This is a genomic window from Amycolatopsis sp. WQ 127309 (assembly GCF_023023025.1).
Classification (GTDB): domain Bacteria; phylum Actinomycetota; class Actinomycetes; order Mycobacteriales; family Pseudonocardiaceae; genus Amycolatopsis.
Genome location: NZ_CP095481.1, coordinates 7,942,909 through 8,058,251, shown reverse-complemented (window position 1 = coordinate 8,058,251; position 115,343 = coordinate 7,942,909). Strand labels below are relative to the sequence as shown.

The window sequence follows — 115,343 nt, the reverse complement described above, 5'->3', positions numbered from 1 at the left end:
TCCGCGGCCGCGACGACCGACAGCATCGCCCCGCGGCCGGAGAGCCGCTCGGCGATCAGCCGCGACCGCAGCGCCACGATCCGCGCGCCGTCCTGCAGCGTCAAGGCGCCGGCGACACACGCCGCGGCGATTTCGCCCTGGGAGTGCCCGATCACGGCGACCGGCTCGACGCCGTGCGCGCTCCACAGGCTCGCCAGCGACACCATCACGGCCCACAGCACCGGCTGGATCACGTCGACCCGGGCCAGGGCTTCGTCGTCGCGCAGGACATCCGGCAGCGACCAGTCGGTGAACTCCGCGAGCGCGGCGGCGCACTCGGCCATCCGGCCGGCGAACACCGGCGACGACGCCAGCAGCTCGCGGGCCATGCCCGGCCACTGCGAGTCCTGGCCGGGGAAGACGAACACGGGTGCGGCGGTGCGCTTGGCGACCCCGCGCACGAGCGCGGCGTCGGCGGCGTTCCCGGCCAGTGCGGCGAGGCCGCGGCGCAGGTCCAGCGGGTCTTCGCCGACGACGACCGCGCGCTGCTCGAACACCGACCGTGTCCCGGAAAGGGACCAGCCGACGTCGACCGGCCGCGTCGCGGGGTGCTCGTCGAGGTGGTGCAGCAGCCGCAAGGCCTGGGCCTGCAGGGCGGGCGCGGTGCGCGCGGACAGCGGCCAGACGACCGGTCCGGACGCGGCTTCGGGCTCGGCCGGGACGTCTTCCGGCGCCGGGGCTTCGATGATCGCGTGGGCGTTGGTGCCGCTGATGCCGAACGACGAGACGCCGGCCCGGCGGGGACGTCCGGTCTCGGGCCACTCCGCCTGCTCGTGCAGCAGCTGGACGGCGCCGGCCGACCAGTCGATCTTCGTGGACGGCTGGTCGACGTGCAGGGTGCGCGGCAGCACGCCGTGGCGCATGGCGTGCACCATCTTGATCAGGCTGGCCACGCCGGCGGCGGACTGCGTGTGCCCGATGTTGGACTTCACCGAGCCGATCAGCAGCGGCCGCTCGCGGTCGCGGCCGTAGGTCGCCTGCAGCGCCTGGACCTCGATCGGGTCGCCGAGCGCGGTGCCGGTGCCGTGCGCGTCGAGCGCGTCGACCTCGGCCGCGGCGAGCCCGGCGTTGGCCAGGGCCTGGCGGATGACGCGCTGCTGCGACGGGCCGTTCGGGGCGGTGAGGCCGTTGGACGCGCCGTCGGAGTTGACCGCGGTGCCGCGCACGACGGCGAGGACCTGGTGGCCGTGGCGGCGGGCGTCGGACAGCCGTTCCAGCACGAGAATGCCGACACCTTCGGCGAGGCTCATGCCGTCACCGGCTTCGGAGAACGCCTTGCAGCGGCCGTCGGCGGCGAGCGCGCGCTGGCGGCTGAACGCGACGAACGGGTCGGGCGACGCCATGATCGTGGCCCCGCCGGCCAGGGCGAGGGAGCTTTCCCCGGCGCGCAGCGACTGGCACGCGAGGTGCAGCGCGACGATCGACGACGAACACGCCGTGTCGACGGTGACCGACGGGCCCTCGAAGCCGAACAGGTACGACAACCGTCCGGAAAGGACACTCGGGATGGTGCCGGTGACGAGGTGGCCCTCGGAACCTTCGCCGGTCGAGGTGCCGTAGTCCTGGAAGCTGGAGCCGATGAAGACGCCGGTCCGGCTCCCCCGCACCGATGCGGGGTCGACGCCGGCGCGTTCCAGGGCCTCCCAGGAAACTTCGAGCAGGAACCGCTGCTGCGGGTCCATGGACATGGCTTCACGCGGCGAGATCCCGAAGAACCCGGCGTCGAACTCGGCGGCGTCCTCCAGGAACCCGCCGAGCGTCGAGTACGTCTTGCCGCCGCGGTCCGGGTCCGGGTCGAACAGGCCCGCGATGTCCCAGCCGCGGTCGGCGGGGAACGACGAGATCGCGTCGACTCCGCCCACGACGACGTTCCAGAGGTCTTCCGGCGAGCCGACGCCGCCCGGGAAGCGGCAGCCCATGCCGACGATGGCGATGGGCTCGTCCACGGCACCCGGCGTGACGACGACGTCGCCGACGGCCGGGCCGTCGATCTCCTCGCGCAGGAACGCGACGAGCGCGAGCGGGGTCGGGTAGTCGAAGACCAGCGTCGCGGGCAGGGACAGACCGGTGGCGTCGACCAGACGACGGCGGAACTCGACGGCGGTCAGCGAGTCGAAGCCGAGGTCGCGGAACGCACGGTCCTCGTCGATGGCGTCGGCCGTCACGTGGCCCAGCACTTCGGCGGCTTCGACGCGCACCAGGTCCAGCAGCGCGCGGTCGCGTTCGGTCTCGGACATCCCGGCGAAGCGCGCGGCGAAGGCGGTCACGGCGGTGGCCGCGACGGGCTCGGGCTTGCTCTCGACGAGTTCGTCGAACAGCCGGCTGGCGCGGGTGGCGGTGAAGACCGGCAGGAACGTGTCCCAGGTGATGTCGGCGACGACGACGGCCGTGTCGTCGCGCAGCAGCGCGCGTTCCAGCTCGGCGAGCGCGGGCGCGGTCGGCAGGAACCCGAGGCCGCGACGGCTCAGCTGGCCGGCGACGTGCTCGTCGGTGGCCATGCCTTCCTCGGCCCAGGCGCCCCAGGCGATGGACGTCGCCTTGCGGCCGCGGGCCCGGCGGGCCTCGGCGAGCGCGTCGAGGTAGGCGTTGCCGGCGGCGTAGGCGGCCTGGCCGCCACTGCCCCAGACGCCGGCGACGGACCCGAAGAGCAGGAAGAAGTCGAGGTCGTGCCCGGCGAGGAGGACGTCGAGGTGCGCGGCGCCGTCGGTCTTGGCGGCCATGACGCGGGTGTACTCGGCGAAGTCGGCGCCGTGGATCGGGTCCATCGCCTGCGCGATGCCCGCGGTGTGCACGACCCCGGTGAGCTGCAGGCCGTCGAGGAGCTGCTCGACGGCGGCGCGATCGGCGATGTCACAGGCGGCGATCGTCACCCGGGCGCCGGCCTCGGTGAGTTCGGCCTCGAGTTCGGTCGCGCCAGGCGCATCCGGGCCGCGACGGCTGACGAGCACCAGGTGCTCGGCCCCGGCGGCGGCGAGCCACCGCGCGACGGACGCGCCGAGCGCACCGGTGCCGCCGGTGACGAGCACGGTCCCGGAAGCGCGGAAGCGTCCGGTGGGCTCGGCGGGCAGGTACCGCCCGACCCGGCGGCCGAAGGCCCCCTGGGCCCGGATGGCGACCTGGTCTTCCCCACCGGATCCGGCGAGGACGGAGGCGAGCCGTCGCCCGGCGGCGGGGTCGAGGGTGGCGGGCAGGTCGATCAGCCCGCCCCACAGCGCGGGCAGTTCGAGCGCGGCGGTCCGCCCCAGCCCCCACACCCGCGCGGCGACGGGATCGGGCGCCCCTTCCCCCGCGGTGACAACGGCACCGGAGGTGAGGGTCCACAGGCGGAGGCCGAGGTCGGCGTCGCCAAGGGCCTGAACGAGGGTGAGCAGATCCCGCAGCCCGGCATCCCCGGGGGCGGGCAGGTGCAGGACACCGTCAACCGGCCCGGTCGCAGCCAGCGCCGCGGCCAGCTGCGCGCGGTCGGCCAAGTCCGTGAATGCCACATCGAGGGACGTAGTGTCCGTGGATGTGGCATTCACGGACTTCGGGGCCTCGGCGGCGTCGAGAGCCGAGAGTGCGATGCGCTTGATCGTGGCGCCGTGGGTGGTCAGCGCTGTGGCGATCTCCGCGCCTTCGTCGGCGGTCGACGTCACCAGCAGCCAGGTTCCGGGCAAAGAAGGGTTTTCCGCGGTGCGGAACGGGTGCCACTCCGTGCGGTAGCGCCAGGACTTCGCCTTCTCCTCCGCCGCACGGCGGTCGCGCCAGCCCGACAGGGCCGGGAGCAGCGTGGTCAACGACTCCTGCTGGTCGTCGCCGAGGTCGAGCAGGCCGGCCAGCTCCGTCGGGTCGCCGCGGCCGATCGCCTCCCACAGGGGGCCGTCCGCGGTGGCGGCCACGGACCGCGCCGGGGTGGCGGCAGCCCAGTAGTGCTCGCGCTGGAACGGGTACGTCGGCAGCTCGACCGGCGCGCCCGCGCGGCCGAGGTAGGCCGGCCAGTCCACCGTGCAGCCGCGCGTGTGCAGCACCGCCAGGGCCGTGACGGCGGACTCCACCTCCGGGCGGTCCTTGCGCAGCAACGGGATCGCGCCCGGCTGGTCGATCATGGCCGACAGCACCGCGCCCGGCCCGAGTTCCAGGAACGTGGCGGCGTCCGAACGCGAGATCGTCTCGGCGAACCGGACCGTCGCGCGCACGTGCTCGACCCAGTACCCCGGCGACCGGACGTCGCCCTGGGCGACGAACGTCAGCGACGGCTCGGCGAAGTCCAGCCCCCGCACGACCTCGCCGAACTCCGCCAGCATCGGGTCCATCAGGTGCGAGTGGAACGCGTGCGACACCTGCAGCCGCTTCGTCCGCTCGAAGCGCGCGGCGACGCCCAGCACGGCGTCCTCGACGCCCGAGAGCACCACCGAGTCCGGGCCGTTGATCGCCGCGATGTCGACGCCGTCGGTCAGGCCTGCGCGAACGTCCTCTTCGGACGCCTGCACCGACACCATCGCCCCGCCGGCGGGCAGGGCCTGCATGAGCCGGGCCCGTGCGGACACCAGCGTGCACGCGTCGTCCAGCGACAGCACGCCCGAGACGTGCGCCGCCGCGATCTCGCCGATCGAGTGCCCGGCCACCAGGTCCGGGCGGACGCCCCACGACTCCAGCAACCGGAACGCGGCCACGCCGAAGGCGAACAACGCGGGTTGCGCGGTCCCGGTCCGCTCCAGCGCGGCCGGGTCGTCGCCCCACACCACGTCCCGCAGGCCCGGCTCGCACCGGTCGAGGACGTCGGTGAAGACGTCGGCGAACACGGGGAACCGCGCCGCCAGCTCACGCCCCATGCCCAGGCGCTGGGCACCCTGACCGGGGAAGACGAACGCGAGCCCACCGGTCGCGGTGGTACCGGTGACCAGCCCGGGCGCCGAGTTCCCGGCGGCGAGCGCGGCCAGCGACGACGAGACGTCGTCGCCGAGCACCACGGCCCGGTGCTCGAACGCGGTGCGCGTGGTCGCCAGGGACCACGCGAGGTCCAGCCGCCCGGCGTCGATCGACGCCAGGTTCGCGGCCTGCTCACGCAGCCCACCGGCGGTCCGGGCGGACAGCAGCAGCGGCGCGGCCACGGCGTCCACGGGGGTCACGACCGGCGAGGCTTCGACGAGAGGAGCCGCTTCGAGGACGACGTGCGCGTTGGTCCCGCTGATGCCGAACGACGACACCGCGCCACGCCGGGCGCGCCCGGTCTCCGGCCACGGCGACGCCTCGGCGAGCAGCGAGACCGCGCCCGCGCTCCAGTCCACATGGGACGACGGTGCGGCCGCGTGCAGCGACTGCGGCACCGTGCCGTGCCGCATCGCCATGATCAGCTTGATCACGCCGGCGACACCCGCGGCGGCCTGCGTGTGCCCGATGTTGGACTTCACCGAACCGAGCAAAAGCGGGGTTTCCCGGTCCTGGCCGTAGGTCGCGAGCAGCGCCTGCGCCTCGATCGGGTCGCCCAGCGTCGTGCCGGTGCCGTGGCCCTCGACGACGTCGACGTCCGAAGTGGACAGTCCGGCGCCGGCCAGCGCGGCGCGGATCACGCGCTGCTGCGACGGGCCGTTCGGCGCGGTGAGACCGTTGGACGCGCCGTCCTGGTTGACGGCCGAGCCGCGGACCAGGCCGAGCACGCGGTGGCCGTGACGGCGGGCGTCCGAGAGGCGTTCGAGCACGAGCACGCCCGCGCCTTCGGACCAGCCGACGCCGTCGGCTTCGTCCGAATAGGACTTGCAGCGGCCGTCGGGCGACAGGCCGCGCTGGCGGGAGAACTCGACGAACGAGTTCGGGGTGGACATCACGGTGACGCCGCCGGCCAGGGCCAGCGTGCAGTCGCCGGACCGCAGGGCCTGCATCGCCCAGTGCATCGCCACGAGCGACGACGAACAGGCCGTGTCGATGGTGACGGCCGGGCCTTCGAGGCCGAGCGAGTAGGCGACCCGGCCGGACACGACGCTCGACGCCGTGCCGCTGCCCTGGAAGCCTTCGAAGTCGCCGCCGGCCATGACGAGGCCGTAGTCGTTGTACATCACGCCGGCGAACACACCGGTGGAGCTGCCGCGCAGACGTCGCGGGTCGATCCCGGCGCGCTCGATCGCCTCCCACGAGACTTCGAGCAGCAGCCGCTGCTGGGGGTCGATGGCTTCGGCTTCGCGCGGGCTCATCCCGAAGAACGCCGGGTCGAACTCGCCGGCGTTGTGCAGGAAGCCGCCTTCGCGGGTGTAGGAGGTGCCCTTGTGGTCGGGGTCCGGGTCGTACAGCGCGCCCAGGTCCCAGCCGCGGTTGACCGGGAACGTCGACGTCGTGTCGCGGCCCTCGGCCACCGCCGCCCACAGGTCTTCCGGCGAGGCGATCCCGCCCGGGAAGCGGCAGCTCATGCCGACGATGGCGATCGGGTCGTCGTCGGCCGCGACGGTCCGGGTGACGACCGGGCCGCGAGCGTCGTCGCCCAGCAGCTCGGCCAGGATGTGCGCGGCCAGCGCGGCCGGTGTCGGGTGGTCGAACGCCGTCGTGGCGGGCAGGCGCAGGCCGGTCGCGGCGTCCAGGCGGTTGCGCAGCTCGACCGCGGTGAGCGAGTCGAAACCGAGTTCGGAGAACGAGCGCTCCGGGTCGACGGCCGCGGCCCCGGCGTGCCCGAGCACCCCGGCGACCTCACGGCGGACCAGGTCGGCGACCCGCGCCGCGCGGGCGGCGTCGTCCAATGTGGACAGCTGGTGCGCCAGCCGGCCGGCCCCGCCCGCGGTCCGCACGGCCCGGCGGCTGCCGCCGACGAGCGACCGCAGCACGGCGGGCGGCTCGGGCCGGGCGCTCAGCACCGGCAGGTCGAAGCGGACCGGGACGACGACGGGCTCGTCGGCCGCGAGAGCGGCGTCGAACAGCGCGACGCCCTCGGCCTCGGTGAGCGCGGGGATGCCCATCCGGGCGAAGCGGCGCAGGGTGCCGTCGCCGGCCATCCCGGCTTCGCCGGCCCACGGCCCCCACGCGAGGGACACCGCGGGCAGCCCGGCGTCGCGGCGCACCTGGGCGAGCGTGTCGAGGAAGGCGTTGCCGGCGGCGTAGTTGGCCTGCCCGGCGGCGCCGAGCGTGCCGGCCAGGGAGGAGAACAGGACGAACGCCGTCAGGTCGTGGTCGCGGGTCAGCTCGTGCAGGTTCCAGGCCGCGTCGGCCTTGGGCGCCAGCACGGTGGCGAGCTTCGCCGCGTCGAGGGTGCCGAGCAGGCCGTCGTCGAGGACGCCGGCCGCGTGCACGACGGCGGCCAGCGGATGGGCCGCCGGGATGTCGCCCAGCAGCGCGGCCAGCGCGGCGCGGTCGCTCGCGTCGCAGGCGACGACGCTGACGTCGGCGCCCTGACCGGCCAGCTCGGTGAGGAGGTCGTCGGGCGCGATGCCGCGGCGGCTCGCCAGAACCAGGTGCCGGACGCCGTGCTCGCGCACGAGGTGCCGGGCGATGATCCGGCCCAGTCCCCCGGTGCCGCCGGTGATCAGGACGGTGCCGCCGGCGTCCCAGCCGCGCGGCTCGGCGGGCACGGCCCGCACCAGCCGGGGCACGAGCACGCGCCCGGCGCGGATCAGGGCACGCGGCTCGCCGGTCGACAGCGCGGTCGTGACGGCCTCGGCGGACGCCGGCTGCTCGTCGGTTTCGATCAGGACGAACCGGCCGGGGTGTTCCTGCTGGGCGGCCAGGACGAGCCCGCGCACGGTCGCCGCGGCGGACACCCCGGCCGGGATGACCAGGGCCAGCCGCCGGTCGTCGGCCGCTTCGACGCGCGCCTGCAGCAGGCCGAGCGCGTGCGCGGCGAGGTCGCGTGCCGCCGCCGGGGTCTCCCCCGCCGGGACGTCGAGGGGAACGACGTCGGCGTCGGCCGGGTCGGTGATCCCGGTGACCGGCTCGGTCCAGTCGACCCGGTACAGGCCACCGCCGGTGCCGGCGGCGAAGGATTCGGCGGCGATCGGCCGCACGGACAGTCCGCCGGCCACCGCGACCAAGTCGCCCTCGGGCGTCGACAGGACCAGGGACAGCGAGTCGTCACCGGTCTTGCGCAGCTCGGCCCGCAGCACCGTCGCGCCGACCGCGCGCACGGCGACGTCCCGCCAGGAGAACGGCAGGCCGCCGTCACCGGCGAGGAACGCCGTGGCGTGCAGGGCCGCGTCGAACAGCGCGGGGTGCAGGTCGAACGTCTCGGCGTCGACGTCGTCGGGCAGCGCGACCTCGGCGAAGACGTCGTCGCCGCGACGCCAGGCGGCACGCAGGCCGCGGAACGCCGGGCCGTACTCCCGGCCGTCGTCGATGCCGTCGTAGAACCCGGCCAGCTCGACGGGGGTGGCGTCCGCGGGCGGCCAGACGGCCTCCGGGATCACGATTTCCCGGGTGACGGCGGTCAACCGGCCGACCGCGTGGGACGTCCAGTTGCCGCTGACTTCCCCGTCCGGGCGCGAGTGGACGGCCACCGCGCGGCGGCCGTCGTCGTCCGGGGCGCCGACCCACACCTGCACGACGACGCGCTCGTCCGCGCCCAGCACCAGCGGCCGGGTGAGGGTCAGCTCTTCGACGTCCGGGCAGCCGGTCTCGGCGCCGGCCCGGACGGCCAGCTCCAGCAGTGCCGTGCCGGGCACGACGACCGCGCCGCCGACGCGGTGGTCGGCCAGCCAGGCGTGCGTGCCGGCCGACAGCCGGCCGGTCAGCAGCAGGCCGCGGGCGTCGGCGACCTCGACGGCGGTGCCGAGCAGCGGGTGGTCGACGCTGCGCAGGCCCGCGGACCGCAGGTCGCCGCGGCCGCGGCCGGTGTCACGCGGCCAGAACCGCAGGCGCTGGAAGGCGTAGGTGGGCAGCTCGGTCCACGCGGCGCCGGTCCCGGCGAAGAACGCGGTCCAGTCGATGGCGACGCCGTCGCCGTGCAGCCGGGCGAGCGCCTCGGCGGCGGAGGTGTGCTCGTCACGGTCCTTGCGCAGCACCGCCACGGCGAGCGCGTCCGGGACGTCGACCAGCGGCGTCAGCGCGGCTTCCGGCCCGACCTCGACGAACCGGGTGGCCCCGGCGTCGGCGAGGCGCGCGAGGACGTCGCCGAAGCGGACGGTCTCGCGGACGTGCCGCACCCAGTACTCCGGGTCGGTCACCTCACCGGCGACGACGAGCGCACGCGCGGGCTCGGCGAAGCTCAGCCCGGCGACGACTTCGCGGAACGCGGGCAGCATCGGGTCCATCAGGTGCGAGTGGAACGCGTGGGACGCGCGCAGCCGCGTCGTCCGCTCGAAGCGGGAAGCGACGGCCAGTACGGCGTCTTCGGTACCGGACAAGACAACTGCGCGAGGCCCGTTGACGGCGGCGATACCCACGCCGTCGACCAGCTCGGCGCGGACTTCGTCCTCGGTGGCCCGGACGGCGACCATCGCGCCGCCGGCGGGCAGGTCCCGCATCAGCCGGGCGCGCGCGGACACCAGCGCACAGGCGTCGTCGAGGGACAGCACGCCCGCGCAGTGGGCGGCGGCGATCTCGCCCGCCGAGTGCCCGGCGAGCAGGTCGGCGCGGACCCCCCACGACTCCAGCAGGCGGAAGAGCGCGACCTCGACGGCGAAGATCGCCGGCTGCGCCCAGCCGGTGTCGGCGAGCGTGTCGGCAGCGTCGGCACCGGTGCCCCAGACGACGTCCCGGAGTCCGGGCTCGAGCCGGTCCAGGACCTCGTCGAAGGCGGCGGCGAACGCCGGGTGCGCGGCGTACAGCTCACGGCCCATACCCAGGTGCTGCGAACCCTGGCCGGTGAACAGGAACGCGGTCTTGGCCCGCGCCCGCGGCGAGCCGACGACCCCGGACTCCCCCGTGGCGAGCGCACGCAAGGCGTCCCCCACGGCGGCGCGGTCGGCGCCGACGACGGCAGCGCGACGCTCGAACGGCGTCCGCGCGGTGGCCAGGGAGAACGCGACGTCGGCGAGCGGCGCGTCGCCGTCCGCCAGCTGCCGCGCAAGACGTCCGGCCTGCTCGCGCAGTGCCTCGTCGGTCTTGCCGGAAATCAGGAAAGGCACCGGCCGCTCGGCGACCTCACGCGGCTCGGCGTCCTCGGCCGGGGCCTGCTCGATGATCGCGTGCGCGTTGGTGCCGCTGAGCCCGAACGACGACACACCCGCGCGGCGGGGCTCGCCGGTCTCCGGCCATTCGGTGGCCTCGGTGACCAGGTCGACCCGGCCCGCGCGCCAGTCCACATGGGACGACGGGGCGTCGACGTGCAGGGTGGGCGGGACGACGCCGTGGCGCATGGCCAGGACCATCTTGATCACGCCGGCCACGCCGGCGGCGGCCTGGGTGTGGCTGATGTTGGACTTGATCGACCCGAGCAGCAGCGCGCGTTCGCGGTCCTGCCCGTAGGTCGCCATCAAGGCCTGGGCCTCGACGGGGTCCCCCAGCCGGGTGCCGGTGCCGTGCGCCTCGACGACGTCGACCTGGCTCGGCGTGAGCCGGGAGCTCTTCAGGGCCTCCCGGATCACCCGCTGCTGGGAGGGGCCGTTGGGGGCGGTCAGACCGTTGGTGGCGCCGTCCTGGTTGACGGCGCTGCCGCGGACCACCGCGAGCACGGGGTGGCCGTTGCGCCGGGCGTCCGACAGGCGTTCGAGCACGAGCACACCCGAGCCCTCGGCCCAGCCGGTGCCGGCGGCCGAGTCCGCGAACGAGTGGCAGCGGCCGTCCGGGGACAGCCCGCCCTGGCGGCTGAACTCGACGAACGTGGTCGGGGCGGACATCACCGTCACACCGCCCGCGACGGCGAGCGTCGACTCCCCCGACCGCAGCGACTGCGCGGCCAGGTGCAGCGCGACGAGCGACGACGAGCAGGCGGTGTCGACCGTGACGGCCGGGCCGACCAGGCCCAGCACGTAGGAAAGGCGGCCGGACAGGACGCTGTTCGTGTTGCCGGTCAGCAGGAAACCCTCGGACGGCCCGGCGGCCCCGGTCAGGTACTCCTGGGCCATCGCGCCGACGAACACGCCGGTCCGGGTGCCCTTGAGCGACGACGGCGCGATGCCGGCGCGCTCGATCGCCTCCCACGTCGTCTCGAGCAGGATCCGTTGCTGCGGGTCCATTTCCGCCGCTTCACGCGGCGAGATGCCGAAGAACCCGGCGTCGAACTCGGCCGCGTCGAGCAGGAACCCGCCGGACATCGCCGCCTCGCCGCCGGCCTCGGCGAGCGCGCCGAGGTCCCAGCCGCGGTCGGCGGGCAGCCCGGTGACGCCGTCGCGCCCGGAGCCGACCAGCTCCCAGAGGTCTTCGGGGCCGGCGACCCCGCCGGGATAGCGGCAGCTCATCCCGACGATCGCGATCGGTTCGACCGCGCGGGTCTCCAGCTCCTCCAGCCTCTGCTGGGTGCGCACGAGGTCCGCGCTGGCCCGCTTGAGGTAGCTCCGGAGCTTCTGTTCGTTGTCCATGAATCAGCAACCCATCCCGACACGACGGCGAGCGGTGGCGCCCCGGGACGGCTGCTGCGGTGGCAGTCCGGCGCACGGCCGGCTGCCGCCCGGGGCGCGGAAAATGGTTTTCTGCGGCGGAAATCGTCCTCGGCGGCACTTCGCCCGGGCCGCGACCGCCGAGTTCTACCGGGACCGGCCTGGGCCGGTCACCAGACGGCGGCGGTCAGCGCCTCGCCGAGGTCCAGCTCCCGGGCGGTCTGGTGCAGGTCGGACTCGACCATCATGCGCATCAGCTCTTCGAACGGCACCGACGGCTTCCAGCCCAGATCGGCGCGGGCCAGCGTGGCGTCGGCGCAGAGCGTCTCGACCTCGGCGGGCCGCACCAGGCTCGGGTCGACGACGACGTAGTCGCGCCAGTCGAGATCGGCGGCGGCGAACGCGATGTCGGCGGCGTCGCGGACGGTGTGCATCCGGCCGGTGCCGATCACGTAGTCGCACGCCTCGTCGCGCTGCAGCATGAGGTGCATCGCCTGGACGTAGTCGCCGGCGAAGCCCCAGTCGCGCACGGCGTCGAGGTTGCCGAGGCGCAGCTCGTCCTGCAGGCCCAGCTTGATCCGCGCGACCGCGTTGGAGATCTTGCGGGTGACGAACTCGATGCCGCGGCGCGGCGACTCGTGGTTGAACAGGATGCCGGAGACGCCGTACATCCCGTAGGACTCGCGGTAGTTGCGCGTGATGTAGTGGCCGTAGGCCTTCGCGACGCCGTACGGGCTGCGCGGGTGCAGGATCGTCTTCTCGTTCTGCGGCGTCTCGGCCGCCTTGCCGAACATCTCCGACGACGACGCCTGGTAGAAGCGGATCTGGCTGCCCGGCGCGGTGGTCCGCGACTTGTCCAGCCCGGAGACCATCCGGATCGCCTCCAGCACGCGCAGCACGCCCATGCCGTTGACGTCGGTGGTGAGCTCGGCCTGCTGCCACGACATCGGCACGAACGAGATCGCGCCCAGGTTGTAGACCTCGTCCGGCTGCACCAGGTCCACGGCCCCGACGAGACTCGCCTGGTCCAGCAGGTCGCCGTGGACGAAGTTCAGCTCGGCGGCGATCCGGCTGACCCGGGACTTGCGCGGGTTCGCCTGACCGCGCACCAGGCCCCACACGTCGTAGCCCAGTGCCAGCAGGTGCTCGGCCAGGTAAGAGCCGTCCTGTCCCGTGACACCTGTGATCAATGCTCGTTTCGTCATAGCTCTCCCACGTTCACCGGCCAACCGGCCGTGCTCGCGGCCGCCCGGCACCGCCGCTGATCCGCTCGATCACACACCCGCCCCGCCCTGGAAAACATTGGACAATCCGTGCCCCCATCGGCAACTACTGGTGATTTCCCGTCTTCAGCGGGTCCATCCTGCAGCTTTCCGGTAGCCGAGGCATGCGAGGACCTGATGGCATTCCGATATCCCGTCTCCCAGCCCCATCTCACCGGCCGTGAGATCTACTACGTCACCGAAGCGGTGACGACGGGCTGGATCTCCTCCCAGGGCCCGTTCGTGCAGCGGTTCGAGGAGTCCTTCGCCGACTGGAACGGCCAGGGCCACGGCGTCGCCTGCTCCTCCGGGACGACGGCGCTCACCCTCGCCCTGCGCGCGCTCGGTATCGGGCCCGGCGACGAGGTGCTGGTGCCGGAGTTCACCATGATCGCGTCGGCCTGGGCGGTCACCTACACCGGCGCCACGCCGGTCTTCGTCGACTGCGGCGACGACCTCAACATCGACGTCGCACTCCTGGAGTCGAAGATCACGCCGCGCACCAAGGCGATCATGCCGGTGCACATCTACGGCCGGCGCTGCGACATGGACGCGATCATGGACCTCGCCTACCAGTACAACCTGCGGGTCGTCGAGGACTCGGCCGAGGCCCACGGCGTCCGCCCGGTCGGCGACATCGCGTGCTTCTCCTTGTACGCCAACAAGATCATCTCATCCGGCGAGGGCGGCATCTGCCTGACGAACGACGCGCGGCTGGCCGAGCAGATGAAGCACCTGCGCGGCATGGCCTTCAGCAAGGCCCACGACTTCGTCCACAAGAAGCTGGCCTACAACTTCCGGATGACCAACCTGCAGGCCGGTGTCGCGCTGGCCCAGGTGGAGCGGATCGACGAGATCCTCGAGCTGCGGTCCCGGATCGAAAAGCAGTACGACGAACGGCTTTCCGGCATCCCCGGGATCACCCGCATGCCCGGCCGAGACGTCCTGTGGATGTACGACCTGCTGGCCGAGGGCCGTGACGAGCTGCGTGCCCACCTGAGCGCCGCCGGCGTCGAGACGCGGCTGTTCTTCCAGCCGATGAGCCGTCAGCCGATGTACCTCGACCCGAAGTGGCCGGAGCTGAACGCGGCCCGCCTGGCCGCCCAGGGCTTCTACCTGCCGACCTACGTCGGCCTGGAGGAGAGCGACCAGGACTTCATAGTGGACCGCGTCGCGGAGTTCTACGGCAGCAACTGAGACGACGAAAGCCCGCCGGGAAACCGGCGGGCTGTGTCAGGTGTGGGGACCGGTGAGCCGTCCGGACAGTGACCAGGACGGCTCACCGGCGTTCGTGGGCCGGAGTGACACTCCGGCGCGGCGGTGGGCCGGCAGACCAGGGGGTCGCCTGCCGGACCACCGACGTCAGCCGGCCGGCTGCTCGGCCGAGTCGAGATCGCGCGCCAGCAGCTCGGCGATCTCCGTCACGGCGGCGTCGGCGCCTTCGCCCTCGGCCGAGATCAGCACCTCTTCGCCGCCGCGGACACCGAGCGCCATGACGCCCAGGATGCTGGTGGCGTCCACCAGCTTGTCCTCGGTGCGGCCGATCTTCACCGGCACCGGCTGCCGGCCCGCGGCCTCGACGAGCAGCTTGACCGGACGCGCGTGCAGCCCGACGGGCGAGCCGATTACCACCTTTTTACTGGACATTCCCGATTCCCATCTCGTGGAGAAAGCTGTGACGCGTCAGCCGGCCGTCTTGGCGGAGAACTCCTCCGCGATCCGGCGCGCCGTCGGCACGTCGGACGCGGAAAGCACCTCGCGGGCGAGGGCTTCGCACTGTTCGAGGGTGTAGTCCTTCAACGCGGCGCGGACCGCGGGGACCGCGGACACCGACATCGACAGACTGGTGATGCCCAGGCCGGCGAACACCGGGGCCAAGCCCGGGTCGCTGGCCGCCTCGCCGCAGATGCCGGCGGACTTGCCGGCCTCCTTGGCCGCCGCCGCGACGTTCGCCACGAGCGCCAGCAACGCCGGCTGCCAGGGGTCGAGCAGGTCCCCCAGCTCACCCAGCATCCGGTCCGCGGCGTAGGTGTACTGCGAAAGGTCGTTGGTGCCGATGCTGACGAAGTCGACCTCCGCCAGGATGTCCGCCGCCCGGATCGCCGCGGCCGGCACCTCGATCATCACACCGGCCTGACCGATCCCGTGCTCGCGGGCGAGGTCGCGGAACGCCGCGGCCTCCGCCGGCGTGGCGATCATCGGCGCCATCACCCGCACGTCGGCCTCGTGGTCGGCCGCCGCCAGGCTGATCGCCTCCAGCTGCGCGGTGAGCAGCCCCGGGTTGCGGACGCCGACGCGGTAGCCGCGCACGCCCAGCGCCGGGTTCGGCTCGTCCTCGGTGTTGGCGAACGGGATGTACTTGTCGGCGCCGGCGTCCAGCGTGCGGATGACGACCGGCCGGCCGCCGAACCCGCGCAGCACCTCGCCGTAGGCCGCCCGCTGTTCCTCGACCGTCGGGGCCTCCGTGCGGTCCAGGAACAGGAACTCGGTGCGGAAGAGCCCGACACCCTCGGCGTCGGCCGCCGCGTCCTGCTCCACCCCGCCGGCGCTGCCGACGTTGAGCAGCAGCTTGACCGGGTGGCCGTCCGCGGTGGCGCCGGGGCCGCTGTGCGCCGCCAGCTTCTCCTTCAGCGACGCCGCTTCCGCCTCGACCTGCCGGACGTAGTCGTCCGTCGGGTCGACGACGACCGTGCCACGCCCGCCGTCCACCGCGATCCGCTGCCCGTCCGCCAGGCCCGCGGCGCCGGCGCAGCCGACCACCGCCGGGATCCCGAGTGCGCGGGCGACGATCGCCGTGTGGCTGGTCGGGCCGCCCTTCTCGGTGACGATGCCGAGCACCTTCGCCGGGTCGAGCAGCACCGTGTCGGCCGGCGCGATGTCCTGGCCGACGAGGACGAACGTGCCGTCGACGTCCGGGATGCCGGGCTGGGCCAGCCCCAGCGCGGCGGCGATCGCCCGGTCCCGGATGTCGATCAGGTCGGCCGCCCGCTCACCGAGGTAGCCGCCGATGGCCTCCAGCGCGGCCACGTGCTTGCCGAACGCGTCGCGGATCGCCCAGGCGGCGGGGCGGCCGGCGGCCACCCCCTCCTGGATCCCGGTCCGCAGCGTCGGGTCCTGCGCCATCATGATCTGGGTGTCCATGATGGACTTGGACTCGCCCGAAACCGTCGCCGCGCGCTTCTCCAGGTCCGCCACCGCCGCGTCGAGCGCTTCGGTCGCCGCCGCCAGCTCCTCTTCGGGAGCCGACGGCGTGTCCCAGTGCTCCGGCAGGACCGGGGGCGGCGTCAGCCGCACCACCGGCCCGGCGGCCGCGCCCGGGCTCGCCGGGTTGCCGCGCAGTTCGTCAACCACCGTTGGTCGCCTCCTTGGGGTTCGGGCCCTCACCGCTCACGCGGGGACGGCCGCGCCCGGCTCGATCGTCACCTTGATCGCCTCGCCGCTGCTGACGATGTCGATCGCCTTCAGCACGTCCGAGAGCGGGAGGTGGTGGGTGATCAGGTCGTCGACCGGGACCTTGCCCGACGAGATCAGCTCGAGCGCCTGGCGGTTGTGCTCGGGGCTGGACCCGTTGGCGCCGTAGATGGTCAGCTCGCGGTAGTGCACCAGGTTCGAGTCGCACGCGATGATCGGGTTGTCCTTCGGCAGGCCGCCGAAGAAGCTGATCCGGCCGCGGCGCGCGGTCATCTTGAGCGCGTCCTCCTGGGCCTTGCCCGCCGCGGCGGCCGTGATGACCACGTCCGCGCCGTCGCCACCGGTGAGCTCGAGGACCTTCGCGACCGGGTCCTCCTCGGCACCGCAGATCGCGGCGTCGGGCTTGACCAGCTCGGCGGCCATGTCGAGCCGGCCGCGGTTCAGCTCGACCAGGTAGACGGCCGACGCGCCCTTGGCGCGGGCGAGCCGCACGTGCAGGCAGCCGATCGGGCCGGCGCCGACGACCACGACGACGTCACCCTCGCCGACCTGCGCGAAGCTCTGTCCATTGAGGACACACGCCAGCGGCTCGGCGACCGAGGCCTCCGCGTAGCTGACGCCCTCCGGGATCCGGTTGACGCCGTCGACCTTGAGGACCTGCTTCGGCACGATCATGTACTCGGCGAAGCCGCCGTCGAAGTGGTAACCCATCGACAGCTGGTTCGGACACACCTGCTGCAGGCCCTTGAGGCACTGCTTGCACTCACCACACGGGATCGCGGCGATGACCTGCACGCGGTCGCCCGACTCCCAGCCGGAGACGTTCGCGCCGGTCTCGACGACCTCGCCGGCGATCTCGTGCCCGATCACGCGCGGCGGGTCGATGTGGTGGTGCCCGTGGCGGAAGATCTTCAGGTCCGTGCCGCACGTCGAGGTGTTGTGCACCCGGATCTTGATCTCGTCCGGGCCCGGGCTGGGCTCGTCGGCGTCTTCGACCCGCAGGTCACCTGGCGCGTAGAAACGTGCCACCTTCATTCGGAGAACTCCTCGTCCATCTGGTTCAACAGTCGCAAGATCGTCTCGGCGTCCGGTGCTTCCCGCAGCTGCCGGACCTGCTCGCCGTCCATCAGGATCCGGGCGAGCGAGGACAGGATGCCGACCTGCTCGGATCCCTTGGCCGCGATGCCGACGCACAGCCGGACCTCGTTGCCGTCCCAGTCGACCCCGTCGGGGAACTGGAGGATCGCGAGCGCGGTCCGCTTCACGAAGCGGCGGGACTCGTCGGTGCCGTGCGGGATCGCGACGCCCTCGCCCAGGAAGGTCGAGACGGAGCGTTCGCGCTCGTGCATCGCGTCGAGGTAGCCCGGCTCCACCGCCCCCAGCTCCAGGAGCTTCCGGCCGACCTGCGTGATCGCGTCGGCCTGGTCGGGGGCGGTGCAGCCGATGAGGACCGACTCGGCGCTGAGGATGGAAGCGTCAGTCGGCAAGGGAACCGCCGTCCCGGATCGCCTGCTCGACCTGGTCGAACACCGGGTCACCCAGGAAGCTCTGGAACCCGAGGATCACCGCCGTGGTGTTGGCCTTGCGGGCCCGCTTCACGAGGGTGCTCTGGCAGAGCACGACCTGGGCGTCGCCCGGGATCTCGTTGACCGGCGTGTGCTCGACCTTGACCGAGTAGGGCTTCAGCCGCTTGGCCAGCTGGGACGCGACCATCACGCTGCTGCCCATCCCGGCGTCGCAGGCGATGATGACCTTCTTGACTTCCTTGCCTTCGATGCTGCTCACAACCGCACTTCCTTCCTTCGATCGACGATGATCGTCAAGCCACCGCTCCGCCTTCGGCGACGGCCAGTTCCCGTTCTTCCCTGCGGGCATCCTTGCCGAACTTCAGCAAGGCCGCAGCGACGATGAACGATACGGCCGCGGCGATCAGGACACCCAGGACCACGCCCAGGTAACCGCCCTTCGGCGTCACCGCGAGGACCGCGATGATGCTGCCCGGCGACGGCGTCGCCGTCAGGCCGGCGTCGAAGATCGCGAACGTCGCGACACCCGCGGCGCCACCGGCGATCGCGGCCAGGATCAGGCGCGGGGTGGCCAGGATGTACGGGAAGTAGATCTCGTGGATACCACCCAGGAACTGGATGACGATCGCGCCCGGCGCGGTGGCCCGCGCGCTGCGGGCGCCGAAGAACGTCAGCGCCAGCAGGATGCCGAGACCGGGGCCGGGGTTCGGCTCGATCAGGAATTCGATGGCCTTGCCGTCCTTCAACGCGTCGGCGACGCCCAGCGGGCTCAGCACGCCGTGGTTGATCGCGTTGTTGAGGAACAGCACCTTGGCCGGCTCGACGATGATCGAGACCAGCGGCAGCAGGTGGGCGTCGATCAGGGCCTGCACGCCGTTGCCGAGGCCCTTGGTGATGCCCTGCACGACCGGGCCGATGCCCAGCAGGCCGAGCACCGCCATGATGCCGCCGATGATGCCGGCGCTGAAGTTGTCGACGAGCATCTTGAAGCCCGGCGCGGTCTTGCTGCCGACCTTGTCGTCCCACAGCTTGATCAGGAAACCACCGAGCGGGCCGACGATCATCGCGCCGAGGAACATCGGGATGGAGGCACCGACCGCGATGCCGACCGTCGCGACCGCACCCACGACCGCACCGCGCTGGCCGTGCACCAGCCGGCCACCGGTGTAACCGATCAGGACCGGCAGCAGGAAGTTGATCATCGGGTCGACGAGCTCGGCGATGTGCGCGTTCGGTGTCCACCCGCTCGGGATGAACAACGCGGTGATCAGGCCCCAGGCGATGAACGCCCCGATGTTCGGCATGACCATGCTCGCGAGCTGACCGCCGAAGCGCTGGATCGAAACCCGCGCGCGTTCCGCCCTCGACGGAGTTTCGTCGTCGATCTCCGTGGTGGTTGTCATCGTTGGCTTCCTCTTCTGGAAAGGTGATTTGAGGGTTTCGCCATCACCGGATGGCGGTGGTCGGGGCGAGCCGCTTCGCGTGGTGCCCCAGGGCTATTCGCGAATCTTCTCGTCCCAGCCGGGATGCGGGTCCACCCGCACTCGTCGTGCCCCCACGTCTTCGGGACCCGGCATCGTGCTTCCCGGGAGCGACACCGCGGCCGCACCCCAGGCGACGGCGGTGGCCAGCGCTTGCGGGCCACTCCCCCCTGCCGCCAGGAAACCGGCGAGCATCGCGTCGCCGGCTCCGACCGAACTGCGCGGTTCGGCCGATGCGTTGGCGCACCAGATCCCCGCGTCTTCGACCAGCACGGCACCTTTGCTGCCGAGACTGGCCAAAACCGTGCCCGCGCCCAGAGAGCGCAGTTCCTGTGCGGCGTCGACGACGTCCCGCACCGTGTCGAGCTGACGGTCGACCGCTTCCTCGAGCTCGTCGAGGTTCGGCTTCACCAACGCCGGCCCGGCTTTCACCGACGTCCGGAACGCCGGGCCGCTGGTGTCGACGACGACCCGGACCCCGCTGGGGGCCAGGCGCGCGATCAGCTCCGCGTAGAAGTCCTCGTTCACACCAGGCGGCAGACTTCCCGCCGCCACAACCCATTCCGCGTCGGCCACGTTGGCCAGCAGGACGTCGCACAGGGTTTCGATCTCCCGCCCCGTGAGGTGCGGGCCGATCTCGTTCACCTTCGTCACGGTGGCGTCCGGCTCGACGACGCTGATGTTGCTGCGCACGGACTCTTCCGTGCGAACCCGGACCACGTCGATGTTGTAATCCTCGAGCAAGCTGATCAGCTGGTCGCCTTCGGCGCCGCCGGCGGGAACCACCGCACGGGCCTTGAGTCCGTTGCGCACCAAGGCACGCGCCACGTTGATGCCTTTTCCACCCGGCTGCACACTGGCGCCCGAAGCGCGGTGGAGGCCGCCCCGGTTCAGCCGGTCGACCTCGACCGTGCGGTCGACGCTCGGGTTCGCCGTCAGAGTCACGAACACTTCAGTACACCTCCGCCGGAACCTCTTTGGTTTGAGTGATATTGCCTGTGTTCGCCTGTGTTTGCAAGACCCGATCTCGAGGAGTATCGAACCGTTACCATCAGATGACCGGCGGACTGTCACCTTGTGCAGCCAAAACACTCTGATCCGTGCCCACTCGGGGACGCCGTGTGACCAGCGGGTAAAGCCACATAAAGCCACACCAGGGCGGTGACCCGGGTCACGAGCCAACATCGGGCGTCCGGAGACAACCGCTTTCGGGGGTCCCGGGTGGCGGAGCCCCCGGCCCGGAACGAAGTCCCGGTTGACACAGCGAAGCGGGCCGCACGCCCACCCGTCTCGCGAGTGCGCCTGCGGCCCGCCCTCGGCGTCACCGGTCCGGCCCGTCACCACCGGCGTGTCACCGGACGAAGTCCGGCAGCGCGCGCGGCGGCCAGGAACCGACCCCGAAGATGCCCATGGAATAGGCCTTCGAGATCAGCGCGGGGCGGTTCTTCACCTTCATCTTCCGCAGCAGCGTCGTCACGTGGTATTCGACGCCGCCCCGGCTCATGTAGAGATTGGCCGCCAGCTGAATCGTCGAAACACCCGACGCGACGCCCTCGAGAATGCGGGCGTCCATCTCGGTCAGGATTTTCTTCCGCGTGACGGCGACCTGGTTGTCCCGGTCGGACTTGTCCGGCCGGAAAACCACGGTGAGGCTGTCGAGCCGGTCGCCGACGCTGTGCACGGTCGAGCCCAGGAAATCGCCGCTGAGCGTCGTGCCGTTCTCCCGCATGACCAGGATCCGCTCGGCGAAGCGGGTGCGCTCACCGCGCACCAGCAGCCGGAGCTGCTGCTCGACCTTGTCCCGCACGCTGGGGTGGAGCAGGTCGCACAGGCTGGTGCCGGTGACGCCGTCGGAAGTGCGCTCGAACACGCGGAAGAATTCCATGCTGGCCGAGACAATGCGCAGCCGGTGGTCGACGTTCACCATGCACATTTCCGGGGTGACCGGTCGCGGAGCCGGCTTTCGCGGCGCGGGGCGGCTGATTCGCTCCAGCGCCGAAGCCAGGCTCACGCCTGTGACCGCATCTGCAACGTCTGCACTCATGAAGGGATTCCTCTCTTCGGCGAGAAGCACTCCGACAAGAAAGCCGGGTACTGGTGGCGATCGTGTGAGCCACATCTCCGGGGTGACGCAGATCATGTTAGGCACGGCCGATTAGCGGGGGCAACAGGTTGCGGACACCCGGCCTTAACACTGTGGTGCGCCCCCGTTGGGGGTACGGAGGTACGGAGTGCGGTGCGGTGCGGTTCGGTACCGAACACCGGTGGTGACCCCCGTGCGGGCACGTCTTGGCCTGGGCCAGGGGATTCGCAGGTGAATGGGGGTCCGAACCCCCGCACCGCACGCCGCGTGCGGTCCGTACCCCGGGTGCGGAACCGCACCGGGGTCCGTACCCCGGGGGTCAGTCGCGCTCGGACTCGCCGAGGTGCTCGATGAGCTCGGCGCGGCCGCTGACCTCGAGCTTGCGGTAGGCGCCGGTCAGATTCTTCTCGACCGCGCGCCGGGTTACCCCCAGAGAGTCCGCGATCTGCTGGTTGGTCCAGCCGCGCACGACGAGGCGGGCCACCGCGGCCTCGGCCTTCGTCAGGTTTTCCAGGCCGCCGCCGGAAAACCGCAGCACGGGACCGTTCAGCTCGGTCTCCCCCGTGCCGTCGAGCCACGTCGCGCCGATGGCCTTGGCCAGTTCCCGGCCCTCCGCAAGGAATCCCGCCGCGTCCGGCTCACCGGAGTCGAGCAGCCGGGTCCCGAGGACCACCGACGTCCGCGCCCGTTCGGCGAGGTCTTCCGACTCGCGGATGATGCCCGCGGCCTCGTAGAGCAAGCCGATGCCGTCGGCGCCGCCGGTCAGCATGCCCTGCAGCCGCAGGGAACGCCCGACGCTGAGCGGGCTCCCCCACTGCTGGGCGACGACGTCTTCGGCCGCGGCGTGCGCCTGCGCGGCCGGCAGGTCGCCCATCCGCTGCCGCACCAGCGCGGCCCAGGTGCGCCACGGGTACTGGGGCGTGTTGACCCAGCCCTCGCGCTCCAGCCGCCGCCCGCAGTCGAGGAACCGGCCCAGCGCCGTGGCCGGATCGCCGCGCACCAGATCGATCATGCCGCGGGTCAGCCGGCGCGCGGCGAACACGCGGTGGTCGGTGCTGTCCATCGGCACCGCCAGCAGCCGTTCGCCGAGCTCGGGATCCTGGGTCTCCAGGGCGATCTGGGCCAGTGTGGTGACCGACAGCGCGAGCGCGTCGGGCCAGGTTTCGTGGTCGGCGCCTTCGAGGACGCCCAGCGCGATCCGCCGGGCCTTGGCGAGATCCCCTTGCGCCCGCTTGACTTCCGCGGTCTCCGCGGCGATCAGGTGCGCGGTGTCCTGCCACCGGCGCTGGGTCGCCTGCTCCGCCGCCGCGGCCAGCGCCGGTTCGAGCACGCTCGCGGTGTCGGCGGCCACCAGCGTGGTGACCAGCAGGGGCAGCGCGGTGTAGGCGTGCGCCGGGTCGAACGGCTCCTCGGTGACGAGTCGCTTGAGGACGGTCTCGACCTCGTCGGCCGCGACACTGCCCGACAGCGCGGCGGAGTGCAGCAGCACGACGGCGAGTTCGCGGCCGGCGGGCGAGTCGAGCCGCTCGGCCGTCTCCAGCTCGCGCAGCCGCGCCAACGCGGCGTCACCCTGGCCCGGCGGGCGGGCCCCCGGGTACCAGGTCCGCGCCTCCGCCCGCAGCTCCAGGTCCGTGCCGGCGGCCGGGCCGGCGTCGCGCAGCACGGAGTCGACGGCGGTGCGCACGGCCGCGCCGAGCGCGGGCACCGTCACCGCGAGCGCGGGCGGGATCCACAGCGCCGCTTCCGCCTGCGCGGGGCCCGCCGGCAGCAGGGACAACGCCTGCGAGACGTGCCGCGCCGACGCGATCAGGTCGAACCCGCGTTCCGCCGCGGCCAGCTCCACCATCAGGCGGCCGCGTTCCTCGCTGTCGGGCGAGGTGTTGAGCAACGCCCGGCGCAGGTACCGCGCGGCCAGGTCGCCGGCGCCCCGCTCCAGCACGGTTCCCGCGGCGGAGCTGAGGATGCGGACCTCCCACGGGTCCTCGGCCGCGCCGACCTTCATCAGCTTCTCCGCGACGCGCTCCGCGGGCCGGCCGTGCTCGTAGAGCAGCCGCGCCGCCCGGCGGTAGAGGACTTCGCGCAGTTCCACCGGGATCGCCGGTTCGACGCCCTCCCGGACCGTGGCGTTGGCGAAGCCGATCCGGCGCTCGTCGTGGACGAGCAGGCCGAGGCGTTCGAGGCTCTGCAGCGCCGACTTGTACTCGACCTCGTCGAGGCCGGCCAGGTCGGCGGCGAGCTGCGGCTCGGCGAGGTCGCCGAGGACCGCGACCGCGCGCACCAGCGCGAGCACCGCGGGCGGCTGCGAGCCGAGCGAGAGCATGATGCGGTGGTCGAGCAGGCGTTCGGCTTCGGCCGTGGCCGCCGTGATCTGCGCGGCGATCGGCCGCAGGCCTTCGCCGACCAGTCCGGTGAGGACGGTCGCGACGTTCGCCGGGTTGCCGCCCGAAACCCGGTGCAGCATGGCGGTGAACGGCTCCTCGGCGCGTTCGCCGAACGCGACCTCGGCCATCGACGCGACGCCGTCGGGCGACAGCGGCGCCGGGACGACGATCCGCGCGGCCGCGGTGACGAGCTCGTGCACCAGCGCGTACTTCGGCGCCTCGCACTCCTCCGCCACGGCCAGCGCGAGCAGGATCCGCGAGCCGCTGAGCCGCTTGGCCAGGTAGGCCAGCAGCCGCAGCGAACCGTGGTCCGCCCACTGCAGGTCGTCGACGATCACCACGACGAGGTCGTCGTGCGACATCGCGTGCACCACCGTGTGCAGTCCATAGAGGACGGCTTCGGTGGGCAGGTTGTGTTCGTGGCCGTTGGTGACGAGCCGCTCTTCGGTCAGCGCGCGCAGGATCTGCTCGGACGCGCCCTGGAACCAGCGCTCCCGCTCGGCCGTGCCGGCGGCGACGAGCACCGGGCGGCACAGCTGCTGCGCGATGCCGAAGGCGAAGTCCTCTTCGAGCTGGGTCGCGTCCGCGCGCAGCACCCGGGCGCCGGCGGCCAGCGCCGACGCGGTCGCGTCACGCAGCAGCGCCGACTTGCCGCTGCCCGCCGGCCCGCTGATCAGCAGCAGCGAGCCGTCGTTGCCCGCGGCCGCGTTCAGCGCGGTCGCGATCGCGGCCCGCTCGGCGTCTCGCTCAAGTAGCACCGGTCATCAACTCGCCGCGGAATCGGGGCTCATGAGCTCGGTCAGCTGGCGCCGCCCGGTCACCGTCAGCTTCCGGTAGATCCGGGTGAGCCGGAGTTCGACGAGCCGGCCGCTCAACCGCAGCGACCGCGCGATCTCCGAGTTCGAATGGCCCGCGGCGGCGAGCGCCGCGATGCTGGCCTCCTCTTCGGACAGTGAGCCGACGGGGTCGCCCGCCACCGGCTCGACGGTGGCCGTGCCGGTGCTGCGGGTCAGCCGGCCGGTCACGTCGCGGATCTTGGCCACGAGGCCGGCGGGCAGCAGCAGCGGGCGGATCGTGGAAACCCGGCCCAGCAGCGCCGCCGCCTCCACCGGATCGCCGTCGTCGAGGCAGGCGCCGGCCAGATCGGTCACCGCGGTGAGGAACTGGACCCGCAGCGGCGATCCCTCCAGCAGGGCGACCGCCTCTTCCAGCCGGGCCCGGGTTTCGGCACCGCCGAAGACCTCCGCCAGGTACAGGTTCGCCGTGCCCCGGCCGCTCGGCGCGCCCCAGTTCTCCGCGCGTGCCAACGCTTCCCGCGCGATCTCCGCGGCCGCGGCGGGCTCGCCGAGCCGGGCCAGCGCGATCGCCACGCCGGTGCGCCACGGCAGGTCGACGGGGTTGCCTTCGCGCCGGGCGCGGGTGCCGCGGCCGGCCGCGCGGAAGTCTTCGAGTGCCGCCGCCGGGTCGCCGCCCGCAAGGCGCACCGCGCCCCGCTGCACGAGGAAGTACGCGGCGGCCATGCCGTCTTCGGCGCCGGCGGGAAGCGGGTCGGCGACGGCCTTTTCGGCCTCGTCCAGCCGCAGGCCGGCCAGGGCGAACTCGGCCCGCACGGCCAGCAGCCGCGAAACCGAGCGCGGGTGCCAGGCCGCTTCCGGCAGCCGGGTTTCCGCCGCCTCGATGTCGGCCTCGGCCTGGCCGAGGTTGCCGCGCCGCAGTTCGCAGCGGGCCCGCATCAGCAGCGCGTTGGCCGCGGCCGCCCGGGCGCCGACGCGGGTGGCGTCCTGCAGCACGTCGGTCAGGCCCAGCACGGCTTCGGTGAGGTCGTCGGTGCAGAACAGCACCCAGGCGGCCTGGATCCGCAGGCTGGACGGCAGTTTCCCGGACCGCGGCGCGAGCGCCAGCCGGGCCAGTTCGCGGGCCCGGTCGAACTCGCGGCCCCGGCCGGCGAGCTCCGACGCGATCGTCGCGGCGCGCGCCGCGTCGGGCGGACCGGGCTGCGCCGCGGGCGCCCCGAACACCGGCGTCGGCACCACCGGGCCGGCCACGGAGTCCTCCTGCGCCAGCCAGCCGAGCGCGGCGAGCGCCGACGTGCCGGCGTCGAACGCGCTGCGCCGCCGCCAGGTCGCCGCGATCGCGCGGTGCGCGGTGCGGGTGTCGCCCCGCGAGAGCAGGTGGTCGGCCGCGTCGAGCAGGACGGCGCCGGAGACCTCGGGCCCGGCGTCGAGCAGCACCCGCTGCAGCCGCAGGTCGCTCAGCTCGGGCTGGTCGGCGACCTCCGCCAAGGCCAGGCCCAGCATCAGCTTCCGGCGTTCGGCCTGGCTGACCGGTTCGCGCAGCGCCCGCGTCAGCAGCCGCGCCGCGCCGTGCCGGTCGCCGACCGCGCGGCGCTGCTCGGCGGCGCGCCGCAGGGTGGCGACCGCCCAGGTCGTGCCGATCGGCCGGATCGTGGTCAGCAGCTCGGCGAGCTGGTCGTCCGGCACCGCCGCGCGGTAGGCGAGCTCGGCCGCGCGGGTCGCGAGGGCGGCGCGCTCGGCGGAGTTCAGGGTGCCCAGTGCGGCGTCCGCGGTGACGTCGTCGGCGACCTTCGGCTCCGCGCCGCCGAACACGAGACCGAACCCGCTGAGCATGCGCAGGGCGACTTCGGCCGAGCCGGTGAGCGGGCCGGCCAGGGTCGTCACGAGCTCGAAGTCGAGCAGGCCGCGGCAGATCGCGATGGCCCGCAGCAGGTGCAGGGCGTCGGCCGGCAGGGCGGCGATCGAGACGGCGAGGTCGGCGTCGCGCAGGTCGGCCAGGTGCGCGATGACCGCGGGCAGGCGCTCGGCGACCGGCTCGAGCCCGGCGGCGGACAGCCGTTCGAGGACCGGGGCCACCAGTGCCGGCTTGCCGCCGGTGGCCAGGTGCAGCCCGGCGGCGAACCGCGCGTCCGGGCGGGTGCCCGGGAAGCGGTCCGCGACCAGCTGGCGCAGGCCGTCTTCGGTCAGCGGGCGGACGACGACGGTGTCCACCCCGTCGGCCCGCACGGCGAGCGGCCGGTGACCGGCCTGCATGACGGCGCGGACCAGCAGGATCGGCGCCTGCTGCAGGCGGTGTTCCATGGCCTCGAGCCAGGCCCGCGAGCCCGGGTCGGACCACTGCGAGTCGTCGACGGCGATCAGGAGCGGGCCCTGGCTCGCGACCCCCACGAAGTCCCCGCACAACGTCGGGATGGTCCGCTCGGTCTGCGTCCGGCCGCAGGTGCGCGTGCCGCTGTCCAGCCGGCAGCCGGCGCCCGCGATGTCCGCGGAGAGCTGGTTGATCACGCCGCGGTGGACGGTGGACTCGGCGGGCGTGCAGCGGGCGAACGCCGTGATCATCCCGGCGACGCGCGCTTCGCGGACGGCCGCGGCGAGCAACGCGCTGCTGCCCGCGCCACGCGGGCCGACGACGACCACCCGGCCCGACCGGCCGGCGACCGCGCCGCGGATCCCGCGGCGCAGCACGGCGATCTCGTCTTCGCGTTCGACCAGGCGGACGTTCCCGGCGCGGCGGGCGCGGCGTTCGAACTCGCCCCGCCACGGGAGGGTCAGCACCGACGGTGCCGCGGGGCCGTCACCACCGGCTGGGCGATCCCGGTCGGCGGGCGTCGCGACATGGCGGACGAGCGCGTCCGCCATCGCCGGTTCGGCCCTACCTGGTCCGGGCAACACCATCACCCTCCGACCCACACAGCGGCTCGTCGCCGCCGCTCACCCATCGTTGCGTCGAGCGACTTGGCCTCCCAGCGTAGGACGCAGAATGTTGGTTTAACAAGCCCAACGCCTTCGTTTTGTCTGTACTTGGGCCTCGTGGACAACGCACTACCCACGAAGTCCCAGGAAAACCCACGTCTCTGGCGGTGATACTTGACAGGCCTGACCGCCCGGTGGCCAGGCTGTGCGCCGCGCCGCACACGGACTTTACGGGGCCAGAAACATGAATAAGAATCGTAAACGCCGCCCCAGCAAGATCGAATACCACCCGCTGTCCTTCGGCGGCTGGGGTGAGTACGAGCTGTGGGTCGAACATGGGTTCACACCCAAACCCAAGTCCGAGCCGGCCGCCGCGAGCCCGGAATCGGGCACGAACGGGGCCGAAGCGGGCACGGCGGCCACGGCCGTGCTCGCCGGACCACCCGAAACACCCGCCGTCAAGCCGTCCGAACCGCCCGAGCCGTCCTGGCCGGCGGCCGAGAGCCCCGCCCGCGAGCCGCTCGGCATGCGCGAGCCGCCCCGCCCGCGGCCCTACGTCCGCGGCACCCGCCCGCCGCGGCCGGGTCCGCGCCACCCCCTGCTGCCCGAGGTCATGCTGACCACGACCGGGCGGCACCGGACCACCACCGGCCTCGACCCCGACCTCGTGGCCGTCTGCCGGATGTGCCAGATCCCGACGTCGGTGGCCGAGGTCGCCGCCTACCTCATGCGGCCGCTCGACGTCACCCGCCCGCTCGTCCTGCAGGGCATCCGCGACGGCCTGCTGCTCGCGCGCGGGACCGACCTCGGACGCACCGACCGCCCACCGCTCGAGCTGCTGCACCGCGTCCACGAGGGCCTGCTGCGGCTCGGCTGAGCGGCCCGACTTACTAGACAGTTCCAGGTAGCCGCGCCCCTACGCTCACGCCATGGCGAGCCAACTACTGGCGTCCTCCGACGTGCTCACGTACGTGAGCGACCATTCCCGTGCCGAGGACGAGATCCTGCGCGAGTTGCGAGAAGAAACGGCGTCGCTGCCGATGGGTGCGGCGATGCAGGTGTCCGCCGAGGAGGGCCAGCTGCTCGCGCTGCTGGTCAAGCTCACGCGGGCGCGGACGGTGGTGGAGGTCGGCACCTTCACCGGCTACAGCTCACTCTGCATGGCCCGGGCGCTGCCCGACCGCGGCCTGCTGATCACCTGCGACGTCACCGACCGCTGGCCGGCGTTCGGCCGGCCCTACTGGAAGCGGGCCGGTGTCGACGACCGGATCGACCTGCGGATCGCCCCGGCGACCGCGGTGCTCGACTCGCTCTTCGCCGAATACGGCCCGGGCTCGATCGACCTGGTCTTCATCGACGCCGACAAGGCGGGTTACGCCGCCTACTACGAGGCCGCCCTGATGCTGCTGGCACCGGACGGGCTCGTCGTCGTCGACAACACCCTGTTCTTCGGCCGGGTCACCGACCCGGACGCCCAGGACCCCGACACGGTGGCCATCCGCGAGTTCAACCGCTTCGTGCGGGACGACCCGCGCGTGGAGATGTCGCTGCTGCCGGTCGCCGACGGCATCACCCTCATCCGCAAGACGAGCTGAACCCCGACCACACGAAAACCGAAGGCCGCCGCGGGATTCCCGCGGCGGCCTTCGGTTTTGTCTTGCTACGGCGCTCAGTGCACGCTGATCGCCTCGGTGAGGTCGGGGGCCACCAGGGCCACCGTCGTCGGCTCCTCCTGCGGCACCGGCTCGAGGTGCAGGCGCTGCAGGCCGTCCAGGCCCGGGTCGGCGAGCACCGCCTGGCACGCGCACGCCTCGTCGGCGAACCCGGTGAAGCGGTAGGCGATCTCCATCATCCGGTTGCGGTCGGTCGGCCGGAAGTCGGCCACCAGGTGCGCGTCGGCGGTGGCGGCCTGGTTGATCAGCCAGCGCAGGATGATCGAGCCGGCCCCGAAGGACACGACCCGGCAGGACGTGGCCAGCAGCTTCAGGTGCCAGACCTCGGACCCGGTCTCCAGCAGCAGCACGCCGACGGCGCCGTGCGGGCCGAAGCGGTCCTGCATGCTCACCACGAGCACCCGGTGCCCGGGGTCGTCGATCAGAGCGCTCAGCGCCTCGTGGGAGTAGTGGACGCCGGTCGCGTTCATCTGGCTCGTGCGCCGGGTCAGCTCCTCGACGCGCGTCAGCTCGGAGTCGGTCGCCGGGCTGATCGTCATCTTCAGTTCCAGCGACCGCAGGAAGTCCTCGTCCGGACCGGTGAAGCCGGCCTGCGCCTCCTGGCGGCGGAACGACGCCTGGTACATCTGGCGACGGCGGCGCGAGTCGACGGTGACCGTCGCCGGGCTGAACTCCGGCAGGCCGGCCAGCTCCAGCACCTGCTCGGCGCGGTAGGTCCGCACCTGCGGGAGGTGGAAGGTCACCTCGGCGAGCTCGGCCTCCTGGTCGTCGACGAAGGCGATGGTGTCGAGGGCGAACTTCAGCTCGTCCGCGATCGACCGGATGGACTCCGACTTCGGGTTCCAGCCGATCCGCGGCAGCACGAAGTACTCCGCGAGACCCAGCGCCTCGAGCCGCGCCCAGGCGTGGTCGTGGTCGTTCTTGCTCGCGACGGTCTGCAGGATGCCGCGCGCGTCCAGGGTCCGCACGAGCTCCCGGATCGGCTCGGGGATCTCGACCGAGCCGTCCTCCAGCAGTGTCCCGTTCCACAGCGTGTTGTCGAGGTCCCACACGAGACACTTGACCATTTGCGTGCTTGCCACCGGACTCCTCCTTAACCGCCGCTGTTCGCGAGGACACGCGTGTGCCCCGCCAGGATCAGCTGGCAGATTTCGTTGCTGCCCTCGATGAGTTCCATGAGCTTCGCGTCGCGGTGCGCGCGGGCGACCACGTGGCCGTCCTGCGCGGCGGCCGAGGCCAGCACCTGCACCGCCGCCGCGGCACCGCGTGCCGCGCTCGTCGAGCTGACGTACTTCGCCAGCACGGTCGAGACCACCATCTCCGGGGAGCGCTGGTCCCACGCCCGGCTGGCGTGCTCGCACACCCGGGTCGCGGCCTGCTCGTCGGCGAACAGGTCGGCGAGATGACGGGCCACCAGCTGGCGGTCGGCCAGCGGGATCCCGCCCTGGTGCCGCTTGCCCGCGTGGTCACCGGCCGCCGTCAGGCAGGCCCGCAGGATGCCGACGCACCCCCAGGCGACCGAGATCCGGCCGTACGCCAGCGCCGTCGTGACCAGCATGGACAGGTCGACGCCGCCCCCGCCCAGCAGGGCGGAGCGCGGCAGCCGGACGTTGTCGAGCCGCACGGTCGAGTGGCCCGCGGCCCGGCACCCGCTCGGGTACGGGATGCGGTCGATCGACACGCCTTCCGCGCGCGCCGGGACGACCACCGCCGCGCCCAGGCCGTCGAGCTCGCCGACGACGACGAGCAGGTCGGCGTAGGCCGCCGCGGTGATCCAGACCTTCTCACCGCTGATGACGATGTCGTCGCCGTCGGTGCGGACGGTCGTCGCGACCGAGGAGAGGTCGCTGCCCGCGGCGGGTTCGCTGAACGCGACCGCGGCCAGGTCACCCGACGTCAGGCGCCCGAGGTACCGGGCCCGCTGGGCCCGGTCCCCGAACCGCTGGATCGTCCACGCCGCCATGCCCTGCGACGTCATCACGCTGCGCAGCGAGCTGCACAACGCGCCGGCGTGCGCGGTGAAGTGTCCACTGTGGAGACTGCCGGCGCCGAGGCCGCCGAAGTCGGCGGGCACCTCGGCGCACAGCAGGCCACGGGCACCGAGACCGCGCAGCATGTCGACGGGCAGCAGGCCCTCGACGTCCCAGCCGGCCGCCCGGTCGGCGACCAGCGCGGTCAGCTCGGCGGCGGCGCCGGCGAGCGGGTCCTCACTCATCGAGCAGGCGCCGGACGAGTGCGGACATGCCGTCGACGGTGCGGAAGTTGTCCAGCTTCAGGTCCGGGCCGACGATCGCGATGCCGTAGGTCTGCTCGAGGAACACGACCAGCTCCATGGCGAACATCGAGGACACCAGCCCGGTGCGGAACAGGTCCTGGTCCGAGGGGACCTCCTGGTTGATGCGGCCGGCCAGGAAGTCCTTGATCTGCTGGGCGACGACCTCCGGCGTCCGCGCCGGGGTTTCGGTGGTGGAGACGTCGTTCACTGGAACACCTTCCCGTACTCGTAGAACCCTCGTCCGGACTTCCGGCCGAGGTGGCCTTCGGCCACTTTGGACTCCAGCAGCGCGCACGGCAGGTGCCGCGGGTCGCCGGTGCGTTCGGACAGCAGCCGCAGCGCGTCGGCCAGGTTGTCCAGGCCGATCAGGTCCGCGGTGCGCAACGGGCCCGTCGGGTGGCCGAGGCAGCCCTGCATGAGCTCGTCGACCGACTCGACCGACGCGGTGCCCTCTTCGACCAGCCGCGCCGCGTCGTTGATCTGCGGGTGCAGCAGCCGGCTCGTGACGAACCCCGGGGAGTCGTTCACGACGATCGGACGCCGCTTCAGCCGCTCCAGCAGCGCGAGGACTCCGGCGAGCGTGTCGCTCCCGGTCCGCGGACCGCGCACCACCTCGACGGTCTGGATGAGGTACGTCGGGTTCATGAAGTGCGTCGCGAGCAGGTCCTCCGGGCGCTCGACCGCGTCGGCGAGCTCGTCGACCGGGATGCCGGAGGTGTTGGTGATCAACGGGGTCCGCGGGGCGACGAGCCCCGCGATCCTGGCCAGTACGTCGGCTTTGCTCGACGCGTCTTCGATGATCGCTTCGACGACGGCCGTGGCGCCCTTGGCCGCGGTCAGGTCCGTCGTCGCCGTCAGCTCGCCCGGTTCGACGTCGGGGAACGCGCCCATCAGGCGGCCATGCCGCAGCTGCTGGTCCACCCTCCGCCGCGCCAGGGCCAGTGCTTCTTCGCCGGCTTCGACCAGTGTGACCGGAACACCGTGTCCCAGTGCCATCGCCGTGATGGCCGATCCCATCACGCCGCCACCGATCACGGCCGGGTGATCCTGCGTTTGTCCGCCCACCACCGCGCCTCCACAATCCTCGGGACATTCCCTCGTGCGTTGGGAGGGTCTGTCACGGAGGCGTGGGTGGTCAACGAGCCGCGGTCAACTCTAGGGTTTTTCCGCCGGACACGGCGGTTTCCGCGTGGAGAGCCGACTATCCATTCAGAACTGAAACCATTGCCGGCGGGGCGTGGTCAGGACTCCAGCACGCCGATCGCGGCCAGGTCACCCATCCACGCGCGGATGGAGTCGGCCAGCTCGTTCGGTTCGAGGTCGCATTCGGGGGCGAGGGTCAGCGCCGCTTCGCCGGGGTCCCAGTCGTGCTGGGCCAACGCGATCCACATGGCCGCGCCGATGCCCTGCGCGAGGACCCGCTGCTCACCGGAGGGCAGCGACATCTCGAGCACGCCGGCGTCGTCCACGACCACCGCCAGTCCCGCCACCGGCCGCATTCCGCTCCCCGTTTTCTCCCGCGTCGGATCCCCGCGGATCCCCCTGCCGGATCCCATCGTCAGCGCCCTCGAACGACTTCCCCTCGAACGCTATCACCGCAGGTCGGGAACAGACCAGGACGTTTGTCACCTATTGTGGTTCCCGGTCGGTGGGACACCCGCGCATTCTCGCACGCGTTTACGCGGAGCGGATGGGAATACCCCCACCGCACGCGGAGCCGATTATTCCCCGCTGTCCGTCAGGACAATTCGGGACCGGCCAGTGCGGGCTCCGGCGCGAGCAGGCCCCGCGAGAAGCTTTCCTGCAGGTGAGCGCGGCCGTTGACGCCGAGCTTGCGGTACACGCTCGTCAGGTGGATTTCCACCGTCCGCAGGGCCAGCAGGAGCCGGTCCGCGATCTCCCGGTTGGTGGCGCCGGTCGCGGCCAGGTCCCCGACCCGCCGCTCCCCCACCGTCAGCACGTCGGTGACGTTGCCGGTCACGGCGTAGTTCCGCCCGCCCGACGCCGTCACGCCGGCCCGGGCCCGGTCCGCCCGGCCCCAGAACCCCGCACGCACCGAGAGGTCCACGGCGGCCCGGAAGTGCTTGCGGGCGCCGGGGTGGTCGCCCGCGTCCAGGAGCGCCTGCCCCAGCAGGATCTCCGCCTCCGTCCGGTACCAGGACGCCGGTGTGCCGGCCAGCACCTCGGCGGCCGCGGCCAGCCGGTCGACGGCCGTGCCGCCATCGGCGGTGAGGCCGCGGCCCAGCAGGGCCAGGCCCCGCGCGGACGCCGTTCCCCAGCTCCGGGCCAGGTCTTCCCCCTGGTCGACGAGCTCGATCGCCTCGGTCCGCCGGCCGAGCCGGACGAGCACCCGGGCGGCGTCCAGCCACCACGGCGCGAAGACCGGGTTGCGCACGTCCTCCTCCCGCAGGAGCCGGCCGCAGCGCAGGAGGTGACCGAGCGCGGTTTCGGCGTCGTCGCCCAGTTCGCACAGCCGGGCCCGGGCCAGCAGCAGGTGCGGCAGCCGGAGGACCGCGGTGTCCGGGCCCTCCCGTTCGGCCCGGGCGAGCGCGTGTTCCGCGCCGCCGACGTCCCCCTGGCGCAGCAGGATCTGCGCCTGGGAGACCAGCGGCGCCCCGGCGAGCTCCGGGCGGCCGTCGCCGTCGGCGAGCCGGACGGCGGCGGTCGCGTCGGACAGGGCCCCGGCGAGGTCGCCGGCCCCGCACATGAGCCAGGACCGCGCGGTCAGGGCCGTGATCGCGGCCCAGCCGGCTTCGTCGCGCGGCGCGTCCGGTTCGACGTCGTCGAGCGCGCCGGTCGCCTCGTCGACCTCGTCGGCGAGGTAGAGGACGTAGGCGGCCAGCGAACCGGACCAGAGCACCGCGGGTTCCGGCCGGTCCAGGGCCCGGCGCGCGCAGGACACGGCGGTCTCGCGGTCGGTGCCCGCCAGCATGTGGGCCACCGAGGCCAGGGCCAGCACGCTCGTCTCGGCGGGCGTCTGGCCGCCCAGGCCGGACATCCCGGCGAGCCGGCCGTCGAGGAGACCGAGGGTCCCCGGCTGTGCGAAGGCCACCACGAGCAGCGTGGCCTCGAGCTCGGTGCGCAGGCCGCGGCCGTCGTCGGCCGCGGTGCCGGCCGGCTCCGCGTCGAGCTCGGCCAGAGCGGTGGTCAGCAGCCGGGTCGCCTCACCCGGCTCGCGGGCCGTCAGCGCGGCCTTGGCCAGCTGCAGGGAGATCCGGGCCCGGCTGCGGGTGTCCCCGGCCAGCACCGACGTCCCGGCGAGCGTCGCGTACGCGGCCAGCGGGTCGCGCACGCCGACCACGCGGGCGAACTCGATCCGGGTCGGCACGTCCTCGGGGCGGTCGGCGACCAGCACGCCGAGGAAGCGCGCCGCGTCGGTGTGCCGGCCGGCCCGCTCCGCGACGCGCGCGGCCTCGGCGAGCACGTCCCGCATCCACTGTTCGGGCAGCCGCCGCCGGCCGAGCAGGTGCGTGCCGACGTCCTCCGCGGGCCGGCCGCGGTCGTTGAGCAGGCGGGCCGCGGTCAGCCGCGACGCCGTCAGCCGCCGTTCGGACACCCCGGCCAGGACGCCGGCCCGCGCCTCGGCGGAGGTGAACCCGTGGCCGGCGGGGCCGAGGACGTGTTCGGCGGCCAGCACCCGGACGGCGTCGCCGACCAGGGGTTCGGGCACGCCGCTGAGCAGGGCGACCAGTTCGACGTCGGTCCGGTCCAGCACGGCGGCGGCCTCGGCGACGCGGCCGACGTACGCGGGGCGGCCCGCGAGGATCCGCTCCACGAGACGGGCGTGGGCGCCCGGGGCGAGCAGCCTTGCGCGCGCGGCACCGCGGTGGTCCGGCTCGAAGCCTTCGGCACGCAGCGTCCGGCACACCTGGCCCAGCAGCGACGGGTTTCCCCCGGTCAGCTCGGTGAGGTCGGCGGCGAAGCCGGGCTCCGGCCGGATCGGCCAGAGCTCGGTGACCACCTCTTCGACGGCCGCCTCGCCGAACCCGGCCAGGTCGATCGTCGCGACGTCACCCGGTGGCAGCGCCAGCGGCGGCCAGACGGGCAGGTCGGCCGGCCGCTGCGCGACCACCAGCAGCACCGGCAGTTCGGCCGCGCGGTGCAGCTGGTGGGCCAGCACCCGCAGCGAAGCCTCGTCGCAGCTGTGGAAGTCGTCGAGCAGGAGCACGGCCGGCCGGGTGGCGGTGACCTCGGCCAGCCACCGGCCCAGCCGCCGCGACACGAGCGCGACCGGCGTGCCGTCACCGCTCGCACCGCCGGGAAGCAGTTCCTCGACGGCGCGTTCGGCGTTCGCGCGGCCGGGACGGCGGCACGTGCCGCGCAGGACCGTCGCGCGGTCCTCGACCTGCTCCGCGAACGCGTCCAGCACCGTGGTCTTGCCGGTGCCCGCGGCGCCGCGGACGCGCACGAGCGTGGCCGCGCCGGCGCGCGCGTTGGCGAACGCCGAGCTCAGGATCTCCAGCTCACGCCGGCGCCCGGTCGTCCGCGCCGTGGTCCCGCTCGCCACACCGGGCATCCCGCACCTGCTTCCCGCACCGTCGAGGGTCAGCGTTTCGAAGTCAGCTCACTGGTGCCGGCGGCCGCCGAGCCCTTCGTCGTCCGCGCCGTGCCACATGTCCAGCCGGTAGGGCGTGTCGGGCACGACGATCCGCTCGATGCCCTCGCACGCGGCGGCGGCCGGCAGCTCACCGAGGCCGGCGTCGATCCAGTCGAGGTCGCTCAGCAACCGGCGCATCGAGTGCGTGTCACCGTGGATCCGGTGCAGGGACTGGACGGCCCGGCGCAGCTCGGTGGCCTTGCGCCGGGCGAGGGCGAGCGCGTCACCGGTCATCGGAGCTCCTCTCGGGGCGGTCGGGCGCGGCCGGGGAAACGGCCGTACGCGCAGGCTAGGCGGGCCCTGACCCGGAAAACCGCAGATCTCGCGCGTTCCGTCGCGGGTGACCGGCAACACTAAGGTTTCCGTTGCGGCGGCCTGGGTTTACTGGTGACCCGTAAGCACGCCGAAAGGAACACGCCTCGTGAACATCGCGGACAACGCCACGACGCCGTGGATCCGCCGCTACCACCAGGCGGCCGAAGCACGGACCCGGCTGGTGTGCTTCCCGCACGCCGGCGGTTCCGCCAGCTACTTCCACCCGGTCTCCGCCCGGTTCGCACCGGACGTCGACGTCGTTTCCCTGCAGTACCCCGGCCGCCAGGACCGCCGTCGCGAACCGTGCGTCGACACCATCACCGACCTGGCCGACCTGGTGACCACGGAACTGCTGGCCCTGTCGGCGAAACCGACGGTGTTCTTCGGCCACAGCATGGGTGCCGTGCTGGCCTTCGAAGTCGCGCTGCGGCTGGCGGACCGCGGCGCGCCGGGGCCCGGCGCGCTGATCGCGTCCGGCCGCCGCGGTCCCTCGACCCACCGCGACGAACGGATCCACGAACGCGACGACGACGGGATCATCGCGGAGGTCAAGGAGCTCAACAAGCAGGACCTGACCGTGCTCGGCGGCGACGAGATCCTCCGCATGGCCCTGCCGGCCATCCGGAACGACTACCGCGCGATCGAGACCTACACCTGCGCTCCCGGCCGCCGCGTCCCGTGCCCGCTCACCGCCCTGATCGGCGCCGACGACCCCAAGGTCACCGCCGAGGAGGCGGAAAACTGGCGCGAGCACACCGACGGCGCGTTCCGGCTGGAGGTTTTCCCCGGCGGCCACTTCTTCCTCGCGCGTCACCAGGGGGCCGTCAACGGCGAGATCCAGCGGGAACTGCGGGCCCTGGCCACCGAGACCCCGGCGTTGCTTTCCGGACGTGATTCAACATAAACTCACATCGCCGGCAACACACACCGACATGGAGGGGGCGGCGATGTACGCGGAGGAGCGTCAGCAAATGATCCTCGAGCGTGCACGTACGCGGGGCAGAGTCGACGTCGCCGAGCTGGCGGGCGAGTTCACCGTCACCACCGAAACCATCCGCCGCGACCTCACCACGCTGGAGCGGCACGGATCGCTCCGCCGCGTGCACGGCGGGGCGATCCCCATCGAGCGGCTGGGTTTCGAGCCGGCGTTCACCACGCGGGAAAGCGTGATGACGGCGGAGAAGAAGCGCATCGGCAAGGCGGCGCTGGCGGAACTGCCGTCGGAGGGCGCGATCCTGCTCGACGCCGGCACGACCACCGCGCACCTGGCCGAGGCCCTGCCGATCGACTGCAACCTCACGGTCGTCACGAACTCCGTCAACATCGCGCTGTCGCTGTCCAAGCGCCCCAACCTGACGGTCATGCTGGTCGGCGGCCGGCTGCGGGCCCGCACGCTCGCGTCGGTGGACGCCTGGGCCCTGCACGCGCTGAGCGAGACGTTCGTCGAAGTGGCGTTCATGGCGACCAACGGCCTGTCGGTCGAGCGCGGCCTGACCACCCCGGACCCGGCCGAGGCGATGGTCAAGCGCGCCTCGATCGCCGGTGCCCGCCGCGTGGTCCTGCTCGCCGATCACACGAAGGTCGGCAATGACCACTTCGCGCGTTTCGCCGAACTGTCCGAAGTGGACACCTTCATCACCGACGGTGGCATCGACTCCACCGTGGCGGCGGAGATCGAGCGCGAAGGCGTCAACGTCCTGACCGCCTGAGGCCGCCCTACCACCGCGCCGGCAGCTCGTACAGTCCGAAGAGGACACCGTCGTGCTTGAAGTTCAGCTCGTCGGCCGGCACCGCCAGGCGCAGCCGCGGGATCCGGGCGAACAGCGTCGTCAGCGCGACCTCCATCTCGAGGCGCGCCAGGTTCTGGCCGATGCACTGGTGGATGCCGTACCCGAAGGCGACGTGGCTGCGCGCGGACCGCGCCGGGCAGAACTCGCCCGGGTCGTCGAACACCGTGCCGTCGTGGCCGGCCGCCAGCCCGAGCGGCGCGACGCCCTCGCCGCGGCGGATCAGCTGGCCCGAGATCTCGAGGTCCTCGGTGGCGACGCGGAGGCTGACGACGTCGGAGATCGAGTAGAACCGCAGCAGCTCCTCGACGACCCCCTCGTGCCCGATCCACTGTGGATTCTCCAGCAGCGTGACCACGCCGAGGGACAGCATGTTCGCCGTCGTCTCGTGGCCGGCGACCAGCAGCAGCATCGCGACGCCGCGCAGCTCGTCGTCGTCCAGCGCGGCGCCGGCCAGCAGCCGGCTGATCAGGTCCTCCCCCGGCTCCGCCCGCTTCGCGGCGATGAGCTCGGTGAGGTAGGTGTTGATCTCGCCCAGCGCGACCTCGCGCTGGCGCGCCGTCGAGGCCAGGCTGACCAGGACGCGGGTGCGGGACTCGAAGTGCTCGTGGTCCCCGTACGGCACGCCCAGCAGCTGGCAGATGACCAGCGAGGGCAGCACGAGGCAGAAGGCGGACACGAGGTCGGCGGCGTTGCCGGCGGCGAGCATCGCGTCGATCCGGTCGTCGACGACCTGCTGGATGCCCGGTCGCAGCTCCCGCACCTTGCGGACGGTGAACTCCGGGATCAGCAGCTTCCGGTACCGCGTGTGCTCCGGCGCGTCCATCGCGACGAACCACCCGGGGACCGCTTCGGGTGCCCCGCCGGTGGCCGGGAAGCCGGGCAGCGCCGGGTTGGAGCTGAGCCGCGGGTCGGTCAGCGCGGCCCGGACGTCCTCGTGCCGGGTCACGAGCCAGACCAGGTTCCCGCCCGGCAGCATGGTCCGGCACAGCCCGGGCCTCCCGCGCAGCGCGGCGTAGCCGTCGGGCGGGGAGGTCTGGCCGGGCGCGCGCCGGGGGAAGCTCACCACGCCGGATTCCGTGCTCACCATGCGGATTGTTGTACCGCCCGGCTGCCCTCCAGGGCTGCTGCGACGGCGGAAGTCTGCAAGAACCCCTAGTCCCGCCCAACCGAGCCCATTCTTGCCCGATATCGGGCAAGAATTTGGTGTTCGTGACGTCGCCGTGCATGATGAGCGCCATGGAAGACGCCTCACTCATCGACCAGGTCGCGCTGTCCACGGGCCTGTCGCCCGCGGTGGCCGGGCGCGTGGTCGAGGACGTGCTGGCGTTCTACCGGGAGACCGCCGAGCGGTACGTCCGGCGCCGGCACGCGGAGCTGCAGACCGAGGGGAAGAAGAACCCCGAGATCTTCCCGCTGCTCGCCGGCGAGCTGGACGGCAGGCTCGTCGCGCCGCCCACCCTGTCCGAGCGGCAGCTGCGCCGCATCGTCTACGGCTGACCGGGCCCGCCCCGGTCCCCCGTCCCCTGCTCCAGTGAGGTCATCCCGGCATGTGCGGAATCGTCGGATACATCGGCACCCAGAACGCGGCCCCGATCCTGCTCGAAGGGCTCACCCGCCTCGAGTACCGCGGCTACGACTCGGCCGGGATCGCCGTGCTCGGCACCGGCGGCCAGAGCGTGCACCGGATCACCGGCCGCGTCCGCAACCTGGCCGCCGCGCTGCCCAAGCGGCTGGCCGGCAAGGCCGGCATCGGGCACACGCGCTGGGCGACCCACGGCGGGCCGACCGAGGCCAACGCCCACCCGCACGTCTCCGAAGACGGCCGGATCGCCGTGGTGCACAACGGGATCATCGACAACGCCGACGCGCTGCGCGAGCAGCTCACCCGCGCCGGCGTCACGCTCGCCTCCGACACCGACACCGAGGTGCTCGCCCACCTGATCGCCCGCTCGGCGGCCGAGACCCTGGAGGACGCGGTCGTCGAAGCCGTCTCCCGGATCTCCGGCACGTACGCGATCGCCGTCACCGACGCGAGCCGCCCGGACCGCGTCGTCGTGGCGCGCAACGGGTCCCCGCTGATCGTCGGCGTCGGCGACAAGGAGATGTTCGTGGCCAGCGACCTGGCCGCGCTCGTCCGCCACACCTCCAGTGTCGTGCACCTCGCCGACGGCGAGTTCGCCAGCGTCACGGCCAAGGGGTACCGCACGTTCACCGTCGAGGAGGCCGACACCGGCCGCCCGCCGACGGCGATCGACATCGAGGCCGACGACCTCGACCTCGGCGAGCACAGCCACTACATGTACAAGGAGATCCAGGAGCAGCCCGAGTCGGTGGAGCGGATGATCCGCGGCCGCCTCGACGAGCGCTTCGGCGTCTCCCGCCTGGACGGGCTGAACCTGACGCCGCGGGAGCTGCGCGGGTTCGCGCGGGTGAAGATCCTCGGCTGCGGGTCGGCCTACTACGTCGGGCAGATCGGCGCGACGATGATCGAGGAGCTGGCCCGGATCCCGGCCGACGCCGAGGCCGCGTCGGAGTTCCGCTACCGCAACCCGATCATCGAGGCGGACACCCTCTACATCGCGGTCAGCCAGTCCGGTGAGACGGTCGACACCGCGTTCGCCGTCGAAGAGGTCAAGCGCAAGGGCGGCCGGGTCATCGGGCTGGTGAACGTGGTCGGCTCGGCGATCGCGCGCGCCTGCGACGGCGGGCTGTACCTGCACGCCGGGCCGGAGGTCGCGGTCGCGTCCACGAAGGCGCTGACGAACATGGCCGTCGGGTTCGCGATGCTGGCGCTGGCGCTGGGCCGCGTCCGGGACCTGTCCAACGCGTCCGGGCAGCGGATCGTCGCGGCGATCCGCGCGCTGCCGGACCAGATCCGGGCGGTGCTCGCCGAGGAGAAGCTGATCGAGGAGCACGCCCGCGCCTGCGCCGACGCGAAGAGCCTGTTCTTCGTCGGCCGCGTCCGCGGCTTCCCGGTGGCGCGCGAAGGGGCCCAGAAGTTCAAGGAGGTCTCCTACCGGCACGCCGAGGCGTACCAGACCTCGGAGCTCAAGCACGGCCCGCTGGCGCTGATCGACGCGTCGGTCCCGACGGTCGCGATCGTGCCGGCGGACGAGCTCGCCGAGCGCAACCTCGGTGCGCTGCAGCAGATCCGGGCCCGCTCGGGGCCGGTGCTGGCCGTCACGCACGAGGACGTCGACTTCGGCGCGCTGGACGTCCCGCGCCTGGTGGTGCCGCGGACCGAGCCGGAGCTGGACCCGATCCTGCTGACCATCCCGCTGCAGCTGCTGGCGTACCACGCGGCGCTGGCGCTGGGCCACGACATCGACAAGCCGCGGAACCTGGCGAAGTCCGTCACCGTGGAGTGATGCCCCGCGGGTATCACAGCGGCCGGAAAGGGTCTTGGACGCGGGCGCGGATCGGGCCGAGAGTCGGCGGGGAACCACGACGAAAGGTCCCTTGCGATGAAGGTCTTCCTCACCGGCGGCTCCGGCTACGTCGGCCGCCCCACGATCCGGGCCCTGATCCGGCACGGCCACGAGGTGAGCGCACTCGCCCGCAGCGACGCCGCCGCCCGGACGGTCACCGACCTGGGTGCTCACCCGGTGCCCGGCACCTTGACGGACACGGCCGTCCTGCGCGAAGCGGCCGCGTCCGCCGACGGCGTCATCCACCTGGGCCAGCACTACGGCGACGACACGGCCGCCGTCGATGACGCGGCGGCGTCGGCGATGCAGGACGGCCTGGGCGACCGGGGCGCCTACGTGCACACGGGCGGCGTCTGGGTGTACGGCGACACGGCCGGCGTCGTCACCGAAGACGCGCCACAGAACCCACCGCGCATCACGGCGTGGCGGCGGGCGAACGAAGAGCGCGTCCTGTCCCGAGGCGGCCGCCCAGTCCTGGTGATGCCGGGCCTGGTCTACGGCCACGGCGGCGGCCTGGCCGAGACGTTCTTCGCCGCCCCGGCCCGCGAACACGGCGCGGTCCCGGTGATCGGCGACGGTCACAACCACTGGGCGCTGGTGCACGCGGACGACATCGCGGAGCTGTACGCACTGGCCCTGGAAGCGCCCGCGAAGTCGGTGTACGCGGGCGTGAGCGGCGAGAACGTCCGCCTGGCGGACATCGCCACGGCCCTCAGCGGAGCGGCAGGCTGCCCCGGCCGCTTCGAACAGCTCACCCTCGCGGAGGCCGAGGACCGGATGGGCCCGATCGCGGAGGCGTTCGCCCTGGACCAGCAGCTGACGCCGGACCGTGCCCGCTCCGAGCTGGGCTGGGCACCGTCCCACCTGGACGCGCTGTCGGACTTGCGCGGGTAAGGGGCCGGCGCGGCGGAAAGGTGCGTGATCACCCGATGCCGCGCCGCCTCCCTCAGGCCGATCCTCGAAGCAGGAACCAACGGCCGAGAGGAACGCCATGCGAGGCGACTGGATCTACGACTGGGTACAGGTGGAGATGGCCTACCGCACGGGCGGGACCGAACGGCGAGCGCCGGTTCGCCGCACCACCCCGTCCCGCCCGTGGACGGCGCTGCGGTCGGCGTTGTTCGCCGTACCGAAGCAGACGGGGGCACGGCCACGCCGGCTGGCGTTGCCCGAGGGGAAGTGACGCCCGCCGGCCTGACCGTCAGCCCATCCGGTGAACCCGCTCCGCGGTCTCCAGGAGCCCGGTCAGCCCCGGCAGCACGGCGTCCGCGACGGCCGGATCCCGCGGGTCGCCGTGCCGGTTGATCCAGACGCGCCGGATCCCCAGCTCCTGCGCCGGAACCATGTCATGGAAGTGGCTCTGTGCCACGTGCACCCAGTTCTCCCGGCTCGCGTCAAAACTCGAGGCGAACCGCTCGAAGTGCCCGTGCCCCGGCTTGTACCCGCCGACGTCTTCCGCGGTCACGACGGCGTCGATCGGCACCGCCAGCCGCCGCTCGGTCTCCGCGATCAGGTCCCGGTCGCAGTTGGTCAGCAACGCCAGACGCCAGCCGGCCGCACGCAGGTCCGCGAGCGCGGCCCGGGTGTCGGGGAACACCGGCCAGTACGGGAGACCCGTGCCGAGCATGGAAGCGTCGTCCGGCAGCAAGTCCAACCCGGCTTCGGCGGCCGTGCGCCGCAGGGACTCCGCCAGCACCTCCCGGTAGCGCCGGACGGGGACCTCCGCCTGGACGCGCGGTTCGATCCGGTTGTAGACCTCGAGCAGGTCGCCGCCGCGGCCCGGGAACAGCAGCTCGATCCCGGTCGTGATGCCGTGCCGCCAGTCCACCAGCGTGCCGAAGCAGTCGAACGTCGCCCAGCGGATCATCAGGCTCAGCCTCTCCGTCACCCGGTCAGTCGGTCGGCCGGTCGAACCACGACGCCGCGATCTCGGCGAACTCGAAGATCACCCGCGACCGGCGGGCGGCCACCCACGCCAGGCACACCTCGTTCGGTGGCAGGTCCGAGACCGGCACGTGCGCGACGTCCGGGCGGGTGTAGTACTCCGACGTCGAGAGCGGCACGACGGCGATCCCCGTCCCCGCCGCGACGTGCTCCAGCTTCTCCTCCACGCTCCGGAACCCGCGAAAGGGCAGAGCCGTACCGTCCCGCAGCTCGACCGCGACCTCCCGCCACTCCGGCACCGCGCCCGGGTCGTTGAGCAGGGGCTCACCGGCCAGGTCGGCGACCGTCACCGACTCCTTGCCGGCCAACCGGTGGCCGGCGCGCAGTACCGCGACCCGCGGCTCCCGGAACAGCGGCCGCAGCGTCAGGCCGCGCGGGTCCACCGGCAGCCGGACGACGCTGACGTCCGCGCGGCCGTCGTGCAGCACCTCGATCTGGTCGTCCCACGTCGTGCGCACCAGGCCGACGTCCAGGGCCGGGTGCCGTGCGGTCAACTCGCGTACCGCACCCGTCACCGTGATCCCCGGCATGAACCCGATCGTGAACGCCGACGTCCCCCGCGCGGCCAGCGCGACCCGGCGCCGCAGGGCGTCGGCCGCGGCCAAGAGGGGGCGCGCGTCCTCCAGCAGCTGACGGCCGGCCTCGGTCAGCTCGGTGGATCGCCTGTCCCGTAGGAAGACCTGCGCTCGTAGCTCCGACTCGAGCGCGCGGATCTGCCGGGACAGCACCGGCTGTGCGATGTGCAGCCGTTCCGCGGCCCGGCCGAAGTGCAGCTCTTCGGCGACCGCCACGAAGTACCGCAGCTTCCGCAGATCGACGTCCACCAGCGGCCTCCCGTCCCGGTGAGACCTCCAGGGTATTAGACGTGCGCGTCCAGGAAGCGCCGCAGGTGCGGGTTCACCTCGTCGGGGTGGGTGTAGCTCAGGAAGTGCGCCCCGTCCTCGACGACGACCAACGACCCGTCAGGCAGCGCCGACGCCAGTTCCGAAGCCCGGTCCACCGGGTACGCCAGGTCCGCCGTGCCGTGCAGGACCAGGACCGGGCACGCGATCTCCCCCGCCCGGTCCAGCACGGCGTCGCGGTCGACGAGGGCCGTCATCCCGAACGTCAGCTGGTCCGCCGCAACCGACGCCCAGCGCCGCTTCCACTCCCCCACCTCCGCCGGGCCGAAGCAGATCGTCGCGACGCCGTCGAGGACCTCCGGCGGGGCGCCGCCCGAGACCCAGGCGTCCAGGACGGCCCGGTAGCCCGCCGCCACCGCCGGGTCCTCCGCCGCGGCCGAGGTGCCGAGCACCGCCAGCGCACGAACCCGGGCCGGCGCCAGCAGCGCCATCCGCAACGCGACGAACCCGCCCTGGCTCGTGCCGACCACCGCCGCGGACGGGACGCCCAGGTGGTCCAGCACGGCCAGGACGTCGCGAGCCACGTCCCAGTAGTCGAACGGGCCCGAAGCGGGCGTGCCACCGTGGGCGCGCTCGTCGACCGTGATGCAGCGGAAGCCCTTCAGGGCCGGCAGCTGCACGGCGAACATGCGGCGGTCCATCAGGAAGCTGTGCAGCAGCACGACCGCCGGGCCCGGGCCGCCGTGATCCGTGAAGGCGGGGAGCGTCATCGATCCTCCGGAGGGGGAAGCTCAGCCGGCGAACCGGCCCACGGCGACGAACACCGCCAGCACCAGCAGCACGACGTTCATCGGCAGCGCCTTGGTCTCCTTGCGGCGCGCGTGCACGATGATCGCACCGATCTGGACGATCGCCAGTCCGGTGGCGGCGAGCGGGGTCAGCACCGGCGCGATGTCCAGCGCCCACGGCAGGACCAGGCCGATCGCGCCGACGATCTCGATCGCGCCGATCCCCTTGATCGCCGCCGCCGAGAAGTCCTCCGTCCACCCCATGTTGGGGTTCTCCAGGAGCTTCTCCCGCGGGGTCACGAGCTTCATACCCCCGGCGCCGAGGTACAGGACGGCCAGCAGGCCGGCGGCGATCCACAGGACGACGTTCACGAGCACTCCCTGGTCCGGAACAAGTGGTTGAACTCTACATCACTTTCCGGAGGATAGACCTCAACTTGGCGTGATCGTGACCGACGCGCCGGGCCGCAGGGAGATCGGGCGTTTCCAGGTGCCGGCCCGCACCTCGGTCCGGGTCCCGCCGACGCTCCGGATCACCGCCCGGGTCACCTCGCCGTCGCGCCACGCGACGTCGACCTCGAACCCGCCGCGCGCGCCGATCCCGGTCACCCGCCCCGAACGAGCCCACGCCGACGGCAGCGCGGGCAGCAGCTCCAGCACGCCCGGCCGCGAGTACAGCAGCATCTCCAGCGCCGCGGTGGGCGCGCCGAGGTTCGCGTCGATCTGGAAGATCGTGTAGCTGCCCTGGCTGTACATGTCGAAGAAGAAGTTCGGCGCGGTGCCGTTGCCGTTGGCCACCGACGGCCGCATCACCGTGAGCAGCAGCTGGTACGCCTTGTCGGCGTCCTTCAGCCGCGCCCAGCACGCCGACCGCCACGCGGTCGCCCAGCCGAAGCTGTCCATCCCCCGCGCGGTCAGCAGGGCACGGACGCCGCCGAGCAGCTCGGCGGACGACGTGTCCGTCGCGATGCGGTCGCCCGGGAAGAACCCGATCAGCGGCGACAGGTGCCGGTGTGTGGTCTCGCCCAGGTTGTCCGGCGACATCCACTCCTCCAGCCAGCCGGTCGCCGGGCTCACCTTCGGCAGGTACAGCTTCCGCTGCAGCCCGGCGATCCGGTCGCCGTACGCGCGATCACGCCCCAGGGTCGTGGCCGCCGCTCGGTAGTGCTCGAACAAGTCCCAGACGATCTCCTGGGAGTACGTGTTCCCGAGCGTGTCCTGCGGGCCGTGCTCGGGTGACCAGTCGTGGTCGTCGACCAGCACCTCGCGGCCGTCGACGGTCGTGGTGACGAGCCGCGCCTCCCAGAACTCGGCGGCCCCCTTGAGCAGCGGGTAGATCCGCGCGAGGTAGGCCTTGTCCTGGGTGAACGCGTAGTGGTCCCACAGGGAGTTGCACAGCCACGCGTTGCCGGCCGGGTGCCACCACCAGCCGGAGCCGCCGTAGATGTTGGTAGAGAACGCGATGGCCCAGCCGCCGATCTTGCCGCTCGTGTTGCGGAAGCGGTTTCTCGGGTCGTTGAACAGCTTCTTCGTGGTGTCCGTCCACACGGGAAGCTGCGAGAGGCAGTAGTCGGCCAGCGCGGTGAAACTGCCCGGCAGGGCCGCGCGGTCGGGCAGCCAGTAGTTCATCTGGACGTTGATGTCGGTGTGGTAGTCGCTCATCCAGTCGGGCGTGTTGTTGTTCTGCCACAGGCCTTGCAGGCCCATCGGCAGCCCGTCGCGCGAGCCGGTGATCGTCAGGTACCGGCCGTACTGGAGGTAGGACGCCTCCAGCTCCGGGTCCGGCGTGGCCGGGTCGTCGTGCCGCGCCACCAGCCGCGCCCACGTGTCCAGCGAGCGCTTCGACGCCGGGGACGAACCCAGGTCGAGGGTCATCCGGTCGTAGAGCCGCCGGTAGTCGGCGACGTGCGTCGCGAGCAACGCGCCACCGCCGGCCCGCAGCGCGCGAGCCGCCTTCTGCTTCGACAGCGCCAGCGGATCCACCGACGCGTCGACGAACTTCCGCGCCGCGTCGGGCACGTAGTTCGTGCCACCCGAAAGCACGATGACGACTTCGCGGCAGCCGGCGAAGGCGACCGTGTTCCCTTGCTGCGACACCTTGCCGCCCTGACCCGACGCCGACGCCGCGCAGGCGTACTTCAGCCCGTTGGCGAAGGTCGCCGCGAACGCGGGGCCGCTCAGCGCCTCGTCCCGCGTCGGCTCGAGGACCACCGTGCCGGTCAGCGTTCCGCGGCCTTCGCCGGTCAGCCGGACGACCACGACGTCGTCGGGGTGGCTCGCGTATACCTCCCGCCGGTACCGGGTGCCCTGGCACGCGTAGGTGACGGTCACCAGGCCGTTGCTCAGATCGAGCGTGCGGCGGTAGTCCGTGACGCCGGTGTGCGCGGGCACCGAGATCCGCGCCTTCGCCAGCAGCCCGAGCGTGCCGAACTTCTCGCGCTCGTACGGGAACTGGCCGTCGTCTTCGAGGACGTCGTTGGCGCCGCCGGTCCAGAGGGACGCGTCGGCGAGGTACAGGAAGTCGGCGGCCGGGTCGCCGCCGACAAGGGCACCGATCCGACCATTACCGATCGGCAGCCCTTGCTCGATGATCTTGTCCTCCGCCGCGGGCGACGGGTACCACAGCGTCGTCGCCCGGCTGCCGGGGACGAGATCCGCGACAGCCGGACGCACGACGTCTGCGCTGGCGACGAAGGGACGAACGCCACTCAGGGCGATCCCGGCACCGACCGCGCCACCGAGCTTGAGGAACGCGCGGCGCGAGGGCGGGAGGGAAGGATTCGACATGTCGGATCCGTTCGGCGTTGAAGGCGGGGACCGGCGTGAAGCCCGCCAAACATATGACCTATCCGGATCCGAGGTCAAGATTCTTCGTAATTAATCCGATAATACGAACAGCTCGACAGCTCGACAGCGCGGGCTTCCCGGCCAGCCGGTCGTGGACGTAGGCGAGCGCCCCGGGCGCCCCGAGGACCACGACGGTGAGGGTTCGGCGGATGTCGGCGCCGACAGTGGGCACAGGACCTCCCGGTGTCGATACCGACCGGTATCGTGTGTCCGATTCACCAGATGACCTGCGCCACAGTCAACGAAGGACGCCCAGGTGAGGGGGGCGGTAGCGTTGCGCTCCATGACCGGCCCCGCACGCCGCCGCCCGAGCCGCGCCGAGACCCGGCGGCGGATCATCGACGCCGCTACCGCGGTGTTCGCCCGCCAGGGCATCGCCGCGACGTCGCTCAACGACGTCGCGGCCGAGGCCGGCCTGACCAAGGGCGCCGTCTACTCCAGCTTCACCGGCCGCGACGACCTGGTGCTGACGATCATGGAGGAGCACATCGTCGAGCGGATGGCGGGTGCGACGACGGCGTTCGCCGACCTGGCCGACCTCGACGAGGCCACCACCGAGGCCGGCGCGCGGCTGCTGGCCGGGATCGACTCGGACGCCACCTGGCACCGGCTGCTGCTGGAGTACTGGGGCCTGGCCATGCGGAACCCGGCCGTCCACAAGGGACTCGCCGAGCGCCGGGCCCGGCTGCGCGAGGCCGTCACCGCGGCGATCGGCAACGTCGCCGACCGGCACGGCATCACGCTGCCCCTGGCGCCCGAGCACCTCGCGGTGGTGGTGCTCGCGCTGTCCAACGGCCTCGCGGTGGAACGCGGCGTCGACCCGGACGCGGTCCCGTCGTCGCTGTTCGGCGACGTGCTCAAACTGCTCGTGACGCCCCGGCCGGCCGACGTCTAGGGGTTTCCAGGTGCGACGAAAGGTCTACTACCGGTGATGACCAATCCCTTCCTCGAAGGCAACTTCGCCCCGATCAGCCAGGAGCACACGCTCACCGAGCTCGAGGTCACCGGCACGATCCCGGACTTCCTCGACGGCCGCTACCTGCGCAACGGCCCGAACCCGCTGTCCGAAGTGGACCCGGCGGCCTACCACTGGTTCATGGGCGACGGCATGGTCCACGGCGTCCGCCTGCGCGACGGCAAGGCCGAGTGGTACCGCAACCGCTGGGTGCGCAACCCCTCGATCGACGCGATCCTCGACGGCGACCGGCCGCGCCGCACCCCGCACGGCCTCAGCGCCAACACCAACGTCATCGGCCACGCCGGCAAGACGCTCGCGCTGATGGAGGCGGGCGCCACGATCTGGGAGCTGTCCGACGAGCTCGACACCGAGGGCCGGTGCGACTTCGACGGCACCCTCTCCGGCGGGTACACCGCCCACCCCAAGCGCGACCCGCTGACCGGCGAGCTGCACGCCGTCTCGTACTCGATGGCCAAGGGCAACAAGGTCACCTACTCCGTGATCGACGCGGCCGGCCGGGTCCGGCGCGAGGTGGACGTCGAGGTCACCGGCGCGCCGATGATGCACGACTTCTCCCTCACCGAACGGCACGTCGTGTTCTACGACCTGCCCGTGACCTTCGACGCCGGCATGGCGACCGCGGCGATCCCCTCCCGGCTGCTGCGCACCACCGCCCGGCTCGTGCTGTCGGCGGTCATCGGCCGGGTGCGGATCCCCGACCCGATCACCGCGCGGCTGGCCACGAAGATCGCGGCCAACGGCGGCCTGCCCTACCACTGGAACCCGAAGTACCCCGCGCGGATCGGCGTCATGCCGCGCGAAGGCGGCAACGCCGACGTCCGCTGGTTCGACGTCGAGCCCTGCTACGTCTTCCACCCGCTCAACGCCTACGACGACGGCGACAGCGTGGTGCTCGACGTCGTCCGGCACCCCCGGATCTTCGACCGCGAGCTGCACGGCCCCGACGAGGGCGTGCCGACGCTGGACCGGTGGACCGTCGATTTCTCCTCCGGCAAGGTCATCGAGGAGCGCCTCGACGACCGTGGCCAGGAGTTCCCGCGCGTCGACGAACGCGTGGTCGGCCGCCCGCACCGCTACGGCTACGCACCGTCGGTGACCACCGGCGCCAGCCCGGCGGACTCGTTGTACAAGCACGACTTCTCGAACGGCTCGACGCAGGTACGGTCGTTCGGGCCCGGGCGCTCGCCCGCGGAGTTCGTGTTCGTGCCGCGCGCCGCGGACGCCGCCGAGGACGACGGCGTCCTGGCCGGTTTCGTGCACGACGCGGCGACCGAGCGCAGCGAACTCACGCTGCTCGACGCCGGCACGCTCGAAACGGTCGCCGCGATCCACCTGCCGGACCGGGTGCCGATCGGCTTCCACGGCAACTGGCTGCCCAGCTAGCGCTTCCGGTACCCCAGCACCCCGGCGTCGGCCTGCTCGGACAGGTACCGCGCGAACGTGATCTCGCCGTCGAGGTGGTCCGGCGCGAGGTGCCCGCCGCCGGCGTACGCCCGGAACGTCTCCCCCGGCACCTTCACCGAGACGATCCGGCGCCGCCGCCCGCTCGCCTCCGCGACCGCCTGGGCCAGCTCGGCCGCCGCCAGGATCTCCGGGCCGCCGAAGTCGTCGACGCGGCCCGCCGGGTCACCGGTGGCCAGGTCGGCCAGGCGCGGCGCGAGGTCGCGGACGTCCACCGGCTGGAACCGCACCCGCGGCACGGGCAGCACCGGCAGCCGGGACGCGCCCGCGAACAGCGTCCGGACCAGCGCGTGGAACTGCGTCGCCCGCTGGATCGTGTACGGCAGGCCCGACGCGGCGATCAGCTGTTCGGTCGCGAGCTTGCTCTTGTAGTAGCCCAGCGGGACGCGGTCGACGCCGACGATCGAGACGTAGACCAGGTGCGGCCCGCCGGTCCAGCGCGCGGCCTCCAGCAGCGTCCGCGCGAGCGCCGTCTCGTGCCGGAAGTCGGTGGCGCAGTGGACGACGGTGTCGACGCCGGCCAGCGCGCTGTCGACGCCGCGGCCGGTGCGCAGGTCGCCGGGCACGACGTCCGGCCCGGGCCGTCTGCTGAGGACGCGGACCTCCTCGCCCGCCGCGCGCAGCCGCGCGGCGACCACCCGGCCGAGCTGCCCGGTGCCGCCGGTGACCAGGATCCGCACGAGGCCCACCTCCACCCGTCAAACGCCGTCAAGGCCACCTTACGGGCGTCTGTCGCCCGTAAGGTGGCCTTGACGGCACTCAGTGCGCTAGTTGCGGACGATGGTGAAGGTGCTCGTCGTGTTCCGGATGTCCTGGGCGTTGTTGCTCAGGGTGAGCCCGGTGAACGTCGCCGAGCCGACGGCCGGGCCCTGACCCGGTTCCGGCAGCTCGTTGGCCCAGATGCCGATCCCGGACTTCGCGTCGAAGGCGTCCCCGCTGCGCTGGGCCCCGCTGATGTTCACGTTGGTGAACACGGTGTCCTGCACGGAGTTCTGCGGCTGCCCGCCGACGTAGTTCGTCTGGAACATGATCCCGCTGTAGGTCGGACTCTGGATGTCCACATCGGACACCCGGATCCCGCGGAACTCCTTGGAAGCGGAGAACATCCAGATCGCCGGGAAGGTCTGCTGGCCCCAGAAGTGGCCACCCGCCCGGACGAGCGAGGCGTTCTGGACCGTCGTCGGCTGCGGCCCGAACCCGAGGAACGGGTAGCCGAAGTCGAGCGAGCTGATCGTGATCGCCGAGTACGTCAGCGTGTCCGCGATGTAGAGGTTGCGGAAGGTGTTGTTGTACCCGCCGTAGACCGCCAGCCCGGCCGCGCGCCACGGGGTGAGCGCGGTCAAGTTCTCGAACACGTTGTCGTACTGGTTGCCCTGGTTGATGTCCGTGGCGGCGAACAGCGCGAAGCTGTCGTCACCGGTGGACCGGGCTTCGTCGTTGACGACGTGGTTGCCGGTGCTCCCGTTCGTGAGGTTGATCCCGTCGGCGAACGTGTCGCGGATCCGGGAGTTCTTGATCGTGGTGTTGTCCACGTTGGTGCCCCACACCATGACCACCTGGTGCTCCACCCAGATGTTGTCGATCGTCAGGTTGGCGACGTTGGCCAGGTTGAACACCTTGCCGGGGCCGTCGATGCGGGAGGTGTAGTTCCCGAACACGGCGAACCCGCTGACCGTCGACCCGTTGGCGGTCGACTGGACGTCGAAGCCGATGTCGGTGTTCTCCTGCCCGGCGGGCGCGGAGAACTTCGTGAACCACGGCCCGGCGCCGATCAGCGTGATCGCCTTGCCGTAGACGTTCACCTTGCTCGAGAGCGAGTAGTTCCCGGCCGGCAGGTAGACGCCGGTGAGGGTGCTGTCCTGCCGGACCTTGTCCAGGGCGGCCTGGACGTCCTGCTGCGTGAACCCGGCCGGGACGGCGAAGTGCGCCGGGTCCGGGTTCGCCTGCGCGGTGGCCTGCTCGAAGTTCACGAAGTCGATCGCGTAGTTCGTGCTGTTCGCCGCGTCCTTCTGTAGCTTGATCTTGCTGCCCGCCGGCACCGTGGTGCCGAGCAGCGCGCTGGCCTCGTCGTAGATGTGGCGCGGCCCGGTGCCCGGCGAGTTGCCCGGGCCGGTTTCGGCGCCGTAGAGCCACGCGTAGTGCGAGGTCAGGTCGATCGCCTTGAGGAACGTGCCGTTGACGTAGACGTCGATCGTCGAGTTGATCCCGCCACCACCCGCGGAGTCCGGGATGGAGAAGCGCGTGACCAGCGTGTTCGTCGCCGCCCGCGTGGTGAACTCCACCGAGGATCCGGTCGAGTTCAGCGTCACGGCCTTGCGGCCGGACGCCTCACCGGCGAGGTCGCCGATGGTGCGGTTCGGGCCGACCACGGCCGCGCCGCCCGCGAGGACGCCGTCCTCGGCCTCGTACATGTCGTAGGGCATGTTCGCGCCCTGGCCGACGAACAGCGTCTGCGTGCTGGTGTTGTTGGCCTGCTTCACCGGCAGCTCGTTGGCGTCGTTCGCGACGACCGTCTTCACGGTGTACTTGCCGTTGGCCGCCGTCCACGTGCCGACGTTGACCGGCGACGCCGTGGCCCCGGCCGCGATGGCGCCGGAGTACGAGCCGGTCAGCGTCTTCACGACGGCGCCGGTCGAGTCGGTGAGCGTCACGGTCACGCCGTGCGCACCGGACGCCGACGCGATCGTGCCCTGGTTGCGCAGCGTCACGCTGAAGGTCACCGTGTTGCCCGCCGACGGGGAGTTCGGCGACCAACCTGTCGCCGCCACGAGGTCGGAGCTCTGCACCGGGCTGACGACGAGCGCCGTCGACCCGGTGAACGAGTTGTTGTTCTCGTTCTGCTCGAGCACGGCGTTGGCCTCGTCGACCTTCGCGGTCAGCTGGTAGCTGCCCGCGTTCTGGGCGCCGATGTTCGCCGACACCGTCGTCGACGCGCCGGCGGCCAGCGCGCCGACCGCGGCGGTGCCGACCTTCGTGGTGCCGAGGTAGAGGTTGACGTTCGTCGCACCCGCGGCCGCCGTGCCGGCGTTGCGGACGGTCGCCGACGCGGTGATCGCGTCGGTCTCCACCGGGTTCTGCGGCGACCAGGACACGCCCGAGACCGTGAGGTCCGGGTTGGGCGCGGGGACGCCGATCACCTGGAACTCCGCGGCCTGCCCGCCGCCCGCGCCGGAGTTGGCGGTGACACGCAGCCGGACGTCGGCGACGCGGCCGCTCAGCGGGATGGTGACGGTGTTCCCGCTGCTGGGGTTGAAGTTGTACGTCTGCGCGGCGGCCAGCGTCGTGAACGTCGAGGACGCCTGCTCACGGCCTTCGACGGCGATGGTCTGCGTGCGCGGGCCCCACGAGGCGTCCGGGTTCAGCTTGACGACGACCTGGCTGAGGTCGGCGTTGGAGCCGAGCCCGACGGTCAGCAGGTTCGGGTAGGTCCCGCCGCCGCCCTCCCAGTACGTGCTGGTCGAGTTGTCGTTCGCGTTCGTGGCGACGAAGGTGAACTCCGTCGACGACGCCGTGATCGGCTTGCCGACCGCGAGGTTCGTGCCGACCTGGGTGCCGTTGCGCGTCACCGTGTTGCTGTTGCCGGACACATTGCCCGCGGCGTCCTTGGCCCGGACGTAGTACGACACGGTCGTGCCGTCGGGCTGGCTGTCCGTGTAGGTCAGGACGTTGCCCGCGACGCTGCCGCGCAGCGCGTTGTTCGCGTAGACGTCGTAGCCGGTGACGCCGGTGTTGTCGGTCGAGGCCGACCACGTCAGCCGGAGCTGGCCGCTCGCGGGCGCGGTGTAGGCGAGGTTGCCGGGCGCGGACGGGGCCTGCGTGTCCCCGCCGGAGGTGCTGCCGTGCACCTCGAACTCCGACAGCTGCGCGGCGGGCCAGCCGGTGTTGGCGGTGACGTTCAGCCGCACGTAGCGGGTGCTGCCGGTGACGTTGATCGTCACCGTGTTGGCCGTGGCCGGGTCGAACCGGTAGCCGGCCGACGCGACGAGGGCACTGAAGCTCGTGCCGTTCGTGCTGCCCTGCACGGTGAGGGTCTCGGTGCGCGCTTCCCAGCCGGTCGGCAGCTTCAGCACGAGCTGCGCGAGGTTCGTGGTGGCGCCGAGGTCGGCCTGGATCCACTGCGGGAACTGGTTGTTCGCGCTTTCCCAGTAGGTGGCCTGGTTGCCGTCGCCGACGTTCGAGGCGGGGTACTCGGCGATCTGGCTGCTGGCCGTGTAGGTCGCGGAGGCGGCCTGGGCGGCAGGCTGGACCGCTGCGGGGACGGCGGTCGCGGCCGGGGCGCCGCTCGCCGCGACGGCGGGTGCCGCCAGGAGCAGGGACAGGGCGGCGTAGGTCGCCGCGCGCGACAGGAGTCGCTTCGTTCTCATGGGGTTCCTCTGATCCGGGGAGGACGGGGAGACGACAGGAGCGAGGACCGGCCCGCGGAGCGCGGGCACGGCGGAGACCGGGGAACGGACGGGCGCGACCGGCCGGGCCGGAGGCGCGCGTGGGCAGGGCGAAGCAGCCGTCATGGACACCTCGGCGTTGAGGAGCTGGGCGGGATCTTCCTGACTGCTGCCGCGATTTCTCGCGCTGCTGTCAGGTTCTTGCACTGATTCGTTCAAGAGTTACAGTGACGGGGGTCTCAAGTCAACGCCCAAACGGCCGGAAGGCCCCTCGCGAGTGCGAAGGGCCTTCCGGGAGACGCTCGGGAGACGGAGGTGCGGACGTCAGTGCACGGCGCCCAGCCGGATCGCGTGGGTGCCGGGTGCGTTGACCGGCTCGCCGCAGTGCTCGCAGACCGTCACCGCGCGCAGTTCGGCACCGCAGGCGTGCCGCCACACCGTGGGCGGTTCGCCCTGGTGGACGTACTTGTCACCCCAGGCCATCAGGCCCAGCAGGATCGGCTGCAGCGCGCGGCCGGCTTCGGTCGGGTAGTACTCGTGCCGCGGCGGGTGCGCCTCGTACTGGACCTTCTCGAGCACGCCGGCGTCGACGAGCTTGCGCAGCCGCGCGGCGAGGATGTCGCGGCTCGCGCCGGTGTTCTCGGCGATCTGGTTGAACCGCCGCTCCCCCAGCATGATCTCGCGCAGGGCGAGCAGGCTCCACCGCTCGCCGACGACTTCGAGGGCTTCCGCCACCGAGCACTCGCGACCACGCCGCACGACGTCACCTCCACGGGCTGAAAATCCAACCTAGCACGTCAGGTGCGTGTGACCTGGCGAACAGGTCAGTTGTGCAATCCAACTCACCCGGCGTATACCGAGGGTATCCCCGATCTGCGAGGAGGCAGACGCCATGACGGACGCGGTGATCGTCGACGCGGTACGGACCCCCATCGGCAAGGGCAAGCCGAACGGGACACTGGCCGGGGTGCACCCGGTCGACCTGCACGCCCACGCGCTCCGCTCGCTCGTCGAGCGCACCGGCGTCGACCCGGCCCGGATCGACGACGTCATCAGCGGCGCCGTCGGCCAGATCGGCGAGCAGAGCATGAACACCGCCCGCTGGGCCGCGCTCGCCGCCGGCCTGCCGGAGTCGGTGCCCGCCGTGACCGTCGACCGGCAGTGCGGCAGCAGCCAGCAGGCCGTCCACTTCGCCGCGCAGGGCGTGATCGCCGGCGCGTACGACGCCGTGATCGCGTCCGGCGTCGAGTCGATGAGCCGGGTGCCGATGGGCAGCCAGGTCGCCGGGCGCGACCCGTTCGGCCCGCAGGTCGCCGCCCGTTACCCGGACGGCCTGGTGCCGCAGGGCATCAGCGCCGAACTCATCGCGGCCAAGTGGGGCCTGACGCGGGATCAGCTCGACGCGTTCTCCGCCGAAAGCCACCAGCGCGCCGCGAAGGCGTGGGCCGACGGGAAGTTCGCCCGCGAGGTCGCGCCGCTCAAGGCTCCGGGCCCCGACGGCGTCCTCGTCGACGTCACGACCGACGAGACGGTCCGGCCGGGCACCACGCCGGAGATCCTGGCCGGGCTGAAGCCCGCGTTCCGGGCCGACGTCTGGGAGCAGCGCTTCCCGGACCTGGACTGGCGCGTCACGGCGGGCAACTCGTCACCGATCAACGACGGCGCCGCCGCGCTCATGATCACCAGCAGCGAGACGGCCGCGGCGCTCGGATTGCGTCCGCGGGCCCGGATCCGCAACTTCGCCGTGGTCGGCGACGACCCGCTGTACATGCTCACCGGCGTCATCCCGGCGACCCGCAAGGTCCTGGACCGGGCCGGGCTGAGCGTGTCCGACATCGACGCCTTCGAGGTCAACGAGGCGTTCGCCAGCGTCGTGCTGGCCTGGCAGGCCGAGATCGGCGCGGACCTGGCGAAGGTCAACGTCCACGGCGGCGCGATCGCGCTCGGCCACCCGCTCGGCGGCAGCGGCGCCCGCCTGATGACGACGCTGCTGTCGGTGCTGGAGGAAACCGGCGGCCGCTACGGCCTGCAGACGATGTGCGAGGCGGGCGGCCTCGCCAACGCGACGATCATCGAGCGCCTCGACTAGCCGGATCTGCCGCGGCTCGTCGTGAGTGTTCAGTTCGCGCCGCCGTCCGTCGCGGACAGCACCAGGCAGTCCGGGCGCTCTCGGCGCGCCTGCAGCGCGACCAGGCTCCACGCCCCGGCGTCCACACCGGACAGCACGACTTTCATACCGAACGGAGCCGTGAAGCCGCCCGGAAATACGTCAGTCTCCGGGTGGTTCTTCGGCAGCCTTTTCGATGCCGTCGCGGTCGGCCCACTCCAGCAGCGGGTCGAGGGAGAACACCGCGTCGTCGATGCCGGCGTGGAGGTCGCCCAGCTCGGCGAAGCGGGCCGGGACGGTCGCGATGGTGAAGTCGCCGGGCTCGGCGTCGTCGATCTCGTCCCAGCGGATCGGCGTCGAGACCGTGCCCTCCGGGTTGCCGCGCACCGAGTAGGCGCTGGCGATCGTGTGGTCGCGCGCGTTCTGGTTGTAGTCGACGAAGAGCGTGCGCGGGTCGCGGTCCTTGCGCCACCAGGTCGTCGTCACCTCGTCCGGGGCTCGGCGTTCGACCTCGTGCGCGAAGGCCAGCGCGGCGCGGCGGACGTCCTGGAAACCCCAGCGCGGCTCGATCCGGACGTAGACGTGCAGCCCGCGGCCGCCGGACGTCTTGGGCCAGCCGACCGCGCCCAGCTCGTCGAGGATCTCGTGGGCGACGTGCGCGACGCGGCGGACGCGGTCGTAACCGCAGTCGGGCATCGGGTCGAGGTCGATGCGCCACTCGTCGGGCTTTTCGGTGTCCGCGCGCCGTGAGTTCCACGGGTGGAACTCCACAGTGGACATCTGCACGGCCCAGGCGACGTGCGCCAGCTCGGTGACGCACAGCTCGTCGGCGTGCCGCTTGTAGCGCGGGAACTCGACCCGGACGGTCTCCAGCCACGGCGGCGCGCCGTTCGGGACGCGCTTCTGGTGCACCTTCTCCCCCGCGACACCGGACGGGAAGCGGTGCAGCATGCAGGGCCGCTCGCGCAGCGCGTTGACGATGCCGTCGCCCACCGAAAGGTAGTAGTTGACCAGGTCGAGCTTGGTCTCGCCGCGGGCCGGGAAGTACACCCGGTCCGGGTTCGAGATCCGCACCGTGTGCGGCCCGACCTCCAGCTCCACCGCCTTCTGCGCCATACCGAGACGCTAGCTCAAATCCGGCGTTACGGTGGTCCGGTGAGTCTGCCGACGGACGGCCACGTCCACACCGAATGGTCCTGGGACACGGTCACCGGGTCGATGATCGGCTCGTGCGCACGCGCGCTGGAGCTGGGGTTGCCGTCGGTCGCGTTCACCGAGCACGCGGACCTGACGCCGTGGCTGATCCCGGAACCGATCCGCCCGCTGCTGCCGGACCACTTCCGGGTCCGGCTGCGCCCGGACGGCGTCCTGGAGCCGCCGGACCTCGACGTCGAGGGCTACCTGGCGTCGGTCGAGGAGTGCCGCGACCGGTTCCCGGACCTGCGGATCCTGTCCGGAGTGGAGCTGAGCGAGCCGCACTGGCACCGCTCCCGCGCCGACGCGCTGCTGGCGTCCCACTCGTTCGACCGCGTGCTGGGGTCGGTGCACTCGCTGCCGGGCGACAACGGACACCACCAGGAGCTGACGATCGTGTCGGACCGCCCGCCCGGCGAGATCCTGCGCGCGTACCTGTCGGAGGTGCTGGGCCTGGTCGAGTCCACGGCGGACTTCGCCGTGCTGGCGCACATCGACTACGCCCTGCGCTCGTGGCCCGGCGAGGGCCCGCCGTTCGTGGCGGCGGACTTCGAGGAGGAGTTCCGCACGGTGCTGCGCGCCCTGGCCGGCAGCGGACGCGCACTGGAGGTCAACACGAAGGTGCCGCTGCCGGGCGAAGTGGTCCGCTGGTGGTTCGAGGACGGCGGCGACGCGGTCGCCTTCGGCAGCGACGCCCACGAGCCGGGCCTGGTCGGCCACGGCTTCGCGACGGCCGCGGCCTTGGTGGAGTCCTGCGGCTTCCGCCCGGGCCGCACCCCACACGACTTCTGGCGCCGCTGACGGCACTTTCACGTGAAAGCGCCGCCCCCAGGTGGTCACTTTCACGTGAAAGCGACCACCCGGGTCACCCGAAAGTGCCCCGCTCCGGTAACTGTCCGGACGCCACTTTCGCTAGGAAAGATGCGTCTGAGGGCCGCCTGGACGCATCTTTCCTAGCGAAAGCTCCGCTTTGCGGAGCAAAGCCTCACTCGAAAGTGACGGGTCAGGCCAGGGCGTGGCGGCCGTAGGCGCGGACCTCCGTGCTCTGGTCCAGCAGGCGGGTGGCCACCCGGCCGATCGCCGCGTCCAGTTCGGCCCGGTCGCCCGTGCCCCAGTCGCCGAGGCGGGACGCCAGCCAGTCGTGCCACGCCCGGACCACCTTGGCGAACTCCTCGCGGCCTGCGTCGGTGAGGGCCCAGCCCGCGTTGTAGCGCAGGTGGCCGGTCAGCTCCAGGCGGTTGAACGCCGGTTCCAGCACCGGTGCCGGGACGCCGAAGTGCTCGCCGATCGCCCGGAGCGTGGCCGGCTCGCCGCGGCGTTCCCGCAGGTGGACCTGCAGCAGGCACCAGATGCCGCCCTCGTCGAGGTCGCTGCCGGCGCGTTCGACGATCGCCGGGGCGACCTTGCGGCGCTCGCGGAAGAAGAGCGTCGCGACGGCGCGTTCCAGCTCGCGGTCGTCCGTGCGGGCCTCCGGCATCGCGAAGCCGTCGCCGAGGTCGGGCGCCGCGGCGCGCGCGGTGTCGCGCAGCGGCACCTCCTTGAGGAAGAACGCCAGCGCGAACGCGACCAGGCCGACCGGCGCGGCGGCGAGGAACACGACGTGCAGCGAGTCGCTGTAGGCCTGGATCACCGGCGCCGACACCGCGTCCGGCAGCGCGTGCAGCGCGCTCGGGATCTGCGTCACGCGCGGGTCGACGCCGGGTGGCAGCGGATGGGCGGCCGCCGCGGCGGCCAGGTTCGGCGCGAGCTGGTTCGCGTACACCGTCCCGAAGATCGCCGCGCCGAACGAGCTGCCGATCGATCGCAGGAACGTCACGCCCGAGGTGGCGACGCCGAGGTCGGCGTAGTCGACGGTGTTCTGCACGGCGATGGTCAGCACCTGCATGCCCAGCCCGATGCCGAAGCCGAGCACGGCCATGTAGGCCGACGCCTCCCAGAAGCCGGTGTCGGTGTCGAGCCGCGAGAGCAGGTACAGCCCGATCGTCATCCCCGCGGCGCCGACCAGCGGGAAGATCTTGTACCGCCCGGTCTTGCTGACGGCGTTGCCCGCGGCGATCGACGCCACCAGCAGCGCCAGCACCATCGGCAGCAGCCGCACCCCCGACGTCGTCGCCGACGTGCCCTGGACGTACTGCATGTACGTCGGCAGGTAGGACAGCGCGCCGAGCATCGCGAAGCCGACGACGAAGCTCATGATCCCGCCGACGGTGAACACCGGGTTCCGGAACAGCCGCATCGGCAGCATCGGTTCCGCGGCTCTCAGCTCCACGAAGACGAACGCGCCCAGCAGCACCACCGAGCCGATCGCCATCCCGATGATCGTCGGCGACCCCCACGCGTACTGGGTCCCGCCCCAGCTGGTGACGAGCGTCAGCCCGGTCGCGGCGAGGCCGATGAGCAGGATGCCGAGGTAGTCGATCACCGGCTTGACCGCGGCGCGCGCGTTCGGCATCGCCGAGGACGCGACGATCAGCACCACGATGACCAGCGGGATGTTGACGTAGAACGCCCAGCGCCAGGACAGGTGGTCGACGAAGAACCCGCCGAGCATCGGGCCGGCCACGGTCACCACGCCGAACACCGAGCCGAGCACACCCTGGTACTTGCCGCGTTCGCGCAGCGGGACGACGTCGGCGATGAGCGCGGTCGAGGTGACCATCAGCCCGCCGCCGCCGAGGCCCTGCACCGCGCGCCAGACGATCAGCCAGACCATGCTGTCGGCGAACCCGGCGCAGAACGAGCCGATGCCGAAGACGACCACCGACAGCTGGAACATCAGCTTGCGGCCGAACAGGTCGCCGAGCTTGCCGACGACGACCGTCATGATCGTCTCGGCCAGCAGGTAGGACGTGACGACCCAGGACAGGTGCCCGGCGCCCCCGAGGTCGCCGACGATGGTGGGCAGCGCGGTGCCGACGATGGTCTGGTCGAGCGCGGCCAGCAGCATGCCGAGCAGCACCGCGCCGAAGACGGCGTTGACCCGGCCCTTGCTCAGCTGCGCGGGCGCCGGCTCGTGGGCGACCTCCGCGGTGGCCGTCATGGCACCCTCCCTCGCTCGGCCTCCCAAGCTAGTGCGCGCGAGCACCGGACGCGGGGTCCACTGTGGATCGTCACTCGTTCCGGTGACCCGGCGGCGGCTCGAGAACGGCCTGGTCGTGGCTCAGACGGTCCGCCGCAGGGTCACCTCGAACGGCTCGAAGCCCTGCGCCCGGTAGAACTCCAGCGCGCCCTCGTTGGCGGCGAAGGCCTTGACCCTCGTCTCGGTCGCCCCGTTTTCCCGCGCCCAGGCGAAGAAGGCGGCCACGAGTTCGGCGCCGATCCCGGCACGCCGGTGCCCGGCGTCGACCCGCAGGCTCTCCAGCTCCGCCGTCACCACGCCCGGCCGCAGCGGGTTCGGCCGGCACAGCCGCCCCACCAGGTGGCCACCGCCACCGGGGACCAGCAGGCAGAGGACGGCCGGATCCTCGACGAGCGCGGCGTAGTAGGACTCACCCTCACGGGCGGGCCAGCCGACGTCCATGGCCGGGTCGTGGCGGCCGCCGTCTTCGGCGAACAACCCCGCCGCCGACGCCACGAGCTGCGGGACTTCCTCGGCCGTGCACACGGAAACTGTCATGCCGAGCACGGTAACCCGGATGATTTTTCGAAGTAACCCACAAAATTTCAGGGCCGCAGGTGCGCCAGGCTCTCCAGCGCCAGCTGTTCCAGGTGTCCCGCCGCGGCCGGGCTGCCGCCCGCGGCGTGGAAGGACGCCGACAGCGTCTCCGCGGCCCGCCGGTACGACGGCTCGGTCAGCACCTCGTCGACCGCCGCGCCGACGCGGCCGGCGTCCGCGCGGCCGAACCGCAGGCGGACGCCCGCGCCGGCCGCGACCACCTGGGCGGCCACGATCGGCTGGTCGTCGCGGATCGGCGCCACGACCAGCGGCTTGCCGTGCCAGAGCGTCTCGCAGACGGTGTTGTGCCCCGCGTGGCACACGACGGCGTCGACGTGCGCGAGCAGCGGCAGCTGCGGGACACGCGGGCGCACCAGGACGTTCGGCGGGACGGCGCCGAGCACCCCGCCCGGGTCGACGACGACGGCCCGGGCTTCCCGCCCGGCGAAGGCGTCCACTGTGGACGTGAGGAATCCCGTTCCCGCGTCGGTGTTCGCGGTGCCGAGCGAGACGAGCACCGTAGGCCGCGGCGGGTCGAGCCACTCCCACGGGAAGTCCGTTGTGGACGGCCGGCCGGAGATGGACGGCCCGACCAGCCGGACGTTCGGTGGCAGCGCGACCGCGCCGAGCAGCTCGCGGGTGGTGAAGGCGAGCACGCCGTGCGGTGAGAACCGGGGATCCGCCGATCCGCCGCCGATCCGCGCGCGCAGGCCGTCGAGCAGTTCCGCCACCCAGTCCGCGACCTTCGGCATGCCCGCGAGCGGGTCGACCAGCTCGGCCGACGTCGTCGCGGAGGTGACCCACGGCAGGCCGCGCGCGTCGGCGAGCAGGCCGCCGGCGAGGGCCTGCTGGTCGGCGACGACCACGTGCGGTCCGAAAGCGTCGATGGCCGCGGCGACCCCGGGCGCCATCGCGTCGGCCAGCGGGACGAGGAAGTCCTGCCAGAGGAACCGCAGCGCGGCGGGCCCCTTCAGCTCGGGCGGGCGCTCCGGCGCGTCCGGCGGCAGCGCGCACGAGAACACGAGCGCGTCCGGGCCGGCCAGGTGCCACAGCAGCTCGTCGTGCCCGGCCCAGGCGACCTCGTGGCCGCGCGCGGTGAGCTCGGCGGCCACCCCGGCGGCCGGGTTGACGTGCCCGACCAGCGGCGGGACGACGAACAGGTACCGGGCCACTACCGCACCCGGGCCGGGAGCCGGGAGACGTCGCGGACCCAGTCGAAGATCAGCTCGATGGTCTCGGCGGTCCGCTCGACCAGCACCGAGTGCCCCTGGTCGGGCAGCACGACGGTGCGGCAGTGGTCGAGGTGCTCCTCGAAGTGCGGCACCTGCGCCGCCAGCCCCGAATCGCCGCCGAAGAGGGCGAACACCGGACAGTGGACGTCCGAGAGGTCCGCGTTGATGGTCGCGCTGCGCGGGATGTCGTCGGCCATCGTGGTCGTCTGGAGGATCCGGTTGGCCGCCTTGGACAGCCGCGCGGTGTGCGCGCCGTGGTTGTCCTTGATCCAGCCGATCACCTCGTCGATGGCGAGGCGGGTCTTCGCGTCGGCGAGGCCGTCGGCCATGTGCCGCGTCCACGCCGCCGTCGGCGGCTCGGCCTCGATGGCGATGACGCTGGCGACGCGGTCGGGCCGGGCGGCGGCCAGCCCGAAGGCCACCGAGCCGCCGAACGAGTTGCCGATCACGTGCACCGGCCGGGTGATCCCGAGCGCGTCGAGGACGTCGACCAGGTCGACGACGAACGATTCGAGGTGGTAGCCGCTCGCCGGCCGGGTCGTGCGGCCGTGCCCGCGCAGGTCGTACATCAGCACGTCGAGGCCGCGTTCGGCGAAGGCGGGCCCGAGGGTGAAGTAGTAGCTGGCGAGGCTGTCGGTGAGCAGACCGTGGACGCACACCACGATCGGCGCGTCGCCGTCGAGCGGGACGTCGGGGGTCAAGCGCTGGACGTGGACGTCCAGCTCGCCCGCCCGGATCCGGCTCACGGCCGGTCCCGCAGCGAGGCGACGATGTACCGGACCAGCTCGCCGACGGTCAGCGCGATGATCTCGTCGAGGTCGCGCTCGGCGATGAACGTCGCGAAGTTGACGCGCTCGCCGTAGTGCTCGCGCAGCTGCCCGGACAGCGCCACGAGGTCGACGCTCTCCAGCTCGAGGTCGTCGTGGAACGTGGTGTCCATGGTGATCTCGGCGTCGTCGAGGCCGTACTCCTCGAGCAGCTCACGCAGCATTCCGCCGAGCTGAGCGAGCACCGCCGCCTCGCCGGTGGCCGTCGTCTCGATGCTCATTCCGCAGTCTCCTTCGTCTCCTCGGTCCAGGCCACGACGTACCGGCGCGGCGGTGCGCCCGGCAGGTTCGCGGTCTCGGTGCAGCGGACGTGGTGGTCGTGCCCGGCCACCCGGACGGTCAGCGCTTCCGGGGAAGCGGCGACGACTTCGAAGTCGCGGGGCTCCCCCCGCAGCCCGGTGCCGCGTAGTTTCGCGACGGCTTCCTTCGCGGTCCAGAACCGGGCGAACCAGACGTCCGGATCGCCCTCCTGGCCCGCGAACAGCGCCCGTTCGGCCGGCCCGAACGCCGCGTCCACAGTAGACTCCGCGCGCGGCGCGACCTCTTCGACGTCGATCCCGCACGGGCCGAACCGCGCGATCGCCACGCCGGCCTCGGCGCGGTGGGCCACCGAGATCGTCACCTCCGGCAGCTCCCGGCCGTACGCGCCGGTCGCGTGGGGGCGGCCCGCGTCGTCGTTGCCGATGCTCAGCTCGGCCGGGAACATCTCGGGTTCGCCGTGCGCCCAGAGGAACTGGCGGACGGCGTCCTTCGCCGCGATCCGGCCGAGCAGCCACTGGCGGCGGCCGCGCGGCGGGCGCCGGTCGTAGGCGCCGCGGTCCGGTCCGGCGAGGTAGTTGCGCATGATCAGCTCGCGCGTCGCCAGGTCCGGCCACTGTTCGTGCACCAGCGCCCAGCCCCCGGGTTGTTCCTTCGACAGCGTCGAACGCTCGGGCGTCCGGTCGGCCTGGCGGATCTCCGGGTTGCTGTCGAACCGGCGGTCGCGCCAGCCGGTGAACTCGGCCCAGACCTGCCCGTTGTGGACGAGCTGCATGTCGGCGTCGAGGAACTCGCCGGTCAGTGACGTGATCTTGACCAGGCACTCCAGCCGCTCCCCCGGCGCCGGGTGCGGGCCGTGGAACCGGATCTCGCGCATCGCGACCGGGAAGACGGTGGTGCGTTCCGGCAGCCGGGACATGATCCAGTAGCCGAGCACCTGGCCGACGTTGTCCAGCAGTGCGCCGGGCGCGGCCGGGGTGGTGAGCACGGCGCGGACGTGCCGGTCGCCGACGGCGGTCAGCTCGGTGACGCCCTGGAAGCGCGGGCCGTGGAACATCCAGCGGTCGTCGTACAGCTCGCGGGCCTGGGTCTCGGGGACTTCCTCGGCCGACGCCGGGAAGCGCCACGGCGCGGGGCCGCCGGCCGGATAGGACCCGGCCAGCTCGACGACGGCCTGGGAGTAGCTGCCCAGTGCGGCGAACACGCGGTCATGACCTCGGGGCACGACGTGCACCGGCACGGTGACCGCCGGGATCGCGGTGATCCACTGGTTCAGCCGGACGTCGTGCACCGCGACCGCGCGGCGGCCGGGCGCCGCCTGCTCGGCGAAGCCCATCAGGTGGTCGATCACCGTGGTGGCGGGCACGACCGGCCAGCGGTCACCCGGGTCGGCCCGCGGTGGCTGCTTGAAGAAGCAGTGGTCGAGCAGGTACGGCATCGTGTCGACCGAGACGTCCAAAGTGGTCCGCAGCTCGATTGGTGACGACGTGGTGGTGGTCTTGCGCCCACCGAGCACAGTGGACGCCAGGTTCGCCGTGTCCTGAAGCAGTGCCGCGAACTCGGCCGCGATGGGCCCTTTCCCGGCCAGGACGTCCACAGTGGACCCCTGGGCCAGCCGGGCGCCGACCTGCGCGCGGGTCCGGTCGTCGAGGGTGATGACGTGCCCGCCGAGGTCCAGCTTGACGGCCTTGCGGGTCGCGGCGCGGGTCTGGCCCGGCAGCGCCGTGCCGTCGAGGGACGCGCCTTCGGCCCACAACGCCGTGGCGACGCGCAGCAGCTGCGCGAGCCCGGGCCGGTGCGGCGAGTGCGCCGCGACGACGAGGTGGTCCTCGCCGTGCAGGGTGTCGCCGATGAGCGAGCCGAGCTGACCGGCGCCGACCTGCACGAACGCCCGGAACCCGGCCGCGTGCAGCGTCTCGGCGAGCGGCCGGAACCGGACCGGTTCGAGCAGGTGCCGCACGAACAGCGCGCGGACGTCGGCCTCGGCGGCCGGGTACTCCGACACCGTCGTCGCCGACCAGATCGGCACCCGCGGCGGGTGCAGCGTGAAGCCGTCGGCCGCCGCGCGGATCGGGCCGAGGTAGGGCCGCAGCATCGGGGTGTGGAAGCCGGAGCGGAACGGCAGGACCTGGGACACGACCCCCGCGCTCCGGAAGCGGCCGACCAGGGCGTCGACGGCCGCGGCGGGCCCGCAGACCATCGCCTGGTTCGGCGAGTTGTCGTGGGACAGCACGACGTCGTCGCGGCCGGCCAGCTCGGCCAGCACCTGCGTGGCGGGCGCGCCGATCGCGGCGAACGCCAGGCCCGGCACGACCAGGCTGTCCGGGTCGAACCCGGCGAGGAAGGCGTCGACCTCGTCCGTCGCGTGCATCCCGGCCGCGGCCATCGCGGTCCATTCGCCGAGGCTGTGCCCGGCGACGGCGTCCGGCGTCACGCCCATCCGCCGCAGGGCGGCTTCCAGGAGCCGGCCCAGCTCGAACACGGCGGCGCCCTGGCGGCCGACGTCGCCGACCGCGGCGTCGGAGTGCTGCCACGGGAGGCCGAAGTGGCGGGCGACGTCTCCGCAGTTCAGGGCCAGTTCGGCTTCGAGGCCGGGGAAGACGAACGCGAGCTTGCCGCCGCCCGGGCCGAGCAGCGGCTTGTCGGCGAACCAGACGTCGTTGCGCCCGCGCCACGGCCGTCCCCGGCCGACGGCCTTGCGGGCCAAGGCCAGGCGCTTCTCGGTCGGGTCGACGATGCCGAGCCGCACGGGCCCGGTGCCTTCCGGCGCGGTGAGCACCGAGCGATCCGGTCCGGAAAGCACGTCACGCAGCGCCTCGACGGTCGGTGCGGCAAGCCGCAGCACGCGCTCGGCCTCGCGCACGACGACCGGGGCGGCCCGGTCCGGAGCCTGCTCCAGCACGACGTGGGCGTTGATCCCGCCGAACCCGAACGCGTTGACCCCGGCGCGGCGCACCGCCGCGTTCCAGGGGCGCGCGGTGTCCAAAGTGGAGAAGCGCGTCTTGTCGAGGGCGGGGTTCGGGTCGTCGCAGTGCAGCGTCGGCAGCAGGACGCCGTGGTGGACAGCGAGGGCGGCCTTGACCAGCCCGGCCACCCCGGCGGCGGGCATCGTGTGGCCGATCATCGACTTCACCGAGCCGAGCACCGCGCTCCCGGCCTGGCCGAACACCTCGGCGAGCGTGGTGAGCTCGGCCGCGTCGCCGGCCGGGGTCGCCGTGCCGTGCGCTTCGAGCAGCCCCAGCGAGTCCGGGTCCCGCGGGTCGAGCCCGGCCGCGGCCCAGGCCTGGCGGACGGCACGGACCTGGCCGCCGGAGTCCGGGTTGGCCAGGCTGGCGGTCCGCCCGTCGGAGGCGACGCCGGTGCCGGTGACCACGGCGTAGACGCGGTCGCCGTCGCGCTGGGCGTCGACGAGCCGCTTGAGCACGACGACGCCGGTGCCTTCGCCGATCAGCACACCGTCGGCGTCGCGGTGGAACGGCCGGATGCGTTCGGACGGCGACAGCGCGCCGAGCTGGGTGAACACGCTCCAGAACGTGATGTCGTGGCAGTGGTGCACACCGCCGGCGAGCACGACGTCGCAGCGGCCGGACGCGAGTTCGCGCACAGCGTGGTCGACCGCGATCAGCGAGGACGCGCACGCGGCGTCCACGGTGTACGCCGGGCCGCGCAGGTCGAGGCGGTTGGCGAGCCGGGACGCGGCCAGGTTGGGCACGAGCCCGATCGCCGACTCCGGTGCCTCCGGGCCGAGCTGGTCGGTGAAGGCCTGCCGGACGGCGTCGAGGCGATCGGCGTCCAGCTCCGGCAGCAGCTCGCCGAGGGTGCGCACGAGCTGGCTCGCGGTGCGGACGCGCTGGTCGAGCCGGACCAGGCCCGGGGTCAGGTAGCCGCCGCGGCCGAGGATGACGCCGACGCGGGAGCGGTCGGCGGGCAGCCGGTCCGGGCCACCGGCGTCGGCCAGGGCCTGGGCCGCGACCCGCAGCGCGATCAGCTGGTCGGGCTCGGTCGCGGGGATCGAGTTCGGCATGATCCCGAACCCCGTGACGTCCACTTCGGCCAGTTCGTCGACGAACCCGCCGCGCCGGCAGTAGATCCGGTCGGCGCGCCGCTCGGCGTCCGGGGCGTAGTGCGCGCTATCCCACTTCTCCGGCGGCACCTCGGTGATCGCGTCGACACCGCCGACGAGGTTGCGCCAGTACGTGTCGAGGTCCGGCGCGCCGGGCAGCAGCACCGACATGCCGACGATCGCGACGGGATCCGGCATGCGCGTCACCAGCCCGAGGCGGTGTGGACGACGGCGGCGGTCTCCGGGCGGCCCCAGGCCAGTTCGCGCAGCAGGCCGAGGGTGCCTTCCTCCGGGTCGATCAGCTCGATGCCGCGGCGGGCGTACTCCCGCATCAGCGCCGGCGTGACCATGCCGTCGTTGGTGCCGGTCGGCGCCCACGGTCCCCAGTGGACGGTCACCGCGCGGCCGGCGGGCCAGCGGCGGCCGAGGGATTCCAGGGCGTCGTTGGCGGCGGCGTAGTCCGACTGGCCGCGGTTGCCGAGCGCCGCGGCGATGCTGCCGAAGAGGACGACGAACGTCGGCTCGTCGGGCAGGTCCGCCGTCGCTTCGAGGAGCGTCTTGGCCCCGTCCACTTTGGTCCCGTAAACACGGGTGAACGACTCGGGTGTCTTCTCGGCGACGAGCTTGTCCTCGATGACGCCGGCCGCGTAGACGATGCCGTCGAGGCGGCCGTGCTCGGCGTGGATCTCCTTGACCGCGCGGTGCACGGCCTCGGCGTCGAGCATGTCGACGGACTGGTAGCGCACCGGGCTGCCGAGCGCTTGGAGCCGTTCCAGAGTGCCCCGGACTTCGCGTTCGCCGAGGATGCGGCGCACCTCGCGTTCGATCTCGGCCGGGTTCTTCAGGCCGCTCGCGATCAGGGCGGCGCGCAGTTCATTGGCGTCCGTCGCCTGCGGGTAGTCGTCCTCGGTGGACGGCACGGGCGTCCGGCCGACCAGTTCAAGACGGCAGCGGGATGCGGCGGCGAGCGTCGCGGCGAACCGGGCGGTGATGCCCTTGGCCCCGCCGACGAGCAGCACGACCGACTCGCGGTCCAGCCCGGCCGCGGCCGCTTCGGCGGTGCCGTCGCCCGCCGGCCCCGCACCGCTGCTGCCGAGCAGGCCGAGGCCCTGTTCGGTCATCCGGAGCCCGCTGCGCTTCTCACCGTCCCGGAGCACGACGGGTTCGCGGTCCACAGTGGACAACTCTTCGACGATCTTTTCGGCTCGTTCGGCGACATTCGTGCCCGGCGGCTGCTCGACGACCCGGGCGATCGTGTCCGGGTACTCGCGCGAGACGCTGCGGTAGAAGCCGCGGAGCCCTTCGCCGGGACCGGCGGTGAGCAGCCAGGCAGGGTTCCCGGCGAGGGCGTCACGGTAGCGGGGGAAGGCGCCGGGCAACACCGGCCCGGCGTCGGCGTCGGGCAGGTCGATGACGCCGTCGAAGCCCGGGCGGACGGCGTCGGCGATCTCGGCCGTGGCGCCCAGATCGGTCAGCCTGGTCCGGACAGCCTCGGCCAGCGGGCCGATGCCGAGGATCAGGAACGTCCGGCCGGTGACGTCGGGAGTGGCCGCGGGCGCGAGGTCGAACTGGGCCATGACCAGGCGCTTCGGCGCGACGATGACCGGCTGCGGCCCGGCCGGGATGGCGAGCTGCGGCCCGGTGCTCGGCTCGGCCGCGGGCTGGGTTCGCGGCTGGTCGGCTGCGCCACCGACCAGGACCGGCTTCGGCTCGGCCGCCCCACCCACGAGTGCGGCGATCGCGGCGGCGGTGCGGGCCTTGGCGAGTTCCTCGACGTCACCGTCCGGGTCGAGGCCGAGGCGCGTGGCCAGTTCCCCGGCGATCTCGGCGCGTTTGATGGAGTCGATGCTCAGGTCGGCTTCGAGATCGAGGTCGGGCTCGATCATGTCCCCGGGATAGCCGGTTCGGTCGGCGATCACGTCGATGACGGTGTCCAAAACGGACCGCTCAGCCACGACAACGACCGGCGCGACAGGCTGCGGCACCCCAGCCCCGATCAGCTCGGCGATCGACGCCGCGGTCCGCGCCTTGGCGAACGTCTCGATGTCCTCACCCGCGTCGAGGCCCAGCCGGGTCGCCAGCTCCCCGGCGATCTCCGCCCGCTTGATCGAATCCACGCTCAAGTCGGCTTCCAGATCGAGATCCGGCTCGATCATGTCCACCGGATATCCCGTCCGCTCGCCGATCACCTCGATCACCGTGTCCAAAACGGACTGCGCGGCCACGACAACGACCGGCGCGACAGGCTGCGGCACCCCAGTCCCGATCAGCTCGGCGATCGACGCCGCGGTCCGCGCCTTGGCGAACGTCTCGATGTCCTCACCCGCGTCCAACCCCAGCCGAGTAGCCAGCTCACCCGCGATCTCCGCCCGCTTGATCGAATCCACGCTCAAGTCGGCTTCCAGATCGAGATCCGGCTCGATCATGTCCACCGGATACCCCGTCCGCTCCCCGATCACCTCGATCACCGTGTCCAAAACGGACCGCACCGACGCCGAGACCGGGACGGGCAGCACCTCGACCACCGGCGTGACGACGACCGGGGCGACGGCTGCCGGGATGTCGGTGCCGAAGTAGCCCAGCAGTACGTCGCGCTGGGCTGCGATCATCTCGCGACTCGTGCGCAGGAAGTCCGCCACCATCGCGTCCGACGTACCCGCCGTCACCGAGGCGGCGGCCGAGGTCAGGATCTGCGGGAGGCGTTCCGCGGGCCGGAGGGCGCCCGCCGGGATCGTGCCGTCCGCGGTGCGGAGCAGGTGGCCGTCCACCGTCCACCCCGGACGCTTCGGGCGTGGGACGGACGCCGCGTCGACGGCGTCGCGGCCGCGGAACAGCCAGCCCGTCTCGATCGGCACGCCGGCCACCGCCAGTTGCGCGAGTGCGGTGAGGAACCCCGGTACGCCGCGGCTGCCGCGCTGCTCGAACCCGACCGTCCGGTGTGGACGGTCACCGAGGATCGCCGTGATCTGCTTCGCCAGCACCGCGCCGGGACCCGCCTCGACGAACACCCGGGCGCCCGCCGCGTACATCGCTTCGATCTGCTCGACGAACCGGACCGGTGAGCCGATCTGCGCGGCCAGTTCGCCGCGGACGTCGTCCGGGTAGGGCGCCGCGGTGCGGTTGCCGTACACCGGGATGGCCGGCCGGACGACGCCGATCGCGCCGAGGACCCGGCCGAACGTCTCCCCCGCGGCCGCGACCAGCGGGCTGTGGAACGCGCACGCGACCGTGAGCCGTTTCGCGCCGAGCCCGGCGGCCCGCAGCAGCCCGACCGCCGTCTCGATGTCGGCGGCCGGCCCGGAGATCACCGTCTGCGTCGGCGAGTTGTGGTTCGCCAGGACCACGGTGCCCAGGTCGGCGACGACCTCGCCGACGTCGGCGGCGGACGCCGAGACCGCGGCCATCGCGCCCGGGTCCGACGCCGGGATCGCGCCGAGGATCGCTTCGGCCCGGGCGTGGCTGGCGTGCAGCAGTGCTTCCGGCGTGAAGGCGCCGGCCGCGGCCAGGGCGATCAGCTCGCCGTAGCTGTGGCCGCCGGCCATCGCGGGCCGGACGCCGGCGCGGGTCAGCAGCCGGAACGCGGCCAGCCCGGCGAGGCCGAGCGCGGGCTGGGCGACGCGGGTGTCGGTCACCCGGTCGGCGAAGGCCTGCCGCTCCGGTTCGCCGAACACGGCCGGGCCGAACACCGTCGCGGCGGTGGCCGGGTCGAGCCGCAGGTAGCGCTGCAGCTCGGGGAAGGTGACGAACAGCTCGGCGAACATCCCCGGCCGCTGGCTCCCCTGGCCGGGGAACAGCACCGCGACCTCGCCCGGCTCGAAGTCCCCGACGCGGTACACGCCCGGCGCGTCGGCGCCGGCCAACGCCTGACGCAGCAACCCGGTCAGTTCGTCCACTGTGGACGCGACGACGGCGAGCCGGACCCGACCGGCGGCCTCGGACCGGCGTGACGCGCTCAGCGCGAGGTCCCGCAGGCGCCACGGCTGCTTGCCTGCCGGGACGTCCTCGGCGAGCGCCAGCAGGTCCCGCGCCGCCGCGTCCGTGGCGAAGGTGAACAGCTCGGCCGGCCACTCGTCGCCGACCTGGGCGGGCGGGACGCCGTCGTGCGCGCCGAGCACGACGTGGAAGTTGGTGCCCCCGAAGCCGAACGCGCTGACCCCGGCGATCCGCTCGGCGGCCGGCGCGCTCCACGGCTGCGGCGCCGACTGGAACACGAACGGGCTGGTCGCGGCGTCCCACGCCGGGTTCGGCGCGGTCACGTGCAGGGTCGGCGGTTTGACGCCGGTGTGCAGCGCCATCGCCGTCTTGATCAGCCCGGCGAGGCCCGCGGCGCACTTGGTGTGGCCGATCTGGGACTTCACCGAGCCGATCGTGCAGCCACCCGGCGCGGCTCCGGCCTCGGTGAAGACCTTGGTCAGCGTGCTCAGCTCGGTCCGGTCGCCGACGACGGTGCCGGTGCCGTGCGCCTCGACCAGCCCGACCTGCGCGGGTGAGACGCCGGCGTTGCGGTAGGCGCGGGTCAGCGCGGTGTGCTGGCCTTCGGGCCGGGGTGCCGTCAGCCCGAGCGCGCGCCCGTCGGACGCCGCGCCGACGCCCTTGATCACGGCGTACACGCGGTCGCCGTCGCGTTCGGCGTCGGCGAGCCGCTTCAGCGCGACGCAGCCGACGCCTTCGCCGAGCGCGATGCCGTCGGCCGCGCTGTCGAACGTCGCCGAGCGCCCGGTCGGCGAAAGGGCGTGCGCGGAGGCGAAGAGCAGGTAGTCGTTGATGCCGTTGTGCAGGTCCGCGCCACCGCACAGGACGAGGTCGCTGGTGCCGGCGGTCAGTTCCTTGCAGGCGACGTCGACGGCGGTGAGCGAGGACGCGCAGGCCGCGTCGACGGTGTAGTTCGCGCCGCCGAGGTCGAGCCGGTTGGCGATCCGGCCGGCGATGACGTTAGCGAGCACGCCGGGGAACGAATCCTCGGTGATCTTGGGCAGCCGCTCGTCGAGCCCGGGCGGCAGTTCGCCCACGTAGGACGGCAGGACGGTCCGCAGGCTCATCGCGTTGGACAGGTCGCTGCCCGCCTCGGCGCCGAACACGACGGACGTCCGCGTCCGGTCGAAGGCGCGCTCGCCGTAACCCGCGTCGGCGAGTGCGCGGTGCGCCGCTTCGAGCGCCAGCAGCTGGACCGGCTCGATGCTGGCCAGCGACGACGGCGGGATGCCGTAGCGCAGCGGGTCGAACCCGATCTCGGGCAGGAAGCCGCCCCAGCGTGACGGCGTCTTCTCGCCTTGGCCGTCGGGGTCGAAGTAGAGGGTGGTGTCCCAGCGCTGCGGCGGGACTTCGGTGACGGCGTCCGCGCCGGCCAGGACGTTCGCCCAGAACGACGCCAGGTCCGGGGCCTGCGGGAACATGCAGGCCATCCCGACGATCGCGATGTCCAGGGGTTCGGGGGCGAGCGGCTCCGGCGTCGTGACGCCGGCCGCGGCGGCCCGCTCGCGCAGGAAGGCGTTCGCGCCTTCGCCGACGGCGGTGTGCAGCTCGGCGATCGTGGTGACGGCCGAGCGCAGCACGGCGACCTCGCCCGCCATGAACATGCCTTCGGTGAGCTGCCGGTCTTCGCCGACCGGCCGCAGGTCGGCGCCGACGCGCTCGATGCCCTTGCTGGCCAGGCGGAGGCGGCCGACGTTGAGGGTCTCCAGCTGCTCCCACGCGTCGCGGCTGGGCACGCCCTGCTCGGCGAGGTCCGCCTTGAGCGCGGCGTACTCCTCGGTGAACGGGCTGCGGACGCAGCGGGTGGCGTGGCCGGGCGCGGTTTCGAGCAGGTCGGTGTGCTGGGCCGCTAGGAGCTGCCGCTGGAAGAGCGGGAGCACCGCGCCGGCGTCGACGGCTTCGTGGGTGAAGAGGTAGGCGGTGCCCATGAGGACGCCGATGGCGGCGCCGCGGGCGGCGACCGGCGCGGCGAGGGCGGCGACCATCGCGGCCGAGCGTTCGTCGTGGATCCCGCCCGCGAACAGGATCTGCAGGTCCGCGGCGGCGTCCGGGGTGGTGGCGAGGAAGTCGGCGAGGACACCGAGCTGGGCCTCCCAGAGCGGGAAGCTGGTGCGCGGGCCTACGTGGCCGCCGCACTCCGAGCCTTCGAAGACGAACTTGCGGGCGCCGGCCTCGAGGAACTGCTTCAGCAGGCCGGGCGAGGGCACGTGCAGGAAGGTGGCGATGCCGGCGTCTTCCAGGGCCGCAGCCTGGGCCGGGCGGCCGCCGGCGATGATCGCGTGGGTGGGCCGCAGCTCGCGGATCACCTCGAGCTGCGCGGTTTTGACGTCGTCGGCGGCGAAGCCGAGCACGCCGACACCCCACGGCGCGCCGCCGACGGCTTCGCGCGTGCGTTCCAGGACTTCGCGGGTCTGCTCCGGGCCGGACAGCGCGAGCGCGATGAACGGCAGCGCCCCGCCCGCGGCGACCTCGGCGGCGAAGGCGGCCTGGTCGCTCACCCGGGTCATCGGGCCCTGCGCGACCGGCTGGGTGGTGCCGAACGCGCGGCTGCCGGCGGTGCCCGGGCCGAGCACGGTGACGTCCGCGCGCAGGGCGTCGCCGATCGCGTCGCCGAGGCCGCGCACGGCCGCGGTCACCGTGCCCCAGCGGTCGCGGAAGCGGGTGGCGAGGAAGACGTCCTGGCCGGCCTCGATCGACGTCGTGCCCGTCCCGCGGCGGGACAGCACGCGGACGCCGTCGACGACCACGGTCTCGGAGCCGTCGAGGCCGGTGACGGCGGTGGTGAGGGCCGACGGCAGTTCCGCCTCCGGCAGGAGCGCGAGCTGGGTGTCGACGACGACGCCGGCCGCGCCGCCCGCGATGGCGGCGGCCGCGGTGTGCGGGCCGATCCCGCCCGCAGCCCAGACCGGGACGGTCTCGTCGGCGAGCAAGGCCTGGAGTAACACGAAAGTGCTCAGCTCACCCGTCCGGCCGCCGCACTCGTGACCGCGGGCGATCAAGCCGTGAGCACCGCCGTCGACCGCCCGCGCGGCCGACGCGCGGCTCGTGACCTCGGCCAGCACCCGTCGTCCCGGGAAGTCGCGCGCGGTGCACGGCGAGTCCTCGGTCAGCAGGACGGTGCCGGCGGCTTCGGGCAGCTCCGTGCCCGCGGCCAGGCGCGTGAGCCGGACCCCGAACGTCGGGATCCCCCATTCCGCCAGGAGGGCGAGCTCTTCCGCCGCGGTGTCGCCCGGGCCGGTGAGGTCGAGCACGCCGAGCCCGCCACCGCGTGCGGCGGCCGCGACGCCCCGCGCGGAAGGCCACGCGAGCGGCGAGACGGCGACGACCGGCACGGCCGGTTCGCGAACGTCTTTCGAGACACGCATGGGAACTCCCGCTACGCACGAAAGGGGGTGATGGGGTAACGGGGAGTACTTAAGCGCGTTCATCCCGTTCCGTCAACAACCCACCACGAATTCGTGGTGGTTGTGCAGAAAATTCGGGAGCGACCAGGCTGGAGACGCAAGAATTTAACGCGGCCGTCACGTACCACGGGACGGGATCGGACGCGGGATTGCCTTGTACGGCGGTCAATAGTCATACCTCGTGGTACACGCGTCCCACACCTCCATACGGGGCAAGCCATCTCACCCGGTGGACGCAGCGGGACTGGCCACACCGGACCACTCCGTCCGGCGGGTCCACTGTTTCCCAGGAGCCAACGCGAAGTGTCGTGGCGGTAAAATCGACCATGCGCCGAAGCCGTCACGGCATTAACCCGGAACCGTGCCGCAGATCACGTGGGGACTATTCACCCGGCATTTTTGCGGACACCCGTAAGAATAATCGTAAAAGACCGGACCGGGCTCGCCACACCCCCGCGAGTCCACTGTGGATTCGCTACCCTCCCGGATTCCCCGTGTTCACACGACCCGGAAGAGCCGGATCCCCGCGCCCGGACACCAGGGCGCACCCGCCCGCGCAGGCGACTGCGGGTATTCGCCCGGACACCATCGGTGCCCCGGATACCGGTCCCCGTGCGGCCGAGGTCGAAATCTTCGCCACGCGCGTCACGGATCTTTCCTGAGAAGAAGCTGAAAACATTTCGCGTACTTGTCGGTAACCGTAGACACGACGTCTACCCTTAGACCAATTGTCCAACGTGGAGGTGGTCGTGGAGTACTGGTACGCCGACGAGCGATCCGGGACGCGCTACCCGGGCGACCCGCGGCGCTGGCGGGGTGACGACGGCGCCCCGCTCACCGTCGCACCACAGCCCGGCCTGACGCCCGGCGACGTCGACACCGGCGTCCGGTCGCTCTGGCGCTACCGCGCCGCCCTGCCCCGCGACCTGCGTCCGCTCTCGCTCGGCGAGGGCTGCACTCCCCTGGTCCGGCAGCCGTGGGGCGAGGCCGACGTCCGGTTCAAGCTCGAGTGGTTCAGCCCGACCGGCAGCTTCAAGGACCGCGGATCCAGCGTGATGGTCGCGGCGCTGGCCGGCACCGGCGTCACGGAACTGCTGGAGGACAGCTCGGGCAACGGCGGCTCGTCGGTCGCGGCCTACAGCGCCGCCGCCGGGATCGCCGCGACCGTCCTGGCCCCCGAGGGGACGTCCGCCGCGAAGGTCCTGCAGACCCGCGCGTACGGCGCGACCGTCGAGCTCGTGCCCGGCACCCGCGACGACACCGCCGCCGAGGCGGTCCGGCGCTCGGCGTCGACGACCTACGCCAGCCACAACTGGCACCCGTTCTTCCTGCAGGGCACCAAGACCCTCGCCTACGAACTGTGGGAGGACCTGGGCTTCCGCGCGCCGGACGCGGTCGTCACGGTCGCCGGGGCCGGCAGCATCGTGCTGGGCCTCGACCTCGGGTTCGGCGAGCTGCTGGCCGCGGGTTCGATCGCGCGACGGCCGCGTCTGCTCGTCGCGCAGCCCCGCAACTGCTCCCCGATCGACGCCGCGTTCCACGACCGGCAGCCACCGCCGTTCGCCCCGACCGTCGCCGAAGGCACCGCGATCCGGCACCCGGTCCGGCTCCCCGAGGTCGTCGCGGCGATCCGGCGCTCGGGCGGCGGCACGGCCGCGATCGAGGAGGACGCCATCGCCGCGGCCGCCCGGCGCCTCGCGTCCCTCGGCCTCTACGCCGAACCGACCAGCGCGAGCGCCGCCGCGGCGATCGACGTGTTCCGCGAGCGCGGCGCGATCCGGCCGGGCGAGACCACCGTCGTCGTGCTCACCGGATCCGGGCTGAAGGCGCCGGACAAGCTGCGGGAGCTGCTCGGATGACCGAGGACGAGCTGCTGCTGCGCGAGGCGGAGAAGATCGCGCACGCCGTCGGCCGGATGTTCCCGGGGTTGTGCGAGGTCGTGCTGCACGACCTGCGCGACCCGGCCCACGCGGTGCGCGCGATCGAAGGCGGCCTGTCCGGGCGCGCCGTCGGCGACCCGGCGACCGAGCTGGGCCTGGCCCGGATCGCCGACCCCGCGTTCCCGGACGTGCTGCAGAACTACCCGAACCGCTTCCCCGACGGCCGCCCGGCCAAGAGCACGTCGATCGGCCTCCGCAACGCGGCCGGCGAGTACGTCGCGGCGCTGTGCCTCAACCTGGACGTCTCCGTGCTCGGCTCGGCCGCCCACGCCCTGACCCGCCTCACCCGCACCGACGACCCGGCCCCCTTGACCGAGACCCTGCGGGCCCGCACGGCCGACGAGCTGCGCGCGCTGGTCGAGGACTACGCGGCCGACCGCGGCCACACCCCGCGCACCCTCCCGGCGACGGGGAAGAAGGACCTGGTCCGGCTGTTGAAGGCGCGCGGGTTCCTGGAGCTGAAGAACGCGGTGCCGGCGCTGACCGAACTGCTGGGCATCTCACGGGCGAGCGTCTACAACTACCTGCGCTAGAACACCGACCAGCCGGTCAGCGTCGTGAAGCGGTCGAGGGCCGCGACGCCCGCCACCGAGTTGCCGCGGGCGTCCAGGCCCGGGCTCCAGACGCAGACCGCGCAGCGGCCCGGGACGATCGCCACGATGCCGCCGCCGACGCCGCTCTTGCCCGGGAGGCCGACGCGGTAGGCGAACTCGCCCGCCGCGTCGTAGGTGCCGCACGTCAGCATCACGGCGTTGATGCGCTTCGCCGAGCTGAGCCCGAGCAGGCGGGTGCCGTCGTTGCGGACGCCGTGGCGGGCCAGGAACAGCGCCGAGCGGGCGACGTCGCGGCAGGACATCGCGATCGAGCACTGGCGGACGTACTGGTCCAAAACGGACGGTACCGGGTTGCGCATGTTGCCGTAGGAGGCCATGAAGTACGCGAGCGCGCGGTTGCGGTCGGCGTGCCCGGCCTCGGACGCGGCCACCTCGGCGTCGACGTCGATGTCCGCGTGGCCGCTTTCCGCGCGCAGGAATCCGAGCAACGCGCCCACGGCGTCGCCGTGGCAGGTGAGCTCGTCGGTCACTACCAGCGCGCCCGCATTGATGAACGGGTTGCGCGGGATGCCGTCCTCGTGTTCCAGCTGCACCAGGGAGTTGAACGGGTCGCCGGACGGTTCGCGGCCGACGCGCGTCCAGACGTCGTCGCCGCGGGCCAGCACCAGGGCGAGGGTGAAGACCTTCGACATGCTCTGCACGGAGAACGGCCGCAGCCAGTCGCCCGCGCCGTGCACGGCACCGTCCACATCGGCCACCGCGATGCCGAACCCCGGCCGGACCCGGGCCAGGGCGGGGATGTAGTCCGCGACGGCGCCGCGGCCGACCTCGGGTGCGACGTCGTCCGTGATCCGGTCCAGCAGCGCCGCGAGATCCACGGCCGTAGCGTAGAGGCGGGCGGGACGCGCGAATATTCGGGGTCGAAGGTGATCTTGTCAAATCGAAACGGGAAACACGCGGGAAACCATCGAGGTGATCTCTCGCACACCTTAAGTCTTCCTTAGTGTGCTTGGTCACTTGCGGCTAACGCCTCTAGCGTCTGGCAACCATGGATTCCTCGCTGCTCACCGAAAAAGGTGAAAGCTACTCGAAAGCGCTCGGCAACCGCCAAGTGCAGATGATCGCCATCGGCGGCGCGATCGGTGTCGGGCTCTTCCTCGGCGCCGGCGGCAAGCTCCACCAGGTCGGCCCGTCGCTGGTCCTGTCCTACGCGATCTGCGGGGTGGCCGCCTACTTCGTGATGCGCGCGCTCGGCGAGCTCGTGCTGCACGAGCCGAGCTCCGGCAGTTTCGTCACCTACGCCCGGAAGTTCATCGGGCCGTGGGCCGGCTTCGCGTCGGGGTGGATGTACTGGGTGAACTGGGCGATGACCGGGATCGCGGAGATCACCGCGGTCGCGATCTACGTCCACAAGTGGCTGCCGGACGTGCCCCAGTGGATCACCGCCCTGGTCGCCCTCGGCGTCCTGCTGGCCGTGAACCTGGTCTCGGTGAAGCTGTTCGGTGAGCTGGAGTTCTGGTTCTCGGTGGTCAAGGTGCTGGCCATCGTCGTCTTCCTGATCACCGCGCTCGGGCTGGTGTTCACCAGCGCCGACATCGGCGGTACCCCGGCCGGCGTGCACAACCTGACCGACCACAGTGGATTCTTCCCGGCCGGCATCGGCGTCGCCCTGATGACGCTGCAGGCGGTCATCTTCGCCTATTCGGCCATCGAGGTCGTCGGCATCGCGGCCGGTGAGACCAAGGACGCGCACAAAGTCCTGCCCAAGGCGATCAACGGCGTGGTCTGGCGGATCGGCGTGTTCTACGTCGGTTCGGTGCTGATGCTGGCGATGCTGCTGCCCTGGCCGTTCTACAACGGCGACGAGAGCCCGTTCGTCACGGTGTTCAGCCGCCTCGGCATCCCGGGCATCGGCGACGTGATGAACGCCGTCGTGCTGACCGCGGCGCTCTCCAGCGTCAACTCCGGGCTCTACTCCACCGGCCGGATCCTGCGCTCGCTGGCCGACAAGGGCGAGGCACCGGCGTTCGTCGGCCGGATGAACCGCCGCCAGGTCCCCTACGGCGGCATCATGTTCACCTCGATCGCCTACCTGCTCGGCGTGGTGCTGAACTACCTGGTGCCGAAGGAGGCGTTCGACATCGCCATCGCGATCGCGTCCCTGGGCGTGATCACGACGTGGGCGACGCTGATCTTCTGCCAGATGCGGCTGCGCCAGGCGGCGCTGCGCGGCGAGCTGGAACGGCCGTCGTACCGGATGCCGTGGGCACCGTACTCCGGCTGGGCGACGCTGGCGTTCCTCGCGCTGGTGGTGGTGCTGATGGGCTTCTCCGACGGCGCCGAGAAGATCGCGTTCTACTCGATCCCGGTGCTGGCCATCGTGCTCGCGGTCGGCTGGCGGGTCATCTCGAAACGCCGCGAACGCGCCCCGGCCGAGTAACGGCCGGGTGAGCGAAGGCCTCCCCGACGGCAACCCCGAGCCGTCGAGGAGGCCTTCCCGCATTCCGGCGGGCATACTCGGGCGTCGGCGACCAGGAGGTGGCCGGCGCCCTCAAGGGCTGAAGGGACGTCATGTCGTACGTCGAAGACCCGGGCCCCGGCCACGGCTCGGTGCCGCCGCGCGCGGCCTTCACCTCCGACGCCCCGGCGCTGTCGCTGAGCGGCACCTGGCGGTTCCGGCTCTTCTCCGCCGTCGCCGCCGCGCCGGCCGGCGTCGAGCGTGACGACTTCGACGACTCGGCGTGGGACGAGCTGCCCGTGCCGTCGATGTGGCAGCTGCACGGGTACGGCAAGCCCGCCTACACGAACGTGCGGTACCCGTTCCCGGTCGAGCCGCCGCACGTGCCGTCGGACAACCCGACCGGCGATCACCGGCGGCGATTCGACCTGCCCGCGTCGTGGCCGGCCGGGCCCGCGATGCTGCGCTTCGACGGGATCGACTCGTGCGCGCGGATCTGGCTCAACGGCGTCGAGCTCGGCGTCACGAAGGGCAGCCGGCTGCCCGCGGAGTTCGAGGTCGGCCCGCTGCTGCGGCCGCGGGACAACGTCCTGGCCGTGCGCGTCCACCAGTGGTCGGCGGGCAGTTACCTCGAAGACCAGGACATGTGGTGGCTGTCCGGGATCTTCCGCGACGTCACGCTGCTCGCCCGGCCGGTCGGCGGGATCGGCGACTACTGGCTCCGCGCGGACTACGACCACACGACCGGCCTCGGCACGGTCCGTGTGGAGACCGAGACCGACGCCCTGCTCGGTATCCCCGAGTTGGGGGTGTCGGCTCACCCGGCCGGGTTACCGCTGGAGCTGCCGGTCGAGCCGTGGAGCGCGGAGTCGCCGCGGCTGTACGACGGCTCGCTGTCGACGGCCACCGAGCGGGTGCCGGTGCGGATCGGGTTCCGGACCGTGACGATCGACGAGGGCCAGGTGAAGGTCAACGGCCGCCGGCTGCTGCTGCGCGGCGTCAACCGGCACGAGCACCACCCGCGCACCGGCCGGGCCGTGCCCCGCGACGTCGCGCTGGCCGACGTCCTGCTCATGAAGCGGCACAACGTCAACGCCGTCCGGACCAGCCACTACCCGCCGGATCCGGCGTTCCTCGAGCTGTGCGACGAGCACGGCCTCTGGGTGATCGACGAGTGCGACCTGGAGACGCACGGCTTCGAGCCGCTGGAGTGGGAGCGCAACCCGAGCGCCGGCCCGGTGTGGGAAGACGCCTACCTCGACCGGATGCGGCGCACGGTCGAGCGGGACAAGAACCGGCCGAGCGTCATCCTCTGGTCGCTCGGCAACGAGAGCCACACCGGCCCGAACCTCGAGCGGATGGCCGGGTGGACGCGCCACCGCGACCCGACCCGGCCGGTGCACTACGAAGGCGACCACGACTGCTCCTATGTGGACGTCCACAGCCGGATGTACGCGGCCCACGCCGAGGTCGAGTCGATCGGGCTTCGCGAGGACGTCGACGCGCGGCGGCGCGACCTGCCGTTCCTGCTCTGCGAGTACGGGCACGCGATGGGCAACGGCCCGGGCGGGCTGCTGGAGTACCGGGAGCTGTTCGAGCGGTACCCGAACTGCCAGGGCGGGTTCGTCTGGGAGTGGCTCGACCACGGGTTGCTCGCCGGTGACCACTTCGCCTACGGCGGCGACTTCGGCGAAGCGATCCACGACGGCAACTTCGTCATCGACGGGCTCGTCTTCCCGGACCGGACGCCGTCGCCGGGGCTGGTGGAGTTCGCCAAGGTCATCGAGCCGGTCCGGATCGAGGCCGCTCCCGGCGGGATCCGGGTGTCGAACCACTACGACTTCGTGAGCACCGCGCACCTCACGTTCACCTGGGTCTTGGAGTCCGAGGGAATCCCGGTCGAGGAAGGCGTTATCGACGTTCCGACCGTCCAATCCGGACAAAACACGCTGGTGCCCCTCCCCCGGCTGCCCGCGACCGGCGGTGAATCCTGGCTGACGGTTTCGGCCGCGCTGACGTCAGCGTCTTCGTGGGCTCCGGCCGGGCACGTCGTCGGCTGGGGTCAGCTGCCGGTGTCGCCCGCGCCCGCCGTCGTGTGGCCGGCGGGTCGCGGCCCGGTGTTCCGCACCGGCGGGCGGCTGCGGCTGGGCGTCGGCGAGTTCGACCCGGTGACCGGCCGGCTGATCGCGCTCGGCGGCCATCCGGTGCGGGGGCCGCGGCTGGACGTCTGGCGGGCGACCACGGACAACGACCGCGCCGAGTCGGCTTCGGAGTGGCGGGAGGCGGGGCTGCACCGCCTGCAGCACCGGGTGATCGCCGTCGACGCCGACGGCGACGACCTGGTCGTGCGCACCCGGGTGGCGCCGCCGGCGCAGGCGTCCGGGCTGCTCACGGACTACACGTGGACGGCGCTCGGCGATCGGTTGCGGCTGCGCGTCGAGATCACGCCCGACGGCCTGGCGGGCACGCTCCCCCGGCTCGGCCTGACGATGGCCGTCCCGGGCGCGTTCGGCTCGGCCGAGTGGTTCGGCGGCGGCCCCGGTGAGGCGTACCCGGACAGCCGCCAGGCCGCGCGGATCGGGCGGTTCTCCCGCGGCGTCGACGACCTGCAGACGCCGTACGTCTTCCCGCAGGAGAACGGCAACCGCGTCGACGTCCGCTGGCTGCGGCTGACCGACGCCGAAGGCACCGGAATCCGCGTCGACGGTGATCCGGCGTTCGACTTCACGGCCCGCCGCTGGACGTCGGCGGCGCTCGAAGCCGCACGGCACACGTCCGATCTGGTGGCGGGCGACCTGGTGCACCTCACCCTGGACGTCGCCCAGCACGGCCTGGGGTCGGCGTCCTGCGGGCCGGGGGTGCTGCCGCGGTACCGGCTTCAGGTGCGGAAGACGGAGTTCACGTTGGGGTTCGGTGTCGCAAATTGAGACCGCCGGGGCGCGCCGGATGCGGTGTGGTGGAGGCTCAGACCGTCAGGAGCGTGCCCGGATGACCCAGCCCACGACCGCCCCTTCGACCGCCCGGTTGCTGGCGACGCCCGGTGCCCTGGGCCTGGCCGACCTCGTCGGGATCTTCGACGACCTGCAGTTCGCGCTCAAGTGCTGCGAACGCCTCGTCGCCGAGCTGGAACGGCCACCGGGCCGGCTGGACGCCGTGCTGGTCGAGTCGCTGTGGGTGTCCGCGCTGAACTCGTACGCGCGCTGCTTCCGCACCGGCGACCGGGGCATGGGCCTGACCGTGGAGGACGTCAAGGCCACCGAAGTGCCGGGTGAGGTCGCCGAATGGCACGAGCTGCTCGGCCGGATCCGCGACTTCGCGATCGACGGCGCGACCAACCCGCGTGAGGACTACTCGGTCGGCGTCTCACAATCCGAGTCCGGTCAGGCCGCGGGGATCGTCATCACGTCGGCCGTCCGGCCGCTGGTGGACGACGTCACGGTCCGCCAGACCGGCCGGCTGGCCTTCGAGCTGAGCCGGCTGGTCGACGAGCGGATCAAGGAGCAGCAGCAGAAGGTCTTCACGGCCGCCGAGCGGATGACGGCGGAGCAGCTCGCAGCGCTGCCGGCCATCGAAGTCGCGGTGGATCCGGCCACGGCGCCGTCTCAATAAGTCTCATAAGTCGTCTCACTAGTCCGCGTCCGGCAGGTGCCGGTAGATCGTCGCGCGGGAGACGCCCAGCGCCGTCGCGATGTCGGCCGCCGGGTGACCGGCGTCGTAGAGGCGGTGGGCCGCCTCCACCGTCTCGGGGCTCATCACGCTCGGCCTCCCCCGGCGGCCGCGTGACGCCGGCGGCGTGTCGAACAGCCGGGCGACGCCGTCCAGGATCGCGGCTCGCAGCTCGTCGATCGGGGCGTCGGCGAACAGGACCACCGGGTCGCTGAGCATCGCGATCGCCTGTGCCGCGCGGACCCGCGCCGCCAGGTCCGCGGCCGGGCCCGCGACCAGCACGTTCGCCTTCAGCATGCCGTCGCGGAAGCGCTCGAACACCGCCTTCGACGCCGTCAGACCGAGGTCCCGCAGGTTCATCCGCAGCAGGTAGCGGTGGCTCAGCCACACATCGAGGACCCCTTCGATCGCCGCGGCGCGCGGGTCGGTGGCGGCCTCGGCCTTGTCCATCGTCGCCTCGAGGTCGTCGAGCAGCGGCTCGGCCAGCGCCGTCACGATGTCGGCCTTGCCGGGGAAGTGGTAGAGCACCGCGGTCTTGGTCACGCCGACGCGTTCGGCCAGCTCACGCACCGACGTCGCGTGGTAGCCGTGCTCCGAGAACTCCGCCAGCGCGGCGCGCAGGATCCGGGCGCGGGTCTCGGCCTCCGTCATCGCCCGAGCCTAGCCGCTTGCCTGACCGTCGGACAGTGGCGTACCTTCGGGACTGACCGATGGTCAGGAACATCATCCAGGGGGTCCACCATGAACGAGCAGACGGTACTGATCTCCGGCGCCGGCGTCGCCGGGCCGACACTGGCCTACTGGCTGGCCCGCGCGGGCTACCGGCCGACCGTCGTCGAACGCGCCAAGGGGCTGCGGTCGAGCGGCAGCCCGGTCGACGTCCGCGGCCCCGCCACCCACGTCGCGGCCGAAATGGGCCTCACCGGGAAGCTGCGCGAAGCGAGCACCGACGTCACGGCGTTGAAGTTCGTGGACGACGCGGGCCGGCGCACCGGCCGGGTGGCCATGAGCGTGCTGGGCAGCGGCGACGACGTCGAGCTGTCGCGCACGGACCTCGCGGCGATCCTTTATGAGACGGCGGCGGACCGCGCCGAGTTCGTCTTCCACGACTCGATCACCGAGCTGCGCCAGGACGACGGCGGCATCGACGTCACCTTCGAGCGGGGCGCGCCGCGGCGGTTCGACCTGGTGATCGGCGCCGACGGCCTGCACTCGGGCGTGCGGCGGCTGGCGTTCGGGCCGGAGCACGCGTTCGTCGAGCACATGGGCGTCTACATCGCGACGCTGCCGCTGGCCGAGCCGCCGGCCGACCGCACCGAGCTGGTCATGTACAACTCGCCGGGCCGCGCGGTCGCCGTCCACCCGTCGCGCGGCCACGCGATCGCCGCGTTCATGTTCCGCGGCGCCGAGGTGCCGGGCTTCGACTACCGGAACACCGCGCTGCACAAGGAAATGCTCGCCGAGGCGTACGCCGGCGCGGGCTGGCGCGTCCCCGAGCTGCTGGCGCAGGTGCGCGACGCGGACGACCTCTACTTCGACTCGGTGAGCCGCGTCCGGATGGACAGCTGGGCGGCGGGCCGGATCGTCCTGGCGGGCGACGCGGCCTCGTGCGTCTCCCTCTTCGGCGACGGCTCGACGCTGGCGATGGCGGGCGCGTACACGCTGTCGCAGGAGCTGGGCCGGACGCCCGGGGATCCGGCGGCGGCGTTCCGGCGGTACGAAGCCGAGCACCGCAAGCTGGTGGAACCCAAGCAGCGCACCGTCTCGGCGGCCGCGGCCATGCTGATCCCGGCGACGCGCCGAGGCTTGGTGGCCCGCAACCTCGGCACGCGCTTGATGCCGCTGGTGTCCGCGGCCCGCCGGCTCGTACCCGCGCGGGCGGCGTAGCGCACGCGACGGTCGCGCCCCGCCCCGCCCCGAGCCCGGCCACGCCGCCCGGCCCGGCTCGGCCCGGCCCGGCTCGGTTCGGGTTCCGCTCGGTTCCGCTCGGCTCGGTTCCGCTCGGTTCCGCCCTGTCCGGCCCGGTTCGGCTCGGTTCGGTTCGGCTCGGTTCGGCTCGGTTCCGCTCGGTTCCGCCCGGTTCGGCCCGGTTCGGTTCGGTTCGGTTCGGTTCGGTTCGGTTCGGTTCGGCTCGGTTCGGCTCGGTTCCGCTCGGTTCCGCTCGGTTCCGCCCTGTCCGGCCCGGTTCGGCCCGGTTCGGCCCGGTTCGGTTCGGTTCGGTTCGGTTCGGTTCCGCCCGTTCCGCTCGGCCCGGCCCAGCCGAGGCCGGCCCGGCTCCGGATGAGGCCAGTGCCCAGCCTCCGACGGCGACGGGTTCGCGCCGTCCGAACCGGCAGGCCGCTCCAGACAGGCGTCAGCCGCGCAGCATCGGTGGGTAGAGCAGCTCCGCCTTGCCCCGCCGGTACAGCTGGGCCGGGCGGCCGCCGTCGCGGGTGGTCGTCCGGCCCGTCGGTTCCAGGAGCCCGTCCGCGCCCGTCACCTTGCGGTGGAAGTTGCGGGGGTCGAGGCGGGTGTCCCAGACCAGCTCGTACACCCGGCGCAGCTCCGCGACCGTGAACTCCGGCGGGCAGAACGCCGTCGCCAGCGGTGAGTACTCCAGCTTCGCGCGGGCGCGCTCCAGGCCGTCGGCGAGGATCCGGTCGTGGTCGAACGCCAGGCTTTCGCCCGCCAGGGAGCGGACCGGGGCCCAGCGCGCGTCCGCCGCGTCGGTGCCCGCGCGCGGGGTCGGGAGGTCCGGGGCCAGCGCCAGGTAGGCCACCGTGACGACGCGCATCCGCGGGTCGCGGTCCGGGGCGCCGTAGCCGGCGAGCTGTTCGATGTGGACGGTGCCCGGCGCCAGGCCCGTCTCCTCCGCCAGTTCGCGGCGGGCCGCCTCCTCCAAGTCCTCGTCCGCGCGGACGAAGCCGCCGGGCAGCGCCCAGCCGCCGAGGAACGGCGCCACTCCCCTGCGGACCAGGAGGGCGCACAGCTCGTCCCCGGTCAGGGTGAGCACGACGAGGTCTGCGGTGACGGCGAACGGTGGGTGACCCATGCCACCACCCTAGCCGGTAATCGTCAGCTTGACGATTAGGCCGTCCGCCCCATATCGTCAGGCCGACGATAAGAGGAGGTCCTCATGGCCGACATCAACCGCCGGTTCGGGTTCCGGCACCTGCGCGGCGCCCCGACCGTGCACATCCGCCACTACCGCCGCGGCAAGCTCGCGCACGACGGGCTCGGGCTGTCGTTCTGGTACCGGCCGCTCACGGCGGTCGTCTCGGAGGTCCCGGTCGACGACCGCGAGCTGCCGCTGCTGTTCCACGCCCGCACGGCCGACTTCCAGGACGTCACCGTGCAGCTCGCGCTGACCTTCCGGATCGTGGACCCGGCGCTGGCCGCGCAGCGGATCGACTTCTCGATCGACCCCGACACCGGGCGCTGGAGAAGCGACCCGCTGGCCCAGATCAGCGGGCTGCTCACCGAGAACGTCCAGCAGTACGCGGTCGAGGTGCTCACCCGCACTCCCCTGGCCACCGCGCTCGTCGACGGCGTCGGCGCGGTCCGCGACCGGATCCGCGCCGCGCTCGCCGACGAGGACACCCGCCTGTCGCAGACCGGCTCGGCGGTGCTCGACGTCCGCGTCGTCTCCATCCGCGCCGAGCCGGAGGTCGAGAAGGCCCTGCAGACGACGGCGCGTGAGAAGGTGCAGCAGGAGGCCGACCGGGCGACGTTCGAGCGGCGCGCGCTGGCCGTCGAGCGCGAGCGGGCGATCAGCGAGAACGAGCTGCAGAGCCAGATCGAGCTGGCCCGCCGCGAGGAGCAGCTGCTCGCCCAGCGCGGCGCGAACGCCCGGCGTCAGGCCGAAGAGGCCGCGCAGGCGAACCGGATCGACACCGAGGCGCAGGCGTCGCGGGAAGAGCGGCTGACGCAGGTGAAGGCCGACGGCCAGCGCGCGCTCGGCGAGGCCGCGGCGGCCGGCGAGGCGGCCCGGCTCGCGGCGTACCGCGACCTGCCCGAAGGCGTGCTCACCGGGCTGGCGCTCAAGGAGCTGGCCGGGAACCTGCCGAGGATCGACAGCCTGGTGCTCACGCCGGACCTGTTGACGCCGCTGCTGACCAAGCTCGGCGTGCGGTCGTGAGCCTCGCCCCGCGCGTGGTGCTGGTGCACCGGCGCACCGAGCTCGACGAGCTGCTCGCCCGGCACGGCACCCGCGGCCAGGCCGAGTTCTTCCTGCGCACGCGCGGCCGTGACCTCGCCGAGGTGACGGAGGCGGACGCCGCAGTACGCACGGCGCTCGCCGCGGCGTCGGCGGCGATCCCGCTCGACTGGCGCCGCGGCGAGGTCGAACGCGGCGACCTCTCGCGGTTCCTGTTCACCCCCGAGGACGTCGTCGTGGTGGTCGGCCAGGACGGGCTGGTCGCCAACGTCGCCAAGTACCTCGACGGCCAGCCGGTCGTCGGGATCGCGCCGGGCGCGCCCGGGGTGCTGGTGCGGCACCCGGCCGCCGCGGTCGCGGACCTGGTGCGCGCCACCGGGGACGTCGAGCAGCGGACGATGGCCGAGTTCACCGCGGACGACGGCCAGCGGCTGCTGGCGCTCAACGAGATCTACCTCGGCCACGCCGGGCACCAGACGGCCCGCTACCGGCTGGGGGTCGGTGGCGGGGCGGCGGAACGCCAGGCGTCGTCGGGCATCCTGGTCGGCACGGGCACGGGCGCGACGGGCTGGTGCGGCTCGGTGTGGCAGGAACGCCGCAGCCCGCTGCGCCTGCCCGCGCCCGGCGAGGCGCGGCTGGTCTGGTTCGTGCGGGAGGCGTGGCCGTCGCCGACGACCGGGACGTCGTACACCGAAGGCGAGCTGACGTCGGCGCCACTGACGGTCGAGGTCGAGTCGGACCGCCTGGTCGCGTTCGGCGACGGCCTCGAGACGGACAGCGTCACCCTCACCCGCGGCCAGAGCGCGAGGTTCGTCCCGGCCGCGAAGACCGTCCACTTGGTCCGGTGATCTTCTGGGACACGATGCGGCAACGTTGTCACATTCCCCAGCCACGCCAGCCAGAATGATCTCCTCCCCGACTAGCGGAGGTGGACCGGGATGACGTGGGTGGTGTGGGTGGTCGCCGCGGCGGTGGTCGTCGCCGCCGGGGCCGGGGTGGTCGCCGTGCCGCGGCTGCGGGACCGGGACCTGCGCCGGCGGACCGCCTGGTCGGCCGCGCGGGCCGCGATCGACAGCGCCGCCGTGAGCCGCGACGCCGCGACGACGTCCCAGCCGGAAGCCGAGCAGCTCCTCGCCCGCGCCGAGACCCTCGCCGCCGCGCACGGCGGGCCGCGGGCGGCCGAGTCGGCCCACGACCACGCCGTCCGGGCCGACGAACTCTGGCGGGCCGCCCGTGACTGAGCCGACTGTGCCGAAGCAGCCCGTGGCCCAGCGGTGGCCGGACCGGCTGCGGTGGATCCTGCTCGCCGTGGCCGTCGTCGTGCTGGTGGCGTTCCTCCTGGTGCAGAAGCAGAGCACCCAGGTCAGCTACGGCCAGGCGCCCGCCGGCGCCGACCCGATCCCGGAGGGCTCCGCCGGCGAGCTGAGCGGCGCGACCATCCCGTCCACCGAGCAGCTGACGGCGATGGTCAAGGCCGCTCCCGTCGTGCGGCTGCCCGGCTCGATCGCGACCTGGGACGACCAGGCCGTGAAGGCCGCGACCGGCAGCGCCGGGGCCCGGATCCTCGTCGCGCCGCCCGGGCTCAAGAAGGACGACAGCGCCCGGCTGCGGGACGTCGACGACGCGACCGTCCGCGTCATCGGCACCGAGGTCAGCGGCGGTGTCCTCCAGGCCTCGGCCGACCGCGCGGGCGAGTGGATCCGGCAGTTCGCCACCGGCGACGTCACCGAGTCGCTGACCACCCTGGTCGCCCACCTCAACCACCAGCCGGACGCGCCCGACCAGCCCGCGCTCGCCCGGCGCGACCCGACCGCCGGCGAACTGACCGCGGCCACCGCGGCGCTCGAGGACACCGGCCGGTTCGTCGCGCCGGGAGCGACGATGAAGGACGTCCCCGCGTCGACGGCGGCGTTCCCCGGCGCCCAGCCGCTGTACGTCGCGTTGCCGCAGCAGCCGGCCGGTCAGCCGCTGATCCACTACGGCCCGGCGCTCGCGAAGGAGTTCCCCGGCCGCCCGATCGTCGCGGTGTACGGCTCGTGGGTGGAGTACGACGGGCCGTCGGCCGCCGCGTTCGCCGACGTCGCCACCGCCAGTTTCTACGGCCAGTTCGGCGACCGGCTCAGCGCGTACGCCTACCCCCAGCGCAACGTCCTGGGCGCCTGGCTCGACCGGGTCACGGCCATCCGCTACGCCGGGCTGTTCGACCGCCCGCTGCCCTACGTGCCGTTCGACCCCGTCCGCGTCGCGCTGCCCGCGCTGCCGTGGCTCTTCGCCGCCTGCGCGGTCGGGTTCCTCGCCCTGTCGGCGCGCAAGGTGCTGCGGCCCGGCCGGCCCGGCACCGGGGTCGGCGTACCCGCCCGGCTCGCCGGGCTGACCGCACTGGCCGTGGAGATCTCGGGCCTCACCGGCGGCGCGTCGGACGCATCGCTCACCCGCGGGATCACCCAGCTGACGGCGGCCCGCGAAGCGTTCGACCAGAAGCTGCCGGACAAGCACGTGCACGGTCTGCTCGACGCGGCCGAGTCCGATTTGGACACGACCGCCGAGCTGCTGGGCCGCGCGGACTACCGGCCGGCCGCGTTCCTGCAGGGGAGGCTCGCGTGAAACGGTTCTTCCGCAGCGCGTTCGGCGTCGCGGTCCTCGGCTGCCTGGTCCTGGCGAGCTGGGCGGTGTGGTCGGCGGGCGTGTTCGACTCGCCCGTCGCCCGGCAGCTGCGGACGTCGTCGGTGTACGCCGCGCCCGGCGTCGCGATCGACCAGGCGGCCGCGGAACGCGTGGTCGGCAACCGGCGGCTGACCGTCGCGTTCCTCGAGCCGGGCACCGACCTGAGCGACGCGTGCGACAGCGTGTCCGGCGCGGCCGACGGCACCCTCGCCCTGATGCTCAGCCGCGACGGCGACGACTTCGAGAAGTACGGCTGCTCCCAGCTGCCCGGCAAGGACGACGAGAACTTCGGCAAGGCGTTCGTCGCGGAGTCGATGATCGGCAACGGCATCGACGCCTTCACGAACAACCCCATCGACGCGCTGAAGGTGGCGGTCGTCAACTACGACCTGCTGGTCCGCTCCGGCGCGATCCCCGACGGCGGCCGCACGGTCAGCCCGTCCCTGCCGCGCTACCTCGTCGCGGTGGCCGCGATCGCGGCCGTGCTCCTGGGTGCGGCCGCGCTCTACCTGGCCGCCCGCCGGACCGCCCGCACGGCGCTGGCCCGTCAGGAACGCCGTGACGCCGAAGCGGACGCGCGAACCGAACTGTCGGCGGCCGCCGCGGTCCTGGCCCAGGAGATCATCGACCTGGACAAGCGGTACGGGCGGGAGAAGGCCAAGAGCAAGTTCGTCCGCGGCTACCGGAGTCTCGTGTCGGACTACGCGAACCTGCTACCGGACCTCGGTCAGGAGACGCCCGAGCTGCGGGCCCGGGTCGAGAAGCTGCTGACCCGGGCCCGGAAGCTGGCCGCTCAGGTGCCGTAACGGGCCTTGACGACCGACGGCGTGTCGAGGTTGTGGCCCGCGTCGATGTTCTGCGCGAGCCGGAGGTACTGGCCCTCGGCCCACATCAGCGGGCCCGCGCTGCCGGTCGGGCGGCCGAGGCCGAAGCAGCCGACGTCGGCGCGGTCCCAGACCTGCTCGGGGACGAAGTAGCCGTCGTTGGCCGAGTCCGCCATCGACTTGAGGTACACCGCCGCCGAGCGGCCGTTGGCCAGCTCGTACTGGCCGCGCTCCCCCGACAGCACCGGCCACAGCCGCCCGAACCGCTGCGCGCCGCCCGCGGGCCAGCCACTGCAGTTCGCCGTGCTCTCGCCGTAGTTGTCGTGCGCGTACCGGTGGAAGTAGATGTCACCGTTGGGCAGCGTCACCTGCACCGTCGAGTTGCCGTCGGACGCCGCGGCGGTCGGGGCGACCGAGTTCGCGATCGTGGTGTCGGTCGCCGAGCGGATGCCGAGGCGGACCAGGTCGAGGAACCCGAAGTCCGTGACGTCGTGTTCGTAGAAGCAGCCTTCGTCGAAGCATATCGTGCCCGTGTCGTTCGGGTTGCCGCTGCGGTCGAGGCGTTCGTAGTAGGTGTGGCCGCCCCAGTAACCGGACGTCGTGACCGTCCAGCCCGCCAGGGAGTTGCGCCAGGAGTCCGCGGTGGACTCCCACGACGTCGCGCTCGCGGTGTCGCCGTTGGCCCGGGCGATCGCGCCCGCGGCGACAAGCCCGGCGATCTCGGCCGCGATCGACGACGGCGACTTGCCGTACTGCTCCTCCCACCGCTCGGTGGTGTCCGGGCCGGTCGCGACGATGTGGTTCGCCGTCGTCTTGACCTTGGCGTAGGTCGAGGCGTCGGTGACGCCGGTCAGCCACGCCAGCAGGATCGCGTCGGCGTCCTGGTCGAGCTGCTCGCAGCAGCCGAGCTGCTGCGCACTGGCGCCGGCGACACCGGAAACCGGGCTGTAGCGCGGGAACGAACCGGCCGGGTACGTCACGCCGTCACCCGCGGTCGGGCTGCCGATCCACTGGGAGTTCCAGAGGAACTGCGCCATCCGCTTGGCCTGCGCGGCGTCGCCGGCGGCGAGCAGGCCGGTCGCCTGCTGGTAGAGGTCACGGCCCCAGACGCGGTGGTAGCCGTCGTTGAGCTGGTCGCCGTTGGTGTAGTCGCCCCACGGCGTCGCCAGGCCCGCGACGCTCGCGCCCGGGTGCTGCTTGTCCTCGGCGGTCTTGAGCGCCATCGCCGCGACGTAGTAGGCGCGACGGCGCTGGGTGTCCCCGGAAACGCTGGCGGGAGCGGGTTTCAAGCTGCCGACGTAGGTGTTCCACCCGGAGCGGTAGCTCGCTGCGATGGTGTTGAACCCGCTGCTCAGCGACCCGCTCGCGGCCGACGTCGCGGCGGCCGCGGTGCCACCGTAGCCGAGCGCGACGGTGAACGTGGTGTCCGCGCCGACCGGGATCTGTCCACATTGGACGACGTTGCCGGTGCCCGAGATGGTGTCGAACTGGTTGTTGAGGGTCTTGTCGGCGCGCAGGTCGGTCAGGCAGTCGCTGCCGGCGCCGGTGTAGCCGTTGTCGTGCGCGGTGAAGCCGGTCGAGACGCGAAGTGCGGAGACGACGGTGGTGGCCGCGCCGCCGAAGAGCGTCTCGGTGCCACTGGCGAGGAGGCCGCTGCCGTCCCACCAGGCGTTGTCGTGGGCGCCGCCGCCGGCCATCGACGGGTTGGCCAGCAGGTAGAGCCGGTAGCTGCCGCCGTCGAGGGACTGGAACCGGGTGTTGGTGACGAGCGTGGCGCGGGCCGGGTCGGTGACGTAGTCGGTGGTGATCCGGTACTTCCCGCTCTTGGCGGTGTTGGTGACGGTGTACTGCAACGCCTTCTCGTCCGGCATGGTGACGACGTGGTTCGTGTTGTCGCGTTCCAGGTCGACGAAGCTCGACCCGTCGGTGATCACGAATTGGCGATCCTGCATGTTCGGGACGTCGGCACGCGGGTAGAACACCTCCGACGTGACGCCGTTCGCCACGGTGAACCACACCGGGCTCGCGCTGGTCGTCGAGGTGCCGAGGGCGGATTTGTTGCCCGTGGCCCAGGACGCACCACCGCCGCAGCAGTCCGTCGCCGTGCCGCTCGCCAGCGCTGTGCCGGGCAGTGCGCCGGCGAGCAGAACGCTCGCTCCGGCGCAGGCCAGGACCGCTTTCCAGCTGATCATCGGGACCCTCCGACGTCGTTGTCGCAATATGTTGCGGGCCGCAACATATTGGGCCACGGAGCGATGACAGGCAATGTCCGTTAGTTCTGAACCGATCCAGCCCTCAGGCGTCGGCGATGCGGGCCAGCCACTCGGACAGCAGGACCCGCTCGGCGTCGGTCAACGCCGTCGTCCCGGCCAGCCCCGCCCGCAGCGCGATCGCCCGGCCCGGGAGGTCGTCCGCGCCCGACGGCGTCGACTCCTCCGTCAGGATCCGGGCCAGGACCGTCTCGCGGGCCGTCGCCGACAGGTCGGCGTCGCGTTCTTCCACAGGCGTCGCGATCTGGTTCAGCACCACGCCCATGCCGGTCGCGTGGACCAGCCGTGCCGCGCGCTCGACGCTCACCCGCAGCCGGCCCGCTTCGGCGACTCGCGTGACGATGGTGTGCAGCATCGCCTCCGCCTCGCGGGCCGCCGGGGAGGTGCGGCCCGGGCGGGCGTCGCCGTACATCAGGACGTAGAACTCCGGGCGGGACAAGCCGAACTCGATGTGGAGGTCCCAGCCACGCCGGAGGTCCTCGACCGCGTCGCCGGTCGAGCCCAGTTCGCGCTTGCTCGTCAGGTACTCGTCGAAGCCGTACGCCGCGACCGCGTCCAGGAGGCCGTCCTTGTCGCCGAACAGCCGGTACAGCGCCGGCGGCTGGACGCCCGCCGCGGCACTCACCGCTCGGGTCGACAAACCGTCGCGGCCCTCGGCGACCAGCAGGGCCGCCGCCGCCTCGAGGATCCGCTCGCGGGTGTCCGCCGCCGTCTTCGTCGCCATGGTTCCGATGATAACAAAATCGGCGTAACGGCTGTTCAGAGCCGGTCGACCGCGACCCGGTGGGCCAACCGCCGCAGCAGCGCGAAGGCGTCGGCCATGCAGCGGGCCGGGTCGGGTTCGAGGTCCGTCAGCGCGTACGCGGCCGAAATGCCCGCGCCCGAAAGCTCCTCAGTGGACAGTTGGCAACGCCCGGCGACCGCGACGCACGGGATGCCCTTGTCCGCCGCGGCCCGCGCGACGCCCGCCGGGGCCTTGCCCGACAGCGTCTGCCGGTCCAGCGACCCCTCGCCGGTGACGACCAGCGACGCTCCGGCCAGGGCATCGTCGAAGCCGAGAAGGTCCAGCAGCAACCCGATGCCCGGGCGCATCCGGGCGCCGAGCACCGCCATCGCGGCGAACCCCACTCCCCCGGCCGCGCCCGCGCCCGGGCGGCCGGCGAACTCCGGGCCGGCGTGGGACGCCCAGTGCCGCAGCGCCTCCTCGAGCACCTCGACGTCGTCGGCCGTGGCACCTTTCTGGGGCCCGTAGACCACAGCGGCACCGTTGCGGCCGAACAACGGGTTGTCGACGTCGCTCGCCAGCTCGATGTCCACTTCGGACAACCGCGGGTCCAGACCGGACAGGTCGAGCGCGGCGAGCCGGCTCAGGGCCGCCCCGCCGGGCGGCAGCTCACGGCCCGCACCGTCCAGGAGCCGGGCGCCCAGGACCGCCAGCATCCCGGCGCCGCCGTCGGTGCAGGCGCTGCCGCCGACGCCGAGGACGATCCGGCGGCACCCCGCGCGCAGGGCGGCCGCGATGACGTCGCCGGTGCCCGCGCTGGTGGCGTCGAGCGGCGCCGGCGCGCCGGGCAGGCGGTGCAGCCCGGACGCCTCAGCCAGTTCCACGACGGCGGTGTCACCGCGCACCGCGTAACACGCCGTCAGCGGCCAGCCGGTCGGCCCGCGCGCCGGCACCCGCACCCGGCGGAAGCCGGCGGCGACGACCGCGTCGACCGTGCCGTCACCGCCGTCCGCCACCGGGAGGCACCGCACCGCGAGCGCTGGGTGGACGTCGGCGAGGCCCTGGGCCACCGCCGACGCCACCTCGGCCGCGGTCAGCGACCCCTTGAACTTGTCGGGCGCGACCAGGACCCTCACGCGCTCGCCTTGTACGCCCGCCAGTCGCCGACCTCGGTGATGTCCCGCAGGGCGACGTGCGAGGTGTAGGGCCGCCGCAGCAGCATCGCGAACGCCGAGCTGCCGTCGGCCAGCTCCACCACACCCAGCTCCAGCTCGTGCGGTTCGGACGGGAGTACCTTGTCCCGCAACGTGTCCAGCGAGACGTCGTACACCTCGCCGGTCACCGCCGCGCCGCCGTGCGACACCGGGTACAGCGCCGGGCACTGCTCGCCGACGGCGTAGAACCGGTACTTCGGCGCGGTCTTGGCGCTCGTCACGAACGGCGAGCCGTCGAGCAGGTGGTGCAGCGGCTCGCCACGCATGGCGCCGCCGTTGAAGAACATCAAGGCCACCGGGAACTCCTAACGGAAGAGGGCTTCGACGCCATCGACGGCGAAGTACACCGCGAACACCAGGGCCAGCAGCGAAAGCAGCCAGCCGGCTTCGCGCCACTTGCCGCGGCCGATCTTGATCAGCACGAACGCGATCAGGCCGGCGCCGACGCCGTTGGTGATCGAGTAGGTGAACGGGATCAGGGCCGCGGTCAGGAACACCGGGATCGTGTAGTCCGGGTCGTGCCACGGGATGTTGCGGCACTGCGCGACCATCATGCCGCCGATGACGACCAGCGCGGGCGCCGCGGCCTGGGCCGGGACGACCCCGGCGAGCGGGGTGAACAGCAGCGTCCCAGCGAACAGCAGGCCGGTGACGACGCTGGCGAGGCCCGTCCGGGCGCCCTCCCCGACGCCGGCCGCGGACTCCAGGAACACCGTGTTCGGCGACGAGCCGGTGACGCCGCCGGCGATCGCGCCCGCGCCGTCGACCAGCAGGATCCGGCCCATCCGGGGCACCTTGCCGTTCTTCGACAGGCCGGCCTCGTCGGAGACGCTGGTGATCGTGCCCATCGCGTCGAAGAACCCGGACAGCACCAGCGTGAACAGGAAGACCGTGGCCGCGAGCGCACCCGCCGAGGCGAACCCGCCGAACAGGTCGATGTGGCCGAACAACCCGAAGTCCGGCGCCGCGACGACGTGGTCGGGCAGTGCCGGGGAGGTGAGGCCCCAGCCGCCGACGCCGAACCCCTCGTGCAGCACGACGGCGAACACCGTCGCCACGCCGATGCTGATCAGCACCGCGCCCGGGACCTTGCGCGCCATCAGCACGATCATCAGCAGCAGACCGAAGCAGAACACCACGATCGGCCAGCCGTGCAGGTGCCCGCTCGCCCCGAGGCGCACCGGGACGGTCGTCTCCGCCGCGTCCGGCACCCGGGTCACGAACCCGGCGCTGACCAGGCCGACCAGCGCGATGTAGAGCCCGATGCCGACGGTGATCGCGGTCTTGAGCGGCCGCGGGATGGCGTTCATGATCCGTTCGCGGACGCCGCTGACGGCCATCAGCACGATGCAGACGCCTTCGAGCACGACCAGCCCGAACGCCTGGGGCCAGGTCATCGTCGGCGCCATCTGGAACGCGACGATGCCGTTGATGCCGAGGCCGGCGGCCAGCGCGAGGGGCGCGTTGCCGACGACGCCCATCAGGATCGTCATCACGGCGGCGGCCAGCGCGGTCGCCGTCGTGACCTGCGCGGCGGACAGCCGGGCGCCGGTGATGTCGGTGGCGGCGCCGAGGATGAGCGGGTTAAGCAGCACGATGTACGCCATCGCGACGAACGTCGTGAGGCCGCCGCGGACTTCGCGGCCGATCGTGCTCTGCCGGGCGCGGATCTCGAACAGCCGGTCCAGCAGTGTCCTGCGGCCGGGTGGCGGTTCGGGTACTTCGTCGCGTACGGGGTCCTGGATTTCTGCCTGGGTCATGCGTCCTGCCCTTGCCGGTGGGTGTGCTCGGCCAGGCCAAGGCACAACACCGTGCCTGGGCGAGCGGGACGATCTCTTCGGGAATGCTCCGGTCAGCTGGCCTTGTGGGTCAGTAAGCGGTGAGGTCAGTAGTCGGTGCGGTCGCTCTTGTCGAGCCAGGCCGCGAAAGGCGCGAAACCGTCCGTTGTGGACAGCCGGGTCACGGGGACCGTCCAGGTCTCCCGAGGACGGTCGAAGAGTTCGTAGAACACGCGGTCGTCGAAGCCGGCCCGGGCCGCGTCGTCGCGGTCGGCGGCGTAGAGGACCTTGTCGACGCGCGCCCACAGCGCCGACGACAGGCACATCGGGCACGGCTCGCAGCTGGAGACGAGCACGCAGCCGTCCAGCTTGAACACGCCCAGCGCCTGGCAGGCCGCGCGGATGGCGACGACCTCGGCGTGCGCGGTCGGGTCGAGGTTCGCGGTGACGCGGTTGACGCCGGTCGAGACGATCTCGCCGTCCCGCACGATCAGCGCGCCGAACGGGCCGCCGCCGTTCGCGACGTTGGTCTCCGCGATGCGGATGGCTTCCGCCAGCCACTCCTGCTCGGCGGAAATCGACGTGGTCATCTCAGACTCCAGTGATGTGTTCGGGGCGGATGGGGACGCGCGGCAGCTCGAGGCCGGTGGCCGCGCGGATGGCGTTGGCGATCGCCGGCGTGGCGGAGATCGTGGGTGGTTCGCCGACGCCGCGGACGCCGTAGGGCGCGTGCGGGTCGGGCCGTTCGAGGACGTCGACGCGCATCGGCGGCATGTCGAGGATGGTCGGGATCAGGTAGTCGGTGAACGACGGGTTCCGCACCTTCCCGTCCTTGACCAGGATCTCCTCCATCACCGCGAGCCCGAGGCCCTGGGCCGAGCCGCCCTGGATCTGGGCGACGACGGCGTCCGGGTTCATCGCCTTGCCGACGTCCTGGGCGCAGTCCAGCTGCACCACCTTGACCAGGCCGAGGTCCAGGTCGACGTCGACGACCGCGCGGTGGGCCGAGAAACCGTACTGCACGTGGGCGTCGCCCTGGCCGGTCTCCGGGTCGAGCGGGTAGGTCTTGCGGTGGTGGAACTCGCGGGTCTCCTCGATCGCGGTCTCCCCCAGCAGCTCGGCGAGGTCGGCGACCACCTCACCGTCGGCCGCGACAACCTTTCCGCCCGTCAGGGACATGCCTTCGGACGACAGGCCGAGCCGGGCGTACACCGCGTCGGCGACCGCGCGGCAGGCGTTGCGGACCGCGCCGCCGGTGACGTAGGTCTGGCGGGACGCCGAGCTGGAGCCCGCGTCGCCGACGCTCGTGTCGGCCGGGTGCACGCTCACCCGCGTCAGCCCCAGTTCGGTGCGGGCGATCTGCTGCTGCAGCGTCACCAGGCCCTGGCCGACCTCGGCGGCCGCGGTGTGCACCAGCGCGACCGGCTCGCCGCCGATCACCTCCAGCCGCACGCGGGCGGTCGAGTAGTCGTCGAGGCCCTCGGCGTAGGAGATGTTCTTGATCGTGACGCCGTAGCCGATGCCGCGCACGACGCCTTCGCCGTGGGTGGTGTTGGACGCGCCGCCGGGCAGGTCGCGGATGTCGCGTTCGCCCGTGGGCTCCGGCGGCAGCGGCAGGTCGCGGACCCGCTGGACCAGCTCGGCCACCGGTGCCGGGAAGTCGACCACCTGGCCGGTGACCACAGTGGACCCTTCGCTCAGCGCGTTGCGGATCCGCAGTTCGGCCGGGTCCAAACCGAGCGCGGCGGCCAGTTTGTCCATTTGGGACTCGTAGGCGTACGTCGGCTGCACCGCGCCGAGCCCGCGCATCGCGCCGCAGGTCGGGTTGTTGGTGTAGACGCCCCAGCCCTCGATGTGCGCGTTGGGCACGTCGTACGGACCGACGCTCAGTGTGGTGCCGTTGCCGACCACGACCGGGGTCTTCGACGCGTACGCACCGCCGTCGAAGTACATCTTCGCGCGGACGTAGACGAGCTTGCCGTCGCGGGTGGCGCCGTGCTCGTAGTACATCTTCGCCGGGTGGCGGTGGACGTGCCCGAAGAACGACTCCAGCCGGTTGTAGCTCATCTTCACCGGACGGCCGGTGCGCAGCGCGAGCATGCACGAGTGGATCTGCATCGACAGGTCCTCGCGGCCGCCGAACGCGCCGCCGACGCCCGACAGCGTCAGCCGCACCTTCTCCAGCGGCAGGCCGAGCGCCTTGGCTGTCTGCCGCTGATCGACGTGCAGCCACTGAGTGGCCAAGTAGAGGTCGACGCCGCCGTCCTCGGCCGGCACCGCGAGGCCCGACTCCGGGCCGAGGAACGCCTGGTCCTGCATGCCGATCTCGTAGACTCCGGAGACCACGACGTCGGCCGTCGCGGCCGGGTCGCCCTTGACGATCCGCTGGTGGCGGACCAGGTTCCCGCCGGGGTGCAGCTTCGGCAGGGTGTCGTCGTGCGCGGCCCGCTCGGGATCGGTGATGGGCTCGAGGACGTCGTACTCGACGACGATCTCCTTGAGCGCCTGCCGCGCGATCTCCGGGTGGTCCGCGGCCAGGATCGCGACCGGTTCGCCCTGGTAGCGGACCAGGTCGCCGGCCAGCGCCGGGGTGTCCTGGTACTTGAGGCCGTAGACGTTCTCGCCGGGTACGTCCTCATGGGTGAGCACCGCGTGCACGCCCGGCTGGGCCAGTGCGCGGGAGACGTCGAGGCGGACGATCCGGGCGTGCGGGTGCGGGCTGCGCAGGGTGGCGCCCCACAGCATGTCCTCGTGCCACAGGTCGGAGGAGTAGGCGAACTCGCCGCGCACCTTGAGCGTGCCGTCCGGGCGCAGCGGGCTCTCGCCGATGCCGCCGGCGATCGTGTCCTGCAGCCCCTGCGGGGAGCGGGCCGGGGCGCTCATCGGAGCGCCTTCTTCGCGGCGGCGTCGCGGACCGCGTCCAGGATCTTCTCGTACCCGGTGCAGCGGCAGAGGTTCCCGGCCAGCGCCTCGCGGATCTCGACGTCGCTGGGGTCGGGGACGCGCTCGATCAGGTCGTGCGCGGCGACCAGCAGACCCGGCGTGCAGAAACCGCACTGGACGGCACCCTGCTCCACAAAGGACTCCTGGACCGGGTCGAGCGTGTCGCCCTCGGCGAGGCCTTCGACCGTGACGACGTCGCGGCCCTCGGCCTGCCCGGCCGCGACCAGGCAGGCGCAGGCGGGGACGCCGTCGACGTAGACCGTGCACGAGCCGCATTCGCCCTGCTCACAGGCGTTCTTCGAGCCCGGCAGGCCGAGCCGCTCGCGCAGCACGTAGAGCAGGCTTTCGCCTTCCCAGACGTTGTCCGCCCGGCGGGGTTCGCCGTTGACGGTGACGTTCACGCGCACTTCGCGCTCCCTTCGCAGTATTCGCCCCAGGCCCAGGTCAGGGTGCGCCGCGCCATCACGCTCAGGGCGTGACGCCGGTAGGCGGCGCTCCCCCGGACGTCGTCGATCGGCGAAGCCGCCGACGCGACCAGGTCGCCGAAGCGGCGTTTGACGGAGTCTGTCAGCGCTCGGGGTGAGTCCCAGTCCAGCTCACCGGCCAGGAACACTTCGGCGTCCAGGGCCCGCCGGGGTGTCGGCGCGGCCGAGCCGATACCGGTGCCGACCCGCTTTTCGGCGGGGTGCAGCGCCAGCCCGAAGGCGGCGACGGCGATGACCATCGCGTTGCGGGTGCCGATCTTGCTGAACTGCTGGGGCCCGGTGGCCGGTTCCAGCAGCACGCCCGTGATGAGCTCGTCCGGCTCCAGGACGTTCTTCTTGACCCCTACGTAGAAGTCCTTCGCCGCGACGATCCGGGTGCCGCGTACCGAGGCGATCTCGACCTCCGCGTCGGCCGCGAGCAACGCCGGGTGCGAGTCGCCCGCAGGCGAAGCTGCGCCGAGGTTGCCGCCCACGGAACCGCGGTTGCGGATCTGCGGCGAGCCGACGGTCCGCGACGCCATCGCGAGGCCGGGCAGCTGCGCACCCAGTTCGGTGATGATCCGGGTGTAGGGCACGGCGGCCCCGATCCGGATGCGGCCGCCGTCGGTGCCGTGCTCGTGCAGCTCGGCGACGCGGCCGAGGTCGAGCAGCGCTTCGGGACGGCGGTGGTCGAAGTTGATCTCGACCATCACGTCCGTGCCGCCGGCGAGGGGGACCGCGCCGGGGTTCGCGGCCTTCGCGGCGAGCGCGTCGGCCAGCGAGGCGGGTCGGAGGAATTCCACTGTGGACGTCCTTTCGGGGGTGCTTCGTGAAGAAGTACACACGCTCGGCTGTGGCCGGGACCACGGCAAAACCCCTGAAAGAGGGGTGAATTTCGGGCCCGCGTTTGTACTTTCCGACAAGCGCCTTCGCGCGGACGCGGAAAAGCCGCCGTGCGAGGTCGGGGTCCTCGCACGGCGGCCGTGGTCACGCGGTGTCCTGCCTGGTCAGCTCGCCGGTTCGAACTCGCGGACCGAGTCGAGCGCGGCGCCCATCGCGGCGTTGCCCTCGCGTTCGATCATGATCTCCACCAGGACCGGACGGCTGGTGCGCTCGGCCTCCTTGCGGGCCCACTCCAGGGACGTCCGGATCTCCCCCGGCTCGTGCACGCGGGTGCCCGAGCAGCCGTAGGCCTCCATGATCTTCACGTTGTCCGTGCCGATCGCGTCGTAGTGGATGTCGACCTCGAAGTTCATGTCGTACCCGGTCTCGGCCTGGCGGATCAGGCCGAGGTACTCGTTGTTGAGCATGATCAGGACGAACCCGACGTCGTACTGAGCGGCGACGGCGAGCTCCTCGACCAGGAACTGGAACCCGTAGTCGCCGACGACACCCACGACCTCGGCCTCGGGCCGCGCCTTCTTGACGCCGATCGCGGCCGGGATCTCCCAGCCGAGCGGGCCGGCCTGGCCGCACACCTGGTAGTGACGCGGCTTGTGCGCCTTCTGGAACTGGCCCGACCAGATCTGGTAGAGCCCGATCGCCGTGACGAAGTAGGTGTCCTCGCCGAAGGTTTCGTTGATCTCCTTGAACACCCGGGGCGCCTTGATCGGCAGGCTGTCGAAGTCCTCCCGGCGGGGAAGCGCTTCCTTCAGCTCCGCGATCCGGCCGACCCACTCGCGCCGGGCCTTCAGCTCGCGCTTCTCCAGCGCCGCCAGCAGCGCGTCGAGGAACTCACCGGTGTCCGAGACGATCCCGAGGTCCGGGCCGAACACCTTGCCCAGCTGGGTCGGCTCGATGTCGACGTGGATGAACTTCCGGTCGCCGCGGTACACCGACAGCTCGCCGGTGTGCCGGTCGCCGAAGCGGGCACCGAGCGCCAGCACCAGGTCGGCTTCCAGGAAGGCGGCGTTCGCGTAGCGCTGCGACGTCTGGATGCCGGCCATCCCGGCGAACAGCTCGTGGTCCTCGGGGAAGCTCCCCTTGCCCATCAGCGTGACCTGCACCGGGACGTCGAGCCGCTCGGCCGCGGCCCGCAGCCGCTCGCTCGCCTCGCCGAGCACGACCCCGCCGCCCGCCAGGATCAGCGGCCGCTCGGCCGCCAGCAGCAGGTCGAGGGCGCGCTCGACGCGGGCGGGCGCCGGGCTGATCGTCGGGACCGGCAGCGCCGAGTCGATCGAGGAGTCCCACTCGATGTCCTGCTTCTGGACGTCGATCGGCAGGTCGATGAGCACCGGGCCGGGGCGCCCCGAGCGGGCGATCCGGAACGCCTCCCGGAAGATCCACGGCAGCTGCGCCGCCTCCTTGACCTGCACCGCCCACTTGGTGACCGGCTTGGCGATCTCGACGATGTCGACCGCCTGGAACGCCTCGGTGTGCAGCTTGTTCGAAGCCGCCTGCCCGGTGATGCAGATGATCGGGATCGAGTCCGCGTGCGCGGTGTAGAGGCCGGTGATCATGTTCGTGCCGGCCGGGCCGGACGTGCCGATCGCGACGCCGACGTTGCCGGTCGTGCGCGACCAGCCGTCGGCCATGTGCGTGGCCCCTTCTTCGTGCCGGACGATCAGGTGCTCGATCGCGCGGCCTTGTAGGGCGTTATACAGCGGCAGGATCGCGGCGCCGGGGCAGCCGAAGACGGTGTCGACGCCTTCGCTCTCCAGGACGTCGACGACCGCCTGCATGACGGGGATCCGGGGCATGTCACACCTCCGCCGGGACGCGGCCCGACAACTGTTCGACGACCTTGAGCAGGGCCGAGTGGTCCAGGGAGCCGTACCCCATGGCACGGCCGGCGGCGACGAGCTGGGCGACCAGGCCCGTCAGCGGGAGCGCGACGTCGGCCTGCCGGGCGGCGGCCAGCGCGATCCCCATGTCCTTGTGGTGCAGGTCGATCCGGAAGCCGGGCGCGAACTGGCGGTCCACCATGGACTTGCGCTTGAGCTCGAGGATCCGGCTGCCGGCCAGGCCGCCGGCGAGCACGTCGAGCCCGGTGGCGGCGTCCACTCCGGACGCTTCCAGCAGCACGATCGCCTCGGCGACCAGGCCGTAGATCCCGCCCACCACGAGCTGGTTGGCGGCCTTCACGACCTGGCCGGCGCCGTGCGGACCGACGTGCACGATGGTCTTGCCGAGCGCCTCGAACAGCGGCTTCGCGGCGGCGAAGTCTTCTTCGGAGCCGCCGACCATGATGGACAGCGCGGCCTGCTCGGCGCCGGCCTGGCCACCGGACACAGGCGCGTCGAGCACGCGGATCCTCTTGTCCCGCGCGACGTTCGCGACCTCGATCGACGTCTCGGGCCGGATGGTGCTCATGTCGATCAGCAGCGTGCCGGGCGCGGCGGTGGCGAGGACCCCGCCGTCGCCGAGCGCGACCGCTTCGACCTGCGGGTGGTTCGGCAGCATCGTGATCACGACCTCCGCCCCGGCCACCGCGTCGGCCACGTCGCCGGCGGCGCGCCCGCCGGCGGCCTGCAGCTTCTCGCCGGCCGCGGCGGTGACGTCGAAGCCGCTGACGTCGTGCCCGGCCGCGACCAGGTGCGCGGCCATCGGCGCGCCCATCACGCCCAGTCCGATGAATCCCAGTTTCATGCTCGTCCCCTTCGGGTGATCGGCAGCCAGTCCAGCGAGGCGAGGGTGCCGGGTTCCGGGACGTACTCGATCCCGACGAACCCGGCGTAGCCCGCTTTTTGCAGCCTCAGCAGGTGGCCGCCGAGGTCGACGGTCCCGGTGCCGGGCTGGTGGCGCCCGGGCGCGTCGGCGATCTGCACGTGCCCGATCCGGGCGATGTGGGTCGTCGACAAGGCGTCCAGGTCGTCGCCGTTGACTGCCAGGTGGTACAGGTCGGCCAGCAGCCGCACGTTGCCGCGCCCGAGGTCGTCGAGCACGGCCACGGCGTCCGCGGCGGTCTTGAGCGGGTAGCGGTCCGCGCCGGAGAGCGGTTCGAGGACCAGCTGCGCGCCGATCTTCGCCGCGCCTTCGGCCGCGTTCGCGAGGTTGACCAGCGCCAGGTCGTCCTGCTTGGCGGGGTCTTCGCCGTCGAGCCGGTTGCCGTAGAGTGCGTTGAAGCTGCGGCACCCGGTGCGTTCGGCGATGCCGAGCGCGACGACGAGACTGTCGGCGAACTCGGCTTCCCGGCCGAGCCACGACACCAGGCCCCGCTCCCCCGCCGCCATGTCGCCGGCGTAGAAGTTCAGCCCGCGCAGCCGGACACCCGCGTTTTCGAGCGACGCGACGAAGGCGTCGACCTCGTCCCCTGCCGGGACCGCCACGTCGAACGGCCACCAGTACTCGACGTCGGTGAAGCCCGCCGCGCGCGCCGCTCCCGCCCGGTCGAGCAGCGGTACCTCCTTGAACAGGATCGACAGGTTGGCGACGTACGGCAGGGTGTGCCCCTCTTCTGGCATCGTGTCCTCAAATTTCGCTATCCGGAATTTTTCTTTCGCATATCGAGAATAGCTCGCGACCTGCACTGAGGTCAACGGGTGCCGGCCCGCCCTCGATCGCGGCGCGGCAGGGATCCTCAGCGCTTCTCGCGGCCGTATTCCAGCCGGACGCGGCGCGCGTACGCCTAGGAGCCGTCCACATCGGACCCGGGCGCCAACGGGCGCCGGGTGCTCAGTACCGCCGACGCGCCCGTCGCCGGGGCGAGCCGTTCGGTCACCGGCGGGTCGCCGGCTTGGAACGCCAGCGCCGCGGGGGCTTCTTCGCAGGCGCCGAGGCACGGGCTGCGCAGCCACATGACCCCGGCGACCGCCTTCCCCGCGGCGCCGACGTGCTCGGCGAGGACGTCGCACACGGTGTCCGCTCCGGCGTCCCGGCAGGCGACGTCCGTGCACACGCGCAGCTGCCGTCCCGGGCGCTCCGCCAGCGAGAACCGCGGGTGAGCGTGAGCGACCTCCGCCACCTCGGCCGGCCGTACCCCCAACGCCGACGCGATGAGACTCAGGGCGTGCGGGCTGATCCAGCCGATCCGGTCGGTGACCGCGTGCAGGACGGGCAGCAGCTGGTCGCAACCGGCGAACCCGCCGATCACCTCGCGTTCCTCGCGGGCCTGCCGGACGTCGGGGAATTCGACGGTCATCCGACCGGGACCGGGGCGTTGACCGTGCGGTCGAGCAGGCCGACGGCGGCGTGGACGTGCCGTAGCGCGGGTGCCGCGACGCCGGTCAGCTCGGCCAGCTCGACGACGGCGCCGATGATCGCGTCGATCTCCAGGGGCTTGCCGGCTTCGAGGTCCTGCAGCATCGACGTCTTGTGGTGGCCGACGCGCCAGGCGCCGTCGATGCGCCTCTCCACCGACACCTGCGGATCACTGCCCGCCGCGCGGGCGATCTCCAGCGCTTCGGTCATCATCGTGGCGACCAGCGCGCGGGTGTCGTCGTGCTCGCACATCTGCGCCATGGTCGCCCGGGTCAGCGCCGAGAGCGGGTTGAACGCGACGTTGCCCATCAGCTTGACCCAGATGTCGTTGCGCAGCGCGGGTTCCACCGGCGCCTTGAGGCCGCCGGCGACCATCGCCGCGCTCAAGTCCGTGCAGCGCGCGGAGATCTCGCCGTCCGGTTCGCCGAGGGAGAACCGGGTGCCTTCCAGGTGCCGGATCACGCCGGGTTCCTCGATCACCGTCGAGCAGTAGACGACGCAGCCGATCGCGCGACGCAGCTCCAGCACGGCCGTCACCGCGCCGCCCGGGTCGACGGTTTCGACGCGGCGGCCTTCGAGCGGATGTCCCTTCAGGCCGTGGAAGTACCACCACGGGATGCCGTTCTGCGCGGCGACGACGGCCGTCTCCGGGCCCAGCAGCGGCGCGAGGAGCGGGCCGCTGCCGGCGTAGGAATTCGCTTTCAGGCCCAGGAAGACGAAGTCGACCTCGCCGACTTCGCCCGCGTCGTCCGTGACGTGCGGGTGCGCGATGAAGTCGCCGCGCGGACTGAGCACGCGGACGCCGTGCTCGCGCATCGCCGCGAGGTGGGCCCGCCGGGCGATCAGGTGCACCTCGGTCCCGCCGCGGTGCAGCGCGGCCCCGACGTAGGCGCCGATCGCCCCGGCTCCGAGAACAGCCACCTTCATGATGCGCCTCCCACTCCGGTCGAGCACGTGATTGCATACAGTATCCTGAATCCACAATTGGAACCAGGTTTGCCACCCAGGCGGTGCAGCGAAGCGTGACAATCCGGCACAACCGGTCATTTCCGCTGGTGGCCGCTGATCCACATCGACCGAAAACGCCCGCTCCGGGTGAGATTCCGGGATTTTGCATACCAAAACCTGTATCCTGAAAGCAGACAGCCGTGTTCCACTCCGTCTCGAGGTGTCCCGTGAGCCAGCCCGCTTCCCCGCTCCCCGATCGCGGCCCGACCGGCCGCCGCACGGCCAAGGGCGCGCTCGGCTCGACCCGCGCCAAGCGCGTCGAGCGACCGGCTCCGCTGCGTCAGGTCGTCTACGAGGCCCTCGCCGAGCTGATCATCAACCGCACCCTCGAACCCGGGCAGCACCTGGTCGAAGCCGACCTGGCCGAGTACCTGGGCGTCAGCCGCCAGCCCGTCCGCGAGGCCCTGCAGCGGCTGCAGAGTGAAGGCTGGGTCGACCTCCGCCCCGCGCAGGGCGCGTTCGTGCACCTGCCCACCGACGAAGAGGCCGACCAGCTGCTGAGCGTCCGCAGCGTGCTGGAGACGCACTCCGCGAAGCTCGCCGCCGGCCGGGCCACCGCGGACGACGTCAAACGCCTGTGGGAACTGCAGAACGTCGGCGTCAAGGCGCTCAAGGCCGAAGACACCGAAGGCCTGGTGGCGGCCAACGCCGCTCTCCACGCGTTCATCACCGAGCTGTCCGGCAACGCCGTCCTGGCGGAACTGATCGGCCTCGTCGACCGGCGGGTTCGCTGGTACTACACGCCGATCGCCCGGCCCCGTGGGCAGGACGCCTGGCACGAGCACGAAGAGCTGATCACCGCGATCGCGATGGAGGACGAGGAAGCGGCCGAGAAGATCATGACCAAGCACACCGAACGGACCCGCCAGGCCTACCACGAACGTCCGGACGCGCCCCGGTCCTGATGTCCGCAGGACCGGGGCGCGAGATACCGGATCAGCCGCCGGTAGCGGCGGAAGGTCGCGCCACCAGCTCGGTTTCGGCGAGCTGGTGGTGCGTCCGCTTGGGCTGGCGCAGGAAGAGCGTCAGCACCGCGGACAGCAGCGCGATGCACCCGGCGAGGATGTACGCACCCGTGTAGCCCCACGCGCTGATGACCCCCGCGGCGAGGCCACCACCGCCGACGCCGCCGATCAGTTTCGCGCTGTAGACCAGGCCGTAGTTCGACGCGTTGTTGTTCTCGCCGAAGTAGTCCGGCACGAGCGCGGCGAACAGCGGGTAGAACGCCCCGCCGCCGAACCCGGTCAGGAACGCGAACACCATGAACAGCACCAGGTTGTGCGTGTTGCCGGCGTACATCACGCCGAACTGCGCACCACCGGCGATCACCAGCACGACGGTGAGCGTCTGCCGCCGGCCGATCCGGTCCGACACCCAGCCGACCACGGCGCGGCCGGTGCCGTTGACGATCGAGAGCACCCCGGCCGACGACGCCGCGACGAACGCCCCGAACCCGCTCTCCTTGGCGAAGGGCACCTGGAAGTTGATGCCGAACAGCGAAACCCCGCCGATGATCACCAGGCACACCCACATCAGCGGGAGCATGCCGGTCCGGATCGCCTCCATCGGGGAGAACTGCTTCACCGCGGGCGGGTTCTTGGCCAGGCCGCCGCTCTTGGTCCGCCGGTTCGCGGCCCAGTTCTTCGGGTCGACCTCCTGGGGCCACCAGCTCTTCGGCGGGTCCTTGAACAGGAACCCGCAGACCCCGACGACCAGCAGCATGTAGACGCCGATGACGTCGAGGATCACCGTGTAGTTTGTCGGCGTCAGGAACGCGGCGAACACGTAGATGAACGGGACAGCGCCGTAGGCGAACCCGCCGTTGACGAAGCCCGTCCTCGCACCCCGTTTCTCGGGGTACCACTTGCCGACCATGTTGATGCAGGTCGCGTACACCAGCCCGGCCCCGGTCCCGCCGAGCACGGCGTAGCCGATGAAGGCCACGGCCAGGTTGCCGCTGTGGGAGATGGTGAAGTAGCCGATGCCGCTGCACACCGCGCCGGCCAGCATGGCCGTCTTCGCCGACATGATGTTCTTCTCGCGCAGCCGGCCCGCCGGGAACGCGACGCCGGCCTGGAACACGGCCCAGATGCTGGCCAGCCAGAACGCGTCGCTGAGCGACCAGCCGTACTTCTCTTCGAGGGTGCCTTCGACGGCGCCCCAGCCGTATTCGAAGACACTGACCGCCATCATGGCGATCCAGGGCAGCCACACCATCCAGCTTCGCGAACGCCCCATGATGTCCTGCGGCGTCTCGCCTACTCGGTAGACCCGTCCGTTCTCGTCAACGATCTCCTGGTACGTCGCTGCGGTCATAAGAGTTCTCTTTCGTCACCGTTGACTCATGTCCCTCTGCGTGCCGTCGTGCGGTGGATCTTCGTCCTTTCCTGGTTGTGGGAACAGCCCCTGTGGAGGTACTTCAAAGCAGTCCCGCGGCCCGGGCCCAGCGGTACTTCGCGCCGAGCACCGCGACCGGCTTCTCGGTCGTGTACGGGTAGGCCACGACCCCGTGCTGGTAGAGGTAATCGCTGGCTTCCTCGACTTCGACGTCACCCGAGAGCGACGCGACGACGGGCTTGTGGATGCCCTTCGCGCGGTACTCGGCGACGACCTCGGAAACCAGCTCGGCGAACACCATGGGCGGGGTGACGATGGTGTGCCAGTAGCCCAGGATCAGGGCGTGGATGCGGTCGTCCTCGAGGCCCAGCGCGATCGTGTTGCGGTAGGTCGAGGGCGGCTCGCCGCCGGTGATGTCCACCGGGTTGCCCGCCGCGCCGAACGGCGGGATGAACTTCCGGAACGCCGTGTCGAGGTCCGGCGGGATCTCCATCAGGCTCAGGCCGTTGTCGACGCAGGCGTCCGAGAGCAGCACGCCGGAGCCGCCCGCACCGGTGATGATGACGACGTTCTCGCCCTTCGGCGTCGGCAGCAGCGGGATGCCCCGGGCGTACTCGAGCATGTCGTTCAGCCCCGGTGCCCGGATGACGCCGCTCTGGCGCAGGATGTCGTCGTAGACCTTGTCGTTCCCGGCCAGCGCGCCGGTGTGGGAACTCGCCGCCTTCGCACCCTGCGACGTCCGGCCCGCCTTGAGCACCACGACCGGCTTGCGCCGTGACACCCGCTTCGCCGTCTCCGCGAACGACCGGCCGTCCTTGAGGTCTTCGAGGTGCATGGCGATGAGCTCGGTGTGCTCGTCCTGCTCGAAGAAGGTGAGCAGGTCGTCCTCGTCGATGTCGGCCTTGTTGCCCACGCCGACGATCGAGGACACGCCCATCTTCGCCGAGCGGCTGAACCCGAGGATCGCCATCCCGATGCCGCCGCTCTGCGACGAGAGCGCCACGCCTCCTTTGACGTCGTAGGGCGTGCAGAACGTCGCCGACAGGTTCTCCGGCGTGTAGTAGTAGCCGTAGATGTTCGGCCCGAGCACGCGGACGCCGTGCTTGCGCGCGATCGCCACGACCTCGTCCTGCAGCGCGATGTTGCCGGTCTCGCCGAAGCCGGACGGGATGAGGATCGCGCCGGCGACGCCCTTCGCGCCCGCCTCCTCCAGCGCGGCCGCGACGAACTTCGCCGGGATGGTGAAGATCGCGACGTCGACGTCACCGGGGACGTCGACGATGCTCGCGTAGGCCTTGCGGTCGAGGATCTCGGTGGCCTTGGGGTTGATCGGGTGGATCTCCCCCGCGTAGCCGCCGTTGACCAGGTTCTTCATCACCGAGTTGCCGATCTTCCCGGCCTCGGCGGACGCCCCGATCACCGCGATCGACGCCGGTTTCATGATGCGCGTCATCGACGCGAGGATCTCCTCCTGGGTGAACCGGACCGGCTCCTTCGCCGCGTCCGGGTCGACCAGGATCCGGACATCGACGGCGGTGGCGCCGGACGGCGTCGCGAGCACCGGGTTGAGGTCCACTTCGGACAGCTGGGGGAAGTCGGTGACCAGCTGCCCGAGGGCGTGGATCACCCCCGACAGCGCGTCCCGGTCGACCGGTTCGGCGCCGCGGACCCCGCGCAGGATCTCCGCGGCCTGGATGCCGTCGAGCATCGAAAGCGCTTCCTCGGTGCTGGTCGGCGCCAGCCGGAACGTCACGTCCTTGAGCACTTCCACGAGCACGCCGCCGAGGCCGAAGGCGACGATCTTGCCGAACGTCGGGTCCGTGACCGACCCGATGATCACCTCCTGGCCCTCGGTGAGCATCCGCTGCACCTGGACGCCGAGGATCTCCGCGTCGGCGTTGTACGCGTGCGCGTTTTCGATGATCTTCGCGAACCCGGCCGACACCGATTCGGGATCGGTGAGGCCCACGAACACACCGCCGGCCTCGGTCTTGTGCAGGATGTCCGGGGAGACGATCTTGAGCACCACCGGCAGCCCGATCTCCAGCGCCTGCGTCACGGCTTCCTCGGCCGTGGCCGCCAGCCGCTCGGCCGGCGTCGGGATGCCGTACGCCTCGCACACCGCACGCCCCTCGGGCGCGGTCAGCGAAGACCGTCCCTCGGCCGCCGCCTGCTCGAGGATCTTCTCGACCGCCGCGCGATCCGCCACTCAGATCACCCCGGCCGAACGGAGCTTGTCCAGCTCGGCTTCGCCGTAACCGAGTTCGCCGAGCACTTCGTCGGTGTGCTCGCTCAGCAGCGGCGAGCGTTCGATCTCGACGGGCGAGTCGGACAGCTTGAGCGGACAGCCGACGGTCTTGAAGCTGCCCCGCTCCGGGTGCGCGACCTCGACGACGGAGCCGAGCGCGGCGAGGGTCTCGTCCTCGATCAGCTCCTGCGTCGACAGGATGGGCCCGCACGGGATGCTGTGCGCGTTGAGCGCCTCCATCACCTCCCACTTGGTGTGCGTCTCGGTCCACTCCTCGACCAGCGCGAACACCTTGTCCAGTTTGGACAGCCGGACTTCCGGAGTGGACCAGGCCGGGTCTTCGGCCAGCTCGGGTTTGCCGAGCAGCCGGGTGAGCGGGGCCCAGCCGACGGGCTGGATGATCACGTAGATGTAGTCGTTCGGCCCGCCCGGCGCGCACTTCACCGCCCAGCCCGGCTGGCCGCCGCCGGACGCGTTGCCCGAGCGCGGGACCTCGTCGCCGAAGTGGTCGTTCGGGTATTCGCCGAGCGGCCCGTGCGCCAGCCGCTGCTGGTCGCGCAGCTTCACCCGGCACAGGTTGAGCACGGCGTCCTGCATGGCGACCTGGACGCGCTGGCCGCGGCCGGTGGACGTCCGCTGGTACAGCGCGGCGAGGATGGCGGCCACCAGGTGGATGCCGGTGCCGGAGTCGCCGATCTGCGCGCCGGTCGCCGTCGGCGGGCCGTCCTCGAAGCCGGTGGTGCTCATCGCGCCGCCCATGGCCTGCGCGATCACCTCGTAGGCCTTGAAGTCGGCGTAACGGCCGGGACCGAACCCCTTGATGGAGGCGTAGATCAGCCGCGGGTTGAGCGCGGCCAGCTTCTCCCACGGGTAGCCGAACCGGTCGACGACACCCGGGCCGAAGTTCTCGACCAGGACGTCCACACCGGAGACGAGCTTTTCGAAGACTTCCTTGCCCTCGTCGCTCTTCATGTTGAGGGTGATGCTGCGCTTGTTGGCGTTCAGCATCGTGAAGTAGAGGCTGTCCACCCCGGGCAGGTCGCGCAGCTGGCCGCGCGTGATGTCGCCCCGGCCGGGGGTTTCCAGCTTGATCACGTCCGCGCCGAGCCAGGCGAGCAGCTGCGTGGACGACGGACCGGACTGCACGTGCGTCATGTCGAGGACACGGACGCCCTCCAGTGCCTTACCCATCTTGTCTCCGCTCACTTGTACATGGTCTGGTTCATGGTTCCGGGGGCGTACACGTCCGGGTCGACCCAGACGTTGATCAGCGACGGCTTGCCCGACTCGCGGGCCCGCTGCAGCGCCGGCGCGATGCCGGCCGGGTCGCGGACCTCTTCGCCGTACCCGCCGAGCATCCGGGCGAACTCGTCGTACCGGACGTCGCCGAGGGTGTTGCCGACGCGCTCGCGGGGCAGGCCGTACTTCGCGGCCTGGCCGTAGCGGATCTGGTTCATCGACGAGTTGTTGCCGACGATCCCGACGAACGGCAGGTCGAACCGCACGAGCGTCTCGAAGTCCCAGCCGGTGAGGCTGAACGCGCCGTCGCCGAACAGGGCGACGACCTCCTTGTCGGGCCGGGCGTGCTTGGCGGCCAGCACGAACGGGATGCCGACGCCGAGTGTCCCGAGTGGACCGGGGTCCATCCAGTGACCGGGCGACTTGGGCTGGACGACCTGGCCGGAGAACGTGACGATGTCGCCGCCGTCGCCGATGTAGATCGAGTCCTCGGTGAGGAACTCGTTGATCTCGTGGACGAGGCGGTACGGGTGGATCGGCGTCGCGTCGGAGTGCTGCAGCGGCAACCGCTTCTGCTTCGCCTTCTCCTCCACGGCCTGGAGTTCCTCGAGCCAGACCTTGCGCCCGACCGAGCCGTTGTCGGTGCGGGCGGACGCGGCCTCGGCGACCGCGGCGAGGACCTGGCCGGCGTCGCCGACGATGCCGAGGTCGATGTCCCGGTTCTTCCCGACGGTCCGGTAGTCCAGGTCGATCTGGACGACGGTGGCGTCCGGGGACAGCCGCTTGCCGTAGCCCATCCGGAAGTCGAACGGGGTGCCGACGATGACGATGACGTCCGCGTTGTCGAAGGCGTACCGCCGGGAGAGCTGGAAGTGGTGCGGGTCGCCCGGCGGGAGCGTGCCGCGGCCGGCACCGTTCATGTACGCCGGGATGTTCAACGTGCGCACCAGGTCCACGGCGGGCGTCGTCGCGCGGGTCGTCCAGACCTGGCTGCCTAGCAGGATCGCCGGTTTCCTGGCGTGCACCAGCATGTCGGCCAGCTTCTCGATGTCGGCGGGGTCACCCGCGTTGCGCGTGGACGCGCGGTAGCGGCCGGCTTCGGGGATGCGCGCCTTCTCCAGGGGGACGCGCGCGTCGAGGACGTCGCGCGGGATCTCCAGGAACGACGGCCCGGGCGCGCCGGCGTAGGCCTCGCGGAACGCCATCGACACCAGGTCGGCGACGCGGGCGGTGTGCGGCACGGTGGCGGCGAACTTGGTGATCGGCGTCATCATGTCCACGTGCGGGAGGTCCTGCAGGGACCCCATCTTGTGCTGGGTGAGCGCGCCCTGGCCGCCGATCAGCAGCATCGGGCTCTCCGCGCGCAGGGCGTTGGCGACGCCGGTGACCGCGTCGGTCGTGCCGGGCCCGGCGGTGACGACCGCGCAGCCCGGCTTGCCGGTGATCCGCGCGTAGCCGTCGGCCGCGTGGGCGGCGACCTGCTCGTGCCGGACGTCGATGACCTTGATGCCCTCGTCGACGCAGCCGTCGTAGATGTCGATGATGTGGCCGCCGCAGAGCGTGAAGATGGTGTCGACGCCTTCGGCCTTGAGGGCCTTGGCCACCAGGTGGCCGCCCGAGATTTCCGCCGGCGCGGGTTCGGCGCCGTTCGTCGCCCGGGCGCTCTCCCCCGCGGTGGTGCCTGTGGTTGTCATTCGCTCGACTCCTCTGGTCCACGCCGGGTCTTCTCTGACCCGGTGATTCGCTCGTCGCCGCTCCCCCGGTCCGCTTTTCGGGGGTTCCGGGTGGCGGAGCCCCCGGCCCGGGCCGAAGGTCCGGTTGTTACAGCCAGGTCAGCGGCCTCTTCGCGGCAGACTGTAGATTGCATACCGTATGGGGTAGGCATATAGTCACCCTTCTAGCAGCCCGTGTCCAGGCCCATCCGCAGGGATTTTCGCCAGCCCCGCGGGGTGCGATCGCCTGCCCGGACACGGCGGACCTCCTTGCCCTGCAGCGCCGCGGAAGGACGCCCCCGCATGGACCTCTTCGAACACGAAGCCCGAGATCTCTTCGAGAAACACGGCGTGCCCGTCCCCCGCGGCCGCGTCGCCGCCGATCCCGCCGCCGCCCGCGACGCCGCCGTGTCTCTCGGCGGCCCGGTGGTGGTCAAGGCCCAGGTGAAGACGGGCGGCCGCGGCAAGGCGGGCGGCGTCCGCGTCGTGCGCGCGGCCGACGACGCCGAGCAGGCCGCCGACGACATCCTCGGCATGGACATCAAGGGGCACACCGTGCACCGGGTGCTCGTCACCGAGGCGAGCGAGATCGCCGAGGAGTACTACGTCTCGTTCCTGCTCGACCGCGCCGGCCGCACGTTCCTGGCCATGGCGTCGACCGAGGGCGGCATGGA

83 protein-coding genes (2 of these 83 only partly in view) are annotated in these 115,343 nt (G+C 72.3%); 26 read left to right on the top strand and 57 right to left on the bottom strand.

The genetic code is table 11. From position 1 onward, the window contains the following. Both MUY22_RS36290 and MUY22_RS36285 read right to left on the bottom strand, forming a co-directional pair. Nucleotides 1-11,450, bottom strand: partial view of a type I polyketide synthase gene (locus MUY22_RS36290; protein WP_247051686.1) — the start only. Its footprint begins 15,697 nt before the window's first position; the window shows 11,450 of its 27,147 coding nt (coding positions 1-11,450); it begins with the start codon at nt 11,448-11,450; its stop codon lies beyond the left edge, outside the window. A 188-nt stretch (nt 11,451-11,638) separates the two neighbouring features. Beyond that, nucleotides 11,639-12,673 carry a GDP-mannose 4,6-dehydratase gene (locus tag MUY22_RS36285; protein WP_247051685.1) on the bottom strand — a complete coding sequence of 345 codons (1,035 nt, stop codon included), beginning with the start codon at nt 12,671-12,673 and terminating at the stop codon, nt 11,639-11,641. 195 nt (nt 12,674-12,868) lie between these two features. Between MUY22_RS36285 and MUY22_RS36280 the strand changes: the two genes are divergently transcribed. After that, on the top strand, nt 12,869-13,927 hold the full coding sequence (locus tag MUY22_RS36280; protein ID WP_247051684.1) for a DegT/DnrJ/EryC1/StrS aminotransferase family protein: 1,059 nt from the start codon (nt 12,869-12,871) through the stop codon (nt 13,925-13,927). A 165-nt stretch (nt 13,928-14,092) separates the two neighbouring features. Here MUY22_RS36280 and MUY22_RS36275 read toward each other — a convergent pair whose 3' ends face one another. From MUY22_RS36275 to MUY22_RS36230, 10 genes are all read right to left on the bottom strand, one after another. Beyond that, nucleotides 14,093-14,377 (bottom strand): HPr family phosphocarrier protein, encoded by a 285-nt coding sequence (locus MUY22_RS36275; RefSeq protein ID WP_247051683.1) that lies wholly within the window; start codon nt 14,375-14,377, stop codon nt 14,093-14,095. 36 nt (nt 14,378-14,413) lie between these two features. Further along, a complete protein-coding gene (gene ptsP / locus MUY22_RS36270; RefSeq protein WP_247051682.1) occupies nt 14,414-16,081 on the bottom strand; it encodes a phosphoenolpyruvate--protein phosphotransferase in 1,668 nt (555 codons plus the stop codon). Between the two features lie 36 nt (nt 16,082-16,117). After that, entirely contained in the window at nt 16,118-17,176 is a 1,059-nt protein-coding gene (locus MUY22_RS36265; RefSeq protein WP_247051681.1) for a zinc-dependent dehydrogenase, read from the bottom strand. After that, nucleotides 17,173-17,628 (bottom strand): PTS sugar transporter subunit IIA, encoded by a 456-nt coding sequence (locus MUY22_RS36260; RefSeq protein WP_247051680.1) that lies wholly within the window; start codon nt 17,626-17,628, stop codon nt 17,173-17,175. The genes MUY22_RS36265 and MUY22_RS36260 overlap by 4 nt, the downstream gene beginning before the upstream one ends. Further along, nucleotides 17,618-17,926: a PTS lactose transporter subunit IIB gene (locus MUY22_RS36255; RefSeq protein WP_247051679.1), complete on the bottom strand. Its 309-nt coding sequence runs from the start codon at nt 17,924-17,926 to the stop codon at nt 17,618-17,620. Before MUY22_RS36255 ends, MUY22_RS36260 begins: the two co-directional genes overlap by 11 nt. Nucleotides 17,927-17,960: 34 nt before the next feature. Beyond that, nucleotides 17,961-19,070, bottom strand: coding sequence for a mannitol-specific PTS transporter subunit IIC (gene mtlA, locus MUY22_RS36250; RefSeq protein WP_247051678.1), 1,110 nt, complete (start codon nt 19,068-19,070; stop codon nt 17,961-17,963). A gap of 93 nt (nt 19,071-19,163) precedes the next feature. Then, nucleotides 19,164-20,099, bottom strand: coding sequence for a 1-phosphofructokinase (pfkB, locus tag MUY22_RS36245; RefSeq protein WP_247051677.1), 936 nt, complete (start codon nt 20,097-20,099; stop codon nt 19,164-19,166). Nucleotides 20,100-20,499: 400 nt separating this feature from the next. Beyond that, nucleotides 20,500-21,192 carry a helix-turn-helix transcriptional regulator gene (locus MUY22_RS36240; RefSeq protein WP_247051676.1) on the bottom strand — a complete coding sequence of 231 codons (693 nt, stop codon included), beginning with the start codon at nt 21,190-21,192 and terminating at the stop codon, nt 20,500-20,502. Between the two features lie 358 nt (nt 21,193-21,550). Then, nucleotides 21,551-24,370, bottom strand: a complete 2,820-nt coding sequence (locus MUY22_RS36235) for an AAA family ATPase (RefSeq protein ID WP_247051675.1) — start codon at nt 24,368-24,370, stop codon at nt 21,551-21,553. A gap of 6 nt (nt 24,371-24,376) precedes the next feature. After that, nucleotides 24,377-27,295, bottom strand: coding sequence for an AAA family ATPase (locus MUY22_RS36230; protein WP_247051674.1), 2,919 nt, complete (start codon nt 27,293-27,295; stop codon nt 24,377-24,379). Between the two features lie 268 nt (nt 27,296-27,563). Here MUY22_RS36230 and MUY22_RS36225 point away from each other — a divergent pair, with 268 nt between their 5' ends. Continuing rightward, entirely contained in the window at nt 27,564-28,196 is a 633-nt protein-coding gene (locus tag MUY22_RS36225; protein WP_247051673.1) for a DUF742 domain-containing protein, read from the top strand. Nucleotides 28,197-28,248: 52 nt separating this feature from the next. After that, on the top strand, nt 28,249-28,914 hold the full coding sequence (locus MUY22_RS36220; protein ID WP_247051672.1) for a class I SAM-dependent methyltransferase: 666 nt from the start codon (nt 28,249-28,251) through the stop codon (nt 28,912-28,914). 74 nt (nt 28,915-28,988) lie between these two features. Here the strand turns inward: MUY22_RS36220 and MUY22_RS36215 are convergent, their stop codons facing one another. The 7 genes from MUY22_RS36215 to MUY22_RS36185 all read right to left on the bottom strand — a co-directional run bounded on the left by MUY22_RS36215 (nt 28,989) and on the right by MUY22_RS36185 (nt 36,098). Then, nucleotides 28,989-30,059 carry an HAD family hydrolase gene (locus MUY22_RS36215; protein ID WP_247064286.1) on the bottom strand — a complete coding sequence of 357 codons (1,071 nt, stop codon included), beginning with the start codon at nt 30,057-30,059 and terminating at the stop codon, nt 28,989-28,991. Nucleotides 30,060-30,085: 26 nt separating this feature from the next. Beyond that, nucleotides 30,086-31,207, bottom strand: coding sequence for an acyl-CoA dehydrogenase family protein (locus tag MUY22_RS36210; RefSeq protein ID WP_247051671.1), 1,122 nt, complete (start codon nt 31,205-31,207; stop codon nt 30,086-30,088). Beyond that, complete coding sequence (locus MUY22_RS36205) at nt 31,200-31,475, bottom strand: acyl carrier protein (protein WP_247051670.1); 276 nt, start codon at nt 31,473-31,475, stop codon at nt 31,200-31,202. Before MUY22_RS36205 ends, MUY22_RS36210 begins: the two co-directional genes overlap by 8 nt. Further along, complete coding sequence (locus MUY22_RS36200) at nt 31,472-32,302, bottom strand: 3-hydroxyacyl-CoA dehydrogenase family protein (protein WP_371827706.1); 831 nt, start codon at nt 32,300-32,302, stop codon at nt 31,472-31,474. Before MUY22_RS36200 ends, MUY22_RS36205 begins: the two co-directional genes overlap by 4 nt. Before the next feature lie 206 nt (nt 32,303-32,508). After that, entirely contained in the window at nt 32,509-32,757 is a 249-nt protein-coding gene (locus MUY22_RS36195; protein ID WP_247051668.1) for a hypothetical protein, read from the bottom strand. Between the two features lie 248 nt (nt 32,758-33,005). Continuing rightward, nucleotides 33,006-35,783 (bottom strand): LuxR family transcriptional regulator, encoded by a 2,778-nt coding sequence (locus tag MUY22_RS36190; RefSeq protein WP_247051667.1) that lies wholly within the window; start codon nt 35,781-35,783, stop codon nt 33,006-33,008. Between the two features lie 48 nt (nt 35,784-35,831). Next, a complete protein-coding gene (locus MUY22_RS36185) occupies nt 35,832-36,098 on the bottom strand; it encodes a hypothetical protein (protein WP_247051666.1) in 267 nt (88 codons plus the stop codon). Nucleotides 36,099-36,285: 187 nt separating this feature from the next. Between MUY22_RS36185 and MUY22_RS36180 the strand changes: the two genes are divergently transcribed. Together MUY22_RS36180 and MUY22_RS36175 are read left to right on the top strand one after the other, a co-directional pair. After that, nucleotides 36,286-37,083 (top strand): thioesterase II family protein, encoded by a 798-nt coding sequence (locus tag MUY22_RS36180; RefSeq protein WP_247051665.1) that lies wholly within the window; start codon nt 36,286-36,288, stop codon nt 37,081-37,083. Nucleotides 37,084-37,126: 43 nt separating this feature from the next. Continuing rightward, the gene (locus MUY22_RS36175; RefSeq protein WP_247051664.1) at nt 37,127-37,888 is read left to right on the top strand and encodes a DeoR/GlpR family DNA-binding transcription regulator; all 762 of its coding nucleotides are present in this window, start codon (nt 37,127-37,129) and stop codon (nt 37,886-37,888) included. 7 nt (nt 37,889-37,895) lie between these two features. Here the strand turns inward: MUY22_RS36175 and MUY22_RS36170 are convergent, their stop codons facing one another. Then, nucleotides 37,896-39,056 (bottom strand): cytochrome P450, encoded by a 1,161-nt coding sequence (locus MUY22_RS36170; protein WP_247051663.1) that lies wholly within the window; start codon nt 39,054-39,056, stop codon nt 37,896-37,898. 149 nt (nt 39,057-39,205) lie between these two features. Between MUY22_RS36170 and MUY22_RS36165 the strand changes: the two genes are divergently transcribed. The 4 genes from MUY22_RS36165 (at nt 39,206) to MUY22_RS36150 (ending at nt 42,580) form a co-directional block, all read left to right on the top strand. Further along, nucleotides 39,206-39,466 carry a hypothetical protein gene (locus tag MUY22_RS36165; RefSeq protein WP_247051662.1) on the top strand — a complete coding sequence of 87 codons (261 nt, stop codon included), beginning with the start codon at nt 39,206-39,208 and terminating at the stop codon, nt 39,464-39,466. A gap of 50 nt (nt 39,467-39,516) precedes the next feature. Then, complete coding sequence (gene glmS / locus MUY22_RS36160) at nt 39,517-41,337, top strand: glutamine--fructose-6-phosphate transaminase (isomerizing) (RefSeq protein WP_247051661.1); 1,821 nt, start codon at nt 39,517-39,519, stop codon at nt 41,335-41,337. A gap of 96 nt (nt 41,338-41,433) precedes the next feature. Further along, entirely contained in the window at nt 41,434-42,291 is an 858-nt protein-coding gene (locus MUY22_RS36155; protein ID WP_247051660.1) for an NAD-dependent epimerase/dehydratase family protein, read from the top strand. A 97-nt stretch (nt 42,292-42,388) separates the two neighbouring features. Beyond that, complete coding sequence (locus MUY22_RS36150) at nt 42,389-42,580, top strand: hypothetical protein (protein WP_247051659.1); 192 nt, start codon at nt 42,389-42,391, stop codon at nt 42,578-42,580. 18 nt (nt 42,581-42,598) lie between these two features. On the opposite strand, the gene MUY22_RS36145 is transcribed toward MUY22_RS36150, so the two are convergent. From MUY22_RS36145 to MUY22_RS36125, 5 genes are read right to left on the bottom strand one after another with little or no spacing between them, the layout of a single operon-like run. Further along, complete coding sequence (locus MUY22_RS36145; RefSeq protein ID WP_247051658.1) at nt 42,599-43,285, bottom strand: HAD family hydrolase; 687 nt, start codon at nt 43,283-43,285, stop codon at nt 42,599-42,601. A 4-nt stretch (nt 43,286-43,289) separates the two neighbouring features. Then, a complete protein-coding gene (locus tag MUY22_RS36140; protein WP_247051657.1) occupies nt 43,290-44,165 on the bottom strand; it encodes a LysR family transcriptional regulator in 876 nt (291 codons plus the stop codon). Between the two features lie 35 nt (nt 44,166-44,200). Then, entirely contained in the window at nt 44,201-44,953 is a 753-nt protein-coding gene (locus MUY22_RS36135) for an alpha/beta fold hydrolase (protein WP_247051656.1), read from the bottom strand. A 21-nt stretch (nt 44,954-44,974) separates the two neighbouring features. Then, on the bottom strand, nt 44,975-45,343 hold the full coding sequence (locus MUY22_RS36130; RefSeq protein WP_247051655.1) for a DoxX family protein: 369 nt from the start codon (nt 45,341-45,343) through the stop codon (nt 44,975-44,977). A 60-nt stretch (nt 45,344-45,403) separates the two neighbouring features. Further along, nucleotides 45,404-47,758, bottom strand: a complete 2,355-nt coding sequence (locus MUY22_RS36125) for a glycoside hydrolase N-terminal domain-containing protein (RefSeq protein ID WP_247051654.1) — start codon at nt 47,756-47,758, stop codon at nt 45,404-45,406. A gap of 343 nt (nt 47,759-48,101) precedes the next feature. On the opposite strand from MUY22_RS36125, the gene MUY22_RS36120 reads away from it, so the two are divergent. Together MUY22_RS36120 and MUY22_RS36115 are read left to right on the top strand one after the other, a co-directional pair. Beyond that, nucleotides 48,102-48,713: a TetR/AcrR family transcriptional regulator gene (locus MUY22_RS36120; RefSeq protein ID WP_247051653.1), complete on the top strand. Its 612-nt coding sequence runs from the start codon at nt 48,102-48,104 to the stop codon at nt 48,711-48,713. Nucleotides 48,714-48,749: 36 nt separating this feature from the next. After that, nucleotides 48,750-50,180, top strand: coding sequence for a carotenoid oxygenase family protein (locus tag MUY22_RS36115; protein WP_247051652.1), 1,431 nt, complete (start codon nt 48,750-48,752; stop codon nt 50,178-50,180). Here the strand turns inward: MUY22_RS36115 and MUY22_RS36110 are convergent. The 3 genes from MUY22_RS36110 to MUY22_RS36100 all read right to left on the bottom strand — a co-directional run bounded on the left by MUY22_RS36110 (nt 50,177) and on the right by MUY22_RS36100 (nt 55,399). Continuing rightward, nucleotides 50,177-50,938 (bottom strand): SDR family oxidoreductase, encoded by a 762-nt coding sequence (locus tag MUY22_RS36110; RefSeq protein ID WP_371827524.1) that lies wholly within the window; start codon nt 50,936-50,938, stop codon nt 50,177-50,179. The two genes, MUY22_RS36115 and MUY22_RS36110, sit on opposite strands and share 4 nt — an antisense overlap. 87 nt (nt 50,939-51,025) lie before the next feature. Next, entirely contained in the window at nt 51,026-54,622 is a 3,597-nt protein-coding gene (locus MUY22_RS36105; RefSeq protein WP_247051651.1) for a discoidin domain-containing protein, read from the bottom strand. 342 nt (nt 54,623-54,964) lie between these two features. Then, nucleotides 54,965-55,399, bottom strand: coding sequence for a helix-turn-helix domain-containing protein (locus MUY22_RS36100; protein ID WP_247051650.1), 435 nt, complete (start codon nt 55,397-55,399; stop codon nt 54,965-54,967). A 133-nt stretch (nt 55,400-55,532) separates the two neighbouring features. Here MUY22_RS36100 and MUY22_RS36095 point away from each other — a divergent pair, with 133 nt between their 5' ends. Next, complete coding sequence (locus MUY22_RS36095; RefSeq protein ID WP_247051649.1) at nt 55,533-56,729, top strand: thiolase family protein; 1,197 nt, start codon at nt 55,533-55,535, stop codon at nt 56,727-56,729. A gap of 180 nt (nt 56,730-56,909) precedes the next feature. Here the strand turns inward: MUY22_RS36095 and ligD are convergent, their stop codons facing one another. Then, a complete protein-coding gene (ligD, locus tag MUY22_RS36090) occupies nt 56,910-57,863 on the bottom strand; it encodes a non-homologous end-joining DNA ligase (RefSeq protein WP_247051648.1) in 954 nt (317 codons plus the stop codon). A 39-nt stretch (nt 57,864-57,902) separates the two neighbouring features. Here ligD and MUY22_RS36085 point away from each other — a divergent pair, with 39 nt between their 5' ends. After that, nucleotides 57,903-58,742, top strand: a complete 840-nt coding sequence (locus MUY22_RS36085; RefSeq protein WP_247051647.1) for a PHP domain-containing protein — start codon at nt 57,903-57,905, stop codon at nt 58,740-58,742. Between the two features lie 202 nt (nt 58,743-58,944). Here the strand turns inward: MUY22_RS36085 and MUY22_RS36080 are convergent, their stop codons facing one another. The 7 genes from MUY22_RS36080 to MUY22_RS36050 form a co-directional block, all read right to left on the bottom strand. Then, nucleotides 58,945-60,981 (bottom strand): MDR family MFS transporter, encoded by a 2,037-nt coding sequence (locus tag MUY22_RS36080; RefSeq protein WP_247051646.1) that lies wholly within the window; start codon nt 60,979-60,981, stop codon nt 58,945-58,947. Nucleotides 60,982-61,101: 120 nt separating this feature from the next. Further along, complete coding sequence (locus MUY22_RS36075; protein ID WP_247051645.1) at nt 61,102-61,557, bottom strand: GNAT family N-acetyltransferase; 456 nt, start codon at nt 61,555-61,557, stop codon at nt 61,102-61,104. Between the two features lie 47 nt (nt 61,558-61,604). Continuing rightward, a complete protein-coding gene (locus MUY22_RS36070; RefSeq protein WP_247051644.1) occupies nt 61,605-62,768 on the bottom strand; it encodes a glycosyltransferase in 1,164 nt (387 codons plus the stop codon). Beyond that, a complete protein-coding gene (locus tag MUY22_RS36065; RefSeq protein ID WP_247051643.1) occupies nt 62,768-63,574 on the bottom strand; it encodes an alpha/beta fold hydrolase in 807 nt (268 codons plus the stop codon). The genes MUY22_RS36070 and MUY22_RS36065 overlap by 1 nt, the downstream gene beginning before the upstream one ends. After that, on the bottom strand, nt 63,571-63,876 hold the full coding sequence (locus tag MUY22_RS36060; RefSeq protein ID WP_247051642.1) for an acyl carrier protein: 306 nt from the start codon (nt 63,874-63,876) through the stop codon (nt 63,571-63,573). The genes MUY22_RS36065 and MUY22_RS36060 overlap by 4 nt, the downstream gene beginning before the upstream one ends. Then, a complete protein-coding gene (locus tag MUY22_RS36055) occupies nt 63,873-68,147 on the bottom strand; it encodes a beta-ketoacyl synthase N-terminal-like domain-containing protein (protein WP_247064283.1) in 4,275 nt (1,424 codons plus the stop codon). Before MUY22_RS36055 ends, MUY22_RS36060 begins: the two co-directional genes overlap by 4 nt. Before the next feature lie 32 nt (nt 68,148-68,179). Then, nucleotides 68,180-75,313 (bottom strand): type I polyketide synthase, encoded by a 7,134-nt coding sequence (locus tag MUY22_RS36050; protein ID WP_247051641.1) that lies wholly within the window; start codon nt 75,311-75,313, stop codon nt 68,180-68,182. A 776-nt stretch (nt 75,314-76,089) separates the two neighbouring features. Between MUY22_RS36050 and MUY22_RS36045 the strand changes: the two genes are divergently transcribed. Both MUY22_RS36045 and MUY22_RS36040 read left to right on the top strand, forming a co-directional pair. Further along, a complete protein-coding gene (locus MUY22_RS36045) occupies nt 76,090-77,211 on the top strand; it encodes a pyridoxal-phosphate dependent enzyme (protein WP_247064281.1) in 1,122 nt (373 codons plus the stop codon). Continuing rightward, a complete protein-coding gene (locus MUY22_RS36040) occupies nt 77,208-77,825 on the top strand; it encodes a transcriptional regulator (protein ID WP_247051640.1) in 618 nt (205 codons plus the stop codon). The genes MUY22_RS36045 and MUY22_RS36040 overlap by 4 nt, the downstream gene beginning before the upstream one ends. Here MUY22_RS36040 and MUY22_RS36035 read toward each other — a convergent pair. After that, a complete protein-coding gene (locus tag MUY22_RS36035; protein WP_247051639.1) occupies nt 77,822-78,724 on the bottom strand; it encodes a glutaminase in 903 nt (300 codons plus the stop codon). The two genes, MUY22_RS36040 and MUY22_RS36035, sit on opposite strands and share 4 nt — an antisense overlap. A gap of 170 nt (nt 78,725-78,894) precedes the next feature. On the opposite strand from MUY22_RS36035, the gene MUY22_RS36030 reads away from it, so the two are divergent. From MUY22_RS36030 to MUY22_RS36020, 3 genes are all read left to right on the top strand, one after another. Beyond that, nucleotides 78,895-80,286 (top strand): amino acid permease, encoded by a 1,392-nt coding sequence (locus tag MUY22_RS36030; protein ID WP_247051638.1) that lies wholly within the window; start codon nt 78,895-78,897, stop codon nt 80,284-80,286. 131 nt (nt 80,287-80,417) lie between these two features. Then, nucleotides 80,418-83,231, top strand: a complete 2,814-nt coding sequence (locus tag MUY22_RS36025) for a glycoside hydrolase family 2 TIM barrel-domain containing protein (protein WP_247051637.1) — start codon at nt 80,418-80,420, stop codon at nt 83,229-83,231. A gap of 61 nt (nt 83,232-83,292) precedes the next feature. Next, nucleotides 83,293-83,913, top strand: coding sequence for a hypothetical protein (locus MUY22_RS36020; protein WP_247051636.1), 621 nt, complete (start codon nt 83,293-83,295; stop codon nt 83,911-83,913). Nucleotides 83,914-83,931: 18 nt separating this feature from the next. Here MUY22_RS36020 and MUY22_RS36015 read toward each other — a convergent pair whose 3' ends face one another. Then, on the bottom strand, nt 83,932-84,621 hold the full coding sequence (locus MUY22_RS36015) for a TetR family transcriptional regulator (protein WP_247051635.1): 690 nt from the start codon (nt 84,619-84,621) through the stop codon (nt 83,932-83,934). Between the two features lie 90 nt (nt 84,622-84,711). Here MUY22_RS36015 and MUY22_RS36010 point away from each other — a divergent pair, with 90 nt between their 5' ends. Then, nucleotides 84,712-85,857 carry an FAD-dependent monooxygenase gene (locus tag MUY22_RS36010; RefSeq protein WP_247051634.1) on the top strand — a complete coding sequence of 382 codons (1,146 nt, stop codon included), beginning with the start codon at nt 84,712-84,714 and terminating at the stop codon, nt 85,855-85,857. 466 nt (nt 85,858-86,323) lie between these two features. Here the strand turns inward: MUY22_RS36010 and MUY22_RS36005 are convergent, their stop codons facing one another. Beyond that, nucleotides 86,324-87,001: an NUDIX domain-containing protein gene (locus tag MUY22_RS36005; protein ID WP_247051633.1), complete on the bottom strand. Its 678-nt coding sequence runs from the start codon at nt 86,999-87,001 to the stop codon at nt 86,324-86,326. 84 nt (nt 87,002-87,085) lie between these two features. Between MUY22_RS36005 and MUY22_RS36000 the strand changes: the two genes are divergently transcribed. From MUY22_RS36000 to MUY22_RS35980, 5 genes are all read left to right on the top strand, one after another. Beyond that, nucleotides 87,086-88,087, top strand: a complete 1,002-nt coding sequence (locus tag MUY22_RS36000) for an SPFH domain-containing protein (protein ID WP_247051632.1) — start codon at nt 87,086-87,088, stop codon at nt 88,085-88,087. Continuing rightward, entirely contained in the window at nt 88,084-88,953 is an 870-nt protein-coding gene (locus MUY22_RS35995) for a hypothetical protein (RefSeq protein ID WP_247051631.1), read from the top strand. The genes MUY22_RS36000 and MUY22_RS35995 overlap by 4 nt, the downstream gene beginning before the upstream one ends. 90 nt (nt 88,954-89,043) lie before the next feature. Then, nucleotides 89,044-89,346, top strand: a complete 303-nt coding sequence (locus tag MUY22_RS35990) for a DUF6403 family protein (protein WP_247051630.1) — start codon at nt 89,044-89,046, stop codon at nt 89,344-89,346. Then, entirely contained in the window at nt 89,339-90,709 is a 1,371-nt protein-coding gene (locus MUY22_RS35985; RefSeq protein ID WP_247051629.1) for a hypothetical protein, read from the top strand. Before MUY22_RS35990 ends, MUY22_RS35985 begins: the two co-directional genes overlap by 8 nt. Then, nucleotides 90,706-91,575, top strand: a complete 870-nt coding sequence (locus MUY22_RS35980; protein ID WP_247051628.1) for a hypothetical protein — start codon at nt 90,706-90,708, stop codon at nt 91,573-91,575. Before MUY22_RS35985 ends, MUY22_RS35980 begins: the two co-directional genes overlap by 4 nt. Here MUY22_RS35980 and MUY22_RS35975 read toward each other — a convergent pair. The 14 genes from MUY22_RS35975 to MUY22_RS35910 all read right to left on the bottom strand — a co-directional run bounded on the left by MUY22_RS35975 (nt 91,563) and on the right by MUY22_RS35910 (nt 107,052). Then, nucleotides 91,563-93,785 (bottom strand): glycoside hydrolase family 15 protein, encoded by a 2,223-nt coding sequence (locus MUY22_RS35975; RefSeq protein WP_247051627.1) that lies wholly within the window; start codon nt 93,783-93,785, stop codon nt 91,563-91,565. The genes MUY22_RS35980 and MUY22_RS35975 overlap by 13 nt on opposite strands. Nucleotides 93,786-93,888: 103 nt before the next feature. Next, a complete protein-coding gene (locus tag MUY22_RS35970) occupies nt 93,889-94,587 on the bottom strand; it encodes a TetR/AcrR family transcriptional regulator (RefSeq protein ID WP_247051626.1) in 699 nt (232 codons plus the stop codon). A 35-nt stretch (nt 94,588-94,622) separates the two neighbouring features. Then, on the bottom strand, nt 94,623-95,723 hold the full coding sequence (locus tag MUY22_RS35965; RefSeq protein ID WP_247051625.1) for a glycerate kinase: 1,101 nt from the start codon (nt 95,721-95,723) through the stop codon (nt 94,623-94,625). Next, a complete protein-coding gene (locus tag MUY22_RS35960) occupies nt 95,720-96,097 on the bottom strand; it encodes a gamma-glutamylcyclotransferase (protein ID WP_247051624.1) in 378 nt (125 codons plus the stop codon). Before MUY22_RS35960 ends, MUY22_RS35965 begins: the two co-directional genes overlap by 4 nt. Before the next feature lie 9 nt (nt 96,098-96,106). Further along, on the bottom strand, nt 96,107-97,561 hold the full coding sequence (locus MUY22_RS35955; protein WP_247051623.1) for an NCS2 family permease: 1,455 nt from the start codon (nt 97,559-97,561) through the stop codon (nt 96,107-96,109). A 125-nt stretch (nt 97,562-97,686) separates the two neighbouring features. Then, a complete protein-coding gene (locus tag MUY22_RS35950; protein ID WP_247051622.1) occupies nt 97,687-98,169 on the bottom strand; it encodes a nucleoside deaminase in 483 nt (160 codons plus the stop codon). Nucleotide 98,170: 1 nt separating this feature from the next. Then, entirely contained in the window at nt 98,171-100,462 is a 2,292-nt protein-coding gene (gene pucD, locus MUY22_RS35945) for a xanthine dehydrogenase subunit D (RefSeq protein ID WP_247051621.1), read from the bottom strand. Then, nucleotides 100,459-100,929 (bottom strand): (2Fe-2S)-binding protein, encoded by a 471-nt coding sequence (locus MUY22_RS35940; RefSeq protein ID WP_247051620.1) that lies wholly within the window; start codon nt 100,927-100,929, stop codon nt 100,459-100,461. Before MUY22_RS35940 ends, pucD begins: the two co-directional genes overlap by 4 nt. Further along, nucleotides 100,920-101,789 (bottom strand): xanthine dehydrogenase family protein subunit M, encoded by an 870-nt coding sequence (locus MUY22_RS35935; RefSeq protein ID WP_247051619.1) that lies wholly within the window; start codon nt 101,787-101,789, stop codon nt 100,920-100,922. Before MUY22_RS35935 ends, MUY22_RS35940 begins: the two co-directional genes overlap by 10 nt. 204 nt (nt 101,790-101,993) lie before the next feature. After that, on the bottom strand, nt 101,994-103,685 hold the full coding sequence (gcl, locus tag MUY22_RS35930) for a glyoxylate carboligase (protein WP_256474743.1): 1,692 nt from the start codon (nt 103,683-103,685) through the stop codon (nt 101,994-101,996). Between the two features lies 1 nt (nt 103,686). Continuing rightward, nucleotides 103,687-104,574, bottom strand: a complete 888-nt coding sequence (locus MUY22_RS35925; protein WP_247051618.1) for a 2-hydroxy-3-oxopropionate reductase — start codon at nt 104,572-104,574, stop codon at nt 103,687-103,689. Further along, entirely contained in the window at nt 104,571-105,389 is an 819-nt protein-coding gene (locus MUY22_RS35920; RefSeq protein ID WP_247051617.1) for a hydroxypyruvate isomerase family protein, read from the bottom strand. The genes MUY22_RS35925 and MUY22_RS35920 overlap by 4 nt, the downstream gene beginning before the upstream one ends. A 164-nt stretch (nt 105,390-105,553) precedes the next feature. Continuing rightward, on the bottom strand, nt 105,554-106,066 hold the full coding sequence (locus MUY22_RS35915) for an NAD(P)H-dependent oxidoreductase subunit E (protein WP_247051616.1): 513 nt from the start codon (nt 106,064-106,066) through the stop codon (nt 105,554-105,556). Beyond that, nucleotides 106,063-107,052, bottom strand: coding sequence for a 2-dehydropantoate 2-reductase (locus MUY22_RS35910; protein ID WP_247051615.1), 990 nt, complete (start codon nt 107,050-107,052; stop codon nt 106,063-106,065). Before MUY22_RS35910 ends, MUY22_RS35915 begins: the two co-directional genes overlap by 4 nt. Before the next feature lie 248 nt (nt 107,053-107,300). Here MUY22_RS35910 and MUY22_RS35905 point away from each other — a divergent pair, with 248 nt between their 5' ends. After that, nucleotides 107,301-108,038, top strand: coding sequence for a GntR family transcriptional regulator (locus MUY22_RS35905; RefSeq protein ID WP_305879325.1), 738 nt, complete (start codon nt 107,301-107,303; stop codon nt 108,036-108,038). A 31-nt stretch (nt 108,039-108,069) separates the two neighbouring features. Here the strand turns inward: MUY22_RS35905 and MUY22_RS35900 are convergent, their stop codons facing one another. The 4 genes from MUY22_RS35900 to MUY22_RS35885 form a co-directional block, all read right to left on the bottom strand. Continuing rightward, the gene (locus tag MUY22_RS35900) at nt 108,070-109,449 is read right to left on the bottom strand and encodes an OFA family MFS transporter (RefSeq protein WP_247051614.1); all 1,380 of its coding nucleotides are present in this window, start codon (nt 109,447-109,449) and stop codon (nt 108,070-108,072) included. Nucleotides 109,450-109,552: 103 nt separating this feature from the next. Continuing rightward, on the bottom strand, nt 109,553-111,679 hold the full coding sequence (locus tag MUY22_RS35895) for an acetate--CoA ligase family protein (protein WP_247051613.1): 2,127 nt from the start codon (nt 111,677-111,679) through the stop codon (nt 109,553-109,555). Then, nucleotides 111,680-112,909: a formyl-CoA transferase gene (frc, locus tag MUY22_RS35890; protein WP_247051612.1), complete on the bottom strand. Its 1,230-nt coding sequence runs from the start codon at nt 112,907-112,909 to the stop codon at nt 111,680-111,682. Between the two features lie 11 nt (nt 112,910-112,920). Then, nucleotides 112,921-114,651: a thiamine pyrophosphate-binding protein gene (locus MUY22_RS35885; RefSeq protein ID WP_247051611.1), complete on the bottom strand. Its 1,731-nt coding sequence runs from the start codon at nt 114,649-114,651 to the stop codon at nt 112,921-112,923. A gap of 321 nt (nt 114,652-114,972) precedes the next feature. Here MUY22_RS35885 and sucC point away from each other — a divergent pair, with 321 nt between their 5' ends. Beyond that, nucleotides 114,973-115,343, top strand: the beginning of a protein-coding gene (gene sucC, locus MUY22_RS35880; protein ID WP_247051610.1) for an ADP-forming succinate--CoA ligase subunit beta. Its footprint extends 775 nt past the window's final position; only the first 371 of its 1,146 coding nucleotides appear in the window; it begins with the start codon at nt 114,973-114,975; its stop codon lies off the right edge, out of view.

Coding starts and splice junctions, on each gene's coding strand:
- MUY22_RS36285 (WP_247051685.1), bottom strand. CDS start 12,673: ATGACGAAACGAGCATTGATCACAGGTGTCACGGGACAGGACGGCTCT.
- MUY22_RS36280 (WP_247051684.1), top strand. CDS start 12,869: ATGGCATTCCGATATCCCGTCTCCCAGCCCCATCTCACCGGCCGTGAG.
- MUY22_RS36275 (WP_247051683.1), bottom strand. CDS start 14,377: ATGTCCAGTAAAAAGGTGGTAATCGGCTCGCCCGTCGGGCTGCACGCG.
- MUY22_RS36265 (WP_247051681.1), bottom strand. CDS start 17,176: ATGAAGGTGGCACGTTTCTACGCGCCAGGTGACCTGCGGGTCGAAGAC.
- mtlA (WP_247051678.1), bottom strand. CDS start 19,070: ATGACAACCACCACGGAGATCGACGACGAAACTCCGTCGAGGGCGGAA.
- MUY22_RS36240 (WP_247051676.1), bottom strand. CDS start 21,192: ATGAGTGCAGACGTTGCAGATGCGGTCACAGGCGTGAGCCTGGCTTCG.
- MUY22_RS36225 (WP_247051673.1), top strand. CDS start 27,564: ATGAATAAGAATCGTAAACGCCGCCCCAGCAAGATCGAATACCACCCG.
- MUY22_RS36220 (WP_247051672.1), top strand. CDS start 28,249: ATGGCGAGCCAACTACTGGCGTCCTCCGACGTGCTCACGTACGTGAGC.
- MUY22_RS36215 (WP_247064286.1), bottom strand. CDS start 30,059: ATGGTCAAGTGTCTCGTGTGGGACCTCGACAACACGCTGTGGAACGGG.
- MUY22_RS36210 (WP_247051671.1), bottom strand. CDS start 31,207: ATGAGTGAGGACCCGCTCGCCGGCGCCGCCGCCGAGCTGACCGCGCTG.
- MUY22_RS36190 (WP_247051667.1), bottom strand. CDS start 35,783: ATGCCCGGTGTGGCGAGCGGGACCACGGCGCGGACGACCGGGCGCCGG.
- MUY22_RS36185 (WP_247051666.1), bottom strand. CDS start 36,098: ATGACCGGTGACGCGCTCGCCCTCGCCCGGCGCAAGGCCACCGAGCTG.
- MUY22_RS36175 (WP_247051664.1), top strand. CDS start 37,127: ATGTACGCGGAGGAGCGTCAGCAAATGATCCTCGAGCGTGCACGTACG.
- MUY22_RS36170 (WP_247051663.1), bottom strand. CDS start 39,056: ATGGTGAGCACGGAATCCGGCGTGGTGAGCTTCCCCCGGCGCGCGCCC.
- MUY22_RS36165 (WP_247051662.1), top strand. CDS start 39,206: ATGGAAGACGCCTCACTCATCGACCAGGTCGCGCTGTCCACGGGCCTG.
- glmS (WP_247051661.1), top strand. CDS start 39,517: ATGTGCGGAATCGTCGGATACATCGGCACCCAGAACGCGGCCCCGATC.
- MUY22_RS36155 (WP_247051660.1), top strand. CDS start 41,434: ATGAAGGTCTTCCTCACCGGCGGCTCCGGCTACGTCGGCCGCCCCACG.
- MUY22_RS36150 (WP_247051659.1), top strand. CDS start 42,389: ATGCGAGGCGACTGGATCTACGACTGGGTACAGGTGGAGATGGCCTAC.
- MUY22_RS36135 (WP_247051656.1), bottom strand. CDS start 44,953: ATGACGCTCCCCGCCTTCACGGATCACGGCGGCCCGGGCCCGGCGGTC.
- MUY22_RS36125 (WP_247051654.1), bottom strand. CDS start 47,758: ATGTCGAATCCTTCCCTCCCGCCCTCGCGCCGCGCGTTCCTCAAGCTC.
- MUY22_RS36120 (WP_247051653.1), top strand. CDS start 48,102: ATGACCGGCCCCGCACGCCGCCGCCCGAGCCGCGCCGAGACCCGGCGG.
- MUY22_RS36115 (WP_247051652.1), top strand. CDS start 48,750: ATGACCAATCCCTTCCTCGAAGGCAACTTCGCCCCGATCAGCCAGGAG.
- MUY22_RS36105 (WP_247051651.1), bottom strand. CDS start 54,622: ATGAGAACGAAGCGACTCCTGTCGCGCGCGGCGACCTACGCCGCCCTG.
- MUY22_RS36095 (WP_247051649.1), top strand. CDS start 55,533: ATGACGGACGCGGTGATCGTCGACGCGGTACGGACCCCCATCGGCAAG.
- ligD (WP_247051648.1), bottom strand. CDS start 57,863: ATGGCGCAGAAGGCGGTGGAGCTGGAGGTCGGGCCGCACACGGTGCGG.
- MUY22_RS36080 (WP_247051646.1), bottom strand. CDS start 60,981: ATGACGGCCACCGCGGAGGTCGCCCACGAGCCGGCGCCCGCGCAGCTG.
- MUY22_RS36075 (WP_247051645.1), bottom strand. CDS start 61,557: ATGACAGTTTCCGTGTGCACGGCCGAGGAAGTCCCGCAGCTCGTGGCG.
- MUY22_RS36060 (WP_247051642.1), bottom strand. CDS start 63,876: ATGAGCATCGAGACGACGGCCACCGGCGAGGCGGCGGTGCTCGCTCAG.
- MUY22_RS36055 (WP_247064283.1), bottom strand. CDS start 68,147: ATGTCGGTGCTGCTGCCCGGCGCGCCGGACCTCGACACGTACTGGCGC.
- MUY22_RS36050 (WP_247051641.1), bottom strand. CDS start 75,313: ATGCGTGTCTCGAAAGACGTTCGCGAACCGGCCGTGCCGGTCGTCGCC.
- MUY22_RS36040 (WP_247051640.1), top strand. CDS start 77,208: ATGACCGAGGACGAGCTGCTGCTGCGCGAGGCGGAGAAGATCGCGCAC.
- MUY22_RS36030 (WP_247051638.1), top strand. CDS start 78,895: ATGGATTCCTCGCTGCTCACCGAAAAAGGTGAAAGCTACTCGAAAGCG.
- MUY22_RS36025 (WP_247051637.1), top strand. CDS start 80,418: ATGTCGTACGTCGAAGACCCGGGCCCCGGCCACGGCTCGGTGCCGCCG.
- MUY22_RS36020 (WP_247051636.1), top strand. CDS start 83,293: ATGACCCAGCCCACGACCGCCCCTTCGACCGCCCGGTTGCTGGCGACG.
- MUY22_RS36015 (WP_247051635.1), bottom strand. CDS start 84,621: ATGACGGAGGCCGAGACCCGCGCCCGGATCCTGCGCGCCGCGCTGGCG.
- MUY22_RS36010 (WP_247051634.1), top strand. CDS start 84,712: ATGAACGAGCAGACGGTACTGATCTCCGGCGCCGGCGTCGCCGGGCCG.
- MUY22_RS36005 (WP_247051633.1), bottom strand. CDS start 87,001: ATGGGTCACCCACCGTTCGCCGTCACCGCAGACCTCGTCGTGCTCACC.
- MUY22_RS36000 (WP_247051632.1), top strand. CDS start 87,086: ATGGCCGACATCAACCGCCGGTTCGGGTTCCGGCACCTGCGCGGCGCC.
- MUY22_RS35990 (WP_247051630.1), top strand. CDS start 89,044: ATGACGTGGGTGGTGTGGGTGGTCGCCGCGGCGGTGGTCGTCGCCGCC.
- MUY22_RS35975 (WP_247051627.1), bottom strand. CDS start 93,785: ATGATCAGCTGGAAAGCGGTCCTGGCCTGCGCCGGAGCGAGCGTTCTG.
- MUY22_RS35970 (WP_247051626.1), bottom strand. CDS start 94,587: ATGGCGACGAAGACGGCGGCGGACACCCGCGAGCGGATCCTCGAGGCG.
- MUY22_RS35955 (WP_247051623.1), bottom strand. CDS start 97,561: ATGACCCAGGCAGAAATCCAGGACCCCGTACGCGACGAAGTACCCGAA.
- MUY22_RS35950 (WP_247051622.1), bottom strand. CDS start 98,169: ATGACCACGTCGATTTCCGCCGAGCAGGAGTGGCTGGCGGAAGCCATC.
- pucD (WP_247051621.1), bottom strand. CDS start 100,462: ATGAGCGCCCCGGCCCGCTCCCCGCAGGGGCTGCAGGACACGATCGCC.
- gcl (WP_256474743.1), bottom strand. CDS start 103,685: ATGCCCCGGATCCCCGTCATGCAGGCGGTCGTCGACGTCCTGGAGAGC.
- MUY22_RS35925 (WP_247051618.1), bottom strand. CDS start 104,574: ATGAAACTGGGATTCATCGGACTGGGCGTGATGGGCGCGCCGATGGCC.
- MUY22_RS35920 (WP_247051617.1), bottom strand. CDS start 105,389: ATGCCAGAAGAGGGGCACACCCTGCCGTACGTCGCCAACCTGTCGATC.
- MUY22_RS35915 (WP_247051616.1), bottom strand. CDS start 106,066: ATGACCGTCGAATTCCCCGACGTCCGGCAGGCCCGCGAGGAACGCGAG.
- MUY22_RS35910 (WP_247051615.1), bottom strand. CDS start 107,052: ATGAAGGTGGCTGTTCTCGGAGCCGGGGCGATCGGCGCCTACGTCGGG.
- MUY22_RS35900 (WP_247051614.1), bottom strand. CDS start 109,449: ATGACCGCAGCGACGTACCAGGAGATCGTTGACGAGAACGGACGGGTC.
- frc (WP_247051612.1), bottom strand. CDS start 112,909: ATGGGTAAGGCACTGGAGGGCGTCCGTGTCCTCGACATGACGCACGTG.
- MUY22_RS35885 (WP_247051611.1), bottom strand. CDS start 114,651: ATGACAACCACAGGCACCACCGCGGGGGAGAGCGCCCGGGCGACGAAC.